This window comes from Agrobacterium sp. CMT1, from assembly GCF_037203725.1.
Taxonomy (GTDB): domain Bacteria; phylum Pseudomonadota; class Alphaproteobacteria; order Rhizobiales; family Rhizobiaceae; genus Agrobacterium; species Agrobacterium pusense.
The window spans coordinates 57,672-173,014 of record NZ_JBBCAR010000017.1; the positions used below are offsets into that span (position 1 = coordinate 57,672).

Annotated in this window: 107 protein-coding genes and 4 tRNA genes (1 of these 111 only partly in view); 47 read left to right on the top strand and 64 right to left on the bottom strand. The window is 59.4% G+C overall.

From position 1 onward, the window contains the following. Positions 1–3,016, top strand: the end of a protein-coding gene (locus tag WA845_RS19685) for a hypothetical protein (RefSeq protein ID WP_337322541.1). It extends 3,350 nt beyond the left edge of the window; the window shows 3,016 of its 6,366 coding nt (coding positions 3,351–6,366); the start codon falls outside the window, past its left edge; its stop codon occupies positions 3,014–3,016. A gap of 110 nt (positions 3,017–3,126) precedes the next feature. Here the strand turns inward: WA845_RS19685 and WA845_RS19690 are convergent, their stop codons facing one another. Then, a complete protein-coding gene (locus WA845_RS19690; protein ID WP_112555128.1) occupies positions 3,127–4,044 on the bottom strand; it encodes a PhzF family phenazine biosynthesis protein in 918 nt (305 codons plus the stop codon). Positions 4,045–4,351: 307 nt separating this feature from the next. Here WA845_RS19690 and WA845_RS19695 point away from each other — a divergent pair, with 307 nt between their 5' ends. Beyond that, a complete protein-coding gene (locus WA845_RS19695) occupies positions 4,352–5,125 on the top strand; it encodes an NAD kinase (RefSeq protein WP_004441471.1) in 774 nt (257 codons plus the stop codon). A gap of 20 nt (positions 5,126–5,145) precedes the next feature. Beyond that, complete coding sequence (locus WA845_RS19700) at positions 5,146–5,646, top strand: hypothetical protein (RefSeq protein ID WP_112554913.1); 501 nt, start codon at positions 5,146–5,148, stop codon at positions 5,644–5,646. Positions 5,647–5,671: 25 nt separating this feature from the next. Here the strand turns inward: WA845_RS19700 and WA845_RS19705 are convergent, their stop codons facing one another. The 4 genes from WA845_RS19705 to WA845_RS19720 all read right to left on the bottom strand — a co-directional run bounded on the left by WA845_RS19705 (position 5,672) and on the right by WA845_RS19720 (position 11,492). Next, positions 5,672–6,154, bottom strand: a complete 483-nt coding sequence (locus WA845_RS19705; protein ID WP_112554915.1) for a cysteine hydrolase family protein — start codon at positions 6,152–6,154, stop codon at positions 5,672–5,674. Between the two features lie 75 nt (positions 6,155–6,229). Further along, a protein-coding gene (prfB, locus tag WA845_RS19710) for a peptide chain release factor 2 (RefSeq protein ID WP_004441463.1) occupies positions 6,230–7,361 on the bottom strand; the annotation gives its coding sequence in 2 pieces (ribosomal slippage) (positions 6,230–7,291 and positions 7,293–7,361; 1,131 coding nt in all). A 98-nt stretch (positions 7,362–7,459) separates the two neighbouring features. Continuing rightward, entirely contained in the window at positions 7,460–9,907 is a 2,448-nt protein-coding gene (locus tag WA845_RS19715; protein ID WP_112554917.1) for a penicillin-binding protein 1A, read from the bottom strand. Between the two features lie 325 nt (positions 9,908–10,232). Continuing rightward, complete coding sequence (locus tag WA845_RS19720; RefSeq protein ID WP_042935939.1) at positions 10,233–11,492, bottom strand: N-acetylmuramoyl-L-alanine amidase; 1,260 nt, start codon at positions 11,490–11,492, stop codon at positions 10,233–10,235. A 645-nt stretch (positions 11,493–12,137) separates the two neighbouring features. On the opposite strand from WA845_RS19720, the gene WA845_RS19725 reads away from it, so the two are divergent. Next, entirely contained in the window at positions 12,138–15,032 is a 2,895-nt protein-coding gene (locus WA845_RS19725; RefSeq protein ID WP_112554919.1) for an Rne/Rng family ribonuclease, read from the top strand. A gap of 226 nt (positions 15,033–15,258) precedes the next feature. On the opposite strand, the gene WA845_RS19730 is transcribed toward WA845_RS19725, so the two are convergent. The 3 genes from WA845_RS19730 to WA845_RS19740 all read right to left on the bottom strand — a co-directional run bounded on the left by WA845_RS19730 (position 15,259) and on the right by WA845_RS19740 (position 16,793). After that, positions 15,259–15,963: an SDR family oxidoreductase gene (locus WA845_RS19730; RefSeq protein ID WP_004441449.1), complete on the bottom strand. Its 705-nt coding sequence runs from the start codon at positions 15,961–15,963 to the stop codon at positions 15,259–15,261. Between the two features lie 144 nt (positions 15,964–16,107). Further along, a complete protein-coding gene (locus WA845_RS19735; protein ID WP_006698024.1) occupies positions 16,108–16,470 on the bottom strand; it encodes an antibiotic biosynthesis monooxygenase family protein in 363 nt (120 codons plus the stop codon). Then, on the bottom strand, positions 16,467–16,793 hold the full coding sequence (locus tag WA845_RS19740) for an NIPSNAP family protein (RefSeq protein WP_004441442.1): 327 nt from the start codon (positions 16,791–16,793) through the stop codon (positions 16,467–16,469). The genes WA845_RS19735 and WA845_RS19740 overlap by 4 nt, the downstream gene beginning before the upstream one ends. Positions 16,794–16,867: 74 nt before the next feature. On the opposite strand from WA845_RS19740, the gene WA845_RS19745 reads away from it, so the two are divergent. Then, the gene (locus WA845_RS19745; protein ID WP_042935937.1) at positions 16,868–17,551 is read left to right on the top strand and encodes an ArsR/SmtB family transcription factor; all 684 of its coding nucleotides are present in this window, start codon (positions 16,868–16,870) and stop codon (positions 17,549–17,551) included. A gap of 23 nt (positions 17,552–17,574) precedes the next feature. Here the strand turns inward: WA845_RS19745 and WA845_RS19750 are convergent, their stop codons facing one another. Next, on the bottom strand, positions 17,575–18,732 hold the full coding sequence (locus tag WA845_RS19750; protein ID WP_006698022.1) for a pyridoxal phosphate-dependent aminotransferase: 1,158 nt from the start codon (positions 18,730–18,732) through the stop codon (positions 17,575–17,577). A gap of 173 nt (positions 18,733–18,905) precedes the next feature. Here WA845_RS19750 and WA845_RS19755 point away from each other — a divergent pair, with 173 nt between their 5' ends. The 5 genes from WA845_RS19755 (at position 18,906) to aat (ending at position 22,730) form a co-directional block, all read left to right on the top strand. Continuing rightward, positions 18,906–19,673 carry a DsbA family protein gene (locus WA845_RS19755; RefSeq protein WP_037089103.1) on the top strand — a complete coding sequence of 256 codons (768 nt, stop codon included), beginning with the start codon at positions 18,906–18,908 and terminating at the stop codon, positions 19,671–19,673. A 125-nt stretch (positions 19,674–19,798) separates the two neighbouring features. Then, positions 19,799–20,236: a type II 3-dehydroquinate dehydratase gene (gene aroQ / locus WA845_RS19760; protein ID WP_004441429.1), complete on the top strand. Its 438-nt coding sequence runs from the start codon at positions 19,799–19,801 to the stop codon at positions 20,234–20,236. 25 nt (positions 20,237–20,261) lie between these two features. Then, on the top strand, positions 20,262–20,750 hold the full coding sequence (gene accB, locus WA845_RS19765; protein ID WP_004441427.1) for an acetyl-CoA carboxylase biotin carboxyl carrier protein: 489 nt from the start codon (positions 20,262–20,264) through the stop codon (positions 20,748–20,750). Between the two features lie 12 nt (positions 20,751–20,762). Beyond that, a complete protein-coding gene (gene accC / locus WA845_RS19770; RefSeq protein WP_107339729.1) occupies positions 20,763–22,109 on the top strand; it encodes an acetyl-CoA carboxylase biotin carboxylase subunit in 1,347 nt (448 codons plus the stop codon). Between the two features lie 6 nt (positions 22,110–22,115). Then, positions 22,116–22,730, top strand: a complete 615-nt coding sequence (aat, locus tag WA845_RS19775) for a leucyl/phenylalanyl-tRNA--protein transferase (RefSeq protein WP_107339730.1) — start codon at positions 22,116–22,118, stop codon at positions 22,728–22,730. Between the two features lie 13 nt (positions 22,731–22,743). On the opposite strand, the gene WA845_RS19780 is transcribed toward aat, so the two are convergent. The 5 genes from WA845_RS19780 to gatB form a co-directional block, all read right to left on the bottom strand. Further along, positions 22,744–23,181 (bottom strand): DUF2155 domain-containing protein, encoded by a 438-nt coding sequence (locus WA845_RS19780; RefSeq protein ID WP_004441417.1) that lies wholly within the window; start codon positions 23,179–23,181, stop codon positions 22,744–22,746. 130 nt (positions 23,182–23,311) lie between these two features. Beyond that, a complete protein-coding gene (locus WA845_RS19785) occupies positions 23,312–23,710 on the bottom strand; it encodes an NADH:ubiquinone oxidoreductase subunit NDUFA12 (protein ID WP_112554923.1) in 399 nt (132 codons plus the stop codon). Between the two features lie 109 nt (positions 23,711–23,819). After that, positions 23,820–24,293: a GNAT family N-acetyltransferase gene (locus WA845_RS19790; protein WP_044458778.1), complete on the bottom strand. Its 474-nt coding sequence runs from the start codon at positions 24,291–24,293 to the stop codon at positions 23,820–23,822. After that, positions 24,290–24,787 (bottom strand): GNAT family N-acetyltransferase, encoded by a 498-nt coding sequence (locus WA845_RS19795; RefSeq protein ID WP_112554925.1) that lies wholly within the window; start codon positions 24,785–24,787, stop codon positions 24,290–24,292. Before WA845_RS19795 ends, WA845_RS19790 begins: the two co-directional genes overlap by 4 nt. 311 nt (positions 24,788–25,098) lie before the next feature. After that, positions 25,099–26,604 (bottom strand): Asp-tRNA(Asn)/Glu-tRNA(Gln) amidotransferase subunit GatB, encoded by a 1,506-nt coding sequence (gene gatB / locus WA845_RS19800; protein WP_006698017.1) that lies wholly within the window; start codon positions 26,602–26,604, stop codon positions 25,099–25,101. Positions 26,605–26,755: 151 nt separating this feature from the next. On the opposite strand from gatB, the gene WA845_RS19805 reads away from it, so the two are divergent. Then, positions 26,756–27,088, top strand: coding sequence for a DUF1294 domain-containing protein (locus WA845_RS19805; protein WP_112555130.1), 333 nt, complete (start codon positions 26,756–26,758; stop codon positions 27,086–27,088). Here WA845_RS19805 and WA845_RS19810 read toward each other — a convergent pair. Next, entirely contained in the window at positions 27,070–27,579 is a 510-nt protein-coding gene (locus WA845_RS19810; protein ID WP_044458777.1) for a GNAT family N-acetyltransferase, read from the bottom strand. The genes WA845_RS19805 and WA845_RS19810 overlap by 19 nt on opposite strands. Positions 27,580–27,852: 273 nt before the next feature. Between WA845_RS19810 and WA845_RS19815 the strand changes: the two genes are divergently transcribed. After that, on the top strand, positions 27,853–28,110 hold the full coding sequence (locus tag WA845_RS19815; protein WP_006698014.1) for a YjhX family toxin: 258 nt from the start codon (positions 27,853–27,855) through the stop codon (positions 28,108–28,110). A 65-nt stretch (positions 28,111–28,175) separates the two neighbouring features. Here WA845_RS19815 and WA845_RS19820 read toward each other — a convergent pair whose 3' ends face one another. From WA845_RS19820 to WA845_RS19835, 4 genes are all read right to left on the bottom strand, one after another. Further along, complete coding sequence (locus tag WA845_RS19820; RefSeq protein WP_269842101.1) at positions 28,176–28,670, bottom strand: GNAT family N-acetyltransferase; 495 nt, start codon at positions 28,668–28,670, stop codon at positions 28,176–28,178. Then, complete coding sequence (gene gatA / locus WA845_RS19825; RefSeq protein WP_004441402.1) at positions 28,661–30,142, bottom strand: Asp-tRNA(Asn)/Glu-tRNA(Gln) amidotransferase subunit GatA; 1,482 nt, start codon at positions 30,140–30,142, stop codon at positions 28,661–28,663. Before gatA ends, WA845_RS19820 begins: the two co-directional genes overlap by 10 nt. Before the next feature lie 54 nt (positions 30,143–30,196). Next, positions 30,197–30,484, bottom strand: coding sequence for an Asp-tRNA(Asn)/Glu-tRNA(Gln) amidotransferase subunit GatC (gene gatC / locus WA845_RS19830; protein WP_112554927.1), 288 nt, complete (start codon positions 30,482–30,484; stop codon positions 30,197–30,199). A 124-nt stretch (positions 30,485–30,608) separates the two neighbouring features. Continuing rightward, complete coding sequence (locus WA845_RS19835) at positions 30,609–31,313, bottom strand: metal-dependent hydrolase (RefSeq protein ID WP_112554929.1); 705 nt, start codon at positions 31,311–31,313, stop codon at positions 30,609–30,611. Positions 31,314–31,397: 84 nt separating this feature from the next. Here WA845_RS19835 and WA845_RS19840 point away from each other — a divergent pair, with 84 nt between their 5' ends. Both WA845_RS19840 and ruvX read left to right on the top strand, forming a co-directional pair. Continuing rightward, a complete protein-coding gene (locus WA845_RS19840) occupies positions 31,398–31,700 on the top strand; it encodes an alkylphosphonate utilization protein (RefSeq protein ID WP_006698012.1) in 303 nt (100 codons plus the stop codon). Between the two features lie 14 nt (positions 31,701–31,714). Then, entirely contained in the window at positions 31,715–32,194 is a 480-nt protein-coding gene (gene ruvX / locus WA845_RS19845; protein ID WP_006698011.1) for a Holliday junction resolvase RuvX, read from the top strand. On the opposite strand, the gene WA845_RS19850 is transcribed toward ruvX, so the two are convergent. The 5 genes from WA845_RS19850 to WA845_RS19870 all read right to left on the bottom strand — a co-directional run bounded on the left by WA845_RS19850 (position 32,146) and on the right by WA845_RS19870 (position 36,066). Next, positions 32,146–32,463: a DUF6105 family protein gene (locus WA845_RS19850; protein ID WP_004441389.1), complete on the bottom strand. Its 318-nt coding sequence runs from the start codon at positions 32,461–32,463 to the stop codon at positions 32,146–32,148. The genes ruvX and WA845_RS19850 overlap by 49 nt on opposite strands. Beyond that, complete coding sequence (locus tag WA845_RS19855) at positions 32,460–32,621, bottom strand: hypothetical protein (RefSeq protein ID WP_004441388.1); 162 nt, start codon at positions 32,619–32,621, stop codon at positions 32,460–32,462. The genes WA845_RS19850 and WA845_RS19855 overlap by 4 nt, the downstream gene beginning before the upstream one ends. Positions 32,622–32,871: 250 nt before the next feature. Beyond that, positions 32,872–33,516, bottom strand: coding sequence for a TetR family transcriptional regulator (locus WA845_RS19860; RefSeq protein ID WP_112554931.1), 645 nt, complete (start codon positions 33,514–33,516; stop codon positions 32,872–32,874). 148 nt (positions 33,517–33,664) lie between these two features. Then, positions 33,665–34,276: a GNAT family N-acetyltransferase gene (locus WA845_RS19865; protein ID WP_004441384.1), complete on the bottom strand. Its 612-nt coding sequence runs from the start codon at positions 34,274–34,276 to the stop codon at positions 33,665–33,667. Between the two features lie 137 nt (positions 34,277–34,413). Further along, on the bottom strand, positions 34,414–36,066 hold the full coding sequence (locus tag WA845_RS19870) for an acyl-CoA dehydrogenase family protein (RefSeq protein WP_004441382.1): 1,653 nt from the start codon (positions 36,064–36,066) through the stop codon (positions 34,414–34,416). 129 nt (positions 36,067–36,195) lie between these two features. On the opposite strand from WA845_RS19870, the gene WA845_RS19875 reads away from it, so the two are divergent. Genes WA845_RS19875 through dprA form a run of 4 tightly spaced genes read left to right on the top strand, consistent with a single transcriptional unit; the run spans position 36,196 to position 40,252 of the window. Beyond that, positions 36,196–37,137 (top strand): aspartate carbamoyltransferase catalytic subunit, encoded by a 942-nt coding sequence (locus tag WA845_RS19875; protein WP_003502441.1) that lies wholly within the window; start codon positions 36,196–36,198, stop codon positions 37,135–37,137. Further along, positions 37,134–38,426: a dihydroorotase gene (locus tag WA845_RS19880; protein ID WP_006698009.1), complete on the top strand. Its 1,293-nt coding sequence runs from the start codon at positions 37,134–37,136 to the stop codon at positions 38,424–38,426. Before WA845_RS19875 ends, WA845_RS19880 begins: the two co-directional genes overlap by 4 nt. A 45-nt stretch (positions 38,427–38,471) precedes the next feature. Then, positions 38,472–39,089 (top strand): glycerol-3-phosphate 1-O-acyltransferase PlsY, encoded by a 618-nt coding sequence (plsY, locus tag WA845_RS19885; RefSeq protein ID WP_162719199.1) that lies wholly within the window; start codon positions 38,472–38,474, stop codon positions 39,087–39,089. Between the two features lie 20 nt (positions 39,090–39,109). Next, the gene (gene dprA, locus WA845_RS19890; RefSeq protein ID WP_112554933.1) at positions 39,110–40,252 is read left to right on the top strand and encodes a DNA-processing protein DprA; all 1,143 of its coding nucleotides are present in this window, start codon (positions 39,110–39,112) and stop codon (positions 40,250–40,252) included. Here the strand turns inward: dprA and WA845_RS19895 are convergent. Next, the gene (locus WA845_RS19895) at positions 40,205–40,438 is read right to left on the bottom strand and encodes a hypothetical protein (protein WP_112554935.1); all 234 of its coding nucleotides are present in this window, start codon (positions 40,436–40,438) and stop codon (positions 40,205–40,207) included. The genes dprA and WA845_RS19895 overlap by 48 nt on opposite strands. 260 nt (positions 40,439–40,698) lie before the next feature. Here WA845_RS19895 and topA point away from each other — a divergent pair, with 260 nt between their 5' ends. The 6 genes from topA to rpmG all read left to right on the top strand — a co-directional run bounded on the left by topA (position 40,699) and on the right by rpmG (position 48,348). Continuing rightward, on the top strand, positions 40,699–43,383 hold the full coding sequence (gene topA, locus WA845_RS19900) for a type I DNA topoisomerase (RefSeq protein ID WP_112554944.1): 2,685 nt from the start codon (positions 40,699–40,701) through the stop codon (positions 43,381–43,383). Further along, complete coding sequence (gene rnr, locus WA845_RS19905; protein ID WP_112554946.1) at positions 43,380–45,734, top strand: ribonuclease R; 2,355 nt, start codon at positions 43,380–43,382, stop codon at positions 45,732–45,734. Before topA ends, rnr begins: the two co-directional genes overlap by 4 nt. Before the next feature lie 42 nt (positions 45,735–45,776). Then, positions 45,777–46,220 carry a DUF983 domain-containing protein gene (locus WA845_RS19910; RefSeq protein ID WP_112554948.1) on the top strand — a complete coding sequence of 148 codons (444 nt, stop codon included), beginning with the start codon at positions 45,777–45,779 and terminating at the stop codon, positions 46,218–46,220. An 18-nt stretch (positions 46,221–46,238) separates the two neighbouring features. Further along, entirely contained in the window at positions 46,239–46,907 is a 669-nt protein-coding gene (locus WA845_RS19915; RefSeq protein ID WP_006698004.1) for an NUDIX hydrolase, read from the top strand. 17 nt (positions 46,908–46,924) lie between these two features. Beyond that, positions 46,925–48,091: an MFS transporter gene (locus WA845_RS19920; protein ID WP_006698003.1), complete on the top strand. Its 1,167-nt coding sequence runs from the start codon at positions 46,925–46,927 to the stop codon at positions 48,089–48,091. Between the two features lie 89 nt (positions 48,092–48,180). Then, positions 48,181–48,348: a 50S ribosomal protein L33 gene (rpmG, locus tag WA845_RS19925; RefSeq protein ID WP_003496403.1), complete on the top strand. Its 168-nt coding sequence runs from the start codon at positions 48,181–48,183 to the stop codon at positions 48,346–48,348. A gap of 886 nt (positions 48,349–49,234) precedes the next feature. Here the strand turns inward: rpmG and WA845_RS19930 are convergent. Continuing rightward, positions 49,235–50,605 carry a PleD family two-component system response regulator gene (locus WA845_RS19930; RefSeq protein WP_004441356.1) on the bottom strand — a complete coding sequence of 457 codons (1,371 nt, stop codon included), beginning with the start codon at positions 50,603–50,605 and terminating at the stop codon, positions 49,235–49,237. A gap of 18 nt (positions 50,606–50,623) precedes the next feature. Then, positions 50,624–50,995, bottom strand: coding sequence for a response regulator (locus WA845_RS19935; RefSeq protein WP_003521498.1), 372 nt, complete (start codon positions 50,993–50,995; stop codon positions 50,624–50,626). Positions 50,996–51,126: 131 nt separating this feature from the next. On the opposite strand from WA845_RS19935, the gene WA845_RS19940 reads away from it, so the two are divergent. The 3 genes from WA845_RS19940 to WA845_RS19950 all read left to right on the top strand — a co-directional run bounded on the left by WA845_RS19940 (position 51,127) and on the right by WA845_RS19950 (position 54,193). Then, positions 51,127–51,435 carry a DUF3572 domain-containing protein gene (locus WA845_RS19940; protein ID WP_004441355.1) on the top strand — a complete coding sequence of 103 codons (309 nt, stop codon included), beginning with the start codon at positions 51,127–51,129 and terminating at the stop codon, positions 51,433–51,435. Positions 51,436–51,504: 69 nt separating this feature from the next. Beyond that, on the top strand, positions 51,505–52,788 hold the full coding sequence (locus WA845_RS19945) for a DNA polymerase IV (RefSeq protein WP_004441353.1): 1,284 nt from the start codon (positions 51,505–51,507) through the stop codon (positions 52,786–52,788). A gap of 166 nt (positions 52,789–52,954) precedes the next feature. Beyond that, a complete protein-coding gene (locus tag WA845_RS19950; RefSeq protein ID WP_112554950.1) occupies positions 52,955–54,193 on the top strand; it encodes a L,D-transpeptidase family protein in 1,239 nt (412 codons plus the stop codon). Positions 54,194–54,216: 23 nt separating this feature from the next. On the opposite strand, the gene dnaE is transcribed toward WA845_RS19950, so the two are convergent. Continuing rightward, positions 54,217–57,717 carry a DNA polymerase III subunit alpha gene (gene dnaE, locus WA845_RS19955; RefSeq protein ID WP_337322542.1) on the bottom strand — a complete coding sequence of 1,167 codons (3,501 nt, stop codon included), beginning with the start codon at positions 57,715–57,717 and terminating at the stop codon, positions 54,217–54,219. Between the two features lie 72 nt (positions 57,718–57,789). Here dnaE and WA845_RS19960 point away from each other — a divergent pair, with 72 nt between their 5' ends. Beyond that, positions 57,790–58,092: a hypothetical protein gene (locus WA845_RS19960; RefSeq protein WP_128636264.1), complete on the top strand. Its 303-nt coding sequence runs from the start codon at positions 57,790–57,792 to the stop codon at positions 58,090–58,092. Between the two features lie 118 nt (positions 58,093–58,210). Here WA845_RS19960 and WA845_RS19965 read toward each other — a convergent pair whose 3' ends face one another. From WA845_RS19965 to WA845_RS20080, 24 genes are all read right to left on the bottom strand, one after another. Beyond that, positions 58,211–58,894, bottom strand: coding sequence for an ABC transporter ATP-binding protein (locus WA845_RS19965; RefSeq protein WP_004441345.1), 684 nt, complete (start codon positions 58,892–58,894; stop codon positions 58,211–58,213). Between the two features lie 15 nt (positions 58,895–58,909). Continuing rightward, positions 58,910–60,217 (bottom strand): lipoprotein-releasing ABC transporter permease subunit, encoded by a 1,308-nt coding sequence (locus WA845_RS19970; RefSeq protein WP_112554954.1) that lies wholly within the window; start codon positions 60,215–60,217, stop codon positions 58,910–58,912. A 119-nt stretch (positions 60,218–60,336) separates the two neighbouring features. Continuing rightward, complete coding sequence (gene proS, locus WA845_RS19975) at positions 60,337–61,659, bottom strand: proline--tRNA ligase (RefSeq protein ID WP_112555134.1); 1,323 nt, start codon at positions 61,657–61,659, stop codon at positions 60,337–60,339. A 659-nt stretch (positions 61,660–62,318) separates the two neighbouring features. After that, positions 62,319–62,624, bottom strand: coding sequence for a DUF1467 family protein (locus tag WA845_RS19980; RefSeq protein WP_162719200.1), 306 nt, complete (start codon positions 62,622–62,624; stop codon positions 62,319–62,321). A 126-nt stretch (positions 62,625–62,750) separates the two neighbouring features. Next, the gene (locus WA845_RS19985; RefSeq protein ID WP_035207842.1) at positions 62,751–64,418 is read right to left on the bottom strand and encodes a ribonuclease J; all 1,668 of its coding nucleotides are present in this window, start codon (positions 64,416–64,418) and stop codon (positions 62,751–62,753) included. A gap of 202 nt (positions 64,419–64,620) precedes the next feature. Continuing rightward, a complete protein-coding gene (locus tag WA845_RS19990; RefSeq protein WP_337322543.1) occupies positions 64,621–65,361 on the bottom strand; it encodes a biotin--[acetyl-CoA-carboxylase] ligase in 741 nt (246 codons plus the stop codon). Positions 65,362–65,387: 26 nt separating this feature from the next. Then, positions 65,388–66,830: an NADH-quinone oxidoreductase subunit NuoN gene (nuoN, locus tag WA845_RS19995; protein ID WP_022556035.1), complete on the bottom strand. Its 1,443-nt coding sequence runs from the start codon at positions 66,828–66,830 to the stop codon at positions 65,388–65,390. Between the two features lie 18 nt (positions 66,831–66,848). Next, positions 66,849–68,360: an NADH-quinone oxidoreductase subunit M gene (locus WA845_RS20000; RefSeq protein WP_112554958.1), complete on the bottom strand. Its 1,512-nt coding sequence runs from the start codon at positions 68,358–68,360 to the stop codon at positions 66,849–66,851. Continuing rightward, the gene (gene nuoL / locus WA845_RS20005) at positions 68,360–70,357 is read right to left on the bottom strand and encodes an NADH-quinone oxidoreductase subunit L (RefSeq protein WP_004441331.1); all 1,998 of its coding nucleotides are present in this window, start codon (positions 70,355–70,357) and stop codon (positions 68,360–68,362) included. The genes WA845_RS20000 and nuoL overlap by 1 nt, the downstream gene beginning before the upstream one ends. Before the next feature lie 7 nt (positions 70,358–70,364). Further along, complete coding sequence (gene nuoK, locus WA845_RS20010; protein WP_003521516.1) at positions 70,365–70,673, bottom strand: NADH-quinone oxidoreductase subunit NuoK; 309 nt, start codon at positions 70,671–70,673, stop codon at positions 70,365–70,367. A 28-nt stretch (positions 70,674–70,701) separates the two neighbouring features. Then, on the bottom strand, positions 70,702–71,316 hold the full coding sequence (locus WA845_RS20015; RefSeq protein WP_004441329.1) for an NADH-quinone oxidoreductase subunit J: 615 nt from the start codon (positions 71,314–71,316) through the stop codon (positions 70,702–70,704). 136 nt (positions 71,317–71,452) lie between these two features. Beyond that, a complete protein-coding gene (gene nuoI / locus WA845_RS20020; protein WP_004441327.1) occupies positions 71,453–71,944 on the bottom strand; it encodes an NADH-quinone oxidoreductase subunit NuoI in 492 nt (163 codons plus the stop codon). A gap of 36 nt (positions 71,945–71,980) precedes the next feature. Then, positions 71,981–73,027 (bottom strand): NADH-quinone oxidoreductase subunit NuoH, encoded by a 1,047-nt coding sequence (gene nuoH / locus WA845_RS20025; RefSeq protein WP_004441324.1) that lies wholly within the window; start codon positions 73,025–73,027, stop codon positions 71,981–71,983. A 12-nt stretch (positions 73,028–73,039) separates the two neighbouring features. Next, the gene (nuoG, locus tag WA845_RS20030) at positions 73,040–75,121 is read right to left on the bottom strand and encodes an NADH-quinone oxidoreductase subunit NuoG (RefSeq protein ID WP_004441323.1); all 2,082 of its coding nucleotides are present in this window, start codon (positions 75,119–75,121) and stop codon (positions 73,040–73,042) included. 148 nt (positions 75,122–75,269) lie between these two features. Continuing rightward, positions 75,270–76,574: an NADH-quinone oxidoreductase subunit NuoF gene (gene nuoF / locus WA845_RS20035; RefSeq protein ID WP_004441321.1), complete on the bottom strand. Its 1,305-nt coding sequence runs from the start codon at positions 76,572–76,574 to the stop codon at positions 75,270–75,272. A gap of 10 nt (positions 76,575–76,584) precedes the next feature. Next, positions 76,585–77,694, bottom strand: a complete 1,110-nt coding sequence (locus tag WA845_RS20040; protein WP_112554962.1) for an NADH-quinone oxidoreductase subunit E — start codon at positions 77,692–77,694, stop codon at positions 76,585–76,587. 16 nt (positions 77,695–77,710) lie between these two features. Next, the gene (locus tag WA845_RS20045) at positions 77,711–77,971 is read right to left on the bottom strand and encodes a hypothetical protein (protein ID WP_004441318.1); all 261 of its coding nucleotides are present in this window, start codon (positions 77,969–77,971) and stop codon (positions 77,711–77,713) included. After that, entirely contained in the window at positions 77,971–79,161 is a 1,191-nt protein-coding gene (locus tag WA845_RS20050) for an NADH-quinone oxidoreductase subunit D (protein ID WP_112554963.1), read from the bottom strand. The genes WA845_RS20045 and WA845_RS20050 overlap by 1 nt, the downstream gene beginning before the upstream one ends. A 1-nt stretch (position 79,162) precedes the next feature. Further along, on the bottom strand, positions 79,163–79,591 hold the full coding sequence (locus WA845_RS20055; RefSeq protein WP_004441314.1) for a GFA family protein: 429 nt from the start codon (positions 79,589–79,591) through the stop codon (positions 79,163–79,165). Then, positions 79,588–80,190 (bottom strand): NADH-quinone oxidoreductase subunit C, encoded by a 603-nt coding sequence (locus WA845_RS20060; RefSeq protein WP_004441311.1) that lies wholly within the window; start codon positions 80,188–80,190, stop codon positions 79,588–79,590. The genes WA845_RS20055 and WA845_RS20060 overlap by 4 nt, the downstream gene beginning before the upstream one ends. Positions 80,191–80,210: 20 nt before the next feature. Then, entirely contained in the window at positions 80,211–80,795 is a 585-nt protein-coding gene (locus tag WA845_RS20065) for a NuoB/complex I 20 kDa subunit family protein (protein ID WP_003496467.1), read from the bottom strand. Beyond that, positions 80,786–81,151 carry an NADH-quinone oxidoreductase subunit A gene (locus WA845_RS20070; protein WP_003496469.1) on the bottom strand — a complete coding sequence of 122 codons (366 nt, stop codon included), beginning with the start codon at positions 81,149–81,151 and terminating at the stop codon, positions 80,786–80,788. Before WA845_RS20070 ends, WA845_RS20065 begins: the two co-directional genes overlap by 10 nt. 435 nt (positions 81,152–81,586) lie before the next feature. Then, positions 81,587–81,663: transfer RNA gene (locus tag WA845_RS20075), tRNA-Asp, on the bottom strand. 41 nt (positions 81,664–81,704) lie between these two features. Then, positions 81,705–81,781, bottom strand: a tRNA-Asp gene (locus WA845_RS20080). 446 nt (positions 81,782–82,227) lie between these two features. Here WA845_RS20080 and WA845_RS20085 point away from each other — a divergent pair. Continuing rightward, a tRNA-Val gene (locus WA845_RS20085) sits at positions 82,228–82,303 on the top strand. A gap of 652 nt (positions 82,304–82,955) precedes the next feature. On the opposite strand, the gene WA845_RS20090 is transcribed toward WA845_RS20085, so the two are convergent. The 5 genes from WA845_RS20090 to clpP form a co-directional block, all read right to left on the bottom strand. Then, positions 82,956–85,154: an esterase-like activity of phytase family protein gene (locus WA845_RS20090; RefSeq protein WP_112555138.1), complete on the bottom strand. Its 2,199-nt coding sequence runs from the start codon at positions 85,152–85,154 to the stop codon at positions 82,956–82,958. A 341-nt stretch (positions 85,155–85,495) separates the two neighbouring features. Next, positions 85,496–85,771, bottom strand: coding sequence for a DNA-binding protein HupB (gene hupB / locus WA845_RS20095; protein WP_003502360.1), 276 nt, complete (start codon positions 85,769–85,771; stop codon positions 85,496–85,498). A gap of 285 nt (positions 85,772–86,056) precedes the next feature. Further along, a complete protein-coding gene (lon, locus tag WA845_RS20100; protein WP_004441301.1) occupies positions 86,057–88,474 on the bottom strand; it encodes an endopeptidase La in 2,418 nt (805 codons plus the stop codon). 414 nt (positions 88,475–88,888) lie between these two features. After that, positions 88,889–90,166 carry an ATP-dependent Clp protease ATP-binding subunit ClpX gene (clpX, locus tag WA845_RS20105; protein WP_003521528.1) on the bottom strand — a complete coding sequence of 426 codons (1,278 nt, stop codon included), beginning with the start codon at positions 90,164–90,166 and terminating at the stop codon, positions 88,889–88,891. A gap of 292 nt (positions 90,167–90,458) precedes the next feature. Continuing rightward, complete coding sequence (gene clpP, locus WA845_RS20110) at positions 90,459–91,091, bottom strand: ATP-dependent Clp endopeptidase proteolytic subunit ClpP (RefSeq protein ID WP_004441299.1); 633 nt, start codon at positions 91,089–91,091, stop codon at positions 90,459–90,461. A 447-nt stretch (positions 91,092–91,538) separates the two neighbouring features. On the opposite strand from clpP, the gene WA845_RS20115 reads away from it, so the two are divergent. Both WA845_RS20115 and WA845_RS20120 read left to right on the top strand, forming a co-directional pair. Continuing rightward, on the top strand, positions 91,539–92,786 hold the full coding sequence (locus WA845_RS20115; RefSeq protein WP_004441298.1) for a GGDEF domain-containing protein: 1,248 nt from the start codon (positions 91,539–91,541) through the stop codon (positions 92,784–92,786). Positions 92,787–92,864: 78 nt separating this feature from the next. Next, positions 92,865–94,112: a cytochrome P450 gene (locus WA845_RS20120; protein ID WP_112554965.1), complete on the top strand. Its 1,248-nt coding sequence runs from the start codon at positions 92,865–92,867 to the stop codon at positions 94,110–94,112. A gap of 12 nt (positions 94,113–94,124) precedes the next feature. On the opposite strand, the gene WA845_RS20125 is transcribed toward WA845_RS20120, so the two are convergent. Further along, positions 94,125–94,895, bottom strand: coding sequence for an SDR family NAD(P)-dependent oxidoreductase (locus WA845_RS20125; RefSeq protein ID WP_162471989.1), 771 nt, complete (start codon positions 94,893–94,895; stop codon positions 94,125–94,127). 89 nt (positions 94,896–94,984) lie between these two features. On the opposite strand from WA845_RS20125, the gene WA845_RS20130 reads away from it, so the two are divergent. Next, positions 94,985–95,299, top strand: coding sequence for an ArsR/SmtB family transcription factor (locus WA845_RS20130; protein ID WP_006697985.1), 315 nt, complete (start codon positions 94,985–94,987; stop codon positions 95,297–95,299). Positions 95,300–95,322: 23 nt separating this feature from the next. On the opposite strand, the gene WA845_RS20135 is transcribed toward WA845_RS20130, so the two are convergent. From WA845_RS20135 to WA845_RS20145, 3 genes are all read right to left on the bottom strand, one after another. Further along, positions 95,323–95,667 (bottom strand): cupin domain-containing protein, encoded by a 345-nt coding sequence (locus WA845_RS20135; protein ID WP_045534067.1) that lies wholly within the window; start codon positions 95,665–95,667, stop codon positions 95,323–95,325. Positions 95,668–95,682: 15 nt separating this feature from the next. Next, positions 95,683–96,966 carry an O-acetylhomoserine aminocarboxypropyltransferase gene (locus WA845_RS20140; protein ID WP_112554967.1) on the bottom strand — a complete coding sequence of 428 codons (1,284 nt, stop codon included), beginning with the start codon at positions 96,964–96,966 and terminating at the stop codon, positions 95,683–95,685. A gap of 73 nt (positions 96,967–97,039) precedes the next feature. Further along, a complete protein-coding gene (locus WA845_RS20145; protein ID WP_035207832.1) occupies positions 97,040–97,474 on the bottom strand; it encodes a CoA-binding protein in 435 nt (144 codons plus the stop codon). Positions 97,475–98,370: 896 nt separating this feature from the next. On the opposite strand from WA845_RS20145, the gene WA845_RS20150 reads away from it, so the two are divergent. The 6 genes from WA845_RS20150 (at position 98,371) to WA845_RS20175 (ending at position 103,336) form a co-directional block, all read left to right on the top strand. Beyond that, entirely contained in the window at positions 98,371–99,207 is an 837-nt protein-coding gene (locus WA845_RS20150; RefSeq protein ID WP_004441289.1) for an EamA family transporter, read from the top strand. Positions 99,208–99,458: 251 nt separating this feature from the next. Then, positions 99,459–99,923, top strand: a complete 465-nt coding sequence (gene rplM, locus WA845_RS20155) for a 50S ribosomal protein L13 (RefSeq protein WP_004441288.1) — start codon at positions 99,459–99,461, stop codon at positions 99,921–99,923. Between the two features lie 2 nt (positions 99,924–99,925). Continuing rightward, positions 99,926–100,393 (top strand): 30S ribosomal protein S9, encoded by a 468-nt coding sequence (gene rpsI, locus WA845_RS20160; RefSeq protein WP_003521540.1) that lies wholly within the window; start codon positions 99,926–99,928, stop codon positions 100,391–100,393. 130 nt (positions 100,394–100,523) lie between these two features. Then, positions 100,524–101,477 (top strand): agmatinase, encoded by a 954-nt coding sequence (gene speB / locus WA845_RS20165; RefSeq protein ID WP_022556026.1) that lies wholly within the window; start codon positions 100,524–100,526, stop codon positions 101,475–101,477. Between the two features lie 70 nt (positions 101,478–101,547). After that, positions 101,548–102,480 carry an N-acetyl-gamma-glutamyl-phosphate reductase gene (argC, locus tag WA845_RS20170; protein ID WP_112554969.1) on the top strand — a complete coding sequence of 311 codons (933 nt, stop codon included), beginning with the start codon at positions 101,548–101,550 and terminating at the stop codon, positions 102,478–102,480. Between the two features lie 10 nt (positions 102,481–102,490). After that, positions 102,491–103,336: an aminoglycoside phosphotransferase family protein gene (locus tag WA845_RS20175; protein WP_112554971.1), complete on the top strand. Its 846-nt coding sequence runs from the start codon at positions 102,491–102,493 to the stop codon at positions 103,334–103,336. 6 nt (positions 103,337–103,342) lie between these two features. Here WA845_RS20175 and WA845_RS20180 read toward each other — a convergent pair whose 3' ends face one another. Beyond that, positions 103,343–104,446 (bottom strand): COX15/CtaA family protein, encoded by a 1,104-nt coding sequence (locus WA845_RS20180; protein ID WP_337322563.1) that lies wholly within the window; start codon positions 104,444–104,446, stop codon positions 103,343–103,345. A 140-nt stretch (positions 104,447–104,586) separates the two neighbouring features. Here WA845_RS20180 and WA845_RS20185 point away from each other — a divergent pair, with 140 nt between their 5' ends. Both WA845_RS20185 and uppA read left to right on the top strand, forming a co-directional pair. After that, entirely contained in the window at positions 104,587–104,799 is a 213-nt protein-coding gene (locus WA845_RS20185) for a DUF2842 domain-containing protein (protein WP_004441278.1), read from the top strand. 97 nt (positions 104,800–104,896) lie between these two features. Continuing rightward, positions 104,897–106,129, top strand: coding sequence for a polysaccharide biosynthesis GNAT family N-acetyltransferase UppA (uppA, locus tag WA845_RS20190; RefSeq protein WP_112554975.1), 1,233 nt, complete (start codon positions 104,897–104,899; stop codon positions 106,127–106,129). Between the two features lie 8 nt (positions 106,130–106,137). Here the strand turns inward: uppA and uppB are convergent, their stop codons facing one another. After that, complete coding sequence (gene uppB / locus WA845_RS20195) at positions 106,138–108,405, bottom strand: polysaccharide biosynthesis protein UppB (protein ID WP_112554977.1); 2,268 nt, start codon at positions 108,403–108,405, stop codon at positions 106,138–106,140. 210 nt (positions 108,406–108,615) lie between these two features. Here uppB and uppC point away from each other — a divergent pair, with 210 nt between their 5' ends. The 6 genes from uppC to WA845_RS20225 all read left to right on the top strand — a co-directional run bounded on the left by uppC (position 108,616) and on the right by WA845_RS20225 (position 114,412). Continuing rightward, entirely contained in the window at positions 108,616–109,188 is a 573-nt protein-coding gene (gene uppC / locus WA845_RS20200) for a polysaccharide export protein UppC (RefSeq protein WP_004441270.1), read from the top strand. 16 nt (positions 109,189–109,204) lie between these two features. Next, positions 109,205–110,347 (top strand): polysaccharide biosynthesis type 4 glycosyltransferase UppD, encoded by a 1,143-nt coding sequence (gene uppD / locus WA845_RS20205; RefSeq protein WP_162719202.1) that lies wholly within the window; start codon positions 109,205–109,207, stop codon positions 110,345–110,347. A 220-nt stretch (positions 110,348–110,567) separates the two neighbouring features. Next, complete coding sequence (gene uppE, locus WA845_RS20210; protein WP_112555140.1) at positions 110,568–112,121, top strand: polysaccharide biosynthesis glycosyltransferase UppE; 1,554 nt, start codon at positions 110,568–110,570, stop codon at positions 112,119–112,121. Beyond that, complete coding sequence (uppF, locus tag WA845_RS20215) at positions 112,118–113,359, top strand: polysaccharide biosynthesis O-antigen ligase family protein UppF (protein ID WP_112554981.1); 1,242 nt, start codon at positions 112,118–112,120, stop codon at positions 113,357–113,359. The genes uppE and uppF overlap by 4 nt, the downstream gene beginning before the upstream one ends. A 77-nt stretch (positions 113,360–113,436) precedes the next feature. Continuing rightward, complete coding sequence (locus WA845_RS20220; RefSeq protein ID WP_003521552.1) at positions 113,437–113,586, top strand: hypothetical protein; 150 nt, start codon at positions 113,437–113,439, stop codon at positions 113,584–113,586. A 175-nt stretch (positions 113,587–113,761) separates the two neighbouring features. Continuing rightward, a complete protein-coding gene (locus WA845_RS20225) occupies positions 113,762–114,412 on the top strand; it encodes a hypothetical protein (protein WP_337322544.1) in 651 nt (216 codons plus the stop codon). A gap of 63 nt (positions 114,413–114,475) precedes the next feature. On the opposite strand, the gene WA845_RS20230 is transcribed toward WA845_RS20225, so the two are convergent. Beyond that, positions 114,476–115,012 (bottom strand): DUF1269 domain-containing protein, encoded by a 537-nt coding sequence (locus tag WA845_RS20230; RefSeq protein WP_004441259.1) that lies wholly within the window; start codon positions 115,010–115,012, stop codon positions 114,476–114,478. 230 nt (positions 115,013–115,242) lie between these two features. Between WA845_RS20230 and WA845_RS20235 the strand changes: the two genes are divergently transcribed. Then, positions 115,243–115,319: transfer RNA gene (locus WA845_RS20235), tRNA-Pro, on the top strand. Positions 115,320–115,343: the final 24 nt, after the last annotated feature.

Sequence of the window (115,343 nt, forward strand, 5' to 3'; positions counted from 1 at the left end):
TGACGGTAGTGCGGCAACGCTGGAAGAGCGTCTTCGCAACAGCGCCGGCGATATCGCCGTCAAGATCGGCGAAGCCGCACGCGAAATCGGCGGCGCGACGGACGCCCTATCCTCGAAAATCGAGACCTCTATCGGCAACGTCACCACCCGTCTCGACGAAACCGGCACCCGCATCGAGACCTCTCTCGATACGCTTCAGGCACGCGTCGGCGGCGATCTCGCCAATGTGAACACGTCGATCGAGGATGCCGGCCGCCGCTTCGCCGAGGCGCTGGAAGACAAGACAGCCGTCTTTGCGCGCACCAGCGATGAGGCCGCCGAGCGGATCACCGGCATCTTGGACGAGCAGACGACCCGCGTTGCCGACACCTTCGAAAGCCGCACCAGCCGCCTGGCCGAAACCTTCGATACCGGCACGGCCCGCATCGATGAGCGCCTCGGCACGATGGACCGCGCACTGACGATCGGTCTCGAAAACGTCAATCGCACCATCGAAGGCAAGGCCACCGATCTTGCTGTCAGCCTGCGTGGGGCGGTTACCTCTGCCACGCAAAGCATCGGCGACGAAGCTGCCCGTTCCTCCGCCCTGCTCGCGAAGTCCGGCGCGGAGTTCGCCGAACAGGTGCAGGCACAGAACGAGGCCTTTACCAAGGCCATCGAGGAACGCTCGGGTGAAATCGTCAATCGTATTTCGGATGCACAGACGCGCCTCTCCGGCCAGGCTGCCGCCGTGGCGCAGACCTTCTCGGAGGCGGGCAACATCATCGTCAACAAGGTTGCCGAGGCTGAAGCCGTTGTCCGCTCACAGGTTGGTGTCATTTCCGAGACTTTGACGGGTGTTGAATCCGCCCTCGACGCGCGCGGCGAATCGATCCGTTCGGCACTGGACAACCGCACCCGCGAACTCAACTCGATGCTGGCCAGCCGCTCCGCGGAGCTGTCGCGTCTTATCGAGGAAAAGGCAAAGCCTGTCGTCGACGAATATGCCACCATCGGCCGCGAAGCCGCCGAAAAGATCGTTTCCGCCGCCCAGCAGAGCGCCGAGCTTCTGTCGCAGAGCAATAGCGGCATGGTCGGCATGGTGGAGCAGGCAATCAGCGATTATGCCGCCGCCGGAACGGATGCGGCAAGCAAGCTGGTCGCAGCCACCCGCCAGAGCACCGACATGTTGTCGGAAACCCATACTGCAATGGCGGACGCCGTCGAACAGGGTATCGACAAATATGCCCGCGCCGGAAGCGAAGCAGCCAACAAGCTGGTTGCCGCCACTCGTCAGAGCACGGATATGCTGTCGCAGACCCATAACAGCATGGCCGAAATCGTCGAACAGTCGGCAACCAACTTCAATTCGGCCGTTGAGCGCGCCGCTCAGGGCTTCGGTGCAGCGGATGAAGCGCTGAATGCGTCTGCAGCCCGTTTCTCGGAGTCCGCGTCGCAGGCCGCCGACATGGTGTCCAGTTCCAGCCGTCTGCTGGAAGGAAAGATCGACCGTCTGTCGAATATTTCCGGCCAGACGCTGGCGCAGGTCGCTGGCATCGTCAGCCGCTTCGAAGAACATTCGAAGGTGCTGAGCCAGGCGTCCGAGCTGCTGAATGCCGCCCAGTCGAGCCTCGTCGGCACGCTGGAAGAACGCCAGGATGCGTTGCGCAGCCTCTCTGTCGGCCTCGTCAAGCGTTCCGAGGAAATCGAAAGCGCCATGCGCAATGTCATTGGTGTGGTGGAAACCACACTTAACGAGGCTGAAGAGCGTTCGCAAAACGTCGCCGGCAACCTGCGTGAAAATCTGCAGGCTTCCTTCTCCGATATCGGCCGCTCGCTTGATGAAACCGAGCAGCGCGCCCGTTCGGCGGCACAGACCATGCGGGGCGCCCTGCTCGCCGCCGGTCAGGATGCCAGCCGCTCGATCGAGAGCACGCTCTCCGACGCGCAGAAATACTCCGACGAGCTGGTCAACCGCCTGCGCGGCGGTGTCGAATCCTCTCTCTCGGAAGTCGACAACCTTCTCGGCAGTGCTTCCGAAAAATCCAATGCGGCCGCAGCCAACCTCAAGGAAACGCTGCGCCAGGCTGTCGAGGAAGCGGTGAGCCGCTTCGCCGGCGCGACCGATGAAATCCGTCGCTCAAGCCACGATATCCGCCGCGAACTTGACGCGACCCGCGCCGAACTGAAGCGTGGTGCCTTCGACCTGCCGGAAGAAGCCAAGGAAAGTGCGGCCGCAATGCGCCGCGCCGTATCCGAGCAGATCAAGGCGCTGCAGGATATTTCCCAGCTCGTCGGCCGCTCGACGCAGCAGATGGAAGTGTCCGAGCCGGTTGCCCGCGCCATCGCCGCAACCCAGCCGGCCGTCGAGCGCCGCGTAGAGCCGCGCCCGCAGCCCGCAGCCCCGGCGCCGGTTCAACAGCAGCGCCCGGCGCAGCAGCAGCCAGCACCTGCCCTGCGCGGCACGTTGCCGCTCGAAAATCGCCAGGTCGAAAACCGGCAAGTCGAGAATCGTCAGGCACCCGCTCCGGCGCAGCCGGTCGCACCAAGCCAGGCGGGACGTCGCGAAGAAGGCGGCGGCTGGATCAGCGATCTGCTGCGCGGCGCCTCCCAGGAGACGCCCGCAGCCTCCGCACCGCGCGCCAGCACCGAGCAACAGCCGACCCGCGCAGCCGACACCCGTAATCCCCGTCACATGGTGGAATCGCTGAACTCGCTCTCCGTCGACATCGCCCGCGCCATCGATCACGATGCGTCGGTGGAACTGTGGCGCCGTTACCAGCGTGGCGAACGCGACGTCTTTACCCGTCGTCTCTACACGCTGAAAGGCCAGACGACCTTCGACGAGATCAAGCGCAAATATGAGCGTGAAGCGGAGTTCCGCACCGCCGTTGACCGCTATATCAACGATTTCGAGAAGCTGCTTGCCGATGTGGCCCGGACCGACCGCGACCGGACCGTGACGCAATCCTACCTCACCTCAGATACCGGCAAGGTCTATACGATGCTTGCCCATGCGGCGGGTCGGTTTAATTGATCTGAACGACACTGAAAGAAAAACCCCGGTGAAGACCGGGGTTTTTCTTTTGTGCGAGCCAGTTGCTTCGCCATCCTTTCACGCTGGGCATTTGACCAGTATGGCCTGCATCAAATTTCGAACGTGCCTGATGCAACCCGCACCGCGTGGCCGCCGATGCGGGCGCGGCCGATTTCGCCGTCCTTGATGTCCATGCGCAGGTGGATGTGAGACGGTCTTTCCATCTCCACCCCCTGCTCGATCAGAAGCGGATAATGTCCGTCAGTCAGCCCGTCGAAATGGTGGATGGCGCCGGAAAGCGCGGCGGCGGCCGAGCCGGTTGCGGGGTCTTCGGCAATGCCCATATCCGGGGAGAACATACGGGCATGGAACTTTGCGGCGTGATTGACACCGCCGCGACAGTAAATATAGGCCGCCGTCAGCAGCCCCTCAACCAGCGGTGCGGTGCGCAGCCACAGACCGGAGTCGAAATCCATATCACGCACTGCGGCGATATTATGCATCGGCACCAGCAGGAAAGGCACGCCGGCCGTCCAGATCGATGGCACATGATTTTCAAAACCGAGATGGCCTTCGCTGACACCCAGCGCATCGGCCAGGGCGGCATGATCGAGGGGCAGGTCCACCCTTGAAGATCTGCGCGGCAGATCGAACTCCGCAAAGCTGACGGCGCCGGCGCGCATTTTCACCGCGCAGCGCACGGGCCCCACCTTCTCCTCGAGTACGCAGACCATATCGATGTCGTCATCGCCATCCCCTCGATTGCGCTCGGCAATCGCTACTGCGGCGCCGACGGTCGGATGTCCGGCGAAAGGCAATTCACCCGAGGGTGTGAATATGCGCAGGGAAGCCGCGTGCGCAGGGTTGCTGGAGCGATTGATGAAAACGGTCTCGGAGAGATTCATCTCCCGGGCGATGGCCTGCATCGTCCCCTGATCGAGGTCATCGGCGTCATACATTACCGCCAGCGGGTTTCCCGCCATTTTCGTCTCGGTAAACACATCATAGATATTGTAGTGCAGCGCCACACCCGTCTCCTGCCATTCGAAACCTCGTCTGCCTTGCGCAAACTGCATCAGGCCGCCTTACACCGCAACCCTTGTTGCGACAGGAAATCAAGAAGCTGTGGAACGGCGCGATTCAATGGCATGGCCGGGAGAACGTCTCCCCGCCCGAAAGGCCTTGTCGCCAGCGGTCGTCTTCATGTACCAAGGGTGCGTCTTGCGGCTTGCGACCGGAGGTCTTGAACGACTTTCGAAGATTGCGAACCGCTTCAACAGGTTACATTGCAGTCGCAGGCCGGATCCCGGTCTTCGCCGTTGTCGAGGGAAGCGGATGTCGCATTCTACCTATTCACTATCCTTCGTAGCCTCCGCGACTGCGGAGGCGCAGGCGGCGCTGGAAGAGCTGAAAAGCGCTTATGGCAATACTCCGTTTGACGAAGCGGACGTCATCGTGGCTCTCGGCGGTGACGGATTCATGCTGCAGATTCTCAACGAGACGATGAATTCCGGCAAGCGTGTCTACGGCATGAACCGGGGCTCGGTCGGCTTCCTGATGAACGATTACCGGGTGGAAGGCCTCATCGAACGCATTGCGGTGGCAAGCGGCAACGATTTCCACCCCCTGCGCATGACGACGACGGATTCCGACGGCGACGAGTTTACGGCGCTCGCCATGAACGAAGTCAGCCTGTTCCGCCAATCGCATCAGGCTGCCAAGCTTCGGGTCGAGGTGGACGGCAAGGTTCGACTGGAAGAGCTGATCTGCGACGGCATGATGGTGGCGACGCCAGCAGGGTCTACGGCGTATAATTTTTCCGCCCATGGACCGATTCTGCCGCTGGAATCGCCGCTGCTTGCGCTGACGCCGGTCAGCGCTTTCCGTCCGCGGCGCTGGCGCGGCGCGCTTTTGCCGAATAAGGTCACGGTCGACATTCATGTTCTCGAACGCGACAAGCGCCCGGTGAACGCGGTGGCCGACCACACCGAGGTGAAATCCGTTCGTCATGTACGGATCGCACAATCGCAGGACAGGACGGCCAGAATTCTCTCGGATCCGGACCGTTCGTGGTCGGACCGGGTCCTCGCCGAACAGTTCAACAACTGAAGCCAACGATCGACAATGCCATGCAACTGACAAGAACCCTCATCGCAGCCTGCCTTTTCGCCGCCGCCGCGCTTCCGGCGCGGGCGCAGACGGAAGCGATTGACGCGCTGCCGGTTTCGGCGATCTTTGTCACCAGCAGCGGCATGTGGGAAGATCGCAATCTTGAGCCGGTGAAGGGGCCTGACGGGCAGCTGCGGCCCCCACCTGCCTCACCAACGCGCGGCTATTACAAGGTCATCGCCATACGCCAGGGCGATGGTACGGCGAAAATTTATCTGCAGCGCATCGCCTTTACCGCCGAGGGGCCGAATCTTCTCGAAAATATCGAGCTCGAGGAATTCAGTCAGATGAAGTCCTATGTCACGGATATTCGTCCCGAAAGCTCGAACGGAGCGCCCGCCTCGCCTGGCCTTTTCGTGACGGTTTATCTCAAGACCGATCCGATGAGCAAGGAAGCGGAAAGCTGGACGATCCTGATCGACGAGCTGGGTGAGATGAAGGTCGAGAAGGCTTCGAACTAGCCCGTGATTGGCCGGTGGGCATTCGTCATGCAATAGTCTGGGTGTTCAACTCATGAGGGCCATGCAGAACTGCACCGAAATGATGCTTCCACAAGCGCGCGCCCAGTTCGCCGCTGCGGTCGAGACTCGAGCCGACCGTCAGCCACGGCAGAAGCGTGGGATGAAGTCCCGCATCGAAGAGCGCAAAACCGGCAGCCAGAACACAGGTATCGGCCTGGATGCCGCAGACCAGCACGCGGTCGAGCTTCAGCGACAGAAGATAGTCGATGGCCTCCCGTGGCGGCGCATAGCCATGTTTGATGAAGATGCGATCGGCAACCACCAGCGACTCATCGTCCCTGCCCGGCTTCCAGCCCAGTTGGCGTTCAAATGGCGTCACGCTTTCGTCATGGCGTTCGACAGTGGCGAGGCTGGGCATGGTCTGCGCGAGACTGGATATCTCGGCAACCAGCGTTGCCGGAGGATTGAAGCTCGGCTGGATGTCGACGATATAGAGCGCCTGATTCATGCATCTCCTCCAATGAAAAACCCCTCGCAATGGGTTCGCGAGGGGTGATCTTTTTCGATCGACGCGCCTGGGGCCTCAGTCGATATCCGCCACGTCCACATCCGCACCGCCGCTGATGCGGTGGGCAAGAGCGGCTTCCATGAATTCGTTCAGGTCGCCATCCAGCACGTTGCCGGGCGCCGTGCTTTCCACGCCGGTACGCAGATCCTTCACCAGCTGGTAAGGCTGCAGGACGTAGGAGCGAATCTGGTGGCCCCAACCGATATCGGTCTTGGATGCCGCCTGCGCATTGGCCGCTTCTTCCCGCTTCTGCAGCTCCACCTCATAAAGGCGGGCACGCAGCATGTCCCACGCCTTGGCGCGGTTCTTGTGCTGGGAGCGTTCCTGCTGGCAGGCGACGGCAATACCGGTCGGAATGTGCGTGATGCGCACGGCCGAGTCCGTGGTGTTGACGTGCTGACCACCCGCACCGGACGAACGATAGGTATCGATGCGGCAATCGCTTTCATTGATATCGATCTGGATCGAATCGTCGACGACGGGGTAAACCCAGACGGAAGAGAACGACGTGTGGCGACGCGCGTTGCTGTCATACGGCGAAATGCGGACGAGGCGATGCACGCCCGATTCCGTCTTCAGCCAGCCAAAGGCATTATGTCCCTTGACGAGGATCGTCGCGGACTTGATGCCAGCTTCTTCGCCATCGTGGACTTCCAGAACCTCGACCTTGAAACCTTCACGGTCGGCCCAGCGGGTATACATGCGCAGCAGCATGTTCGCCCAGTCCTGGCTTTCGGTGCCGCCAGCGCCGGAGTGCACTTCGAGATAGGTATCATTGCCGTCGGCCTCGCCTGAGAGCATGGCTTCCACCTGACGGCGGTTTGCCTCGCTCTTCAACGCCTTCAGCGCGTCTTCGGCGTCCTTGACGATTTCATCATCGCCCTCCATCTCGCCGAGTTCGATCAGCTCGATATTGTCCCGGAGCTGCTGCTCCAGCGCCTTGACGCCATTGATGCTGTCATCGAGCTGCTGGCGCTCGCGCATCAACTTCTGCGCCTCTGCTGCATCGTTCCAGAGGGTCGGATCCTCTGCCTTGTTGTTCAACCAGTCCAGTCGTCTTATCGCCTGGTCCCAGTCAAAGATGCCTCCTCAGCAGGCTTATGGCCTGCTTGATTTCGTCGACTACGTTCACGATTTCATTGCGCATTTCGCTGGTTCTTCACCTTCATTGAAACTCGTTGCTCAAATAAATGCGGGGGGCGCGGATGTAAAGACCCGCGCCCCCGCCAAACGTCATGGCTGATGTCAATAAAGGCCGCCGCCACCGCCGGTGATGGCCTGCTGCGCCTGAGGCGAGGTCTTCAGAATATCTTCCTGCGACATGTAGCCTTCAGCACCGATGACCGAGAAGCTATCGGCCGGGCCTGTGCCGGGCTTAAAGGCTTCCATGATCGTGTCCGGTTCGCCTTCCGCTGCCGCCATACCGGTCTTGCGGTTGACGGCAACGAAGTTCATGCCTGCAGGCACGATGAACTTGCTCGGCTGGAGATGCTTGGCCGCATCGGCGATGAATTCACCGAAAATCGGCGCAGAAAGCGAGCCGCCGGTACCACCGCGACCGAGCGGTGCGGGCGAGTCGAAACCAATGTACAGGCCGGCAACCATGTCCGGCGTGTAACCGACGAACCAGGCATCCTTTTCATCATTGGTGGTACCCGTCTTGCCGGCAACCGGCAGATCGACCTTGATCTTGCCTGCGGCCGTACCGCGCTGCACGACACCTTCCAGCATGGAGGTGGTCTGATAAGCGGTCATCGGGTCCAGAACCTGTTCGCGGTTGTCGACGATCACAGGCTCATCCTGGTTCTGCCAGCTGGTAGCGTTGCAACCTTCGCAGGCGCGCTCCTCATGGCGGAATATCGTCTTGCCGTAACGGTCCTGAATGCGGTCAATCAGCGTCGGCTTGATCTGCTTGCCACCATTGGCGATGACCGAATAGGCCGAAACCATACGCATCACGGTGGTTTCACCAGAACCGAGCGACATGGAGAGAAGCGGCGGCATCTTGTCGTAGATGCCGAAGCGTTCGGCATATTCCGCCACCAGATTCATGCCCATGTCCTGCGCCAGACGCACGGTCATGAGGTTACGGGACTTTTCGATGCCGAGGCGCAGGGTCGAGGGACCTGCAGAACCGCCGCCGTAATTCTGCGGTTTCCAGACCTGGCCGCCCGACACCACCTCAATGGGCGCATCAAGAATAACCGATGCGGGCGTATAGCCATTGTCGAGCGCCGCTGCATAGATGAACGGCTTGAACGAGGAACCGGGCTGACGCATCGCCTGCGTCGAGCGGTTGAACTCCGATTGCGCATAGGAGAAACCGCCGACCATGGCCAGAACGCGGCCGGTATGCGGGTCCATCACCACCATACCACCCTGGACCTTGGGCGGCTGCCGCAGCCGATATTCATTTCCGGAGCTGGAAAGCGGTTGCGCATAGATGACGTCACCGACTGTCAGGACGCCAACCGGAGACTTGGCGGTGGCTTTCTTGCCTGCCGCGTCACGATAGGCCCAGCGCATGTTCTCCGCAGAGATGTGACCGCGCGTGCGCTTGTCGCCATCTTCCGCATCGGGGTCGGCCTGGATGCCGATATCGACACCATCTGCGGCAACCGCAAGCACGACCGCGACCTTCCATTCCGGAACGTCTCTCAAGCCCTTGACCTTGGAAAGCGCAGCCGTCCAGTCGCCGGCCGTCTCGATCTTTTCGATGGGTCCACGGAAACCGCGACGCTCATCATACTGCACCAGACCATCCTGAAGCGCCTTGCGGGCCTCCATCTGAATCTGGGGATCAAAGGAAGTGCGAACGGAAAGGCCGCCTTCGAGAAGTGCTTCCTCGCCGTATTTCTCAACGATCTGGCGGCGGACTTCTTCGGCAAAGTAGTCGGACGCAAAGATATGTGCGCCACCGCGGCGCAGGTTCACTCCGAGCGGCTGTTTCTTGGCGTCTGCGGCGTCGGAGGCCGTGATATAGCCGTTTTCGGCCATGCGGTCGATCACCCAGTCGCGACGCTCGAGAGCCGCCCTTTCGCGGCGGATCGGGTGGTAATTGGCCGGACCTTTCGGCAGCGACGCCAGATAGGCGGTTTCCGCAATGGTCAGTTCCGTCACCGATTTGTTGAAATAGGTGAGCGCCGCGCCGGCGATGCCGTAGGAATTCAGGCCGAAGAAGATCTCATTGAGATAAAGCTCAAGAATCTTGTCCTTGGAATAGGTCTGCTCGATGCGGAAGGAAAGAATGGCTTCCTTGAGCTTGCGGTCGATGGTCTGGTCGTTTGTCAGCAGGAAGTTCTTCGCGACCTGCTGGGTGATGGTGGATGCGCCCACCGGACGGCGGCCGGAGCCGAAATTCTGGATATTGACGAGAATGGCACGGCCGAGGCCCCATACATCGACGCCGGGGTGATTGTAAAAATTCTTGTCTTCCGCGGACAGGAAGGCCGCCTTCACCCGGTCGGGAATCGCCTGGATCGGCAGGAACAGGCGCTTCTCATGGGCATATTCCGCCATAAGCGCACCATTGCCCGCATGCACGCGGGTCGTGACCGGCGGTTCATAGGTGCTCAGAACTGCGTAATCCGGCAGGTCCTTCGTCACGCCGTGCAAATAAATCGCACCGGCGGCGGCGGCGCACAGGAAAAGCACGCTGGCCAAGCCGAAAAAATATCCAATCAGTCTGATCATACCAAGCTACCGATAATTCGAATCGTAACCATCCACGCCCGAGGAAACGGGCGCATCTTTGCATATCGCGTGCCGTTTTGCACACCATACCTTCGATGACAAGCCGGATAAGGCAGCATTCGCTGATATGTTACCGGGCCACCAGCCCGCAACTCCGCGCCAACGCTTTGCGGACCGCCACCGAATCCGAGTTCCGAGTAACGCGGCGAATGTGAGTAAAATAGGGCTCGGCCCCGTTATTCATCCGCAAGGTCCCGAATTGAACAGCATTTTTAGCGATCAATGGCAACGCGGCAACAGCTCGGCCGACGCGGCGCATTTCCCTTCAGCCACCGTTCGCCAGAGCCTTCGAACGGTATCGCCCGACGGCTGTTGCCAGCGTATCGGCCACCTTCTTGCGCCATTCCGCATCGAGAAGCAGCTTCTCGTCGTCAGGATTGGAAAGGAAACCAAGCTCGAGAAGCACCGATGGCACGTCATGGGCGCGCAACACCATGAAACCGGCGTAACGATGTGGATTGTTGATGAGGCCAACCTGCCCCTCGAAGGAAGAAACGATGTTTTCGGCGAGTGTCACCGAGAACGCCTGGGTTTCCCGGCGCGTGAAATCGAGGAGAATATCGGCGACTTCCGGCGGCTCGCTGGAAACGGCGACACCGGCGATCTGGTCGGACTTGTTTTCACGCTCCGCCAATTCCTGCGCCATACGGTCCGACGCGCGATCGGACAAAGTATAGACGGTCGCGCCGCGTATGCCCTTCTGTTTCAGTGTATCGGCATGCAGGGAGATGAAAAGATTGGCGTTGTTCTGCCGCGCGATCGTCACGCGTTCGGACAAGGCAAGAAATGTATCGGAATCACGCGTCAGGAAGGCCTTTATGCCGGGCTCGCGGTTCAGGCGCTCCGCGAGCTCCTTCGCGAACATCAAGGTGATGACCTTTTCCTCGGTGCCTGTCGTGCCACCTGAGGCGCCGGCATCGATGCCTCCATGACCGGCGTCGACCGCGATGACGAATTCCGCCGGGCGGGAAGTCTTGTCCGCGGGAGAAATCGCGGCGGTGGTAACGGGCGCTGGCGCCTGCCACTGCTGCTCCTTCACAAGTTCGGCGAACTTGCCCTTGGTGGTAATCTCCGTATCGAGGACGAAACGGAAGGATTGCCCGTCATCGGCCTTTTTCGTTTCAGCGACCGCCACTCGCACCGGCTTCTTCGCCGTCAGCACGATACGGGCGCTGTTTTCCCCCATTCCGCCGAAGCGAATATCGGAAAAAAGGCCGGTCGGCCTGAGATCGGATGCGGGAAAGCTGAAATTCACCGCCGGGAAGTCCACGACGATGCGGGCGGGCGAATCGAGATAGTGAACGTCGAACTCCGGCTCCTCGGCAAAATCGAGAACGATGCGCGTGCGCGCCTCATCGCCGATGATGCGGGCCTGATGCGCGACGAGCGGCTCCGTGGCCTGGACGGCCGGAACGACGGAAACCGAGGCGACGGCAGACAATGTCACGACAGCCGCAAGCCGCGCGATTCGCGCGCCAATCCACCCTGCCCCACCTGATTTCGTTGCGCTGCGCGTGAAATTCATGGTCTTCAAGAAATTCCGTATTTCAATCATTTTCGATAACCGGCGCGGTAAAACACCCGGAACGGTGCCGTTTCAACCACGCCGGACGACAATTTGCGCGTTTGCGCCTCACCATCGCAGGCCTTGGTGAACCAATTGTTAACCCGGAAATTCCACCAACAATATGGCATATTTAGCCAGCCTATTGCTATTATGACAGAGAAAACATACAACATGGATGAGGGTTAAAAGTGTTGACGGGATAGATGCCCGCCGGCTGCCAATCGAAAAAGACGCTGGCGCTGCAAATCGGGCAATCATCTGCCGTCGTTACATTTATCCTGAAACTCGATCAATTCCGGCCGTGGCCGGAGACCTACCCGGTGGCGCTGCCACCGCCGCTCTGAGGAGAGCAAATTCATCGGACCCCAAGGGGTCTATATATTATTGTCGTTCCGCCTGGCCAATGATGTCGCAGCAGTTTTCACATGAACCGGATACCAGGAGCAGGCCAAGCGCCTCGCCGTCGGTCCGGATGCTGCCAGTTTACAGACGCCCGGCAGGAGACTTCATTTCCGGCACATCCTTGCACTCATATGAAAGGCTCGTCCGTGTGGCGGGCCTGTTCTCGTATAAAACAAGGCTGCGCCGAGGAGCACAGCTTACATGGCAGACAAAATGCTTATCGACGCCTCCCACGAAGAGGAGACACGCGTAGTCGTTGTCCGTGGGAACCGGATCGAAGAATTCGATTTTGAATCGGAACACAAAAAACAGATCCGCGGCAATATCTACCTTGCCAAGGTCACCCGCGTTGAGCCCTCCCTCCAGGCGGCCTTCGTGGATTACGGTGGAAACCGTCACGGCTTTCTCGCTTTCGCGGAAATCCATCCGGATTATTACCAGATCCCGCTCGCTGATCGTCAGGCCCTGCTGAAAGCGGAAGCCGAGGATCATCGCCGCAGCGACGATTTTGAATCGGCCGATGCGCCTGAGCCCGCCGCCCCGATGATCGACCTTTCGCAGGTGGATCAGCCGGATGTCGGCATTGTTTCCGCAAGCGAAACCACCGAGACCGTTGGGACGGAAGAAGCTGCACCCGTCGTGGAAGCGGTTTCCGAAGAAGCGGCCATCGAGGTCGTCGCGGAAGAAGCGCCGGCTGAGGAAGAAAAGCCGAAGAAGCGCGTTCGCCGCCCCCGCGCCAAGAAGAAGACTGCCGAAGAAATCGCAGCCGAGGCAGCAGACGCGTCTTCCGAAGACGACGGCAGCACCGGCGGTGAAATGGCCGCGATGGTCGATACAGACACGATTTCCGAGGAAGTCGAAGGTCTTCGCCGCGGCAATGACGATGATGACGACGACGATGACGATCATCACGAAAAGGAAGTGATCGAATCCGTCGGCGCCGAAGACGCCATGGAAGAAGTTCCGGATCGCGTTGCCCGCAAGCCGCGCAAACAATACCGCATCCAGGAAGTCATCAAGCGCCGCCAGATCCTTCTCGTGCAGGTGGCCAAGGAAGAGCGCGGCAACAAGGGTGCTGCACTCACCACCTATCTGTCGCTGGCCGGCCGTTACTCCGTGCTGATGCCGAATACGGCGCGTGGCGGCGGTATTTCCCGCAAGATCACCCAGCCGACCGACCGCAAGCGTCTGAAAGAAATCGCGCGCGATCTGGAAGTGCCGCAGGGTATGGGCGTCATTCTGCGCACCGCAGGCGCCAACCGCACCCGCGTCGAAATCAAGCGCGACTTTGAATATCTGATGCGCCTGTGGGAAAACGTCCGCACGCTGACGCTGAATTCCACGGCTCCCTGCCTCGTTTACGAGGAAGGCTCGCTGATCAAGCGTTCGATCCGCGATCTCTATAACAAGGATATCAGCGAGATCATCGTTTCCGGCGAAGAAGGCTATCGTGAAGCGAAAGACTTCATGAAGATGCTGATGCCGAGCCACGCCAAGGTTGTTCAGCCTTACCGCGACATTCACCCGATCTTCTCGCGCTCCGGCATCGAAGCGCAGCTCGACCGCATGCTGCAGCCCCAGGTGACGCTGAAGTCCGGTGGCTACCTCATCATCAACCAGACCGAAGCGCTGGTCTCCATCGACGTCAACTCCGGCCGTTCGACACGCGAGCATTCCATCGAGGAAACCGCGCTGACGACCAACCTGGAAGCTGCGGAAGAAGTGGCACGCCAGCTGCGTCTGCGCGACCTTGCCGGTCTTGTCGTCATCGACTTCATCGACATGGAAGAAAAGCGCAACAACCGCGCCGTCGAGAAGAAGCTCAAGGACTGCCTTAAGAACGACCGTGCGCGCATCCAGGTCGGCCGCATCTCGCATTTCGGTCTTCTGGAAATGTCGCGCCAGCGCATTCGCGCTTCGGTGCTGGAATCGACCACGCAGGTCTGCCAGCATTGCGGCGGCACGGGTCATGTGCGTTCGGAATCCTCCATAGCGCTGCATGTGCTGCGTGGCGTCGAGGAATATCTGCTGCGCAACACCACCCACAACATCACCGTGCGTTGCACGCCGGAAACGGCGCTCTATCTGCTCAACCACAAGCGCGGCACGATTGTCGATTATGAAGGCCGCTTTGGCGTGTCGATCATCATTGCCGCCGACTCCGGCGTCGGCGCCCAGCATTTCGCCATCGATCGCGGTGAAGCCGTCGAAAATCCCGTGAGGATCGAAAGCCTCATCCAGATGCTGCCGAACTTCGTGGAAGAAGAAGACGATTTTGTCGCCGAGGTGGAAGAGGACGAAGACGAGGAAGAAATCGTCAAGACCGAAAGCGCCCAGCCCCGTCAGCAGCAGCAGGGCGACAATGGCGAAGAAGGCAAGCGCAAGCGCAAGCGCCGTCGCCGCCGTCGTGGCAAGGGCGGTCAGAACGACCAGAACGGCCCGCTTGAGGCCGGTTCCGGCAACGACGCTGACGGCGACGATGCCGAGGGTGATGACGACGGGATCGACACCGATGACAATGGCGTTGAGACCGAAAACGGCACTGCGGAAGCTGTAACCTCCGAAGAGGAAAGCAAGCGCAAGCGCCGTCGCCGCGGGAAGCGTGGCGGTCGCCGCAATCGTGCAGAGGACGAAGCTCTCGACGCTTCCGGCGCTGAGGACGAAGGCGAAAGCGAAAGCGACGAAGCGCCTGTAACTGAGGCACCGGTAACCGAAGAGGCGACCGCAGCCGAAGTGGTGGAAGGTGTCGTTGCCGACGTCGTGGAAGAGGAAGCTCCGAAGAAGCCGCGCCGTACCCGCAAGGCGAAGGCCAAGACGGAAACCGAAGAAGCGCCGAAGGCCGAAGCCGTTGAAACGGTGGAGCCGGTGATCGTTGAGGAAACTGTCGTGGATGTCGCTGTTGAAGAAGCAGGCGAAGCGTCGGCCGATGTCGCTCCGCAGGCGGAAGCACCGGCGAGCGAAGAAAAGGTCCGCGCGAACAGGGGCAGCAATGTTTCGACTTCGGAGCCGGTGGTTACATCGTCGTCTCCCAATCCCGATGGCGATGAGCCGAAGCCGCGCAAGGGCGGCTGGTGGCAGCGCCGCGGCTTCTTCTGAGAGAAGCTACATTTTGGATAAAAGACGCCCGCAACGATGTTGCGGGCGTTTTCTTTTATCGGTGCAAAGAACGGGCCCTTTTAGGGCCACTGACATTTCCTCATTCCATGCTTGTCAGGAACGCAGTCAACGCATGCTCGCGGCGGGAGCGCCCTTTCAGCCCAAGGACCTGGGCTGGCTGGATCCCTTTAACAGGCACGGGATGAGGCGCGGGAGAGGCCAACCGTCAGACGGACCGCGTGAGACCACCATCCACGCGGATATTCTGGCCGGTAATATACCCTGCCCCCTCAGATGCGAGAAATGCCACTGTGGCGGCGATCTCTTCGCTCTTGCCGTAACGCTGCATCGGAACGCTTTCGCGGCGTTCTTCCGTCGCCGGCAGGCTGTCGATCCAGCCGGGAAGGACATTGTTCATGCGGACATTGTCTGCGGCATAGGTATCGGCAAAAATCTTGGTGTAGGAGGCAAGGCCGGCGCGGAACACGGCGGATGTGGGGAACATACTGCTCGGTTCGAAAGCCCAGGCAGTCGAGATGTTGACGATCGCGCCCGCCCTCTGCCTTACCATGACCGGGGCGATGATGCGCGTCGGGCGAATGACGTTCATGAGGTAGACATCGAGCCCGGTATGCCATTGTTCGTCGGTAATATCGAGGATGGCGGCGCGCGGGCCATGGCCGGCGCTGTTCACCAGCACGTCGATACGGCCGAATCTCTCAAGCGCCAGATCCGTCAGCCGTTGCAGGTCTTCATTGGACTGGTTGGAACCGGTAACGCCGATGCCGCCCAACTCTTTCGCCAGCGCCTCTCCCTTGCCAGAAGACGACAGGATAGCGAGCTTGTAACCATCCGCGGCCAGGCGTTTCGCAACGGCAGCTCCCATGCCGCTGCCGCCTGCCGTCACCACCGCCACTTTTTCTGCCGACATCGCTTTTCTCCCATTCCAGGTCTGACGGACAGCCCGTATGGCGGTCCTTCTTCAGCTTAAACTGTCTCATCTTTAACGGGTTTCCAAGACGAGTTCGAACCAGAAAGGCTTGTCGAGGCATGCAGAAAAATTGATGCTGATGCGTCAGCCCGGGCCGACACCCGTTGGGTGAGCAGACCGGCTATCCGCCGGTGCTTCCTCCCTCTCCTGCAAACCATAGTCACGCATCACATGCGCGATACGCAACCTGTAATCGGAGAAGACGCCAGTCCGGCCGAGCGACTGGGCGGCGCGATGAGGCAGGGTGTTACGCCACGCCTTCACCGCCTCCTCATCACGGAAGAACGACAAGGAGAGCATCTTTTCGGGATTGCCGATGCTCTGAAACCGCTCGACGGAGAGGAAACCGTCGATGGTTTCAAGTTCTGCCCGCAGGCCGGCGGCTATATCCAGATAATGTTGCTTCTCGCCTGCAGCTGGCCAGACCTCAAAAATCACGGCGATCATCGTCCGGCTCCCGCGTGGGGGGCGGATGCGAGGCGCAGAAACAGTCGGTCCTCGCGACGGATGAATTGTTCGCGGCGCGCGAATTCATAATTTTCCTGCCCGGCCGGATCGGCGGCGAGCCGCGCCCTATAGGCTTCGTACGCGGCGAGGTTTTCGATGTTGTAGACACCGTAGGCAATGGTGCTCGATCCCTCCTTCGGCGCGTAATAACCGATCAGATCAGCCCCGCAACGCGGGATCGCCTCTCCCCAGTTGCGGGCATAGCGTTCGAAGGCATCGACCTTGAAAGGATCGATCTCGTAGCGGATGAAACAGGTCAGCATCGTTTGTCTCCTCATGTTCTGCCTCTCCCTTCTACGCCATTGCCATGCCTCGATGCTTCGGTTACCATCGAAGCATGAAAGACGGACCCGTGATTGCCAATGTTGCCGCCCTTATCGGCGATCCTGCCCGCGCCAACATCTTGACGGCGCTGATGGACGGGCGCGCGCTGACAGCGAGCGAGCTCGCGGAAGCCGCGGGTGTGACCCTGCAAACTGCCAGCGGTCACCTGTCAAAGCTCTCGGACGCACAATTGCTGAAAGCGGAAAAACAGGGTCGACATCGATATTTCCGCCTCTCCGATGAGGATGTGGCGCAGGTTCTGGAAGCGTTGATGGGGCTTGCCCAACGCACTGGCGCGGTACGTGTGCGCACCGGGCCGAAGGACAAGGCGCTTCGTGAGGCGCGCATCTGCTACGATCATCTGGCCGGGGAAAGCGGCGTGGCACTGCTTGCCGCCATTACCGCAAAGGGTCTCCTGACGTTAGGTGATGATCCTGCCTTAACGGAGAGCGGACGCGACTTCTTCTCGAACTTCGGCATAGACCTTTCGCCGCTCGAAAAGGCCCGCCGCCCGGTCTGCCTGCATTGCCTGGACTGGAGCGAACGCCGGCATCACCTCGGCGGCGGGCTTGGCGCATCGCTTCTTGAAGCGATGCAGCAGCGCGACTGGTTGCGGCGCGGAAACGGCCGTGTGCTGACCTTTACTGCCAAGGGTGAAAAGGCGTTCAACAGCACCTTTGGCTGCACGCCCGCCTGATCTCCCCAGCGTATGATACCCGGTTATTTCAGCCAGCCGGCTATACGCCCAACGGCCTCGGCAATGTCAGACACGGAACCCGCATAAGAAATCCGCAGCGCCCTGTGGCCTTCCTCCGGGTCGAAATCCATGCCTGGTGTCGCTGCCACGTCGATTTCTGCCAGCATACGCTTTGCGAAATCCATGCTGTCATTGGAAAAACGGCTGGTATCGACATAGGCATAAAACGCGCCATCCATGGGGGATGCCAGCGGCAGGCCTATTTCCGGCAGTCGCGCCATCAGGAAATCGCGATTGGTGCGATAGCTCTCCCGATAGACATCCAGTTCCTCGGCCGCCGAAAAGGCTGCGGTCGCCGCAAGCTGCGACAGTTCAGGCGGGGAAATATAAAGGCTCTGGGCCAGACACTCGACCGGACGGACGAGGTTTTCCGGCAAGACCATCCAACCGATGCGCCAGCCCGTCATGCAATAATATTTGGAGAAGGAATTGATGACCACCGCATTGTCGGTGATTTCGAGTGCGCTCGTCTCTTCGCCGACGAAGGTAAGGCCGTGGTAAATCTCATCGGAAATGAAGGCCATGTCGCGGCTTTCGCAATAGGTCGCAAGCCGCTTCAGCGCCTCGCGGCCTGTGACGGTGCCGGTCGGATTGGCCGGGCTTGCCAGCAGAACGCCCTTCAGCTTGCAGCCCGCTTTCGTTTCCGCACGCTCCAGACTTGCCGGCGTCAGCGTGTAGCCGGTTTCAGCCGTGACCGGCACTTCCACGACGTTGAGGCCGAGAGCCTTCAGGATATTGCGATAGGCCGGATAACCGGGCCTCGCGATCGCGACATGATCGCCCGCGTCGAAAAGGCTGAGAAAGGCAAGATTGAAGGCCGCTGACGAGCCCGTTGTCACGGCGATACGAGCCGGATCGATCGCGACCTGGTGACGCAACCGGTAATGGCCGGCAATCGCCTCCCGCAGTTCGCGCAGGCCGAGCGCATCGGTATAACCGATCCGCCCATGTTTCAGCGCCTCTTGAGCCGCTGCCAGCGACGCCTTCGGTGCGGGATGGGAGGGCTGGCCGACCGCCATGGAAATGACGGGGCGGCCCGCCTGCCTGCGCCTGTTTGCCTCCGCCAGAATATCCATGGCGTGAAAGGGTTCGACTGCGCTCCGCTTCGACATCGTAATCAAGGGCATGCTCTTTCCTGAACCGTATTTCAGAGACTTGCCGCAGAATCACAATCTTCACAATCATGCGACCATAATGCGGACAAGTATTTTTGCCGTATGGCATTTGGCTTAAAGTAAGGTAATTGCCTTCATAAGATTTCAAGAGGCTCCGGCCGCACAGAATGAGGACCGATATGGCGCATTTTCTCCGTTCCACCCTTCTTGCCAGCGTGACGGCCCTTTCAGCGGTATTCGCCTCCCTGCCCGCGCATGCGCTCGATGAGCAGCAGAAGAAGGAAATGGGCGAGTTCATCAAGCAGTATCTGATCGAGAACCCGGAGATCATGCTTGAGGTTCAGGATGCGCTTGAGCGCAAGCAATATGCGGCGCGCAACGCCAAGGCGGCAGAGGCGGTCGCCGACAACAAAAAGGCGATCTTCGAATCGAAATTCGATCTGGCACTCGGCAATCCCGATGGCGACGTCACACTCGTTGAGTTCTTCGATTACAACTGCGGTTATTGCAAACGCGCCATGGGAGACATGGACAACATCCTGAAGAGCGACAAGAAAATACGCGTCGTGCTCAAGGAATTCCCGATCCTCGGACCGGAATCGGTTGCCGCCCACCGCGTCTCCAATGCCGTAAAGTTGCTGGCGCCTGCCAAATATCCGGAGTTCCAGCGCACGCTCCTCGGCGCTCGCGGACGGGCGAATGAGGACAGCGCGATGGAAGTCGCGACCTCGCTCGGCCTCAAGGAAGCCGATATCCGCAAGTCGATGGCGGAAAACCCCAATGATGCGCAGGTGCAGGAAACCTACAAGCTGGCAAACAGCCTCGGCATCACGGGAACGCCGTCTTATATCGTCGGCGACGAGGCGGTTTTCGGCGCCGTCGGTGCCGACCCGCTGAAGGAGAAAATCGCCAATATGCGCAGCTGCGGTAAAGCTACCTGCTCCTGATTGCTAAAAAAGCAAGTGCATTCCCTGTGAGATGCCGGCCTGACGGCCGGTTTACGGCTTGCAGGGGCTTTTCCTTGGCGGCTGCGCAGTCTATAGGTGTCGCTGATTTTCGTATGGAAACGTGAATGAGCAACATCATCATCGTCATCAACGGCCCCAATCTCAACATGCTGGGAAAAAGGGAGCCGGGTATCTATGGTGGCAAGACGCTGAAGGACATCGAGAATGATTGTCTTCAAGCCGGTGCCGATCTCGGTTTCGCAGTGGAATTCCGCCAGTCCAACCACGAAGGCGTGCTCGTGGACTGGTTGCATGAGGCGGGAGAAAGGGCGGCGGGTGTCGTCATCAATCCCGGCGCTTACAGCCACACCTCTATCGCGTTGCACGACGCCATTCGCGCGATTTCCACGCCCGTCGTGGAAGTGCACATTTCCAACATCCACGCCCGGGAAGAGTTCCGCCACAAATCGATGGTCTCACCGGCAGCGAAGGGCATGGTCTGTGGTTTCGGACCATATGGATACGTCATGGCGCTTCACGCGCTGAAAAACATCACGGCATAAAAAGAAACAAAGAATAGGGTTTGTCATGTCTGAAAAGAAACAGGGTATCGACAAGGAACTGATCCGCGAACTCGCGAATATCCTCAACGATACCGACCTTTCGGAAATCGAAGTGGAGCAGGATGACCTGCGCATCCGCGTTTCGCGCGCCGCTCCCGCAGCCACGGTTTATGCCGCAGCACCGCCCGCTTACGCACCGGCTCCCGCAGCAGCGCCCGCCGCGCCGGCAATCGCGGCCCCTGCTGCACCGGCAGCAGCCGCTGCACCGGCACGCAACCCGGCAAACACCGTGTCTTCGCCCATGGTTGGCACCGTCTATCTCTCGCCAGCCCCTGGCGCCCGCCCCTTCATCGAAGTCGGCGCAACCGTCAAGGAAGGCCAGACACTTCTCATCGTCGAGGCCATGAAGACCATGAACCAGATCCCGGCTCCGAAGTCCGGCAAGGTCGTGGAAATCATCGTCAACGACGCACAGCCCGTGGAGTATGGCGAAGCCCTCGTGGTCATCGAATAAAGGCGGTTCAGCATGGTTTCGAAGATCCTCATAGCCAACCGCGGCGAAATTGCGCTGCGCGTCCTGCGCGCCGCCAAGGAGCTTGGCATTCCCACCGTCGCCGTGCATTCCACGGCGGACGCGGACGCCATGCATGTGCGCCTCGCCGACGAAAGCGTATGCATCGGCCCGCCGCCTTCGCGTGACAGCTACCTCAATATCCACCAGATCGTTGCGGCCTGCGAAATAACAGGTGCGGACGCCGTTCACCCCGGCTACGGCTTCCTGTCGGAAAACGCCAAATTTGCCGATATCCTTGACGCGCACGGTATCACCTTCATCGGGCCGACCGCCGAGCATATCCGCATCATGGGCGACAAGATCACCGCCAAGCAGACGGCGCAGGAACTTGGCATTCCCGTGGTTCCCGGCTCCGATGGCGAAGTGAAGCCTGAGAACGCGCTGGAAATCGCACGCACGATCGGCTTTCCGGTCCTCATCAAGGCAACCGCCGGCGGCGGTGGTCGCGGCATGAAGGTGGCGAAGACCGAGGCCGATCTGGAAGAGGCCGTTGCGACTGCCCGCTCCGAAGCGGCAGCAGCATTCGGCAACGACGCCGTCTACATGGAAAAATACCTCGGCAAGCCACGCCATATCGAAGTGCAGGTGTTCGGCGACGGTGAAGGCAATGCCATTCATCTCGGAGAGCGCGATTGCTCGTTGCAGCGTCGCCACCAGAAGGTGCTGGAAGAAGCCAACTCTCCGGCTCTGACGGTTGAACAGCGCATGAAGATCGGCGAGATTTGCGCGAGCGCCATGCGCAAGCTGAAATATCGCGGTGCCGGCACCATCGAGTTCCTTTACGAAAACGGCGAGTTCTATTTCATCGAAATGAACACGCGTCTGCAGGTGGAGCATCCGGTCACGGAAGCGATTACCGGCATGGATCTCGTGCAGGAACAGATCCGCGTCGCGTCGGGTCAGGGCCTCTCGGTCACGCAGGCCGATATCGAATTCCATGGCCACGCCATCGAATGCCGTATCAATGCCGAAGACCCGCGCACCTTCGTTCCCTCGCCTGGCACGCTGACCTATTTCCACACGCCGGGCGGCCTTGGTGTGCGCGTCGATTCGGGCGCCTATCAGGGCTACAAGATCCCGCCCTATTACGACAGCATGATCGGCAAGCTCATCGTTCACGGACGCGACCGTGACGAATGCATTCGCCGCCTGCGTCGGGCGCTCGACGAATTCGTCGTCGACGGCATCAAGACCACGCTGCCGCTTTTCCAGGATCTTCTTCAGAATGAGGATATCCTGAGGGGCGATTATGATATTCACTGGCTGGAAAAATATCTGGCCGGTGACGCGTCTCACTAAGACGATATGGCTGGGCGGCGCAGCAGAAATAACGACATAACGGTCGATATCCTGCTGCGCGCCTATTCCGCCGGCCTGTTCCCGATGGCCGATTCGGCTGACGATCCCGAGCTTTTCTGGGTCGAGCCGGAAGTGCGCGGTATCATCCCGCTCAATTCCTTCCACATTTCCAAAAGCCTCGCCAAAGCGATGCGCAAGAAGCCATTCGACATACGCTTCAACACCGCTTTCGAGGCTGTCATGTCGGGCTGCGCCGCAGAGGCACCGGACAGGCCAAGTACCTGGATCAACGCCACCATTCGCAGGCTTTATAGCGAACTGCATCAGATCGGCCATGCCCATAGCGTCGAGGCCTGGGAAGGCAAGGAGCTTGTCGGCGGACTCTACGGCGTTTCGCTGGGAGCGGCATTCTTCGGTGAAAGCATGTTCTCCCGTCGCACCAATGCATCGAAGATTTGCCTCGTGCATCTGGTGGAGAGATTAAAAGCAAGCGGCTTCGTGCTGCTCGATACTCAATTCACCACGGAGCATTTGAAAACGTTCGGCGCCATCGATGTGCCGAAGCTTGAATATGCGAAAATGCTCGACGTCGCCGTCAATCGGCCGAGTCTGCAATTCTAGTCGTTACCTTGGGTTATTTGCTTGCCGTAGAGGGAGCAGGCACTTCCGAGTCCTGTTTGCAACCCGTCAGCCATACGTCATAGATCGGGTGTTCCACGGCGTTGAGGCCGGGGCTGTCGGCGAACATCCAGCCGGTGAAGATGCGACGGATTTTACGGTCGAGGGTGATTTCATCCACTTCGACAAATGCATCGATCTTCTGCGCTTCCGTCTGGTCGCGCGAGTAACAGACCTTCGGCGTGACCTGAAGCGCGCCGAACTGCACCGTCTCATCGATATAGACATCGAAGGACGTGATGCGGCCCGTGATCTTGTCGATGCCGGAAAAGACCGCTACGCGGTTTTCAAGCCGGGCGGCGGAGACGGGCGAGATGAGGAAGGCAGCAGAAACCGCCGCGAACAGCGTCACCGTCAGCGCACGCAAAGAACGGTCCCGCGTGATTTTCCTCATACGATGTGTCTCCAAAATTTGCCTGTGTCGGGACGCCGACCGGATCAACGCCTAAGGGCGGAATGTGGCAAAAACCGGTGAGGCCGGATGCATGCGCGGCGTTTTGCACAACACCGCGCATCGCGATAGCTCAGTTGCCGGGTGTCCAGGCGTCGTAGTCGCCGGTCACACGCGGGCGCTCCCCGGCCACAGCCAGCGAGCCCTGAGGGCGATAGGCCTTGTACGAGCCTGTGAGGTTTGGCTGATGCGGCTTCTGCCACTCGCGCGCAACGTAGCTTTCCTGGCTCGGCGGAACGTCGGTGCGATAGTGCATCCAGCCATGCCAGCCGGGCGGAATGGCAGAGGCCTCAGCGTAGCCGTTATAGATCACCCAGCGGCGCGGCATGCCCCAGGAGGTGGTGCCGCCTTCGTAATAGGTGTTACCCAACTCGTCCTGCCCCACCTTCTTGCCGAAACGCCAGGTGTGAAACCGCGTTCCGATCGTCTGGCCGTTCCACCAGGTGAAGATTTGCGTCAGGAGAGTCTTCATTCTACGTTCCTCAGGCTTGAATGCGCCGCAGCGATTTTCCGTGCACGGCACAAGACATGCTTATGCCGCCCCTCACGCCAATTGTCCAGCATTTCAAGATATATCCGTGCTATTTCAGCTTCATCCTGAAGCCTAGATGCCGCTTCTCGAAACCCAGCCGCTCGTAGAAGCGGTGCGCGTCCAGCCGGGCCATGTTGGAGGTGAGCTGCGCGGCTTTCAGGCCCTGACGGCGGGCTTCATCAAGACAATAGTTGATCATCACCGCGCCGATGCCGCGACCGCGCATGTCGGCCCGTGTCTGCACCGCTTCGATGACCATAGACTTGGCCCCTCGCCCGACGAGCTTGGTGAGGATCGCCGTCTGAAAGGTGCCGACCACCTCGCCATCCAGTTCGGCGACGTAAAGCGTTTCGCTCGGCGACGCCTCGATCGCCCGGAAGGCGGCAAGATAATCGGGCTGTGCCGATTCGTCCGCCGTATCGCCGTGGCCGCCGATCTCGTCAGCGGCAAAAATGGCGGCGAGCGCCGGCAGATCGTCTTCACGGGCCGTTCGAATTATCAGATTTTCCAGGGTCGCGTTCATCGGGTCAGGCTCTTTTCCATCACGATGCCGGGCAGCCCCTCGATACCCGCCATGCGCTCGATTCGGTCCACCTCGACAAATCCGACGCCTTCATAGAAGTTGATTGCGACAGTATTTTTGGACTCAACCTCAAGCCGCATGATTTCCGCGTCGGGAAAGCAGGTTTCTAGCTCTGCGAAGAGATCGCGGCCGACACCCTGCCGCTGTAAATCGGGCGCCACGTAAAGCTGGTGCAACAGCGCCGTCTTCGCCATCTTGGCCGACATGGAGCCGTAAGCCATGCCGCCGATCCGCTTGCCGTCATCGGCGACAAGGAACTCGCCGCCTTTCTTTTCGACGCGGTCTTTCATGGCCTGCGGCGAATGCCAGGCTGCGATCAGCTGGTTGACCTTATCCGCGCCGTAGATTGCGTCATAGGTCGCGTGCCATGTCGTCGCGAGCAGCGCCCGGACTGGCTCGATGTCACGCAGGCTGGCTGTGCGGATGAAAAACATGATCTGGCTCCGTCTTGAAACAGAAATGCCGGGCGTTGATCCCGGCAGAAGTGATGTCAGTCGCCCTTGCTGGACGTCATCCTCTGGTTTGCCCCACCGTGTGGCTTAATCGGAATAATCCGGACTAAAACCATTACTTCCGTCATGCCGGTCCCCGGAACAAGCCCGAGGATGATCCGGCATCCAGCCGACTCGCGTCTGCGCGGTGAAAAGAGTCTTTTCAGCCCAAGGACTTGGGCTGGCTGGATCCCGGCTCAAGGCCGGGATGACGGAGACCCTCTGCCGTTACTCGAGCGGGAGGCAGCCGTCGCTTACTCTTCCTCGATACCGAGCTTCGCTTTCACCAGCGCCTGCACCGCCTGCGGGTTGGCTTTGCCGCCCGTCGCCTTCATGACCTGGCCGACGAACCAGCCGGCGAGCGTTGGCTTCGCCTTGACCTTCTCGACCTGATCCGGGTTGGCGGCGATGATCTCGTCGACGGCCTTTTCGATGGCGCCCGTATCGGTCACCTGCTTCATGCCGCGGGCCTCGACGATTTCAGCCGGATTGCCGCCCTCGTTCCAGACGATTTCAAACAGGTCCTTGGCGATCTTGCCGGAGATGGTCTCGGCCTTGATCAGATCGATGATGCCGCCGAGCTGTTCGGGCGACACCGGCGTCGTCTCGATGTCCTTGCCAGACTTGTTCAGGGCGCCGAGCAGGTCGTTGATGACCCAGTTGGCGGCAGCCTTTGGATCGCGTCCGGCGGCGACGGCTTCGTAATAATCGGCAATCGCCTTTTCTGAGACCAGAATCGAGGCGTCGTAGACCGAGAGACCGAGATCAGCCACGAAACGAGCCTTTTTGTCATCAGGCAGTTCCGGCAGATCGACCTTCAGTGCCTCAACGAAAGCATCATCGAATTCGAGCGGCAGCAGGTCCGGATCGGGGAAATAGCGATAATCATGCGCATCTTCCTTGGAGCGCATGGAGCGCGTCTCGCCCTTGCCGGGATCGAACAGGCGGGTTTCCTGATCGATGACGCCGCCATCTTCCAGAATGGCGATCTGGCGACGCGCCTCATATTCAATCGCCTGGCCGACGAAGCGGATGGAGTTGACGTTCTTGATCTCGCAGCGCGTGCCGAAGCCTTCGCCCGGACGGCGCACGGAGACGTTGACGTCGGCGCGCATGGAGCCTTCGTCCATGTTGCCGTCGCAGGTGCCAAGGTAACGCACGATGGAGCGCAGCTTGGTGAGATAGGCCTTCGCCTCATCCGACGAACGCATGTCCGGCTTGGAAACGATTTCCATTAGCGCCACGCCCGAACGGTTCAGGTCCACGAAGGACATGGTCGGGTGCTGGTCGTGCATCGACTTGCCGGCGTCCTGCTCCAGATGCAGGCGCTCGATGCCAATCTCGATATCCTCGAAATTACCCTGGCGGTCGGGACCAAGCGAAATGGTGATGGTGCCTTCACCGACGATCGGATCCTTGAACTGCGAAATCTGGTAGCCCTGCGGCAAATCCGGATAGAAGTAGTTCTTGCGGTCGAAAATCGAGCGGTTGTTGATCTTTGCCTTGAGGCCGAGACCGGTGCGCACCGCCTGCTTCACGCATTCCTCGTTGATAACGGGCAGCATGCCTGGCATGGCGGCATCGACCAGCGACACGTTGGAATTCGGCGCGTTGCCGAAAGTGGTGGAGGCGCCGGAGAACAGCTTGGAATTGGAGAGAACCTGCGCATGCACCTCCATGCCGATCACGATTTCCCAATCGCCGGTGGCGCCGGGAATGAAGCGTTTCGGGTCGGGGGTGCGCACGTCTACAAGGGTCATCTGAAGCTCACGATATACGGGTTCTTTGGCCTTGGTGGGTAGAACAAATGAAGCGCTGGCGCAAGACATCTTGCACCCCGTCGCGCGACGGCCGGAATTTTCGAAGACATCGGATACGCGTTTTTTACCCTTACAGGTTTCAATTCAGGCCATGCAAGCGATCGCTCTCTGCTTCCTGGCCTATATCGCCTTCAATCTCTTCGTCTTTCTTGTCTATTGGTGGGACAAGGAAGCGGCGAGGAATGGCGGATGGCGTATCCGGGAAAGCACGCTGCTTTTGCTCGCGCTCGTGGGTGGCAGTGCGGGCGCTATCTCGGCGCAAAGGTTGCTGCGGCACAAAACCCGCAAGGAACCGTTTCGCAGCAAGCTGATATCGATCGTCATCTTGCAGGCGGGCCTCGTCGCATCGCTCCTCATCACGCCGGACTGGCCGATGCGGCTGATGGCCACTCTACAAGCCCTGTTTCAGAACGCCGGCCCGTAAAGACCACTCTCGACCTCAGCCAGTTGCTTCTGCAGGCCCACCGATTGCACCTCGCGGTCCAGCTTCGGCGCATAGGAAACCGAGAGCCAGCGAATGCTATAGCCATGGTAGCGGAAAAAGGCGACGGCCGGTTCATTCTGGGCATGGGTTTCAAGCCGTATGGTCTCGAAGCCCTTTTCCTCTATCAGTCGTTCGATGTCGCCCAGCAGGCGGCTGCCGACGCCCCTCCGCTGAAACTCCGGATCGATCCAGAAGTCGGAAATCGCCTCGTTAAAATGCTCCCGCGCGGCCCAACCCGCAACCGAGCCGCCCAGTTCCGCGACGCGGATGGCAAGCCAGGACGAGCGGGTGAAATTGGAAAAGGCGCTCGCCGCATTGTCGTAAAGCGTCGGTGTGATGCCGAGAGCCGCGGTTGCCTGCCGCCACGCCCTGAGGCCGATGGCCGCCAGAACCTCCGCTTCCTGCTCATACGCGTTGCGAATGACGATCAAGCCGCGCCCTCCTTGGCCGTTTGAAGTAAACCATTGCGGGTGCGATTCGACCAGCGTGGTTTTCCCGCTCCCTGCGGGACTTGACCGCGCCGGTTTGGCCCATTACCCAAAAGGAGCAAGAACGGAGTTTTTATGTTCGCTCAATCGGAGTCCCGGTAAAGGCCCTGCCCGCAAGTTTCTTGCGCGCCGGGCCAAATGAAACCGAGCCGGATGCCCTAACGGCACCCGGGTTTGCTTTCACGCGTCTAGAAGACGCCGACCGGACTTCCAACAATGGACATTTCCCGCGCCGAACAGCGCATTCTTCACCTGCTCGCCCAGGGCGGCAGAATTGAACTCGTTCGAGACGACGCCCGCAAAATTGAAAAACTTTCGCTCTTCACGCGCGAAGGATGGATTTTCAGCGGCCTCGATCTCCTCACCTTCCGCAAGCTGAAACGGAAGCGAGCCATCGCCTCCTCCGGTGGCAAGCCCTACCGCATTACCACGCGCGGGCTGGAACTTGTGAGGGGTGAGCTGGACAACCGATAAACTGACCGGGCGGCGGCAATGCCGTCGCCCGGCATTTCGCGACGCGGCAGCGACGGTGTAACAAGTTAAGAGAGCTTTTGCTCCAGCTTCACCTTCTCAAGTTCGACTTTCATGATGTCGGACCATTCCATGCCGCGCCAGACGATCTGAAAGCCGCAACGCTGGTAAAGGCCTATGGCGGCGCGATTTCTCGCATGGGTGTCGATGGTGGCAAGCGGCAGGCCCGCAGCCCGCATCCTGTCGAGAAAGTGGAGGATCAGCGCTTTGCCAATCCCCTTGCCCTGCCAGTTCGGGTCCACCCACAGATCGGAAATATGATGAGGCTTGGCATCACAAGCGCCCCAACCGACGACAACACCGTCGATTTCGGCCACGACGACATCACCGGTCGGAGACTTGGCGAAGCTTTCGAATTCGCCCCTCACCCACTCGATGACATGGGAATCGAGATAGGCGGCGTCGAAGGCTTCACCGGCACGCCATGCGGCAAAACCGACAAAGCCGACCGCATCGCGATCGGCTTCGTTCATCTGTCTGAGCTTGAGACTGCTTACCACCACTTGGCAGGCGTGAACTTGCCGGCTGCCTGCTCGATGGCGTGGGCCGTCTTGAACAGCGTTTCTTCTTCGAACGGCTTGCCGATGAGCTGCAGGCCAAGCGGCAGGCCCTTGCCATCAAGACCAGCAGGCACCGAGAGGCCGGGAAGACCGGCCATGTTGACGGTGATGGTGAAGACGTCCTGCAGGTACATCTTGACGGGATCGGAGGCGAGCTCCTCATCACCGACCGCGAAGGCGGAAGACGGCGTGATCGGCGCCAGAATGGCGTCGACGCCTTCGTGGAAGACGTTCTCGAAGTCGCGCTTGATGAGCGTACGGACCTTCTGCGCCTTGAGATAATAGGCGTCGTAATAACCGGCCGAAAGCACATAGGTGCCGACCATGATGCGACGCTGCACTTCCTTGCCGAAACCGGCGGCGCGGCTCTTTTCGTACATGTCGGCAATGTCCTTGCCGTCGACGCGCAGGCCGTAGCGGACGCCGTCATAACGGGCAAGGTTGGACGAGGCCTCTGCCGGTGCGACGATGTAATAGGCGGGAAGCGCATATTTGGTGTGCGGCAGCGAGATGTCGACCACCTCTGCACCGGCGTCGCGCAGCCATTCGACGCCCTTGGCCCAGAGCTTTTCGATTTCGTCAGGCATGCCGTCAACGCGGTATTCGCGGGGGATACCGATCTTCAGGCCCTTGAGCGACTGGCCGATAGCCTTTTCGTAATCCGGCACAGGAAGGTCAACCGAGGTCGTGTCCTTGGCGTCGACGCTTGCCATGGTCTTCAGCAGGATGGCCGCGTCTCGCACGTCGCGGGCAATCGGGCCAGCCTGATCGAGCGACGAGGCGTAAGCGACAATGCCGAAGCGCGAGCAGCGGCCGTAAGTCGGCTTGATGCCGACGGTGCCGGTGAAGGCCGCCGGCTGGCGGATGGAACCGCCGGTATCGGTTGCGGTGGCGCCGGCGCAAAGATGCGCGGCAACGGCAGCGGCCGAACCGCCCGAGGAGCCGCCAGGCACCAGCTTCTGCTCGGAACCATTGGCGCGCCACGGGTTGATGGCCGGGCCGTACCACGAGCTTTCATTGGACGAGCCCATGGCGAATTCGTCCATGTTGAGCTTGCCGAGCATGACGGCGCCCTGATCCCAGAGGTTCTGGGTGACGGTGGATTCGTATTTCGGCTTGAAGCCATCGAGGATGTGCGAGCAGGCCTGGGTGTGAATGTCACGCGTTGCGAAAAGGTCCTTCACGCCGAGCGGAATGCCTTCCAGCTCACCCGCGGAACCGGCAGCAATACGGCCGTCGGAGGCTTTCGCCATCTCGCGCGCCTTTTCGGGCGTCGTCGCCACATAGGCGTTCAGCGCACCGTTGGCGGTGTCGATGGCGGAGAGATAGGCGTCGGTGAGCTCAAGGGCGGAAAATTCTTTCGCCTTCAGCTTCTCGCGGGCTTCGGCAATGGTCAGGCTCGTCAGGTCGGTCATGGTCGGCAACGGCTTTCGAAAATCTCGGAAAAATCGGGCGGCAAGATGGATCGATTACTCGACCACTTTCGGCACCACGAAGAAATTGCGATCGGTCGCGGGCGCGTTGGCGACGATGTCGTCCGCCTTGTCGCCATCGGTCACCTCGTCGGCGCGCTTCTTCATCGCCACCGGCGTCACCGACGTCATCGGCTCGACGCCATCCACATTCACTTCCGAAAGCTGCTCCACGAAACCGAGTATGCCATTCAGCTGGCCGAGCATGTTCTGTGCTTCGTCTTCAGTGACAGCGATACGGGCAAGGCGCGCAACACGCTTTACGGTGGCGAGATCGACGGACATGGTTTTACTCCGATGGGATATTTCCCATTCGCTATAATGACCATGTCCGTCCTTCGCAACGGTAGAAAGCATGTCGCGGCTAACTCGGCGGCGGTTTTGCGCTCACGACATGCGGCGTTGACGCTTAGAAGGACAGCACGTCGCCCGCCCTGGGTGTATGGACGCGCGCTTCGGCGCCTTCCATGCCGGCCACGAATTTCTCCGGCGTCTGGTCGATTATCGGGAAGGAGCCGTAATGGCAGGGAAGCACGTGCTGGAACTTGAAGAAGCGCTGGCAGGCAAGCGCCGCCACAGCTCCGCCCATGGTAAAGCGGTCACCGATCGGCACGAGACCTATATCAGGCTGATGCAGTTCATTGATGAGCTTCATGTCGGAGAAGATATCCGTATCGCCCATATGGTAGACGGCTGGACCGTCCTCGAAATGCAGCATCAGGCCGTTGGCATTGCCGAGCGAATGGGAAACGCCATCCTCGGTGATCTGGGCGGAGGAATGCAGCGCATTGGTGAAGGTAACCGAGAAACCGTCAAAATGAACGGTGCCGCCGGTATTGCCCATATCGACCTTCGCACAGCCCTTGGCGGAAAGCCACGCGGCTAGATCGGCATTCGCCAGCACGGTCGCACCCGTCTCGCGGGCAAGCTGCACGGTATCTCCGACATGGTCGCCATGGCCGTGGGTCAGCAGAATATGGGTGACGCCTTCGGCTGCAGACTTGCCATCCTGCCCTGCAAAACCGGGGTTGCCGGTGAAAAACGGATCGATGAGAATCTTCGCGCTGCCGTTTTCCAGACGGAAGGCGGAATGGCCGAGCCAGGTGATTTTCATGGGAAGTTCTCCTTTGTATTGCCGGTATAATATGACATAGGACGGCCGGAACAACCGCACTACCTGTATTTAAGAGGGGCGACAATGGCCGCTGACAATGACGATTATGTGTACGACGAAGCGACCGGCGAATGGCGCCCTGCTTCCGAACTGGCCGCAGAAGCGGCACGCGCGAAGGAAGTGCACGATGCAGCAGGCAATGTGCTCGCCGATGGCGATTCCGTGACCTTGATCAAGGATCTGAAGGTCAAGGGCACCAGCACCGTCATCAAGCAGGGCACGGTCATCAAATCGATCCGACTGACCGATAATCCGGAAGAAATCGATTGCAGGCATGATGCGGTGAAGGGTCTGGTGCTGCGCACCGAATTCGTCCGCAAGCGATAAGGACAGCACGCGACATGGCAACACTCACCATCGAGGAACTGGCGGCAACGCTTCAGCCCGCGCAGGCAATTGCCGGCCTCGACCTTGGTACGAAAACCATCGGGCTCGCCATGTCGGATCTGTCGCGGCGTTTTGCGACACCGCGCCCCGTTATCAAGCGCGTGAAATTCACGCTGGATGCGGAAGTGCTGCTGGCCTTCGCTGAAAAGGAAAAGGTCGCCGCCTTCATTATCGGCCTGCCGATGAACATGGACGGCTCCGCCGGGCCCCGCGTGCAGGCAACCCGCGCCTTCGTGCGCACCATGGGCGAAAAAACCGCACTGCCCTTCGTTTACTGGGATGAGCGGCTTTCGACCGTTGCGGCAGAGCGCGCGCTTCTCGAAATGGATGTGTCTCGCGCCAAGCGGGCCGAACGCATCGATTCGGCGGCGGCGAGTTTCATTCTTCAGGGTGCGCTGGACAGGCTTTCCGCACTCACCCGCGCGGCCGACTGACGGCCCTGCCACCAGGCGTAAATCTGCCTGCGTTTGCGGAAACCGAGAATCGCAAAAACGATCAGGCTGTCGACCGCAATGGCACGCGCCACCAGCGGCGGCAGGCTTTCCGGCGGAAGTCCTAGAATATTCCCGTATATCTCGAAGACGAGATCGTGGGTCTGACGTGTGAGCATGTAGAAGCCGAAGCTCATGTCGTAATAGGAAAGCCAGTACCAGCTGCCCAGCAGCGCAACGGGACCGGCCCAGAGGATCAGAAACCACTTCATGCCGCCTGCCCCCGCACAAACAGTGTATCGGGGATGCCAGCAAGCACCGCCCAGCGCGCCACGGCCATCAGGCAGAGGTTCAGCGCCGGCACGTCGATATCCAACGGCAGCATAGCAAAAAACGTCATCATGACGCCCAAAGCTGTCCAGCGGCTCACTTGCGGCTCCTTTATGCGCAGTCATTGCGCATGGTTAACATTTCGTTAATCCACACTGGACCGGCCGCGATGGAGAGGCAAATGAAAGCTGTGATTATGGTTAACGGCGGGCGGCCGGCATGTGGAAAACAACGTGACCGGCTGAACGGACGGACGCGCCGAGCGGTTGCCGGCCCGGTAAGAACATGGCTGATTTTTCTTTAATGCCCAGCGTCCAGCGCGGCTGCCTGGGCCCGTGTCTGAGACCGGTTCAGCCGTAAACGCCCCGCACCAGCCTTTTTACGGCAGTGGCGATCTTGTCCCAGTCCCGATCCGATTTGAGCGCAACACCGGCAAACTGCCCGCTGGTGGCGGCGGAAATGGCAAGGTGCTGGATGGCGGCGAACAGCACGGCATTGACGGCGGCGGTATCAACACCCTTCGGCGCCGCCAGCGAACCGCGCATGCGCTCCAGCCATTTGCCAAGCGACTTGGCACGGGCTTCCGCCAGCTGGCGCACTTGGGGCGAGCCGTCGGAAACTTCCCAGGCGATGATTTTGCAGACAAGAGGATCGCTCCGCAGCGCATCCATGAAGTAGAGCGCCAGCTTTTCCATCAGATCACCATAGGTCAAAAGGAACATGCCGCCGGTATCTTCCGGAATGCGATCCTTCACCCAAGACCCGAGATCCTCACCGATCGCCTCAATCAGACCATCGAGGCCGCCGAAATAACGGTAGATCAGCTGCTTGTCGCAGCCGGCACGGCGAGCAACGGCATTGATCCCGAAGCCCTGAAATCCCTCTTCGGCAAGCAGCGACCGCGCCGCATTAAAAATCGCCTTCTCGGTCTGAGCGCGATCCTTGATGCGCTTTTCCGGTCTGTCGGCTGAAATCGCCTCTGCGGTCGCCAGCATGATTCCCTACCCGTTTTCTGAAAGCCTGACTACACGGGTTAACAAAGCATGAAGGCAAGGACAATGTGATGGGAAGATTGGACGGAAGGTTCCTGTGGATGACGTGGCGGGGCCAACAATATCGCCCCGCATTCTCAGCGTGAGCCGCTCACTCCAACCCCATGCCAAACCACACGCTGCCGGGGGTTTCGTGGCTGTCCAGACGCTTGAAACCTCGGGTTTCCCAGAAACGCATTCCGGCCAGGTTGCGTTCGCTGGCGCCGAGGTGGATGCCGTAGACGTTGTTCTGTCTGGCCATATCCAGCCAGCGCGACAGGAGCCGGGTGCCGCCGCCCTTACCCTGCGTGCGTGGCAAAAGGTTCATGTGTATGTGGGCGGGGAACGGATCTGTGAGCCAGGCCGGGGTGCGGCGTGGGTGGTGAATGAAATGGGCGCGGCGCTGGTCGGCGTCCCATGTCTGCTGGTCGCCCCCAGGATCGGCATAGATGGCGCGCAGATGCGGCCACCATTCCCGCTCCAGTCGCTCTTCATGCAGGGCCGTATCGAGCGCGCCGACGATGTAACCGCAGACGCCTTCCTCATCCTCGGCAACGAATACAGCATCCGGCCACAGATGCAGATAGGGCACGGAATAGATATGCCCCACCATGCGGCCATCATTGTAAAGTGGCGTGGCATCCTGCCCGGCATCGCCGGTGGCGAGGCTTATGGCATAGAGCGCGTCTTCATCCTCGGAACGAGCGGAGCGAAAAGTCAGCATCGGCCGCCATCCTCCATTGCCGCGCCTCGATGTGCGAAGCTATCGTGACAGACAAGAATACGTCCTAGGCCATTGCTGTTTTTCAAATCCGAGACCCCTCCCGCCGGAACTGTAAAACCTTCATCCGCATCCATCGCTCAAGCTGCAGGCGGATAAAGAAGATCGATTATATAAGTCGGATCGAAGCGGGAATCGAGCATGCCGTAAGTATGCCGCCAGCCACCGGCAAGCCGGGTTTCGAGGAAGGCATCGGCAATCTTGCCGGCGCCGAGGCGGCAAAGCTCGGCGGCAGCGGCCGCAAGCGCGAACTGCTCCACCAAAAGGCGAGCTGCCCCCTCATCACGTTCGGCAAGTGCGATTGCGGCGCGCAGCACGTCCGTTGTCTTCTTCCCGGCAGGTCCGAGGTCACGCTCCAGCGTCTGGAAGACGAGATCGAACAGGTCCTTGCCGCGCTGAAGAACCCGCAGGACATCCAGCGCCATGACGTTGCCGGAGCCTTCCCAGATGGCATTGACGGGCGCTTCGCGATAGTGGCGGGCAATCGGCCTCTCTTCCACGTAACCATTGCCGCCAAGGCATTCCATGGCTTCGTAGATAAGCGCCGGCGCAATCTTGCAGCACCAGTATTTCACGATCGGCGTCATCACCCGCGCATAGGCGGCCTCGGCCGGATTGTTGCGGGCGGCATCAAAAGCACTCGCCAACCTAAAGGACAAGGCGGTCGCCGCAGCGACGTCCAGCGCCATGTCGGCAAGCACGCGCGTCATGATCGGCTGGGTGACCAGCATCTTGCCGAAAACGGAGCGACCGCGGGCGTAGTGCACGGCTTCGGCAAGCGAGGCGCGCATCATGCCGGCCGACGCCAGCGCGCAATCGAGCCGCGTCAGCGTCACCATGTCGAGAATGGTGCGGATGCCGCTGCCGGGATCGCCGAGCAGATAACCGAAGGCATCGGTGAATTCGACTTCGGCGGATGCATTGGATCGATTGCCCAGCTTGTCCTTCAAACGCTGGAAGTGCAGGCCATTTTTCGAACCGTCCTCGAGATAACGCGGCACGAGGAAACAGCCCATGCCGTCACCCATCTGGGCCAGCATGACAAAACCGTCGCTCATCGGCGCAGACAGGAACCACTTGTGGCCTGAGAGACGGTAGATGCCCTCGCCCACCCGCTCTGCCGTGGTGCGGTTGGCGCGCACATCCGTGCCGCCCTGCTTTTCTGTCATGCCCATGCCGATGGTAACGGCAGTTTTCTGCAAGGCCGGCTTCTGTGCGGAATCATATTTGCGCGAGAGGATCTTCGGCGCCCATTCCTTCTGCACACGCGGAGACGCCATGATGGCGGCAACGGAGGCGCTGGTCATGGTCAGCGGGCAGAGATGACCGGCTTCCAGCTGCGAGGTCAGGTAGAACTTCGTGGCGCGGGCCTTGTGCTCGTTACCGCGCGTGTCGGGCGAGTTTTCCCACACGCTGGAATGCAGGCCCGAGGACATGGAACGGCGCATCAGCGCGTGCCAGGCCGGGTGGAATTCCACCTGGTCCAGACGCTCGCCCCGCGGGCCGTGTGTGTGCAGCTGCGGCACGCCCTGGTTCGCCATACGCGCCAGTTCCTGCGCCTCATGCGAGGTGACATAGCGGCCGATCTGATCGAACTCGTCCCTCAGATTGCGTGACAGGCCGGAGGTCAGATCGACGATCAGCGGATCGGAACGATAGGCGTTGATACCGGACCAGAGGCTGGGCTGGTTCAGTTCGGCGAGCTGTTCTTCTGTCCGGTTCATGCCTGTCATTCGCATCCTTCTATCGGGATTCGTGCTTTATTGCGTGTATATGCCAAAACCCGGCTTATCGCATGCTTGCCCGCAACGCTACCTGTCTTTATAGACCCGTTGACTATTGCGACCCGGAGGACAATTTCCATGGTCTTTTTTCCCCATCGCCATCTCCTCGGCATCAAGGGGCTTTCCCATCAGGATATTACCCTGCTTCTCGACAAGGCCGATGAGGCGGTGAAAATCAGCCGCCAGCGCGAGAAAAAGACCTCGACGCTTCGGGGCCTGACACAGATCAATCTCTTCTTCGAAGCTTCGACGCGGACGCAATCCTCCTTCGAACTTGCCGGAAAGAGGCTTGGCGCAGATGTGATGAACATGTCGGTCGGCAACTCCTCGGTGAAGAAGGGCGAGACGCTGATCGACACGGCGATGACGCTGAATGCCATGCGCCCGGATGTGCTTGTCGTGCGCCACTCCTCGGCCGGTGCCGCAGCGCTTCTCGCCCAAAAGGTCGCCTGCTCCGTGGTCAATGCCGGCGACGGCCAGCACGAGCACCCGACGCAGGCGCTGCTCGATGCGCTGACCATCCGCCGTGCCAAGGGCGAGCTTTCGGGTATCACCGTGGCAATCTGCGGCGACGTACTACACTCGCGCGTTGCCCGCTCCAATATCATCCTTCTCAACCAGATGGGCGCGCGGGTTCGTGTCGTCGCCCCGGCCACGCTTCTTCCTTCGGGCATTCGCGACATGAGCGTGGAAGTCTTTCACGACATGAAGGAAGGGTTGAAGAATGCCGATGTGGTGATGATGCTGCGCCTCCAGCGTGAGCGCATGTCCGGCTCCTTCGTGCCTTCAGTGCGTGAATATTTCCATTATTACGGTCTGGATGCCGAAAAGCTGAAGGCGGCCAAGGAAGATGCGCTTGTCATGCATCCCGGCCCGATGAACCGCGGCGTGGAAATCGCCTCCGAAGTGGCCGATGGCCCGCAGAGCGTCATCGAAAGCCAGGTTGAAATGGGGGTCGCCGTGCGCATGGCCGTCATGGAAACCCTGCTTGTCTCGCAAAATCAGGGTGAGCGCGTATGAGTGCCGTTACCGTTCTCAAGAACCTCCGCATCGTCGATCCCTCACGTAATCTCGACGAGAACGGCAGCATCGTCATCGGCGCCGATGGTACCATTCTAGCTTCAGGAAAAGACGCTCACAATCAGGGTGCGCCCGATGGTGCGACGGTGCGCGACTGCAAGGGTGTCGTGGCCGTTCCCGGTCTGGTGGATGCCCGCGTCTTCGTTGGTGAACCCGGCGCCGAACACCGCGAAACCATCGAATCCGCATCGCGTGCGGCAGCGGCCGGCGGCGTCACCAGCATCATCATGATGCCTGATACGGATCCCGTGATCGATGACATCGCCCTTGTCGAATATGTGAAAAAGACGGCGCGTGACAAGGCAATCGTCAATGTGCATCCGGCAGCCGCCCTGACCAAGGGTCTGCGGGGCGAGGAAATGACCGAATTCGGCATGCTGAAGGAAGCCGGTGCGGTGGCCTTCACCAACGGCCGCAAGGCGCTGTCCGATACGCTGGTGCTGCGCCGCGCCATGACCTATGCCCGTGAACTCGGCGCTGTCATCGCGCTCGAAACCCGCGACAAATATATCGGCGGCGGCGACATGAACGAGGGGCTTTTCGCGAGCTGGCTCGGCCTGTCAGGCGTTCCCAAGGAAGCCGAGATCATTCCGCTGGAGCGTGACCTGCGCATTGCCGGCCTGACGCAGGCGATCTACCACGCCGCCAAGATTTCCGTGCCGGAATCGGCAGAGGCGATCCGGGTTGCGCGGCAGCGGGGCGTGAAGGCCACCTGCGGCATCTCGATCAATCACCTGACGCTCAATGAAAACGATATCGGCGAATATCGCACTTTCTTCAAGCTCTCCCCGCCGCTGCGCGCCGAAGACGACCGCAAGGCAATGGTGGAAGCGCTGAAGGACGGCACGATCGATATCATCGTCTCTTCGCACGACCCGCAGGATGTCGATACCAAGCGCCTGCCGTTTTCGGATGCTGCGAGCGGTGCGGTCGGGCTCGAAACCATGCTGGCGGCGGCGCTGCGCCTCCACCACAGTGGTGAAGTTCCGCTGATGCGGCTTATAGATGCGCTCTCCACCCGCCCGGCCAAGATTTTCGGTCTCGATGCAGGAACGCTGAAAGCGGGTGCCAAGGCCGATATCACCCTGATCGACCTCGACGAACCGTGGCTCGTGGCCAAGGAACAGCTGGTCTCGAAATCCAAGAACACGCCGTTCGAGGATGCCCGGTTCAGCGGTCGCGCCATCGCCACTTATGTGGCTGGCAAAGCCGTTCATTCCTTGGCATAAGATCATCAACAGATCACGCGGCAGGCGGGACAGAGGGGACATTGAATGAGTGCTTTGACTGACTGGCAGACCGCGCCTGCTCTTCTCGCGCTTTCGGCGCTGATCGGCTATCTGTTGGGCTCCATTCCCTTCGGCCTCCTCCTGACCCGCATGGCCGGGCTGGGCGACGTTCGCAAGATCGGCTCCGGCAATATCGGCGCGACCAACGTCCTGCGCACCGGCAACAAGAAGCTCGCCGCCGCGACCCTGTTGCTGGACGCACTCAAGGGCACGGCGGCAGTTCTGGTCGCCAATGCGCTCTGGGGTTATGAGGCCTCCCTCGTAGCCGGTTTCTTCGCCTTTCTCGGCCATCTCTTTCCAGTCTGGCTGGGCTTCAAGGGCGGCAAGGGCGTGGCAACCTATATCGGGGTACTGCTGGGCGCCGCTCCGCTGATGATGCTGGCCTTCGCGCTGATCTGGCTCGCGACCGCCTTCATCACCCGCTATTCGTCGCTCTCTGCGCTCGTGGCAATGCTGGTCATCCCCGTTGCCCTCTGGGTCCTCGGACCAGAAAAAACAGCCCTGCTCGTGATGGTGCTCAGCGTGATTTCCTGGTGGAAACATCGCGAGAACATTGCCCGGCTGCTGGCGGGCACCGAAAGCAGGATCGGTCAAAAGGGCTGAGGCCGTCTCGGGGATATGCCATGCCGCATGAGGAAACGACACGGCAGGGCATAGAGCTTTCCGCGCGGCAGCGGGTGGCGTGGCTACGGTTGATCCGCAGCGATAATATCGGTCCCGTCACCTTTCGCGAACTTATCAATCATTTCGGCAGCGCTGAAAAAGCGCTGAATGCGCTGCCCGAACTGTCGCGCCGTGGCGGTTCGTCGCGCAGTCCGCGCATCACCACACAGGCAGAGGCGGAACGGGAGCTTGAGGCGGCCGAGAATTTCGGCGCGCGTTTCGTCGGCATCGGCGAACCGGATTATCCGCCGGCTCTGCGGCATGTGGATGGCGCGCCGCCGCTGATCGCCATGAAAGGATCGGCGGATGCGGCGACGAGAGCCTGCGTCGGCATCGTCGGTTCGCGCAACGCTTCGATCAACGGCGCAAAATTCGCCGCCATGCTTGCGCGCGACTGTGGCCGCGCCGGTTATACGATCGCCTCGGGGCTGGCGCGCGGCATCGATGCGGCGGCCCACAGGGCGAGCCTTTCAACGGGCACCGTGGCAATGCTGGCAGGCGGTCTCGACCGGCCCTACCCGCAGGAAAATTTCGGACTTTTGCAGGAGATATACGATCAGGGCGGCGCGACGATCAGCGAAATGCCTTTCGGCTGGGAGCCGCGCGCCCGGGATTTCCCGCGGCGCAACCGGTTGATCGCGGGCGTGTCACTCGGCGTCGTCATCGTCGAGGCGGCGGAGCGTTCGGGCTCGCTGATCACGGCGCGGCTTGCCGGTGAAGCGGGACGACTGGTGTTCGCCGTGCCCGGCTCGCCGCTCGACTTGCGCTGCGAAGGCACGAACCGGCTGATCAAGGAAGGTGCCATGCTGACTACGGGAGCGGCCGATATTCTTGATGCACTGCGACCATTGATGGAGCCGCAATTGCCCTATGAGCGGAAGATCGAGGAACCGCAGCAGGACGCTGAAATGTCACCACCGGGAGACGACGAGCGCAGCATCATCGCCGCTGCTCTCGGTCCCTCGCCTGTGGAGATCGACGACATCATCAGACACACGGGTTTCTCCGCCGCCACCGTTCATCTGGTGCTGCTGGAGCTCGATATTGCCGGGCGTCTAAACCGACATGCCGGGGGGCGCGTGTCGCTCTTCATCGCGGATTGAGAGTTTGCGCCTTCCGCTCTGGATATCGCCGACTTCGACATAGGCCATCTCGATGAGATAGCACAGCATATCGGCACCTTCCCGGTGGGCCACCTGCCGCAGCTCCGCCAGCATCTGGCGGATGTAAGCCAAGTTCTCCCGGGTCCCCTCATTATCGGCATTATTGTTTGTTGCGTTCGGGACCATATATTTATCCTGGGAATGCCGGACTGAAACGAAGAGCGTCAAGTAGATTCAAATGATGTTGCCCATCATAACCAATTTACCAAAGATTGCAATACAACGATAGATTATCCATAGGTTGCAGTCGTCTCAAAGCGAGAAAATCGGGCTTGCCTCTTGACCAGCGGGCATTACCTGTCCATGTCGAATTATAAAGAAGGCCAATTGCGGCAATAGGCTGCAACCGGTGCCATGTTAGCGGACCAGTTCCAGAGAAGAACAATATGAATGTCGTCGTCGTAGAATCTCCTGCCAAAGCCAAGACGATCAACAAGTATCTTGGCTCGGGCTATAAGGTTCTTGCATCCTTTGGCCACGTCAGGGACCTTCCTGCCAAGGACGGATCGGTGTTGCCTGACCAGGATTTCGAAATGTCCTGGGAGGTTGACAGCGCCTCCGCCAAGCGCATGAAGGATATTGCCGATGCGGTAAAATCCTCCGACGGCCTCTTTCTGGCAACCGACCCGGATCGCGAAGGGGAAGCCATTTCCTGGCATGTTCTCGATCTTTTGAAGAAGAAGCGGGTTCTCGGCGACAAGCCGGTGAAGCGCGTCGTCTTCAACGCCATCACCAAGAAAGCGGTGCTGGACGCGATGGCGAACCCGCGCGACATCGATGTGCCGCTGGTGGACGCCTATCTCGCCCGCCGAGCGCTCGACTATCTCGTCGGCTTCAACCTCTCTCCGGTTCTGTGGCGCAAGCTGCCGGGTGCACGTTCGGCCGGCCGGGTGCAGTCCGTGGCGCTGCGTCTCGTCTGCGATCGCGAATCCGAAATCGAGCGTTTCGTTTCCGAAGAATACTGGAACATCAGCGCACTTTTGAAGACACCGCGCGGTGACGAGTTCGAGGCCAGGCTGGTTTCGGCCGATGGCAAGCGATTGCAGAACCGCGCCATCAAGACCGGCGACGATGCGAACCGGCTGAAAGCGCTGCTCGAAGGCGCGACCTATGTGGTGGATAGCGTTGAGGCGAAACCCGTCAAACGCAATCCCAGCCCTCCCTTTACGACCTCGACGCTGCAGCAGGCGGCCTCTTCGCGGATGGGCTTCGGCGCCTCGCGCACCATGCAGGTGGCGCAGAAGCTTTATGAAGGCATCGATATCGGCGGCGAGACCGTCGGTCTGATCACCTATATGCGTACCGACGGCGTGCAGATGGCCCCTGAAGCCATAGATGCCGCCCGCAAGGCCATTGGCGAGCAGTTCGGTGACCGTTACGTGCCGGAAAAAGCGCGTTTCTACTCTACCAAGGCCAAAAATGCGCAGGAAGCGCACGAGGCGATCCGGCCGACCGATTTCAACCGCACACCGGATCAGGTGAAGCGTTACCTCGATGCCGATCAGCTGCGCCTTTACGAGCTGATCTGGAAACGCGGTATTGCGAGCCAGATGGCGTCAGCCGAAATCGAGCGCACGACGGTTGAAATTCTCGCCAGCAACGGCGGCGAGAAGGCTGGCCTGCGCGCCGTTGGCTCCGTCATCCGCTTCGACGGCTTTATCGCCGCTTATACCGACCAGAAGGAAGATGGCGAGCAGAGCGACGATGGTGACGACGAAGGCCGTCTGCCGCCGATCAATGAGCGCGAGAACCTCGCCAAGCAGAAGATCAATGCCAGCCAGCACTTCACCGAGCCGCCGCCGCGTTATTCGGAAGCGTCCCTGATCAAGAAGATGGAAGAACTCGGCATCGGCCGTCCTTCCACCTATGCGGCGACGCTGAAGACGCTGAGCGACCGCGAATATATCGTCATCGACAAGCGCAAGCTGGTGCCGCATTCGCGTGGCCGGCTGGTGACGGCTTTCCTCGAAAGCTTCTTCACCAAATACGTCGAGTATGATTTCACCGCCGCCCTTGAAGAAAAGCTCGACCGCATTTCCGCCGGCGAACTGGACTGGAAGCAGGTTCTTCGCGATTTCTGGAAGGATTTCTTTGCGCAGATCGAAGATACCAAGGAACTGCGCGTCACCAACGTGCTGGATGCGCTGAACGAGGTTCTGGCGCCGCTGGTGTTCCCGAAGCGCGAGGATGGTTCCGATCCGCGCATCTGTCAGGTTTGCGGCACCGGCAATCTGTCGCTGAAGCTCGGCAAATACGGTGCCTTTGTGGGTTGCTCGAACTACCCTGAGTGCAACTATACCCGCCAGCTGACCTCCGATGGCGCGGAAGCCGAAGCCGCTGCTCTCAACGAGCCGAAGGCGCTGGGCGCTGATCCCATGACCGGCGAGGAGCTGACGCTTCGCTCCGGCCGTTTCGGGCCCTATATCCAGCGGGGTGACGGCAAGGAAGCCAAGCGCTCCTCGCTGCCGAAGGGCTGGAAGCCTGAGGATATCGATCACGAAAAGGCGTTGGCGCTCATCAACCTGCCGCGCGATATAGGCAAGCACCCGGAAACCGGCAAGATGATCTCGGCTGGTCTCGGCCGTTACGGACCTTTCCTGCTGCATGATGGTTCCTATGCGAACTTGGAGAGTATCGAGGACGTGTTCTCGATCGGCCTCAACCGCGCCGTGACCGTGATTGCTGAAAAGCAGAGCAAGGGTCCGGGACGCGGCCGTAGCGGCACGCCAGCTGCTCTCAAGGAGTTGGGCGACCACCCTGATGGCGGCCCGATCACCGTTCGTGACGGGCGCTACGGCGCCTATGTGAACTGGGGCAAGGTCAACGCCACCATTCCCAAGGGGCAGGATCCGGCATCCGTGACGCTGGACGAGGCGCTCGTGTTGATCGCCGAGCGCATTGCCAAGACCGGCACCGGCGGCAAGCCCGCCAAGGCCAAGAAAACAACCGCCAAGAAGGCCGATGGTGACGCCGCTGCAAAGCCGAAGGCGACCAAGGCCAAGGCGGCGACAAAGAGCAAGACGGCCGCCAAGCCGAAGGCAGCGGCCAAACCCAAGAAGGCAGCAGAGTGAGCAAAGCGCCGCGTCAGAGACAGGGTTCCGCCAGCGACGGTTTCGGACGCACCGGGCGCGGCAAGCGGGTGACCGAAGGTGAAGGCATCATCCACGGCGAGGTGCCTTCGCGTGAAGTGCTGCTGAAATTCATCGCAGACCATCCGCAACAGGCCTCCAAACGCGAAATTGCCAAGGCTTTCGGGCTGAAGGGTGAAAACCGCGTTGTCCTCAAGGCGCTGCTGAAGGAACTTGAAGTCGACGGCATGGTGCACAAGAGCCGCAAGTCGCTGACGCGACCGGGCGGCCTGCCGCCTGTGACGGTTCTCGACATCACGACCCGCGACAAGGACGGCGAGCTGATCGGCCGCCCGGCGGAATGGCCTGAGGATTTGGGCGCAGCGCCGGCCGTGCTGATCCGCCAGTCCTCGCAGGACCGTGGCAAGAAGGCCCCGGCCGCCGGTCTCGGCGACCGTATTCTCGCGAAAATCTTCCCCTCGAAGGAAAGCACCGGTCCCGCCTACACCGCCCGCGTCGTCAAGCTGATCGACCGCCGCCAGAATGCACTGCTCGGCGTGTTCAAGGAGACGCCCGGCGGCGGCGGACGGCTGATGCCAATCGATCGCCGCGGCGAGGAAATGGTCATCGATCCCGATGGCGTCGGCGATGCCAAGGATGGCGATCTGATCGAGGTTGAAACCTCGCGCAACAGCGGTCGTTACGGCCTGACGCGTGCCAAGGTTCTCTCGGTCATCGGCTCCGTCGCCTCGGAAAAGGCGATCTCCATGATCGCAATCCACGCCCACGGCATCCCGCATATATTCCCGCAGAATGTTCTTGCCGAAGCGGATGCGGCCAAGGCAGCGACGATGTCCCACCGCGAGGACTGGCGCGACCTGCCGCTCATCACGATCGATCCGGCCGACGCCAAGGATCACGACGATGCGGTCTATGCCGAACCGGACACATCGCCCGACAATCCCGATGGTGTCATCGTCACCGTCGCCATTGCAGATGTCTCCTGGTATGTTCGGTCGGGTTCGCCACTGGACCGCGAGGCGCTGAAACGCGGCAACTCCGTTTATTTCCCGGATCGCGTCGTACCGATGCTGCCGGAGCGTATTTCCAACGATCTCTGCTCGCTGAAGGAAGGGGTCGACCGCCCTGCCCTTGCGGTGCGGATGACTTTCTCGAAGGAAGGCCGCAAGGCCGGCCATACCTTCCATCGGATCATGATGAAGAGCGCCGCCAAGCTCTCCTACCAGCAGGCACAGGCGGCGATCGACGGCAAGCCCGACGACAAGACCGGACCGCTGCTGGAGCCGATCCTCAAGCCCCTGTGGCACGCCTATGAGGTGATGAAGCGAGGCCGTGACCGGCGCCAGCCGCTGGAACTCGACATGCCCGAGCGGAAGATCAAGCTTCGCCCTGACGGCACCGTCGACTCCGTGGTCATTCCCGAACGTCTAGATGCGCACAAGCTGATCGAAGAAATGATGATCCAGGCAAATGTCGCCGCCGCCGAGACGCTGGAAAAAAAGAAACAGCCGCTGGTTTACCGTGTCCACGATGCGCCCACGCTTTCCAAGCAGGAGGTGCTGCGCGAATTTCTCGGCACGATCGGCATTACCATGGCCAAGGGTGCGGCCATGCGCGCCAATTCCTTCAACGGCATTCTGGCACGCGCTCTCGACACGCCGCACCAGATCATGGTCAACGAGATGGTGCTGCGCAGCCAGAGCCAGGCTATTTACAGCCCCGAAAATATCGGCCATTTCGGCCTGAACCTCATGAAATATGCCCATTTCACCTCGCCGATCCGCCGGTATGCCGACCTCATCGTGCATCGCGCGCTGGTGGGCTCTCTGGGGCTCGGTGAAGGCGGCATCACGCCACAGGAAGAAGCGACACTCGACGATATCGCCGCTGAAATCTCGACCTTCGAGCGCCGCGCCATGGCAGCAGAGCGCGACACCGTCAACCGCCTGATCGCCCATCATCTTTCCGAGCGGGTCGGCGAGGAATTCGAGGGCCGGGTCGGCGGTGTCACCAAGGCGGGACTATTTGTCGCGCTCCCGCAGTTTGGCGCTGATGGTTTCGTTCCTATATCTACACTCGGAACGGATTATTTCCTGTATGACGAAGCCCATCAGGCTCTCACGGGGGAAAAGACCGGTCTTGGTTATCAGCTTGGCGACACGGTGCAGGTAAGGCTCGCGGAAGCGGTGCCGCTGGCGGGTGCGCTCAGATTCGATATGCTGAGTCCCGGGCGGAAGATGCCGGTGGGCGTGCGCTCGTTCCACAAGGCCGGACGGCGGACAGCACGGGCTGCCGCCAAGCCCGGAACACGGCCGCCGAGAAGGCGACGATAACAAAGCCGCCTCAGCGGTTGAACGGACGGGAAGGACTTAAGGATGAGTGCACATCAGGGCTCGGAGACAGTTACCTTCGGAGACGATAGCGCCGAGCGGCCGCTTGGCCGGTCCATCATGCGCGGCGTGGCCAATCGCTGCCCGGCCTGTGGCAGCGGCCGCCTCTTCCGCGCCTGGCTGAAGCCGGTGGACGCCTGCGCGGCCTGCGGCGAGGAAATGCACCATCATCGGTCGGACGACCTGCCACCCTATATCTCCATCGTCATCATCGGCCACATCGCGGTCGGCGGCTTCATGATGACGGACATGGTTCTAAACATTCCCATGTGGGCTCATTTCGCCATCTGGGTACCGATCACAATTCTGGCCGCGCTTCTGACGCTGCAGCCCATCAAGGGCGGCGTCATCGGTCTGCAATGGGCGCTGCGCATGCATGGCTTCGACGGGAAAAAACCGCAGATACAGATAGACGGCTCCTCGCACTGACGCGCGCGGGTCTTGTACATGCCCCGGCATTCCACCAAGGCGGAAGCGGCAAGCGCGCCATTGCGGCCGCGCGATGCCGCCTCCCTCATTCTGTTCGACCGATCCGGCCCGACGACACGGGTGCTGATGGGTCAGCGCAGCAGCGCCCACGTCTTCATGCCCGGCACTTATGTCTTTCCAGGCGGCAAACGCGACCCGCGCGACCATGCGCTGCCCTTTTCCGGCGATCTGCATCCCGCTGTCCTTGACAGCCTGACGGCGTCGGCTTCGCGGCGCCTGAGCGTCGCCGGGGCAAGGGCGCTGGCGCTTGCCGCCGCGCGCGAACTTGTGGAGGAAACCGGGGTCGAGCTTGGGCCGGCCACTGAAGGTCCGGACCTCTCCTGTTTCCGCTACGTGGCGCGCGCCATCACACCGCCCGGCAATGTCAGGCGTTACGACACGCGATTCTTTTGCTGTTATGCCGACGAATTGCGGCTGGATATCCGGCTAACCCGGGATTCCGAAGAGCTTCAGAACGTGCAATGGCTTGACATGACAGACCTTTCCGGTCTGAACATGCCGAAAATCACGCGTACGGTTCTCGAAGATGTCACAAATTTCATGATAGGTGATCCCTCACTGCCCTATGAAAGCCCCGCGCGGCTTTATGTCACGCGCCACGGCCGGTTCATTCGAGACTTTGTATAAAGGCCGTCATGTCACAAATGAAATGCGAAGAAGCGGATGCCATTCACTGGCCCTCACTGATCGCCGCCATTTCCGCCATCAGTGCGGTCGGCGTCGCCATCGGCCTTGGCCTGCCGCTCCTGTCGATCATCCTTGAGAAACGTGGCATCTCCTCCACCATGATCGGGGTGAACTCGGCCATGGCCGGCGTCGCGGCCATGATGGCGGCCCCGGTGACCACCAAGATCGCCCATGATTTTGGCGTGGCCCGAACCATGTTGTTTGCGGTTTTCATCTCCGCGCTGAGCGCGCTCGGCTTTTATTTCGCCGATGCTTTCTGGATGTGGTTTCCGCTGCGAATCGTCTTCCATGGCGCAACCACCACGCTCTTCATCCTCTCCGAATACTGGATCAACATGACGGCGCCGCCGAAGAAGCGCGGTATGGTTCTCGGCATCTACGCCACCGGCCTTGCGGTCGGTTTTGCCGTTGGTCCGCTTCTGTTTTCGGCGGTTGGCAGCGAAGGCATCCTGCCTTTCCTCGTCGGGGCGGCAATCATATTGCTCGCGGCAATTCCCATCTTCATGGCGCGCGGTGAGAGTCCGGAACTGGACGAGCGGCCCAACCACCATTTCGTCCGTTATGTCTGGCTGGTGCCGATGGCATCAGCCGCCGCTTTCGTCTTCGGCTCGGTACAGGCGGGCGGCCTTTCGCTGTTTCCGATCTATGCCACCAGGGAAGGCTTCAACGAATCGCAGGCGGCCCTTCTCCTTACCGTGATGGGCATTGGCAACATGGTCTTCCAGATACCGATCGGCCTGCTTTCTGACAGGATGAAAGACCGGCGGACGATGCTGGGCCTGATGGCCCTTGCCGGTGTCTGCGGCACGCTGGCCCTGCCGTTCCTGGTGGAAAGCTGGATCCTGGTGGCGGCACTGCTGCTGTTCTGGGGCGGCCTCGTTTCCGGCATGTATACGGTCGGCCTTACCCATCTCGGGTCGCGTCTGAAGGGTGCCGACCTAGTGGCCGCAAATGCCGCCTTCATCTTCTGTTACGCCATTGGTACGATCGCGGGGCCGCAGGCCGTGGGCATTTCCATGGACGTCGCCGGAACCGACGGCTTCGCCTGGTCGCTGGCGGTATTTTTCGGGCTCTACGTGGTCCTTTATGCCGTCCGTTTTGTTTTCCGGGCAAAACAGGCTTGACTTTTCAGGCGCGATACGTAGTTTCGCGCCAGATTTAGCCGAGGTGAGAAGCGCCTGCGGCTTCTCTTTTGTTTAAAGGCAGGACGACCATGGCGAAAGCTACAACAATCAAGATCAAGCTGCTGTCGACAGCCGACACCGGTACTTTCTACGTCACCACCAAGAACAGCCGTACGTTCACGGACAAGATGACGAAGACGAAGTACGACCCGGTTGTACGCAAGCACGTCGAATTCAAGGAAACCAAGATCAAGTAATTTCTTGATCGGTGTTCCGGCAAAAGCGCGCCCCCACGGGCGCGTTTTTTGTTTATGCGGATACAGGCCATTCGCTCAGCAGAACGCCCTGTCGACACGGCTTCACGCCTGGCCGGCTGCCCCACCTGATTTTCTCCGCCGCGCCGGCGACAACATATGTTGCAGGTTTGATACCACTGCCCCCCGTCAGCGGCCACAGGCCGTCCGATTGCCCGGCGGGGCAACGGAAAACGCCGACGGCTACCCCTACGATGCGGAACGTGATTGTAAGAGAAAGCGACGGCGTGTCGACTTCACGGCGTTGGGAATGCCGCCGATCTTTTCAAAGCGAGCGATGCTCCAACGCATCAAGCAGGGAATAAGGCGGCCGGCCAACGATGCGTTACGGCACGAGGAACCGAATCGAACATCGTCAGCCGACCGACCCCACGATTCAGGAGATGCGGCGGACCTGAGCATCATGGGGCATTCAAACTACGCAAAACCAGCCCCTGACAAGCGAAACCGCAGCGGCACACGCCGCTCTCATTCCATCATCAAAAGACGGAAGAACCGCCGGAAGAACTGTTATTCTCAATGAGTGTGCGCAGAACTAAAATAAAAATCAACAAATTCTTAAGCCAGCGACAAGTCACCTGAAAAACATGGTTAAATATACAACGCTGGCACACTATAGTTTTTCACAAGATTGAATTCAATATATTTTTCAACTTGAAATCTATTTGCCTCGCGCGATTTCGCCTTTTCATTGCATGAAGTTAAAATACAGGCGAAGTCAGGGACTTGGCTCCTAAAGACCGGACATTCCTTTGCCGTTTTCTTGAGACGTCCGAAATTATTTTGGACGGCGGTGCAATTCTCCCGCACCGCTACTTCGCAAAGCCGTTCAGGCGGCCGCCGATACGACGCGGTTTCGGCCGGCGTGTTTAGCCTCGTAAAGCGCCCTGTCAGCCTGCCTCAGCAGTTCGTCCGGCGTTCCAAAGGCGCCGCTGCCGGATGCTATGCCGAGCGATGCCGTGATGCTCAGTTCACGATCGATGGAACGGACGTAGAAAGGCTTGTCTTCCACGATCGTCCGCAGGCGTTCGGCAACGCTCGCAGCAAGCTCTATCGGGGTGTCCGGCATGACGACGACAAATTCCTCGCCGCCGTAGCGGCAGGCGAGATCGGCGCCGCGGACCGTGCTGCGGATGCGTGCCGCAAATTCCCGCAGGACTTCGTCACCCACATCATGACCATAGGTATCATTGACCAGCTTGAAGCGGTCTATATCGGTCATGCAGATGGAGATCGGGCGGCCGCGGACAGCGGCGCGGTCGAAGAGTATCTTGAGATGATTGTCGAGATAACGACGATTGTTGAGGCCGGTCAGGCCGTCGACGATGGCGAGCTCCATGGTGTGCTGGAGATTGAGCCGCAGATGTTCATTGTAGCGTTTGCGCCTGATCTGCGTCAGCGATCGGGCAACGAGTTCGTTGGGATCGATCGGACGAAGGATGTAATCGTTGACGCCGAGATCCAGCGCGCGCGCCACCATGTCGTCGGCCCCCTGCTCTGCCACGAGGAGCAACGGAAGGAAACGGGTCCGCTCCAGCGAGCGAAGCTGCGAGCACAGTCTCAGCGGATCGTAATCTTCGAAATTCGAATTGACGATGACAAGCTCGAAGGGATTGCCTGTCGCCTTGAGCAGGGCCGCCTGCGGCTCCGTGACGGCATCCACCTCTGCGACCGGCTTCAGCGCCCGAACGATGCGCTCCTGCGAGCTGGCGCGGCCATCCGCAACCAGAATCCGGCCTGGCGTCTGCATCAGCCCATCGCTGCGCAGCATCTCTTCGATGCCAATCTGACGGGCCGCTTCGGCGCGCACGCGCAATTCGTCGCTAACGGCCTTCAGGCGCACCAGGCTTTTGACGCGGGCGATCAACTGCAGGTCATTGACCGGCTTGGTCAGGAAATCATCAGCTCCAGCCTTCAGACCCCGCACGCGGTCCGAGGGCTGATCCAGCGCCGTTACCATCACAACGGGGATATGCGCCGTATCCGGATTGGCTTTCAGCCTTTCGCAGACTTCGAAACCATCCATGCCCGGCATCATGATATCGAGGAGGATGATATCGACCTGCTCTTTATCGCAGATGGCAAGCGCCTTGAAGCCATCCTCGGCGGTAACGACATCGAAATACTCCGCCACCAGCCGGGCCTCGAGAAGCTTCACATTGGCCGGAATATCGTCAACAACCAGAACTCTCGCCGTCATAACCGTTCCCCAGTCGCCTCACGCATCGCCCAGATAAGTCTTGATGACTTCAATGAACTTCGGGACGGAAATCGGCTTCGACACATAAGCCTCGCATCCCCCCTGGCGAATGCGCTCCTCGTCTCCCTTCATGGCGAAAGCGGTGACCGCGATGACCGGAATGACATGCAACTCGTCATCTTCCTTCAGCCACTTCGTCACCTCCAGCCCCGAAACCTCCGGCAGCTGGATATCCATGAGGATCAGATCCGGCCGGTGCTTGCGGGCGAGATCGAGCGCTTCCATGCCGTTGCGTGTCTGGATCGTCGTATAGCCAGACGCCTCGATCAGGTCGCGAAAGAGCTTCATGTTCAGCTCGTTGTCTTCGACTATCATGACCTGCTTGGGCATGGTGAGCAGTCCCCGTTTCGCTTTGAAACCTTCACCCAGACATATAAGTTGGCTGAGAACCGATTCCATCGTCCATTTGTTGCGCAAGGCTAGAGGGATTTGGTTTCAAAATAGGTAACTTCAGGTGAGAAATGCTGCGCGATACAAAAAACAAAGGCAATGCCAGCCAGGATCCGCAAGAAACGGCGGCCGCCATACTTGGCTGGCTGGCAAACGAGCCGGAAATGCTGGGACGCTTTCTGGCGTTGAGCGGATTACAGGCCAATATGCTGCGCCAGGCCGTCAGCGATCCAGGTTTTCTGGCGGGACTCACCGATTTCCTGATGAGCCACGAACCCGATCTCATGGCGTTCTGCGCCGCAACTGACACGTCGCCCGAAACGGTGGCTGCGGCCTGGCACCACTTTTCCGGACCCGGGCTGGATTCGGGTGTGTATTAAGGGAAGAGCCCTTGAGCCGTTGTTACAACCGGAGTATGGTCGGCGACGTTCTGGTTTTGTTTTCGGCCCATGTCCACGTCGCATCCTTATGATCCCGGTTTTTGCCGCGACTGTCTGGTCGGCCAGCCAGAGGGGCTTAGACGTTGCCGTGCCTGCGGAAGCCCGCGGCTTGTCTATCACGCCGAACTCTACGGTCTGAGCATCGCCCATATCGATTGCGATGCCTTTTATGCCTCCGTTGAAAAGCGGGATAATCCGGAACTGGCCGATAAACCTGTCATCATTGGCGGCGGCAAGCGCGGGGTGGTTTCCACTGCCTGTTATATTGCCCGTATTCAGGGCGTGCGCTCCGCCATGCCCATGTTCAAGGCGCTGGAAGCCTGTCCCGACGCCGTGGTCATCAAACCTGACATGGAGAAATACAGTCGTGTCGGGCGCGAAATCAGGGCGATGATGCAGGAGTTGACGCCGCTGGTGCAACCGCTTTCCATAGACGAGGCGTTTCTCGATCTTTCAGGCACCGAGAAGCTGCATCACGATCCACCGGCGCGCGTGCTGGCGAAATTTGTCCGGCGCGTGGAAAAGGAAGTGGGGGTGACGGTTTCAGCCGGGCTTTCCTACTGTAAATTTCTCGCCAAGGTCGCGTCCGACCTGCAAAAGCCCCGCGGCTTTTCCGTGATTGGCGAAGCGGAAGCGCTGTCGTTTCTTGCGGCGCGGCCGGTCACGACCATCTGGGGCGTGGGCAAGGCCTTCGCGGCGACGCTGGAGGCCGACGGCATCCGCATGATCGCACAGCTGCAGGAGATGCAGGAAAGCGAGCTGATGCGTCGTTATGGCGTGATGGGCCAGCGGCTCTTCCGGCTGTCGCGCGGCATTGACGAGCGGCATGTGCACAATAACGACCCTGCCAAAAGCGTCTCTTCTGAAACCACCTTCTTCAACGATATTTCCCGCCATGAGGACCTTGTGCCGATCCTGCGGTCGCTCTCGGAAAAAGTCGCCTGGAGGCTCAAGAAAAATGGCATTGCCGGCCATACGGTTGTCTTGAAAATGAAGACGGCTGACTTCAGGATTCGCACCCGCAATCGCAAGCTGGACGACCCCACGCAGCTAGCCGACCGAATTTTCCGCACCGGCCTCTCATTGCTCGAAAAGGAAACCGACGGCACGAGATTTCGCCTCCTCGGCATCGGTGTCAGCGATCTGCGCGATGCCGGCCTTGCCGATCCTCCCGATCTCGTCGACAGACAGGCGGGGCGCCGGGCCGCGGCGGAAGCGGCAATGGACAAGCTGCGCGACAAGTTCGGCAAGGGCAGCGTCGAGACCGGCTATACGTTTGGCTCGCGGAAATAACCGAACCCGTTAAGCCCTTCGGCCGACATATCGGCGCATCGATCTCCCGAACTATTTATTTTAGATTTTACACAAATTAGTGATAGCGCGGCAGCGCCGCCCTTAAACTTCATTAAACTTAGCGTGGTTGAGTGAGGGAAGTTTTGTGCATGTGGTGTATTGCGTCATGTCCCTTCGCCTCCGTCTTATGGCCGGCATGCTGTCGGCCAGCATTCTCGCCTTTCCGGCGCTCGCCGCTGACAGCAGGTCCCTGCAGATACTTGTATCGAAAAGTGACCAGTCGCTCGCGCTTTATGAGAATGGTGAAATCATCGCCACCTCCAAAGTCTCGACCGGCAAGGCCGGGCATGAGACACCGAGCGGCATATTCTCCATTCTAGAGAAGCGGAAATACCACGAGTCGAATATCTATTCGGCCGCCCCCATGCCGTTCATGCAGCGACTGACCTGGTCCGGCATCGCGCTGCACGAGGGCAAGGTGCCGAACTATCCGGCTTCCCACGGCTGTGTGCGCCTGCCTTCCAAATTCGCAAGGTCACTCTTCGGTGATACGCGTACCGGGGTGCATGTCATCATCACCGACCGCCCGGTCTCGCTGCGCTTTGTGCAACATCCGGCGCTGTTTTCGCCGCGTGACGACGCAGATGACGGCAAGCTGCTTCTGTCGGATGTAGAGTTGCGGCCCGCGAGCTTCGATGCGGCTCTGGGCGCGGTCGAGGTCGCCGTCAATGAAAAAACCCAGGCGATCAAATCGACGGCGAAGGCGAGAGAGCCTTCACCGCTGCGCATTCTCATCACAAGGCGTGGCGAGCGGGAAAGGGTAATGGATATTCAGACCGTGCTTACCCGTCTCGGCTTCGATGCCGGTTCGGCCGACGGTTATGCCGGGGAGATGACGATCAGCGCCATCAACGGTTTCAAGCGGTGGAAGGGGCTGAAAACGTCAGGGCCCCTTCTGACCGACGCTTTCGTGGCGGCGCTTTATGCCTCCGCCGGTGAAGACCACCCGCCAACCGGGCAGATCATGGTGCGGCAGGACTTCAAGCCGCTTTTTGAGGCCGCCATCGACATCAAGGACCCGGAAGTCGCGCTCGGAACCCATTTTTTCGAGGCGGTGTCCGTGGATCGCGCTGCCGGAACCGCCGAATGGAACGGCGTAACGCTCGACAATCATCTGCCAGCCGCTGCCCGCAAGCGGCTCGGCATCACCGTTACCGAAGCGCCCGGCGGTTTCGACCAGTTGAGTGCCGTGCTCAGCCGTCTCGACATTCCGCAGGACATACGCGCCCGGATTGAGCAGGAACTCTCAAGCGGAAGCTCCATCACCGTTTCCGACCTCAGTCACCAGATGGAGACAGGAACGGGAACGGATTTCATCACCGTGACGAAGGAAGGGCCGGTCTGAGCGAGGCGCGAAGGCGCTGCGCCTCACACCAGTTCCACATCAACGACACCGGGGGCTGACCGAAGAGCAGCGGCTATTTCGGGCGAGATACGGTATTTCTCCGTCAGTTCGACCTCGATCTCGCGGCTCCCCTCATCCTTGATAACGATGAAATAGACCGAGCCGTCACCTCTGGTGTTGAGGTGGCGGGCAACCGTTTTCAGCGGGCCGGAATCACGCACATAAACACGCAGTGCCTTCTGCATCTGCACGGATTTTTCTTCCAGCGACTGCGCCGTCTGGATGCGCAGACCGATACCTTCAGGGCGCTCTTCCGCCTGCACCGTGATCACCAACGACTTGCCGACCTCAAGCAGGTCGCGGTACTGGCCGAGACCTTCGGAAAACAACACCGCCTCATATTGCCCTGAAGCATCCGAGAAGGTGACGATACCCATCTTGTTGCCGGTGCGCGTCTTTCGCTCCTGTTTGCCGGTAACGGTGCCGGCAAGACGCCCGGCAGTCGCCCCCTGTTTCACAGCAGCGGAAAAATCGGCGAAATTCTGCACGCGCAATTTTTCCAGTACGGGGCGATAGGTATCCAGCGGGTGGGCCGTGAGGTAGAAACCGAGAACCTGATATTCGCGCAGCAGCTTTTCCGAGGCAAGCCAGGGCTGGAAGGCAGGAAGCACCAGCTTTTCCGGGCCATTGCCGCCGCCCGAGCCGAACATGTCCGACTGGCCGATGGTGCGGTTGTTCTGCGCCATCTGGGCATAACCGATGATACGGTCCAGCCCGCCGATCAACTCTGCGCGGTCGCGGCCGAAACAATCGAAAGCACCTGCATTGATGAGGCTTTCCAGCACGCGGCGGTTGATCTGCTTGGGGTCGATGCGCAGGCAGAAATCCTCAAGGCTCGTGAACGGCTTGCCATCGCGAACCTGGACGATGTGTTCCACCGCCCCCTCACCCACACCCTTGATGGCAGCCAGCGAATAATAGATGCGGTTTTCGCCCGTCTCGAACTGGCGGAAAGACGTCTGTACCGAAGGTGCGACGACCTCAATCCCAAGGCGGCTGGCATCCTGACGGAAATCGTTGAGCTTTTCCGTATTGGCCATATCGAGCGTCATGGAGGCCGCCAGGAACTCCACCGGATAATGCGCCTTCATATAGGCCGTCTGGTAGGAGACGATCGCGTAGGCCGCGGCATGGCTCTTGTTGAAGCCGTAATTGGCAAATTTTGCGAGGAGATCGAAGATGGTGTCGGCCTGCGGTTTCGAGACACCGTTCTTGATGGCGCCATCAACGAAGCGCTCGCGCTGCTTGTCCATTTCCTCCTTGATCTTCTTACCCATGGCGCGGCGCAGAAGATCGGCTTCGCCAAGCGAATAACCCGACAGAACCTGGGCGATCTGCATCACCTGTTCCTGATAAACGATAACGCCCTGTGTTTCCTTCAGCAGATGGTCGATGGTCGGGTGGATCGATTCCAGCTCTTCTTCGCCATGTTTGCGGGCGTTATAAACGGGGATGTTCTCCATCGGGCCGGGACGATATAGCGCCACCAGAGCGATAATGTCCTCAATGCAGTCCGGCCGCATTCCGATCAGCGCCTTGCGCATGCCGGCACTTTCCACCTGGAACACGCCGATGGTCTCACCGCGCGACAGCATCTCATACGTCTTGGCGTCATCGAGCGGGATGGCGGCGAGATCGACCTTGATGCCGCGCTTGGCGACAAAATCGACAGCCACCTTCAGCACCGTCAGCGTTTTCAGGCCAAGAAAGTCGAATTTGACGAGGCCGGCGCTTTCAACCCACTTCATGTTGAACTGGGTGACCGGCATATCGGACCGCGGATCGCGATACATGGGCACCAGCTTCGATAGCGGGCGGTCGCCGATGACGATACCGGCAGCATGGGTTGAGGCATGGCGATAAAGCCCCTCGATCTTCTGGGCGATATCCAGCAGGCGCGCGACAACAGGCTCCCTGTCCGCTTCTTCCTGCAGGCGCGGCTCCTCCTCGATCGCCTTCGAAAGCGGCGTCGGGTTGGCCGGGTTGTTGGGCACCAGCTTGCAGATCTTGTCCACCTGCCCGTAGGGCATTTCCAGCACGCGGCCGACGTCGCGCAGGGCCGCGCGCGCCTGGAGCGAACCGAAGGTGATGATCTGCGCAACCTGCTCGCGGCCGTATTTGGCCTGAACGTAGCGGATCACTTCTTCACGACGATCCTGGCAGAAATCGATGTCGAAGTCGGGCATCGACACGCGTTCAGGATTAAGGAAGCGTTCGAACAGCAGTGAGAAACGCAGCGGATCGACATCGGTAATCGTCAGCGCGTAAGCGACGAGCGAACCCGCGCCCGAACCACGGCCCGGTCCGACCGGGATATCGTGCTGCTTGGCCCATTTGATGAAGTCGGCAACGATCAGGAAATAACCGGGGAACTTCATGCGCGAGATGACGCCGAGCTCGAAATCGAGCCGCTCGCGATAATCCTGTTCCGTATAACCGGGCGCCATACCGAGCGCGGCAAGGCGCTGATCCAGCCCCTCCACCGCCTGACGTCGAAGCTCTTCCGCTTCGGCGCGTTCCGCTGCCTCAGGATCGTCGCTGGCGCCGGTGAAACGTGGCAGGATCGGCCCGCGCTTCTTCAGCACATAAGAGCAGCGCAACGCAATCTCGACGGTATTGTCCAGCGCCTCCGGCAGGTCTGCAAACAACGCCGTCATTTCTTCTCGACTTTTGAGGTAATGGTCGGGCGTCAGGCGAAAGCGGCTGTCGTCCGAAACAATGGCATTATGCGCCACCGCCATCAGCGCGTCATGCGCTTCGTAGTCGGCCTTCGACGGGAAGAACGCCTCGTTTGTGGCAACCAGCGGAATATCATGGTCATAAGCGAGGCCGATCATACGCCGCTCATGCGAACGGTCATACCCGGACTGACGCTGCAATTCGATATAAAGCCGGTCACCGAAGAGTGACTTCAGTGTCAGCAGCCGTTCCTTCGCCTGGGCGGCATGACCTTCCCTCAAGGCCATATCCACCGGGCCGCCGGAAGCGCCGGTCAGCGCGATCAGGCCCGCATTTGAGTCCTCTTCCAGCCATGCGCGGGTAATGTGCACGGAATGGCCACTGCCCTCGCCCTCAAGATAGGCACGGCTCACAAGATCCACCAGCCGCTCATACCCTTCGGCATCGGCGGCGAGAAGAACGATAGCGGGAAGTTTCTGAAGGTGGCTGTTGTGGTTGCGGCGATCCTCCGCCGCATCCTGCATGTCGATCGACAGCTGGCAGCCGATGATGGGCTGCAAACCCTCATCCCGCGCCTTTTCGGAAAACTCCAGCGCAACGAAGAGGTTGTTGGTATCTGTAATGGCAATGGCCGGCTGGCCGTCTGAAACCGCCTTGGACATGATTTTCTTGAGGGGCAGAGCCCCTTCAAGCAGGGAGTAAGCGGAATGAACCCGAAGATGAACGAAACCCGGGGTGTTCAGGTTTTCGTCAGAGGTTTCTGCCCGCACAACCGTATCGCCCATATCATCATCCTGTCATTCTGAATCACGGGGGCGATTTTCCGATTTCCGGCGCTTGATGTCCACCGCTTTGCGATGTCCATACAGGCTTCTGCGCCGGTATCTTCTTCACAGCGCGGTGAGGATTACCGAAAAGCTGGCAACGAAGACAGCAATGGAGGTGAAAGCGGCAACGTCACGGATGAAATCAGTCATTGGTCTCTCCTTACTCGTTATGTTCCAACTTTGTTCTCATTTCGTTCGATTGTCAACAGGGTTCTGCTGATGTTCTCCTTGCCAACGTGGCAGAATCGCTTTCGGTTCCCGCTTCCAAAACCGCAAGCCGCTGACTCCAAAGCGAAAAACCCGGAAGAAAAATCCTCCGGGTTCAAAAAATGAAACTTGGAAAAATCCTTGCTCGCGGCAGCCAAGCGGCTAGCCTCCGTCAAGGGCGCATCCGATCCCTCGCCTTGCTCGCCGTTCGGGGTCGGTGGATGGCGGGACAGGCTCGGTCAGGTCAAAAATCGACGATCTTGCCCTCGGCGAGCGTTACGCGGCGATCCATCCGGCCGGCGAGCTCGTGGTTATGCGTCGCGATCAGCGCTGCGAGGCCGGACTGGCGAACCAGCGCCTCCAGTGCGTCGAAGACATAAGAGGCGGTCTCTGGATCGAGATTGCCGGTCGGCTCGTCCGCCAGCAGCAGGAGCGGTGCATTGGCGACGGCGCGGGCAATGGCGACGCGCTGCTGTTCCCCCCCGGAGAGCTCGGCCGGACGGTGTTCGCCACGATGCCCCACCCGCATGTAATCCAGAAGCGCGCTCGCGCGTTTACGCGCCTCCGCCTGTGACAGGCCGGCGATGAGCTGCGGCATCATCACGTTCTCAACTGCCGAAAACTCGGGCAGCAGATGGTGGAACTGATAAACGAAGCCGATGTCGCTGCGGCGGATCGCCGTGCGGGTCTCATCCGGCAGGCCGTTGCAGGGCGCATCGTTGATATAGACTTCGCCGGCGTCTGGATGTTCGAGAAGCCCGGCGAGATGCAACAGGGTGGATTTGCCGGTACCGGAGGGGGCAACCAGCGCCACCATCTCACCGCTCTTCAACTGGAAATCCGCCTTGCGCAGAATGGAAAGCGACGTCTCGCCCTGACCATAGGTTCTCTCGACGCCGGTAAGCCGCAGCACTGTTTTTTTTGCCATATTGCGAAGCGGTCCTTATTCGTAACGCAGGGCCTGCACCGGATCGAGCTTGGAAGCACGCCAGGCCGGGAAGATCGTTGCCAGGAAAGAGAGCGTCAGGGCCATGATGACGACGGTGATGGTTTCACCAACATCCATTTCGGCCGGAAGCTGGCTGAGGAAATAGAGCTGCGGATCAAACAGCACCGTTCCTGATATCCACGAGAAGAACTGGCGGATGGATTCGACATTGAGGCAGACGATGACGCCAAGCGCCACGCCAGCGAAGGTGCCGACCGTGCCGATCGCCGCGCCGGTCATGAAAAAGATGCGCATGACGGCACCTGAGCTTGCGCCCATGGTGCGCAGAATGGCGATATCGCTGCCCTTGTCCTTTACCAGCATGATCAGGCCGGAAATGATGTTGAGCGCCGCCACAAGAACGATGAGGGTCAAGATCATGAACATCACGTTCCGCTCCACCTGCAGGGCGGAAAAGAAGGTCTGGTTCCGCTGCCGCCAGTCGACGATGTAGATCTGCCGTTCCGCCGCCTGCTCCACCAGCGGGCGGATGCCATCGACGTCGTCCGGGCGGCTGACATAAAGCTCAATGGACCCGACACGCCCTTCCGTATTGAAATAGAGCTGCGCCTCGGAGAGCGGCATGTAGATCATAGAGGCGTCATATTCGGACATGCCGATCTCAAAGACGCCGGAAATCTTGTAGGATTTCACGCGGGGATTGACACCCATCGGCGTCACATCACCTTCCGGTGATATGAGGGTGATATCGTCACCAGCCGTTACACCCAGTTGCGATGCGAGCCTGGAACCGACGAGGACGCCGTCTCCGGCCATAAAGCCAACGAGATCGCCGGTCTTGATGTTGGTCGCTACTTCCTTGACCTTGTCGATGTCCTCCTGGCGCACGCCGCGCACCAGCGCGCCAGAGCCCGCGCCACCGCGGCCGGAGGCAAGCGTCTGGCCTTCCACCAGCGGCAAGGCCATGGTAACGCCGGGGACGGCGGCGAACTTCTTCGCCAGTTCATCGTAATTATTCAAGGGCTGGTCGATCGCATTAACGATCATGTGGCCGTTGATGCCAAGAATGCGGGAGATCAGTTCCGTGCGGAAACCGTTCATGACGGCCATGACGATGATGAGCGTCGCTACGCCCAGCATAATGCCGACAAAGGAAAAACCGGCAATGACGGAAATGAAGGCTTCCTTGCGCCGCGAGCGCAGGTAACGCCAGGCCACCATACGTTCAAAAGCGGAAAACGGCCGGGCGGTGTTTGCCCCGGCGGAAACAGCCGCACCCTTTTCAGCTTCGGCTTGTGCCATGTCGTCTCCCTGATCTCAAACTGCAAGGCCGGTCTTTTCCTAAAACCGGCCCCTCTTTCTGCGGCTGTGCGACGAAACCGGAGCGGACTTCTGGTGAAGCCGCTCCGGTTTCCGCTCGCTTAGCCGAGCACCCTGTTCATCGCCGCCTCGATCGTCACGGTTTCCCGTTCGCCGGTCTTGCGATCCTTGACTTCGACTTCGCCATTCGCGACCGAACGTGGGCCGACGATGATCTGCAGCGGCACGCCAATTAGATCGGCAGTGGCGAATTTCTGGCCTGCACGGTCGTCCGTATCGTCGTAGAGAACATCCTTGCCGGCGTTGGAGAGCGAATAATACAGCTTTTCGCAAGCAGCATCGCAGGCCGCGTCTCCAGCCTTCATGTTGATGATCACGACGTCGAAAGGAGCGACCGAAGCCGGCCAGATGATTCCGTTCTCGTCATGCGATGCTTCAATGATGGCGGGAACAAGGCGTGTCGGGCCGATGCCATAGGAACCCATGTGGACAGGATGTTCCTTGCCATCCTTGCCCTGCACTTTCGCGCCCATCGGTTCGGAATATTTGGTGCCGAAATAGAAAATGTGGCCGACTTCGATGCCGCGTGCCGAAAGGCGCTCGCCCTCGGGAATGGCGTCATAGGCGGCCTCGTCATGCATCTCGGAGGTGGCGGCGTAATCGGCTGTCCATTCGTCAAACACGCCCTGCAACGCTGCAACATCATCGAAATCGGTGTTTTCGGCGGGAATGGCGCGGTCCAGGAAGCTCTTGTGGCAGAAGACTTCGGATTCGCCGGTATCAGCGAGAATGATGAATTCATGGCTGTGGTTGCCGCCGATCGGACCTGTATCGGCACGCATGGGAATAGCGCGAAGGCCGAGACGTTCGAACGTGCGCAGGTAAGCCACGAACATCTTGTTATAGGAATGGATCGCATCTTCCTTGGTCAGGTCAAAGGAATAGGCGTCCTTCATCAGGAATTCGCGCGAGCGCATCGTGCCGAAGCGGGGACGCACCTCGTCGCGGAACTTCAACTGAATATGATAGAGGTTCAGCGGCAGGTTCTTGTAGGACTTCACATAGGAACGGAAGATGTCGGTGATCATCTCCTCATTGGTGGGGCCGTAGAGCATCTGACGATCCTGGCGGTCCTTGATGCGCAGCATCTCCTTGCCGTAGTCGTCGTAACGGCCGCTTTCCTGCCAGAGTTCCGCGGACTGCAGGGTCGGCATCAGAAGCTCGATGGCGCCGGAGCGGTTCTGCTCCTCGCGGATAATCTTGTTGACCTTGTCCAGCACACGCTTGCCCAGCGGCAGCCAGGAATAAATGCCAGCCGACTGCTGCCGGATCATGCCGGCGCGCAGCATGAGACGGTGAGAAACGATTTCCGCTTCCTTGGGGTTTTCCTTCAGGATGGGCATGAAATAACGGCTGAGACGCATGACGGCTTCCATTGATGCGGACGATAGCGCGCGAAGCTGCGGGAATCGCCCCGAATAGAGGGATATTGGCGCCGGATATAGCCGTTTCCGGGGCGGATGAAAACCCGCCATGAAAAGAGCGTTTAATGGGCATTTCGTTGTATTTTCGCGATAGCTAATTCGCGCCAAAACGCTTTGGCCGAAATATTATTCTTGATCGGGTGCGACAAAATGCACCACAGGGAATTTTTTGCCGACTGTAACAAATATGCAAAAAATGAGATGACAAGGCTGGGGGTTTGAGCTAGCTTTAGCTTACAAAAGAGGCAGGAAGTTTAAATTCTTGTCATTTTCGCGGTCAGTCTTGGGAGGATCAGATCTTAGGCGCGCTCGTTCGCAGCCCCGGTAACGGTTACAGATCACGCGAAAACTGGAAAACAAGGCTGAAAGGCCTTGTTTTTTTTTGCCTTGGCAAATTGCCCCGCTCGCTTCGTCATTCCGCAGAGCTCCGCGATGAATCAAGATCAGCAAGCTCCTGCTGTGTGCACGATAGATATGACATCCATATGACAGTGTTTGGCCGGATTGATGGCGGACTGCCCGATGCTTAGGCAGTTCCGGGGTTCGTTCTCGGGCCACCCCGTCAAGACGCGACTGGGGCGGATACCGCCCCGCTGTCTTTAGTCGAAAACGGGAATAATTCTCGGCAGATCATCAAGGCTGACACCGAACCACCAGGTTCCGGCATACCATAGGCCACAGATCAAAGCCGAGATCAGGGTCGTCCACAAAACGATCCGCCCGCCCTTGAAGCGGGAGGGTGCGCTGGCGACCGTGCCCAGTGCGACATCTCCGTCTTCATCCTGGGTGCGCAGGCCAATCGGCAACACGATGAAAAGCACCGTCCACCAGACGATGAAATAAACGGCGAAGGCCGAAAGAAGCGGCATGTGATCCTCCTGCGCAATGGGCTTCTTGTAACGCATTCATCCGCAGATCGGAATCACTCCGCAAGAAATCCTAAAAGAAAAGAGAAGAGCCGCGCTTTGCGGCGCGGCTCAGAAATCAGAGAGGAAGAGACAGGGGGCCGGCCAATCGGCCGGACGGCCGGCTCAGACCTTGGTTACAAAAACCGTCACGATCGGCTTCTTGCCCCAACTCTGGTTGGCGGCGGCGCGTACGGCGCGGCGCACGGCTTCACGCAGCAGTTCCAGATCCTTGCGGCGGGCGCGCGGAATGCTCTCGACGGCGCCGAGCACGGCGTCATAAAGCGTGTCCTCCATCGCCTCATCCTCATCATCGAATTCCGGCAGGCCGAAAGGCACGACATCGGGATCGCCGAGGAAGTCGTAACGGCTGTCCAGCACGACATTGACGGCGACGTGGCCGGCGAAGGAGAGCTTGCGGCGATTGCTGATGCCCATCTCGTCCATGTCACCGACGAGATTGCCGTCCTTGAAGACGCGGCCATGCGGCACGTCATCGATTACTTCCGCCGGGCCGGGTGCGAGGCGCAGAACGTTGCCGTTGCGCACCTTCGGCACCTGCGAAATGCCCGCCTGTTCGGCCAGTTCCTTCTGCGCCACCAGATGCGCCGCCTCGCCGTGCACAGGCACGACGATCTGCGGCTTCGTCCATTCATACATCTTCAGAAGCTCGTTACGGCGCGGATGGCCGGAGACGTGAACGAGCGCCTCATTGTCGGTGACGATGTGGACGCCCTGTTCGATCAGGCCGTTCTTGATATCGATGATCGCCTTTTCGTTGCCTGGGATAGCGCGCGACGAAAAGACGACCGTATCGCCCGAGGCGAGCGCCACATTGCGCATCTCATCGCGGGAAAGCTTGGCGAGTGCTGCGCGCGGTTCCCCCTGCGAACCCGTCAGGATCAGCACCACACGATCACGCGGGATATAACCGAATTCATCTTCAGCGAGGAACGGCTTGATGCCTTCCATAATGCCGAGGTCCTGCGACACGTTGACGACACGCTTCAGCGACGAGCCGAGCAGCAGCACTTCACGACCGGCAGCCTCAGCCGCCTGCGCGATCGAGCGGATACGCCCGACATTGGAAGAGAAGGTGGTAACGGCCACGCGGCCTTCGGCATTTTCGATGATCTGGCGCAGACCTTCCGAAACCTCATGCTCGGAAGGCGATACACCATCCCGCACGGAGTTTGTGCTGTCGCACATCAGCGCCAGCACGCCCTCTTCACCGATGGCGCGGAAGCGGGCTTCATCCGTCAACGGCCCAAGTGAAGGCGCCTCATCGATTTTCCAGTCACCGGTATGGATGACATTACCGAGCGGTGTGCGGATGACCAGCGACATCGGTTCGGGGATGGAGTGATTGACGCCAACCGCTTCGATTTCGAAGGGACCAACATTGATGCGGTCACCCGCCTTGAACGGCGTGATCGGAATTTCCGCACGGCTGCCTTCATAAGCGCGCTTCGCCTCCAGCATGCCGGCGGTGAACGCCGAGGCGTAGACCGGCACGTTGAGGCCGGGCCAGAGATCGTTCAGCGCACCATAGTGGTCTTCATGCGCGTGGGTGATGATGATGCCCTTGAGGTTCTTTTTCTGCGCCTCGATATAGCTGATATCGGGCAGCACGAGATCGACACCAGGCAGATCGAGACCGGCAAAGGTCACGCCGCAATCCACCATGATCCACTGGCGCTTGCTCGCCGGCCCGTAGCCGTAAAGCGCCAGATTCATGCCAATTTCACCCACGCCGCCAAGCGGCACAAAAACCAGTTCGTCCTGTTGAGCCATTGTTTTTCTTATCCATTCAAAAAAGCGCGCAGGACGGCATCACGCCGCGCCATGCCGCTGCTATCAGCATCGGACCTGTTGAACCATCTGATCGACCGGGCCGATGCGGAGCCGGTTTGTCACCCTGCATTTCATGAGCTGCAGGAAAGCTCCAACCTATGGGATCCGGTTCGGCGCGGGTTTTTTACCCGCACCGTGCACCTCATCCGAAAAACACGTCGCCAGCGGCAATGGAGCGTCTTGCGCCCTCGTCCTCATCCAGCAGCAGATAACCATTATCATCAATTCCGACAAAACGCCCGCCGATCGAACGATCCGGAAAATTGACGGTGATATGTTCGCCAATGCCGCAGGCCGCTGCCCGCCAGCTGGCGATAATGGCGGATACGCCCCTGCCCTCATCCCATTCGCGCAGAACCTCGGCCGTTTCACAGAAGAGATGGGCAAACAGTTCCTCGGGCGAGCAAGCCGCACCATGTTCCGACAGCATCGTAACGGGATAAAGCGGATTATCAGGTTTATGGGCGATATTGATACCAATGCCGATGACGATGGCGCGCCGGCCGTCAGGCAAAAGCTCGGCTTCCATCAGAATGCCGCAGGTCTTGCGGCGGCCAATCAGCACATCGTTCGGCCATTTGATTTCAAGCGCTTCGCCACCCGGCGGCAAAACCGCGCGAATGGCGCGATAGACCGCGAGCGCAAAAGCGAGCGGCAGGGAGCCGATGCGCTCAATCGGCGCGGGATCGATCAGAAGAAGGGAAGCGTAGAGATTGCCGGGCTCTGACACCCAGGCCCGGCCACGGCGGCCCCGGCCGCCGGTCTGTCGGATGGCGGTAACCCACAGGTTGCCGCCATCGCCCGCCCGCGCCCGGGCGAAACATTCCAGATTGGTCGATGGCGTTTCCGCCATCGCCTCGTGCCTGATATCGTCGATGGACATCCGGCCCGTATTCCTTCGTGTACTGCTCAAAAGAAGGTCTTCGCCGCAGCAGTGACCGCGTTGCCAAGTGCACCGCCGAAGACGATGAAGGCGACGGTGAAGAAGGCCGACAGCGCATAAACCACTTTGAGTTCGCCCGACGGACGCTCGAACTTGTCCTTGGCTTCATCAAACCACATGACCTTGACGACGCGGATGTAATAATAAGCGCCGACAACCGAACCGATCACACCGATGATGGCGAGCGGATAAAGCTTCGCTTCGATGGCGGCCAGGAACACGTAGTACTTGCCGAAGAAGCCGGCGAGCGGCGGAATGCCGGCAAGCGAGAACATCAGGATCGTCAGCACAACCGCCATGAAGGGATTGGAAGACGAAAGACCGGCGAGATCTTCGACATTCTCGACATTGCCGATTTCCTTGCGGCGCATGGCGAGGATGCAGGCGAAGGTACCAAGCGTCATGACCATGTAGACGGCCATGTAAAGGATAACGCCAGCAACACCAGCCTGCGTGCCAGCAGCAAGACCGACCAGCGCATAACCCATGTGACCGATGGAGGAATAGGCCATCAGGCGCTTGATGTTCTTCTGGCCGATTGCGGCGAAGGAACCGAGCAGCATGGACGCGATGGAGATGAAGACGACGATCTGCTGCCAGTCGGCAAAGACTGGCTGGAAGGCCTCGATGACGATGCGGACGAGGATCGCCATGGCGCCGATCTTCGGTGCGGCCGAGAGGAAGGCCGTGACCGGGGTTGGCGCGCCTTCATAAACGTCCGGCGTCCACATGTGGAAGGGAACGGCGGAAATCTTGAACGCCAGACCGGCCAATACGAAGACCAGACCGAAAACGAGACCGAGCGAACGGGTTTCCGAGGCCAGAACCTGGGCGATTTCGGTAAAGCCGGTATTGCCGGTGAAGCCGTAGACCAGCGACATGCCGTAAAGCAGCATGCCGGAAGAGAGCGCACCGAGAACGAAGTATTTCAGGCCCGCTTCCGTGGAACGCAGGCTCTCGCGGTTGATGGCGCAGACGACATAAAGCGCCAGCGACTGCAGTTCCAGCGCCATGTAGAGCGAGATCAGGTTATTGGCCGAGATCATCAGCAGGATGCCGAGCGTCGCGAGAACCAGCAGCACCGGATATTCGAAACGGCCGATCGGTTCGAAGCGGCCCTGGCCAACGGCCAGGATCATGGCGGTGATGGAGCCGATCAGCGCCAGCACCTTCATGAAATTACCGAAGGCATCGGCGATGTAGACACCGCCGAAAGCCACACCCGATGCGGGGGCAAAGATGATCCAGAGACCGACGACGAGCAGGAGGGCAACGGCAAGGCCGGTGACCGTCGTTGTCGACTTGTCGCCCGAGAAGACGCCAATCATGAGCAGCGCCAGCGCGCCGATCGCGAGGATCAGCTCGGGCGTCGCAATGTGCAGACTGGCAAAAAGGATTTCAGCGGTCATGTCCAACGGGTCCTGTCGTCAATTCATAGTGAGCGCAACATTTTGCGCCGCCTGCAATGCAGCCGTATAGTTGTTTACCAGAAGATCGACCGATGCGGCTGTCGCATCGAACACCGGAGCCGGATAGACGCCGAAGAAGATGGTCAGCACAACCAGCGGATAAAGGATGACCTTTTCGCGGGCCGAGAGATCGAGCAGGCTCTTCAGGCTTTCCTTCTCCAGCGCACCGAAGATCACGCGGCGATAAAGCCACAGCGCATAAGCGGCCGAGAGAATGACACCGGTTGCGGCAAACAGCGCAACCAGCGTGTTGGCGCGGAAGACACCGACCAGCGTCAGGAATTCACCGATGAAGCCTGATGTGCCGGGCAGACCGACATTGGCCATGGTGAAGATCATGAAGGCGACCGCATATTTCGGCATGTTGTTGACGAGACCGCCATAGGCCGCGATTTCGCGGGTATGCAGACGGTCGTAAACAACGCCGACGCAGAGGAAGAGCGCGCCCGAGACAATACCGTGCGACAGCATCTGGAAGATCGCGCCCTGCACGCCCTGAACGTTGGCGGCGAAGATACCCATCGTGACGTAACCCATGTGGGCAACAGACGAGTAGGCAATCAGCTTCTTGATGTCGTCCTGCATCATCGCCACCAGCGAGGTGTAGATGATGGCGAGAACCGACAGCGTAAAGACGAAAGGTGCGAAATAGTCCGACGCCAGCGGGAACATCGACAGCGAGAAGCGGATGAAACCGTAACCGCCGAGCTTCAGCATGACGCCAGCCAGAATGACCGAACCTGCGGTCGGGGCCTGAACGTGGGCATCCGGCAGCCAGGTGTGCACCGGCCACATCGGCATCTTGACCGAGAAGGCGGCAAAACAGGCGAGCCACAGCCAGGTCTGCATGCCGGCCGGGAAGCCGTACTTCAGCAGTTCCGTCATATCGGTCGTGCCGGCCTGCCAGTACATGGCCATGATCGCCAGCATGGTCAGGACCGAGCCGAGCAGCGTGTAGAGGAAGAACTTATAGGAGGCGTAAACGCGATCCTTGCCGCCCCACACGCCGATGATGATGAACATCGGGATCAGCGTCGCTTCGAAGAATACGTAGAAGAGAACGGTATCCAGCGCCACGAAGACGCCGATCATGACAACTTCCAGCAGCAGGAAGGCGATCATGTATTCCTTGATGCGCTTCTCGACCGAATCCCAGCTTGCCAGCACGCAGAAAGGCATGAGGAAAGTGGTGAGGATAACGAAGAGCATGGAGATGCCATCGACGCCGAGATGGTAGGCGGCGATGTTGCCGAACCATTCATGCTTCTCGACCATCTGGAAGCCGGGGTTCGAATTGTCGAAACCGATCCAGATGAACAGCGACACGATGAAAGTGAAAACGGTCGTCAGCAGCGAGACATTGAGAATGTTGCGGCGACCATAGGGGCCGTTCTCATTCGTCAGAAGCAGGAGCACCACGCCGACGAGCGGCAGAAAGGTGACCGTTGAAAGAATGGGCCAATCGGTCATCAGAGGGCACTCCCGAGCATCATCCAGGTGACAAGCGCCGCGATGCCGATCAGCATCGCAAAGGCATAATGATAGAGGTAACCGGATTGCAGGCGGACCATGCGGTTGGTCACGTCAACCACACGCGCTGCAATGCCGTTGGGTCCATAGTGGTCGATGACGGCGACGTCGCCCTTCTTCCACAGGAAGCGGCCGAGCGCCTTCGCGGAACGAACGAAGAGGAAGTCATAGAGTTCGTCGAAATACCACTTGTTGAGAAGGAACTGGTAGAGTCCACGATGGGTCTCGGCCAGACGCTTCGGCGTCTCAGGCGACTTGATGTACATGTACCAGGCGGTCACGAAACCAAGCGCCATGGCGAAGAACGGGCTCCACTTCACCCACAGCGGAACATGGTGGAACTCTTCGAGGATCTCGTTTTCCGGGAGCGTGAAGAGAGCGCCCTTCCAGAATTCGGCATATTCGTGGCCGAAGAAGTAACCTTCGAAGGCAACGCCGGCGAAGATCGCGCCAACGGTGAGGATGAAGAGCGGGATCAGCATGACCATCGGCGATTCATGCACATGGTGCATGACGTCGGCAGAAGCGCGCGGCTTGCCGAAGAAGGTCATGAAGGCCAGACGCCAGGAATAGAAACTGGTGAACAGCGCGGCGATGACCAGCAGCGTGAAGGCGAAACCAGACAGAACCGAATGCGAGGCATAAGCGGATTCGATGATGACGTCCTTCGAGAAGAAGCCGGCAAAACCGATCATCGTTCCCGGGATACCAACGCCGGTCAGCGCCAGCGTGCCGACAGTCATAGTCCAGAAGGTGATGGGGATGTGCTTGCGCAGACCGCCCATGTAACGCATGTCCTGCTCGCCATCGACGGCGTGGATGACAGAGCCGGCGCACAAGAACAGCAGGGCCTTGAAGAAGGCGTGCGTGAAGAGGTGGAACACGGCAGCACCGTAAGCACCGACGCCAAGCGCCACGAACATGTAACCGAGCTGCGAGCAGGTCGAGTAAGCGATAACGCGCTTGATGTCGTTCTGCACCAGACCGACGGTCGCCGCGAAGAAGGCGGTGATCGCGCCGATCAGCGTCACGACGGTCAAGGCATCATGCGAGAGTTCAAACAGCGGCGACATGCGGGCGACGAGGAAGACACCGGCAGTAACCATGGTTGCGGCATGAATGAGCGCCGAAACCGGGGTTGGGCCTTCCATCGCGTCCGGCAGCCAGGTGTGCAGCAGGAACTGCGCCGATTTACCCATGGCGCCCATGAAGAGCAGCAGGCAGACGCCCGTCATCGCATTGGCCTTGTCCAGCTGCATGCCGAACAGGTTGATGACGGTTTCGGTCGAGGCAGCGCCCTCAGCCGGCAGATAAGTGCCGGCGGCAGCAAAGATGGTTTCGAAGTTGATCGAGCCGAACAGCACGAAGACGCCGGAGATGCCGAGGATGAAGCCGAAGTCACCGACGCGGTTGACGATGAAGGCCTTCATCGCCGCGGCAGATGCGGACGGCTTCTTGAACCAGAAGCCGATCAGCAGATAGGACGCCAGACCCACGCCTTCCCAGCCGAAGAACATCTGCAGCAGGTTGTCGGAAGTCACCAGCATCAGCATTGCGAAGGTGAAAAGCGAGAGATAGGCGAAGAAGCGAGGACGATGCGGATCGTGGTGCATGTATCCGATCGAATAGAGGTGCACCAGCGTCGAGACGGTGTTGACCACGACGAACATGACGGCCGTCAGCGTGTCGATGCGGAACGCCCATTCGACGTCGATACCGCCCGACTGAATCCAGCGCAGCACAGTGACCTTGATCACCTCGCCCGGCTCGCCATGGGCGAGTGCGACGTTGAAGAACACGATCCAGGACAGGATGGCAACCACGATCATCAGACCGGTGGTGACATATTCCGATGCCTTGGCGCCGATGGAGCGGCCAAAGAGGCCCGCAATCAGGAAGCCGATCAGTGGAAGAAAGACGATAGCCTTGTAGATCATAGCCTTATCAGCCCTTCATCATATTGACGTCTTCCACGGCGATCGATCCGCGGTTGCGGTAGAAGACAACGAGTATTGCAAGACCGATCGCCGCTTCAGCGGCTGCAACGGTCAGAATGAACAGGGCGAAGACCTGGCCGACGATATCGTTCAGGAATGCCGAGAAGGCCACCATGTTGATGTTGACCGCGAGCAAAATGAGTTCGATCGACATCAGGATGACGATGACGTTCTTCCGGTTGAGGAAGATGCCGAAGACGCCGATCGTAAAGAGGATCGCGCTGACCGTCAGGTAGTGGGAAAGACCGATTTCCATATTCTGTTTCCTTGGATCCGTTCGCGCCTCAGATGCCCTGGCCCGGCTTGACCTTGACCGTGGTAACCGCGGTCTTGGGGTCACGGCCGACCTGCGTGGCAATGTCCTGCCGCTTGATGTCGGTGCGATGACGCAGCGTCAGCACGATGGCGCCGATCATGGCCACCAGCAGCACGAGGCCGGCGAGCTGGAAGAAGTAGACGTAATTGGTATAGAGCACGTCACCGAGCGCGGCCGTATTGGTGCGTTCGGCAACCGGCGGGATCGGCATGGTGATGGACTTGGCCGCCTGCGGGTTGAGCACGCTGCCGCCCACGACGACGATCAGCTCAGCCGCAAGAATGACGCCGATCAGTGCGCCGACAGGCGCATATTGCAGCACGCCGGAGCGAAGCTCGGCGAAATCCACATCCAGCATCATGACGACGAAGAGGAAGAGCACCGCCACGGCGCCGACATAAACCACCAGCAGGATCATGCCGAGGAATTCGGCTCCCGTCAGCAGGAACAGCGCAGCTGCGTTGAAGAAGGTCAGGATCAGAAACAGCACCGAATGAACAGGGTTCTTCGATGCGATGACCATGAACGCAGACGCCACGGCGACGAAAGCGAATATATAAAAGAATACAGCGTGCAGACCCATTTTGGTGCCTTCTTGTCCTCATCGGGAGAAATGGCCGGAAGCCCCCTCGCCCGTTTCGTCCCCGCCGGCGAAAACCGCGCAGGCATTTTACTTTTCATCGCTCTCCGGGGTTGCTCCCCGGAAAGACGGTTGCACCTTAACGGTAAGGTGCATCCAGTGCGAGGTTGCGCGCGATTTCACGCTCCCAGCGGTCGCCATTGTCGAGAAGCTTCTGCTTGTCGAAATAAAGCTCTTCGCGGGTTTCCGTCGCGAATTCGAAGTTCGGGCCTTCAACGATGGCGTCCACCGGGCAGGCTTCCTGGCAGAAGCCGCAATAGATGCACTTCACCATGTCGATATCGTAACGCACCGTGCGGCGGGTGCCGTCGTTGCGACGCGGGCCGGCTTCGATGGTGATCGCCTGAGCAGGACAGATCGCTTCACACAGCTTGCAGGCGATGCAGCGTTCTTCACCGTTCGGGTAGCGGCGCAGAGCATGTTCACCACGGAAGCGGGGCGAGACCGGACCCTTCTCGAAAGGATAGTTGATCGTCGCCTTCTGCTTGAAGAAGTGACGCATGGTCAGGAAGATCGCGCCGACGAATTCCTTGAGGAACAGCGAGTTGACGGCTTGGGAGAGGCTTGCCATCTCAGTCTCCAGATCTTTGAGCGAGGAGTTCAGACATCAACCGGCCCACCCCGTCAGCTTCAATACGAATGCAACAATAACGACCATGGCGAGCGACAGCGGCAGGAACACCTTCCAGCCAAGGCGCATGAGCTGGTCATAGCGGTAACGCGGAACGAAGGCCTTCACCAGAGCGAACATGAAGAATACCATGCAGCCCTTGATGGCGAACCAGACGATGCCCGGCACCCAGTTCAGGAACCATACATCGACGATCGGCAGCCAGCCGCCAAGAAACAGGATGGTCGTCAGGCAGCAGATCAGAACGATCGCAGCATATTCACCGAGCATGAACATCATGTACGGCGTGGAGCCATATTCCACCATGTGACCGGCAACCAGTTCCGATTCCGCTTCCGGAAGGTCGAAGGGCGGACGGTTGGTTTCGGCGAGACCCGAAATGAAGAACACGATGAACATCGGGAACAGCGACAGCCAGTGCCAGTCAAGGAACGATGCCGGCAGGCCGAGCATGGTGCCGAGGCCGGTACGCTGCGCCAGAACGATATCCGTGAGGTTCAGCGAACCAACGCAAAGCAGAACGGTGACGATGACGAGACCGATCGAGACTTCGTAGGACACCATCTGTGCCGCCGAACGCAGCGCGCCGAGGAACGGATATTTCGAGTTCGAAGCCCAGCCGCCCATAATGATGCCGTACACTTCAAGCGACGAGATCGCGAAGATGTAGAGAATGCCGACATTGATATTGGCGACGACCCAGCCTTCATTGAAGGGAATGACGGCATAGGTGGCGAGCGCCAGCGTCACGGCAACCAGCGGCGCCAGCAGGAAGACCGCCTTGTTGGCGCCGGCCGGAATGACGGGCTCCTTCAGGATGAACTTCAAGAGGTCAGCGAAGGACTGGAAAAGACCGAAGGGACCAACGACGTTCGGACCACGGCGCAGCTGTACGGCCGCCCAGACCTTGCGGTCTGCAAGCAGCAGGAAGGCGATGGCCACCAGAAGGCAAACGAGAAGCAGCAGGGACTGGCCGACCATGATCAGCGCGGGCCAGACGTAGCTCCAGAAAAACGATTCCATAATCCCCTACCCTTACTCTGCCGCAGCCTGGAAATTGTTGCGGGCCAATGCGGAGCACTCGGCCATGACGGCAGAGGCGCGCGCAATCGGGTTCGTCAAATAAAAGTCTTTTACCGGCGAAGCAAACGCCGACTTCACGAGCGAGCCGGTTTTAGCAGCCAGAGCCTCGATATCCGAAGCCTTGCCGGCAACGATCTCGTCGGTTTCCGCCAGATGCGGATGAGCGACGTAGAGCTGGCCGCGCAGGGCGGACAGCGAATCGAACGGCAGCTTCTTGCCGAGGACGTCGGACAGCGCACGCAGGATTGCCCAGTCTTCGCGGGCCTCGCCCGGTGCGAAACCGGCACGGTTGCCAAGCTGGACGCGGCCTTCGGTGTTGACCCAGATACCGGACTTCTCGGTATAGGCCGCACCCGGAAGGATGACGTCGGCGTTCATTGCACCCTGATCGCCATGGCTGCCGATATAGACGGTGAACTTCGCGCCCTTATTCGACAGGTCGAGTTCATCGGCGCCGAGCAGGAAGAGAACATCCATCGAGGCGACCATGTCTGCTGCAGCAACACCGCCCTCCCCCGGCACGAAGCCGATATCGAGACCACCAACGCGGGCAGCGGCAGTGTGCAGGACCGAGAAGCCATTCCACTCTTCGGTGACAGCGCCGACGGAGGTCGCGAGCTTGGCAGCGGCGGCAAGAACGGCAGCGCCATCAGCACGGGACAATGCGCCCTGACCGATGATGATCAGCGGATTCTTGGCGGACTTCAGCTTGTCAACGAAGCTGTGCGAACCATTGGCGAGATCGGACAGTGTTTCAGCGCCCGAGCCGAGATATTCGTAATTGTAACGCAGCTCACCGGCTTCACCGATCACACCGATCGGGAAACCGCCGCGACGCCAGCGCTTGCGGATGCGGGCGTTGAGGACAGCTGCTTCGTAACGCGGGTTGGAGCCAACGATCAGCAGGGCGTCCGCCTGTTCGATACCTTCGATGGTGGAATTGAACAGGTAGCTGGCGCGGCCGAGCGACGGGTCAAGCGCTGCGCCATCCTGGCGGCAATCAACATTGGCCGAGCCGAGCGAAGCGAGAAGCGACTTCAGCGCGAACATTTCTTCGACGGACGACAGATCGCCGGCAATCGCGCCGATCTTGTTGCCTGAGGTCGCAGCCACAGCCTGCTTGATCGCACCGAAGGCTTCGCCCCAGGTTGCGGGCTGCAGGCGGCCATCCTTGCGGACGTAAGGCCGGTCGAGGCGCTGAGTCTTCAGGCCATCCCAGATGAAGCGGCTCTTGTCGGAAATCCACTCTTCGTTGATGGCCTCGTTGACACGCGGCATGACACGCATGACTTCGCGGCCGCGGGTATCGACGCGGATGGCCGAACCGAGCGCATCCATCACGTCGATGGTTTCGGTCTTGTTCAGTTCCCACGGACGGGCCGTGAAGGCGAAAGGCTTGGAGGTGAGCGCGCCGACGGGGCAAAGGTCAACGACGTTGCCCTGCAGCTCCGAGGTCATCGCCTGCTCGAGATAGGTGGTGATTTCGGCATCTTCGCCACGGCCGATGAGGCCGAGTTCGGCAATGCCGGCCACTTCCGTGGTGAAACGGACGCAGCGCGTGCAGTGGATGCAGCGGTTCATGACCGTCTTGACGAGCGGTCCGATATATTTGTCTTCAACCGCGCGCTTGTTTTCCGCGTAACGCGAACCGGCGATACCGAAGGCCATGGCCTGGTCCTGCAGGTCGCATTCGCCGCCCTGGTCGCAGATCGGGCAATCCAGCGGATGGTTGATGAGCAGGAACTCCATCACGCCTTCGCGGGCCTTCTTGACCATCGGCGTGTTGGTGAAAACCTCAGGCAATTCGCCGTTCGGGCCGCCGCGAACGTCGCGCACGCCCATGGCGCAGGAAGCGGCCGGCTTCGGCGGTCCGCCCTTTACCTCGATGAGACACATGCGGCAGTTACCCGCGACCGACAAGCGCTCATGAAAACAAAAGCGCGGAACTTCGGCGCCAGCCTCCTCGCACGCCTGCAACAGCGTGAAATGATCCGGAACCTCGATCTCTTTACCGTCAACCTTGAGCTTTGCCATGGTTCTACTTACGTCCTGTTGCCTGTTCGTCCCATGTCTCACACGGTCCGCAACAAATCCTTAATCACGCCCGGCACTGATGATGTCTGCCAGGCGCTTCATGGTGTCGCGAGGCCGGAAATTCCGGCTCCGCTCGAAGCCTCAACGCTTATTCAGCGGCTTCCAGAACAGCGCCATCATCCATGGCCCTGTAGGTATATTGGTCGATGCGCTTTTCGATTTCCGGACGGAAATTGCGGATCAGCGCCTGTACCGGCCATGCGGCGGCGTCGCCGAGCGCACAGATGGTGTGGCCTTCGATCTGCTTCGTCACTTCGAACAGCATGTCGATTTCGCGCTTCTGCGCGTTACCCTTGACCATGCGTTCCAGCACGCGCCACATCCAGCCCGTGCCTTCACGGCACGGCGTGCACTGGCCGCAGCTTTCATGCTTGAAGAAGGCAGCGATGCGGGCAATTGCCTTGATGACGTCGGTGGACTTGTCCATGACGATCATGCCGCCGGTGCCGAAGGAGGATTTCACTTCGCGCATGCCGTCGAAATCCATGATGGCGTCCTTCATGTCCTCACCGCGAACGATGGGGCACGATGCGCCGCCGGGGATGACGCCGAGCAGATTGTCCCAGCCGCCACGAATGCCACCGCAATGGTGCTCGATCAGCTCGCGGAAGGACAGGCCCAGCGCGTCTTCGAATGTGCAGGGACGTTCGACATGGCCGGAGACCATGAACAGCTTGGTGCCGACGTTGTTGGGACGGCCGATGGACGAGAACCAGGCAGCGCCGCGGCGCAGAATGGTCGGGGCAACCGCGATCGATTCAACGTTGTTGACAGTCGTCGGGCAGCCGTAAAGACCCATATTGGCCGGGAACGGCGGCTTCAGACGCGGCTGGCCCTTTTTGCCTTCAAGGCTTTCGAGCAGTGCCGTCTCTTCGCCGCAGATATAGGCGCCCGCGCCGTGATGCACGTAGATGTCGAAATCCCAGCCATTCTTGTTGTTACCGCCGAGCAGACCGGCATCGTAACATTCGTCGATGGCCGCCTGAAGAGCCTCACGTTCGCGCATATATTCGCCGCGAACATAGATGTAAGCGGTGTGCGCGCCCATGGCGAAACCGGCGATCACGCAGCCTTCGATCAGCGTGTGCGGATCGTTGCGCAGGATTTCGCGGTCCTTGCAGGTGCCGGGCTCGGATTCATCGGCGTTAACGACGAGATAATGAGGACGGCCGTCATTTTCCTTCGGCATGAAGGACCACTTGAGACCCGTCGGGAAGCCAGCGCCGCCGCGACCGCGAAGGCCCGAAGCCTTCATCTCGTTGATGATCCAGTCACGACCCTTTTCGATGATCTGCTTGGTGCCGTCCCAGTGGCCGCGCGCCAGCACGCCTTTCAGGGATTTGTCCTTGAGGCCGTAGAGATTGGTAAAGATGCGATCCTGATCTTTTAACATGCTTCACCTCTTACCGCGGCTTCTTGCCGAAGACCCTGATATACTCGGCTTCGCCACCCTTGGCGAGCGCCTCGGCCTGCTTGACCCAGTCATCACGGCCGATACGGCCCTTGAAATTCAGATATCCATCGACCCAGTCGCATTCGGCCTGCTTCCAGCCGGCGATCTGCGCATAGGTGAAGATGCCGAGCTCGTTCAGCGTACCCTCAATCTTGGGGCCGACGCCGGAAATGAGCTTCAGGTCATCAGGGGCAGCTGGCTTTTCGATGCCTGCCGGACGATCCGCGGAATCCAGCGACGGCTTTGATGCTGCCGCTTCCTTGCCGACCGATTCCTTTTCGCCAGCCTTTGCGTTTTCAGCAGCAGCCTTGGGCTCGTTGGCCGGCGTCTTCAGCTTCGGATCGGTTTCCGGCGCATCCGTCTTCGGCTTGGCGGCGTTGGACGGCGGAACCTGTGCGGCATCCGCTGGCACTTCAGCCGGCTTGTCGAGATTGGAACGGTCAGGCTTGATCTCTTCCGTCAGGGTCGTCAGGCCGCCAACGGGGACGGACTGGTGACGGTCGATCTGGGGGCCTGTCTTGACGGTGTCGCCCTTGCCTGCCTCGAAAGCATCGATGATCTCTTCCAGACGCTCGGGCGTCAGGTCTTCATAGGCATCCTTGAAGATGATGACCATCGGCGCGTTGACGCAGGCGCCCTGACATTCCACCTCTTCCCAGGAAAGCGTGCCGCTCTCATTGGTGTGCAGCGGATCGTGATGGATCTTCTTGCGGCAGACATCCATCAGCGCTTCGGAGCCGCGCAGCATGCAGGGCGTGGTGCCGCAGACCTGAACGTGGGCACGCGTGCCGACCGGCTTCAGCTGGAACTGCGTATAGAAGGTCGCGACCTCAAGAACACGGATATAGGCCATGTCCAGCATGTCTGCGACTTTTTCAATGGCGGCGCGGGTAACCCAGCCATCCTGCTCCTGGGCACGCATGAGCAGCGGGATGACCGCTGATTGCTGGCGTCCCTCGGGGTATTTATTGATCGTCTTTTCAGCCCATGCGGTGTTTTCCGCGTTGAAGGCAAATGCCACGGGCTGGAACTGATCTTCGGCTAGTCGACGAACGGACATACTTCCTCACGCCTTTTCAGTTTAACGTCTCACACCGCGATCTCGCCACCGTGACGAATTCGCAGGCATAAGCCGCCTTGTCTTTTTGCATGAACACAATGAACTTGCTGCCATTGGGAACCGAGGCCTTTATCTCGTATCCCGACGACAGAAGCTGCTTGATGGTCGAGGAGCCGCCGCTCGCCAACGATACACCGCCCTCGTCCGTCGCCGTCTGGGCGAAAACGGGGGTGGACATCGCTGCGAGAAAAGCCGGAATGGCCAGCGGCAGACGCATCAGCGGTCGACCTCCCCGAACACGATGTCGAGAGAGCCGAGCACGGCTGTAACGTCGGCAAGCTGATGGCCCTTGCACAGAAAATCCATGGCCTGCAGATGGGCATAGCCCGGAGCGCGGATCTTGCAGCGGTAAGGCTTGTTGGAACCATCGGCAACCACATAAACGCCGAACTCGCCCTTTGGCGCTTCGACGGCGGCGTAAACTTCGCCAGCGGGAACGTGGTAACCTTCGGTGTAGAGCTTGAAGTGGTGGATCAGCGCTTCCATCGAACGCTTCATCTCAGCGCGCTTGGGCGGAACCACCTTGCCATCCAGCGAGGAGACCGGGCCGATGCGGTGCTTGCCGGACAAAAGCTCGACGCACTGCTTCATGATCTTCACGGATTCGCGCATTTCCTGCATGCGGATCAGGTAACGATCATAGCAGTCGCCGTTCTTGCCAACAGGGATGTCGAATTCCAGATCGGAATAGCACTCATAAGGCTGCGAACGACGCAAATCCCAGGCAGCGCCGGAACCACGCACCATCACGCCCGTAAAGCCCCAGGCAAAGGCATCTTCCAGCGAGACGACGCCGATATCGACGTTACGCTGCTTATAGATGCGGTTATCCGTCAGGAGGCCCTCGATATTGTCGAGGACGGTGATGAAGGGATCGCACCACTTGCCGATATCGTCAACCAGTTCCGGCGGCAGGTCCTGGTGAACGCCGCCCGGACGGAAATAGGCCGAGTGCATGCGCGCGCCACAGGCGCGCTCATAAAACACCATCAGCTTTTCGCGCTCTTCGAAGCCCCAGACCGGCGGCGTCATCGCGCCCACGTCCATGGCCTGCGTGGTCACGTTCATGATGTGCGAGAGGATGCGGCCGATTTCCGAATAGAGAACGCGGATCAGCTGGCCGCGCATCGGGATTTCGAGGCCGAGCAGCTTTTCGACGGCGAGCGCGAAAGCGTGCTCCTGGTTCATCGGCGCGACGTAGTCGAGACGATCGAAGTAAGGAACGGCCTGCAGATAGGTCTTCGTCTCGATCAGCTTTTCGGTTCCGCGATGCAGAAGACCGATATGCGGATCAACGCGCTCGACGATTTCGCCGTCCAGTTCCAGAACCAGACGCAGCACGCCGTGCGCGGAGGGATGTTCCGGACCGAAGTTGATCGTGAAGTTGCGGACGTTATGCTCAGTCATTCTAGTGCTCCGCCGAGGTGATCATGGCGATGAATTCGGGGCCGGTCATGTTCTGCGTGATCTCAGCGAAGGAATAGCTCGAAGGCTTTTCATCCGTAAAAATCTGCGACGCGAACCTGAAACTGGAAGGGTTGTCAAAAGCCTGCAGCGACACGGCAAAATGCTTGCCATCCTTGGAACGCCACATCAGCGTGCTGCCGCAATTCTTGCAGAAGCAGCGCTCGCCCCACTCCGACGAGGAATAGACGCCGAGGCTCTCTTCGTTTTCGACGGAGATATCAGCGCATTCGACAGCCAGAAACGCGCCGCCGGACCAGCGGCGGCACATGGAGCAATGGCAAACGCCGAATTCGCGGGCGCCGATGACGGCCTCAAGGCCGACGGCGCCGCAAAGACATTGCCCATGCTCTGTCGCGGAGACCTGGCTCATTGCTTGGCCTTTTCGTCGCCAGGAAGAACGTAATCGGTCCCTTCCCAAGGGGAAAGGAAGTCGAAGTTACGGAATTCCTGCTTCAGCTCGACCGGCTCATAAAGCACGCGCTTCAGAACGTCATCGTAACGCACTTCAACAAACCCGGTAACCGGGAAATCCTTGCGCAGCGGGTGGCCTTCGAAACCGTAATCGGTGAGAATGCGGCGAAGGTCCGCATGGCCCTCAAACGGAATGCCATACATGTCCCAAGCTTCACGCTCGAACCATTCCGCACCCATGTAGACGGAGGTCGCAGAAGGAACGCCCTCGTCCTCCTCCACCTGCAGCTTGACGCGGACGCGCAGATTCTGGCGCGGCGACAGCAGGTGATAAACGACATCGAAACGCTTTTCGCGCTGCGGCCAGTCAACACCGCAGATATCGATGATATTGACGAATCCGCACTGCACATCGTCGCGCAGGAAGGTCAGAAGCGCGATTACGCTTTCAGGCGTCGTGTTCAGCGTCAGCTCGCCATAGGCGATATCGGCCGACACCACGAGTGAACCGCGCGCTTCCTTAACGTAAGCAGCAAGATCGTTGAGAGCTTCGCTCATTCTAAATCCGTCCTTTGCCCTTAGCGCTCGATCGTACCGGTACGCCGGATCTTTTTCTGCAGCAGAAGCACGCCGTAAAGCAGCGCTTCAGCCGTGGGGGGACAGCCCGGAACGTAGATATCCACCGGCACGACGCGATCGCAGCCGCGCACGACGGCGTAGGAATAATGGTAGTAACCGCCGCCATTGGCGCAGGAACCCATGGAGATGACGTAACGCGGCTCAGGCATCTGGTCATAGACCTTACGCAGAGCCGGAGCCATCTTGTTGGTCAGCGTGCCAGCGACGATCATCACGTCCGACTGGCGCGGCGAGGCGCGCGGGGCGACACCGAAGCGCTCCATGTCATAACGCGGACCGGAAGCCTGCATCAGTCCTTCGACGGCGCAGCAGGCGAGACCGAACTGCATCCACATCAGCGAGCCGGTACGGGCCCAGGTGATCAGTTCGTCAGTCGAGGTGACGAGGAAGCCCTTGTCGGCCAGCTCGTCATTGATTTCCGTGAAGTAGGCATCGTTGCTGCCAACCGGCTTGCCGGTCGAGGGATCGATGATCCCCTTCGGCTGCGGCGCGACGAGCGTGCTGTTGTTCTGGCTCATGCCCATTCCAGCGCTCCCTTCTTCCACTCATAGATAAAGCCGATGGTGAGAACGAGGAGGAACACCATCATCGACCAGAAACCGAACCAGCCCATCTCACCGAAAGACACCGCCCATGGGAACAGGAACGCGACTTCGAGGTCAAAGATGATGAACAGAATCGACACCAGATAAAAGCGGATATCGAACTTCATGCGGGCATCGTCGAAGGCGTTGAAACCGCACTCGAAAGCAGAGAGCTTTTCCGGGTCCGGCGCCTTGTAAGCGACAGCGAAAGGCGCGATCAGAAGCGCCAGGCCGATGACAAGAGCGATACCGATGAATATTGCGATCGGAATGTAGGAACTGAGGAGTTCAGTCATGGTCTCTTCCCTGCCCGGCCGGGTGCCGGGCCTGCCTTTGTGACCTTAGTCTCAAAGAGCGGACAAATATGTTGCAACGCCAAAGTGGTTAGCGCAGCCGCGCCCTCTCTGCAAGAGTTTAGGCACCATTTCAAGACACCTGCCGCATTGATTGGCAACAATATTGCCGGAATTGACGCAAATTTGGGCCACATTTCCGACCTAAGCCCCTCAAATACAATAATAATCGATTGAAGGACGCAACCGCAAAAAAGTCACACGATTTTTACGCCCAAACGTTGGCGAAGTGACGATATCGGGAAATCGAAACTTGACTAATAAAAGCAGGAAAAATCCCGCGGGAAACGGCCGGAATCAGAGACCGGAATCGCTGAAGACAAAGCCGCGCAGACCGCGCATTGATTGTTCAGATGGAGACATTTCAAGAAGGAGAAATGGCGCGAGTGACGGGGCTCGAACCCGCGACCTCCGGCGTGACAGGCCGGCACTCTAACCGACTGAGCTACACCCGCGCTCCACAGACATTCATCTGCGTTTTTTCCGAGGAACAGGATGGCGCGAGTGACGGGGCTCGAACCCGCGACCTCCGGCGTGACAGGCCGGCACTCTAACCAACTGAGCTACACCCGCTTATCCTGACCGACAGAACCTTGGTTCCGCCGTACGAACCAGCCTCGGCTGTTCGTTGAGCGGCTAACTACGGCGTTCGTGCGGGGGTGTCAAGCAGGTTTCACGACAAAAGAATAAGCTTTTTCATTTTGATCAGGAAAAACCCTGGGGCCTTTTATCGACGCTCCGGCAAATGCCCTGTTTTGCGGGCTTTTCCCAACGAAAACAAAAAACTTGTCCACAGCCAGCCGCTTTATCAACGTCATTTCTACGGGCCGTCATGACGTCATTGGTTTCTGAATTTACCAAAAAGCCCGCAGTTCCCGGCTTTTTACCCCTCCCCTTCGGCGGAGGGAAAAACCTCCCCGAAAAAAAACAAAAAAACTTCACAAAAGCCCTTGCGGTTTTTTTCCGATCCGAATACATCACGGCCACCGACGCGGCGGACATGATCCGCAAGACGCGAAGGGCGATTAGCTCAGTTGGTAGAGCGCCTCGTTTACACCGAGGATGTCGGGAGTTCGAGTCTCTCATCGCCCACCATTCCTTCTCACAGTGATTTAAAGAACCCTTGCCGATTGCGGTTTGACCCGTACGCGGTTGCGCTTCACCATGTATGCTTGGCTTCGATGCGCAGCCCCTGCCCTCGGTGGCATGGAAGGGGCCATGGTCGCGCGCTACTGCGGTGTAGAATCACATTTCCCAGTTGCCGCGCCGTGCCAAACCGGGACTTTCGTTTCAGATTCGCACAGCCGCAGCCACCCCTGTTTCACCCCGCAACATACCGAAAAATAAGCAGATTTAGAATTTTTAAAGAGATTTCGGGCATTGTTTTCAGGCCGTTTCATGATGAGCGGTGGAACTGATGGATGAAACCATGTCACTCGACGCGTTTGTTACACTCGCGCTTATTGCGCTGCCTGTTTACATTTTTTTCCGCTGGGTCCAGCAGGATTCGGAGAAACCAGATATTTCCAAAAACAAGAATTCCATGGGGCGGTGATCCGGGCGCTGGGATCGCACCATTATCCCGGACGACCTCCGGAGAGAACTTTCGATCACCGATGCGAAGCGGCAATGCCTTTTGAGGGCTTGCATATGACGTATCGTATAAACGCCCGGCATTCAGACCCATACCGCATTAAAAAAGCCGGGCTATGCCCGGCTTTTTCCGTTGCGGCGCTGTCGTGTGCAATCAGTTGATCGCCTTCATCTCGACCTTGAAGAATAGCGTCTCGCCGGAAGAATCATCGACGCCGTCATTATCGGTCACGGCATAGGCCGTTCCCGCCTTGTCGAAGGTGAAGCCTTCCAGCTTGTCGACGACATAGCCGTTGGTCTGGGCCTTGAGGTCTGGCAGGAAGTCATGGGCCTCCTGCTTGGTGACCAGCGGCAATTCGCCACCGATCTTGCCCGGCTTCAGGTCAGCAATCGCCACGCGGTAGAGCTTCTTGATCTTGGCCTTGTCACCGATCTGGTTGTCGCGCTCGACGATATAGACATTGTCGCCCTGTGCGGTGATTTCGGACAGGCCGACCCAACCGGCTTCGGTCTTATCGAGCGGGTAGCGCACGGCGCCCCATTCCTTGGACTTCGGATTATAGGAGACGAGCTTGACGAAGCCCTTCTCGTCCGTGCCCCATTCGCGCTGCACGGCCATCCACAGCGTCGCGTCATCGCCCTTGCCGATCATGGTAACGCCTTCGAAACCGAAGCGGGTATCGCCGGCGAGCAGTTCCTTTGGCAAGGCGATTTCGGCCTTGATTTCACCCTTGGCATTGACGTTGTAGAGCGCATGCGGAACAAGCTTGGCGCTGTCGCCTTCGGAGGCCAGCCAGAACCCGCCCTTGCCATCCAGCGTGATGCCTTCGATGTCAAGCTTCTGCGCGGCAATGCCGTCGCGCCTGACACGCAGCGCGCTGGTGATGGTGGCGGGCTTCTTGGTCGCGTCGATGGTGTAGATCGACGGCTGGTTACCATAGACCGAGTCGGACACGGCATAGAGGATGCCTGGCTTCTCGGCATCGCCTACCAGACCCGAAAGAGCGCCCCAGCCGATAGGCGCACCATCGACGGTGGCGGATACCAGCTGCGGATAGGCCAGCTCGCCCTCGGCGCGTTCATAGATCATGACATGCGAGCGGGCGCCGCCGTCTTCCACCAGATCAGCCTCATTGGCCGTGACGAAGAGGTTGCGCGCGGGGATGGCGACAGCGCCTTCCGGCGAAATGCCCGAAGGCAGGAGCTGCGTGAGCTGCGGCTCTGCGCCGGTATCCTTGTAAACAGCGGCAATCGAGGCGCGCTCGGCGAGGACGAAGAAGTACTTTTGGCCATCGAAGGTCGCCGTTTCCAGACCCTCCGGCTCTATGCCCTTTGCCTTGGAGCGCTTTTCCGGATAGTGGCCAATGGCCGCTACCGCGTGCTCGAGCGAAGCGCCAGCCTCATAGAGAAGCTTGCCAGTCTTGTCGAAAATGGTGAAGCCGCGTGCACCGCCCTGCCAGTCGCCTTCATTGGCGATGACGATACGGTCATTGTCCAGCCACTTGACGGCATCAGGTTCGCGCTTGCGGCCTTCCTGCTTGTCAGTGAATTTCAGCTGGCCATCGGTCTTGGTGTCGATGCCTTCCAGATTGACGGTGCCGGCAGAGAAATGCGTCTTCACCGTGCCGGTCTTGCCGTCGATGATGACGATATGGTTGTTTTCCTGCAGCGTCAGAGCGATCTCGCCATTGGCATTGATCGAGACGAATTCCGGTTCCGGATCCTCAGGGGAAATCTCGGCGAGACCGGTAACGTCGATCTTCTTCAGCGTCGCGCAGTCGGCAACGCCGTCCTTCAGGCCGACAGTGACGAGATAACCGGCTGGCATCTGCGGCAGGGCGCCTTCGTTCACCTCTTCATCACGTTCGTTTTCGATAGCGATGGCGGCAAAGGTTTTATCCGGAGACACCGCGACTGAATCCGGTTGACCGCCGAGATCACAGCTCGCCTCGATCTTCTTGGCAGCGATATCGACAGTCACGAGCTTGCCGGAGGGCTTGGCGCGGTTTTCCGAGGTATTGACGCCGGCGAGAACCTTGAGACCGGCCACGGCAACGGAGGTCGGCTCACCTTCCAGCAGCAATGCGCCGCCGGCCTTGGGAGCCTTGGCATCGGTGATGTCGATGAAGCCAATGCCCCCGAGCGGGCTGTCCGAATAGATCAGCGTCTTACCGTCTTCGCTGGCGGTGATGATTTCAGCCGAGGTCACGGACTTGGCGTCCTTGTCCGCGGGCAGGTTCTTCGCTACCGGGAAAGAAGCAATGCGGTTAAAAACCGGCTCTGCGGCCGCCGGAAAGGCTGCAGATGTAAGTAGAGCCGCGGTCAGGGCCATCTGAGAAAATCGGAACGCCATTTTATCCCCCTTGGGTTCAGAAATATCCCAAGGCTTCTGCGTCACGGACATGACAGTGGCATGACACTTCATGGCCCGGAATCAAAAAGCCCGGCCGCAAAGGCCGGGCTTTCGTGTTTATGCGCATATTCCGTATATCGAAACGCCGTGTGTCCGGATGGAGGCTACACAGGCACGCCCGACTTTCATTCCATACCATTCGGCATAAACGGCGCCGCCCGAAAGAACTTTCGAAAGGCACGCTCCTTAGACCGGTTGATGGCGTGAGCGCGTCAAAACATGCTTCCTCGTGAACCTGAAAAGCCGCCGCCCGCCGCGGGCGTTACGGCTTTCCGGAAACCTTACGAGTTGACGGCGTCCTTCAGGCCCTTGCCTGCGGAGAACTTCGGAACGTTGCGAGCCGGGATATCGACTTCAGCACCCGTGGAAGGGTTACGGCCCTTGGAGGCTTCACGACGGCTGACGGAGAAGCTGCCAAAGCCGGCGAGGCGGATATCGCCACCGTTCTTCAGTTCGCTCTGTACGGTTTCGAATACGGCATCAACAGCGGAAGCAGCATCTGCCTTCGTGAGACCAGCCTTTTCGGCAACAGCAGAGACGAGCTCGTTCTTGTTCATGTTTCCACCCCTTTCAATGGTTTGAAACGACTCAAATTAAGCCGGCGCAGAATACGTTCGTATCCGCGCGCAGCAACTCAAAAGCGCTGGAATCGCCTGAAAAACAAGGGGTCTGCGGTTTTTTTCACAAAAAAGGCCGACATTTCTGCCGGCCTTCCCCATAATCGTGCCAATTTCGCATCACTTGCGCCGACCTGAAGCCGTACCTTCGTCGTGAAGCCTAACGCATTGAATCTACGCAGGACCTGTCGCGAGCACCGATTCCGGCCCTCGCGACGACGCGTCTCAATGCGCGATGGTCTGGCTGCCGTCATCAACGCCTTCGACCGTTGCGATCACCGGCGTCTCGATGCTGCCATCCCACTCGATGGGCTCCGGCTGGCGGATGAGGGCGTGCTTGATAACCTCGCCCATGCGCGACACCGGAATGATTTCCATCTCGTTCTTCACATTGTCCGGAATCTCCGCCAGATCCTTGGCGTTTTCTTCCGGGATCAGCACCTTCTTGATGCCGCCGCGAAGCGCTGCAAGCAGCTTTTCCTTCAGGCCACCGATCGGCAGAACGCGACCACGAAGCGTGATCTCGCCTGTCATCGCCACGTCCTTCGAGACCGGAATACCGGTCATGATGGAGACGATCGCGGTTGCCATGGCGACACCGGCGGACGGACCGTCCTTCGGGGTTGCCCCTTCCGGAACGTGCACGTGGATGTCGCTCTTGTCGAAGCGCGGCGGCTCGATGCCGAAGTCCACGGCGCGCGAACGGACATAGGATGCCGCCGCCGAAATGGATTCCTTCATCACTTCCTTGAGGTTGCCGGTAACCGTCATGCGGCCCTTGCCCGGCATCATCACGCCTTCGATGGTGAGCAGCTCACCGCCGACTTCCGTCCAGGCCAGACCCGTGACGACACCGACCTGATCCTCGCGCTCAGCCTCACCGTGGCGGAACCGCGGAACGCCCAGATAATCCGGAACGTTTGCTGCGGTAACCTCAACAGACTTGACCTTGCCCTTGATGATCTCGGTGACAGCCTTGCGCGCCAGCTTCATCAGCTCGCGTTCGAAGCTGCGCACGCCCGCCTCGCGGGTGTACTGCTGGATGACAACCATCAGGGCATCATCGGTGACCGAGAATTCTTCCGGACGCAGGGCATGTTCCTTGATCGCCTTGGGCAGCAGGTGACGCTTTGCGATTTCGCGCTTTTCGTCTTCCGTGTAACCGGCGATGCGGATCACTTCCATACGGTCCATCAGCGGGCCGGGAATGTTCAGCGTGTTGGCCGTGGTCACGAACATCACGTCGGACAGGTCGTATTCCACTTCCAGGTAGTGATCCATGAAGGTGGAGTTCTGTTCCGGATCGAGAACCTCGAGCAGCGCCGACGACGGATCGCCACGGAAATCCATGCCCATCTTGTCGATTTCGTCGAGCAGGAAGAGCGGGTTTGCCTTCTTGGCCTTCTTCATCGACTGGACGATCTTGCCCGGCATGGAGCCGATATAGGTGCGGCGGTGACCGCGGATTTCCGCTTCGTCACGAACGCCACCCAGCGCCATGCGCACATACTCGCGGCCGGTCGCCTTGGCGATCGACTTGGCGAGCGAGGTCTTGCCGACGCCGGGCGGGCCGACGAGGCACAGGATCGGGCCACGGATCTTCGTCGCACGGGCCTGCACGGCCAGATACTCGACGATACGCTCCTTGACCTTGTCCAGACCGAAATGGTCCTGATCCAGGATCTTCTCGGCATTGTTGAGGTCCGCCTTGATCTTGGACTTCTTGCCCCAGGGCAGACCAAGCAGCCAGTCCAGATAGTTGCGCACGACGGTCGCTTCCGCGGACATCGGGCTCATCTGGCGCAGCTTCTTCATTTCCGCTTCGGCCTTTTCCTTGGCCTCCTTGGAAAGCTTTGTCTTGGCGATGCGCTCTTCCAGCTCGGCCATCTCGTCACGGCCGTCCTCGCCGTCGCCGAGCTCCTTCTGGATCGCCTTCATCTGCTCGTTCAGGTAATATTCGCGCTGGGTCTTCTCCATCTGGCGCTTTACGCGCGAGCGGATGCGCTTTTCGACCTGAAGAACGGAAATCTCGCCTTCCATGAAGCCAAGCGCTTTTTCAAGCCGCTGCTTCACGCTGACGGTTTCCAGCATTTCCTGCTTTTCGGTGATCTTGATCGACAGGTGCGAAGCGACCGTGTCGGCGAGCTTCGAGTAATCATCGATCTGACCGGCAGCGCCGACAACCTCGGGCGAAATCTTCTTGTTGAGCTTCACATAGCTCTCGAATTCCGAAACGACCGAACGCGAGAGCGCCTCGATCTCGACCGGATCTTCGGCAGGCTCCTGCAAAGGCGTGGCCGAGGCTTCGTAGAAATCCTCGCGACCGGTGTAGCTGTCGATCTGGGCGCGGCCCTTGCCTTCCACCAGCACCTTCACGGTGCCGTCGGGAAGCTTCAGAAGCTGCAGGACATTGGCGACCGTGCCGACCTTGTGGATGGCTTCAGGCGCCGGATCGTCGTCGCTGGCGTTGATCTGGGTAACAAGCATGATCTGCTTGTCGGAGCCCATGACTTCCTCGAGCGCACGGATGGATTTTTCCCGCCCGACGAACAGGGGAACGATCATATGCGGGAAAACGACAATGTCGCGCAGGGGAAGTACCGGATAGGTACCGCCAGATGCCGCAGACGTGATGTTCGTCATATCATTTCCTTTCCATGGTCCCTTTCGGGACACTTTGCCGAGCGTCTTGGGGGCGTCCGGCATATTCATTTCTCGAGACTGAAAGTGGAGTTTCGAAACACCGATTTCAAGTCGTCGGAGCAGACGGCCTTACGCGACGGCAGGACCGTGAAATTCAACAAAACTCAGCGCTGGCTAATACTACCGACATTTCCGGTTATCCTCGAGGGCTCAGGAACCGGGTCGCCGACGAAATTCACATTTCCGTCATATCGCGCTGCAAATCAGTTGTAAGACTTTATCAGCAAAGCGCAATCCGCTCCAAACGCAAAATCGGGCTTCGTCAAGTTAGCCGCAAGTTTCGTAAGGCCCATCTAATAGAAAAGGCCCGCACGGATGCGGGCCTCTGATTTCATCAAACATCACAGCAGCCGATTACGCCGAGACGTTGGTCTTTTCTTCCTGACGGTCCGCATAGATGTAGAGCGGACGCGCGACACCGCTGACGACGTCGTTGGAAATGACCACTTCGCGCACGCCCTCCAGCGTCGGCAGTTCGAACATGGTATCCAGCAGGATCTTTTCCATGATCGAGCGCAGGCCACGGGCACCGGTCTTGCGGGTGATCGCCTTGCGGGCGATTTCGCGCAGCGCGTCCTCGTGGAAGGTCAGCTCGACGTCTTCCATCTCGAACAGGCGCTGGTACTGCTTGACCAGAGCGTTCTTCGGCTCGGACAGGATCTGGATCAGCGCATCTTCATCCAGGTCTTCCAGCGTCGCCAGGACGGGCAGACGGCCGATGAATTCCGGAATGAGGCCGAACTTCACCAGATCTTCCGGCTCCAGCTCGCGCAGCACTTCGCCCACACGACGGTCGTCTTCCGCCTTAACGGTCGCACCGAAGCCGATCGAGGTCTTTTCGCCACGGGCCGAGATGATCTTGTCGAGGCCGGCAAAAGCACCGCCGCAGATGAACAGGATGTTGGTCGTATCCACCTGCAGGAATTCCTGCTGCGGATGCTTGCGGCCGCCCTGCGGCGGTACGGAAGCGACCGTGCCTTCCATGATCTTCAGAAGCGCCTGCTGAACGCCCTCGCCCGATACGTCGCGCGTGATGGACGGGTTGTCCGACTTGCGGGAAATCTTGTCGACTTCGTCGATATAGACGATGCCGCGCTGGGCGCGCTCGACATTGTAATCCGCAGCCTGCAACAGCTTCAGGATGATGTTTTCCACGTCCTCGCCGACATAACCGGCTTCGGTCAGCGTCGTTGCGTCCGCCATGGTGAAGGGAACGTCGATGATGCGGGCGAGCGTCTGGGCAAGATAGGTCTTGCCGCAGCCCGTCGGGCCGACGAGCATGATGTTCGACTTCGCCAGCTCGACATCGCCATTCTTGGAGGCGTGCGCGAGGCGCTTGTAGTGGTTGTGAACGGCCACGGACAGGATTTTCTTCGCCTGCTTCTGGCCGATGACGTATTCGTCGAGGATCTTGATGATGTCCTGCGGGGTGGGCACACCCTCGCGCGACTTCACCATAGACGTCTTGTTCTCCTCGCGGATGATGTCCATGCACAATTCGACGCATTCATCGCAGATGAATACCGTCGGTCCGGCAATGAGTTTCCGGACTTCGTGCTGGCTCTTGCCGCAGAATGAACAATAGAGTGTATTCTTAGAGTCGCCGCCGTTGCTGCCGCTGACTTTGCTCATATCTCTTTCCTTCCAGCACGCCGCAGGTCCGTCAAACGGATCGCGGTCAACTTACCGCCCGCAGATACGGCCGCCCTTGGGGTGCATTGCCGTATCCGCCTCGTTTCCCGGGGTACTAACCGTATCAGATACAGGAGCTGATAACCGGCGGCAACGAATTCCCCATTAAACCAAAGGCCGCGTCATAAAAAATCAACATAGCCTTTATATATACTAATATCGCTTTCTGTTCCGGTTGAAAGCCCCGAAATTACTTTTGCGGGGTCAAACAAACGTCAAAAAGCGTCGCGCCTCAATTCGCGACGGCGCCTTCGATTTCCTGGCGCGAGGTCAGAATCTTGTCGATCACGCCCCAGTCCTTCGCCTCGTCTGCATCCATGAAATGGTCGCGATCAAGGGTTTTTTCAACCTCTTCGAGCGTGCGGCCGGTATGCTTCACGTAGACTTCATTGAGGCGGCGCTTCATCTTGATGATGTCGCGGGCGTGGCGTTCGATATCCGAAGCCTGGCCCTGGAAGCCGCCCGATGGCTGGTGCACCATGATGCGTGCGTTGGGGGTGGCGAAACGCATTCCCTTTTCACCGGCAGCGAGAAGCAGCGAACCCATGGAGGCAGCCTGGCCGACGCAGAGCGTGGAGACCGCAGGGCGGATAAACTGCATCGTATCGTAGATCGCCATGCCGGCGGTCACGACGCCACCTGGCGAATTGATGTAGAGCGCAATTTCCTTCTTCGGGTTCTCGGCCTCGAGGAACAGCAGCTGCGCGCAGACGAGCGACGCCATCTGGTCTTCCACCGGGCCGGTGAGGAAAATGATGCGTTCCTTGAGAAGACGGGAAAATATGTCGTAGGAGCGTTCGCCGCGATTGGTCTGCTCAACGACCATCGGCACCAGAGCCATGGCGGTATCAACTGGATTTTTCATGTCCGTCCTTTGTCAACTCTGCCCGTTGCGGAAACCGCCCCGGAATCACTTCTAACCTTCATACTCCCTACATAGAGTGTCCCTGCCCCGTACTTCAAGACACGAAGCCGCATATCCTTAACGGCTCAACAGCGTTTGCAGGGCTTCGGAGGCCGGCCGCGGCGGGCTTTTGCACCCGTTCGTCCCGGCCGCAGCCATTTGTCTCCCCGCCATCAATTTTTTACCAAGACTGGCGAGGACCAAAAAAATGTACTTCATGCACAGATATAACTTCTAACCAGCAAGAACTCGTTAGTATTTGCTGCTGATACTGAAAAACGAATTTCGGTTCCCATCGGCGAACAGCCCTATCCGGGCGAAATGGCAGCTCAACAATTCAGCGGGAATAACGCACGTCGTGCGAGCTTCTCCGCTTTTGCCGCATGATGGCGCAGATAGGATTTTGCAATGCTGGATGCAAAGACGAGCACGCTACTATGGGCGGCGGAGACGTTCACCCTTGCCGTGCTTTTGGGAACGCTGTGGCTGCACCGCCCTTCCCGCCGGCACAATCTCTATTTCGCCGCCGGCTTTCTCGCCACCGGCTTCGGCACCGTCATGGTGGCGTTTCGCGGAGATATTTCCAGTTTCCTGTCCATTCAGGTCGGCAACGCGCTGGCGCTTTCCGCCTTCGGCTTCTGGCTCGCGGGCCTCTTGTCCCTGGAGAAGCGCAAGCTCGCTGGCTGGATTGCCATCCCGGCCCTCCTGTGGATCGCCGGAATGTTCGTCCCACCCGTGCGAGAAAACATGGTGGCACGGATCCTGCTTTATCACGCCAGTGCGGCCACGGGCTATTTCATGCTCGCCGGTGTGCTTCTGGCAAATGGCGAGCGCAGGTCGCGCAGCAGAAAAGTTCTGGCGACGATTCTGATCCTGCAGGCTTTTGCTGGCGCCGTCGTCGCCTCCATTGTCATCCCGGCCAATGCGGCTGCGCCCAACGCCATTCCGCTGACATCGGCGCTCGCTTTTTCCGGCATGCTCGGCTTCACGGCCATCATCATGATCAGCGCCAAGATCATCATGGAGGATACGGAGCTTCGTCTCCACCGGCTCGCCATGACCGATCACCTCACCGGTGTCCTTAACCGGCGTGGTCTGCTGGAGGAGTTCGACCGCATCAAGAAGCGCTCACACGGCTCCAGCCGATATGTGGCGCTTGTTCTCTTCGACATCGACCATTTCAAGAAGATCAATGACAGATACGGCCACCAGTCCGGCGACGCCGTACTCGTGCATTTCTGTCAAATCGCGCAACGCGCGATCGGCGACCGCGGCCTTTTCGTGAGGATGGGCGGCGAGGAGTTCGCGCTGGTGGCGGAGGTCGAAAGCCCCTCCAGCACCGTCACGCTTGCCGAATCCATCCGTAACAATCTGCTTCTTTCGAAAATCACCTCACGCGGCGAACCCATCAAGGTGACGACCAGCGTCGGCATATCCGAAGCGATGATCAAGGACGCCGAGCTGAATGTGATGATGACCGAGGCCGACCGAGCGCTTTATGCCGCAAAGAAAGCCGGGCGCAATCGGACCGTAATCCACGTAAATTCGGCCAATGTCGTCGTGCCCGCCTCGGACCGTGACGAAAACCCTATGGATAACAATGCCGACCGGCAGGTCGCGGCGCTGAACCGGATATCCGCAATTGCCAGCCGGTGAAGGTGTAACCATTTGGTGACGTATGAAGGAACGCCTGCCGCCCTTCCCAAAGCGCCAAGCGCGGAATAAACCATCAGCATGACAGCGACGTTTCCCTTTCTCAAAATCGATTCCGCCACCCGCCACGTTTCACTCGATGCGCGCGACCCGGCTTTTTACAACGATCCGAACCCCGTCTACGCCGCCCTGCACGCGGAATGTCCCACTTTCTACTGGGAAGAGCAGCGGCAATGGTTTTTCACCTCTTATGACCATGTCAGCTCGCTACTGCGCGACCGCCGGTTTGGACGACAGATCCTGCATGTGGCAACTCGTGAAGAGATCGGCCTGCCAGAGCCGCTTGAGCATGTGAAGCATTTCGACCTGGCCGAGCAGCATTCGCTTCTGGAACTGGAGCCGCCGGAGCATACGCGGCTGCGCACGCTGATCAACCGCGCCTTCGTGTCACGGCATGTCGACAAGATGAAGCCGGAGATCGAGGAACTCGCCAACCGGCTGATTGACGCTTTCGAAGAGAAGGGCGAGACGGAACTGCTTTCCTCCTATGCCGATATCATCCCGGTAACGATGATCGCCCGGATGATCGGCATTCCCGAGGAAATGGGGCCGCAGCTGCTGAAGTGGTCGCATGCCTATGTCGGCATGTACATGTTCAAGCGCACACCGGAAGACGAGCTTCTGGCCGACAGGGCTGCGAAGGAATTTTCGGATTATGTGCGCGGCGTGATCGCCGAGCGGCGGGCCAAGCCTGAGGACGACCTGCTGAGCCACATGATCCATACCGAGCACAAGGGTCAATATCTGACTGACGACGAGCTGGTGTCCACCACCATCGTCCTGCTCAACGCGGGCCATGAAGCGACCGTTCATCAGATCGGCAATTCCGTGCGTATCATTCTGGAGAGCGGGATATCGCCGCAGACCTTGTTCAGCGACGAGGCCGCCACGGAACGCACGGTGGAGGAAACCCTGCGGATCTGCGCGCCGGTGCACATCTTCCAGCGATGGGTTCTGGAGCCGGTCGAGATTGACGGCGTGCAGTTCAAGCGTGGCGACAAGGTGAGCCTGATCCTGGCTGCGGCCAACCTCGATCCGTCAAAATTCCCTGATCCACTGACCTTCCGGCCGGAGCGCAACGAAGGCGCCAATGTCTCCTTCGGCGCCGGCATCCATTTCTGTATCGGCGCGCCATTGGCAAGACTGGAACTGAACCTTGCCCTGCCACTACTTTTCAAACGCCTGCCGCGCCTGAAAATTGCCGAGCCGCCCAGGGTCAAGGATGTCTATCATTTCCATGGGCTGGAGCGGCTCGATCTCAGCTGGTAGCGTGCGCAGGCCTTAAATCTGGGCCAGACCGCCATCGACCGAAAGCTCGACGCCGGTGATGTAACTGGCCTTTGAAGAGGCCAGAAACAGAACGGCCTCAGCGATCTCGTCGGGGTCGGCCATCCGGCCGATCGGCGCGGCATCCTTCAGATAGGCCTCGAAACCGGCGATCTTTTCTTCATCGAGCTTCAGGCCGTTTTCCATGATCGGCGTGCGGGTCACGCCCGGGCTAACCGTATTGACGCGGATGCCCCGCGCCTTGAGGTCGTTGGCAAAACTGCGGGCGAATGAGCGAACGGCCGCCTTGGAAGCATTATAGGCGCTCAACCTCTCCAGGCCCTTGTTGCCGACGATCGACCCGGTGAGCACGATCGAGCCGCCATCGCGCAGGACCGGCAGCAATGTCTGCACGGTGTAGAATACGCCCTTGACGTTGATGTCGAAAATCCGGTCGTACAGCGCCTCGTGGGTATCACCGAGGTCATTGTTCTCGGCGATGCCGGCATTGGCGACCAGCACGTCCACCTTCCGGCCATCGGCTTCAATGCGCGCCTTGAGCCGTTCCAGATCGGAGAGCTTGGCAACATCGGACGCGAAGCCGATCGCCCCCTGCCCGAGCCTGGCGACCGCTGCCTCGAGATTGGCGGTATTGCGGCCCGTCACGTAAACGGCGGAGGCTCCGCCTTCCAGAGCCAATCTCGCGACGGAAAAGCCGATGCCAGTCGATCCACCGGTGACGACCACGACCTGCCCACTGAATAATCCAGACATTGCAAACTCCATGAATGTCGTAATTTCCGAATAACCATAATTCGGTATTTCGGTTTTATTGAAATATTGAAGCTTGTCAATCCATGTGCTAGAGGCGGTCCATGGCTCAGTTTTTTCATCCCGCACGCGAAGACATTTCGCTCACGGCCGTGCTCGCCGCTCTTGGCGAACCGGCACGCATGGGCATCATCCGAAAATTATGGGGCTCCGAGACCGGACAGAATTGTGGTGCCGCAGCACCCTGCCAGGACATGCCGCGTTCAACCCTGTCCAGCCATATGCGGATCCTGCGGGAGGCAGGCTTGATTCGAACCCACAAACAGGGTGTCGAGAATATCAGCGTCGTTCGTGTCGACGATTTGGAAGCCCGTTTTCCCGGGCTCCTTCAATCCATCATCTCGTTCGACCAGCAATAGCGTGACCGAGCGGATTTCCGCCGTCATAGCCTGATGACATAGTCTTTTCGTGTTGTCTCCACGACTTCCCAGGTGCCGGTAAAGCCGGGCCGCAGCACAAGCCTGTCGCCCGGTCTGAGGTCACGCGGGGGCCCGCCATCCTCGGTCAGGATGGAATGGCCCTCGAGGATGCTGAAATATTCCCATTCGTCATAGACGACACGCCATTTTCCGGGTGTGGATTGCCAGATGCCGGCATAAATACCGCCCGGCGCTTCCTCCAGATTCCATGTGGTGAATTTGGGGTCGCCGGAGATCAATCGCTCCGGCGCTGGCGCACCATGCTCTGCTTCGAGGGAAGCATCTTCGAATGTCAGTAGGTTGCTCATCGCGACGCCGACCTCTCAGACTTTTGCAAGCGACTGTTCAAGATCGGCAATGATGTCGTTAACGTCCTCGATTCCGACGGACAGACGCACCACATCCGGACCGGCGCCAGCCGCCGTCTGCTGTTCCGGCGTCAGCTGGGCATGGGTGGTGGAAGCCGGGTGGATGACGAGCGAGCGCGTGTCACCGATATTAGCGAGATGGGAGAATAGCTGCAGCCCTTCGACCAGTGCCTTGCCGGCCGCATAACCGCCCTTGACGCCAAATGTAAAGACCGAACCCGCGCCCTTCGGCGAGTAACGCTGCTGGAGGGCGTGATTGTCGCTTTCCTCCAGGCCGGCATAATTCACCCAGCCGACCTTGGGATGTGCCTTAAGCCATTTGGCGACGGCAAGCGCATTGTCTGAATGGCGTTGAACGCGCAGCGGCAGGGTCTCAATTCCCGTGAGAATAAGGAAGGCGTTGAAGGGCGAAATCGCCGGGCCGAGATCGCGCAGGCCAAGCACGCGGCAGGCGATGGCAAAGGCGAAATTGCCGAAAGTCTGGTGGAGCACGACGCCGGAATATTCGGGCCGGGGCTGTGACAAGGCCGGAAACCGGTCAGTTGCCGACCAGTCGAAGGTTCCGCCGTCAACGATGATGCCGCCCATGGAATTACCGTGGCCTCCGAGGAATTTCGTCAGCGAGTGCAGTACGATGTCTGCACCGTGTTCCAGCGGTCGCAGCAGATATGGGCTTGCCATCGTGTTGTCGACGATCAGCGGCAGGCCGTGCCGATGGGCAACTTCGGCAATTGCGGCGATATCCACAAAGGTGCCGCCTGGATTTGCAAGGCTTTCTATGAAGACGGCGCGCGTGCGCTCATCGATCTGCTGTTCGAAACTGCCGGGATCGGTGGCGTCGGCCCAGCGAACCTGCCAGTCGAAACCTTTGAAGGCGTGGCCGAACTGGTTGATCGATCCGCCGTAAAGCTGACGGGCGGCGATGAAATTGTCGCCGGACTGCAGCAGCGTATGAAAAACCAGCAATTGTGCGGCGTGGCCGGAGGCGACGGCAAGCGCTGCGGTACCACCCTCAAGCGCGGCCACACGCTCTTCCAGAACCGCCTGAGTGGGGTTCATGATGCGGGTGTAGATATTGCCGAACTCTTTCAGCCCAAACAGGGCGGCGGCATGATCCGCATCACGGAAAGCGTAGGCCGTCGTCTGATAGATGGGTGTCGCCCGTGCGCCGGTCGTAGGATCAGGCTGTGCGCCCGCATGGATGGCCAGCGTCGAAAAACCGGGATTGCTGCTCGGCATGATGTTTCCTCCAATGGAATTCTGGAGGGATCATAATGCCTTGACGCCAAATGATAAGCCCAATCCGTACCAACTATCGTGCGATATTGAGACGCGGATACTCAATTGCCGGGCAACGGTTCATCACCACGTCAATGCCATAAGCCTCGGCCTTGGCGGCGGCATTATCGTCACGCACGGATAGCTGACCCCAGATCACCTTTGGGCGTTGCGGCAGCAAGATCGCCTCGTCGACAATCGCGGAAAGATATTCCGGCGCACGAAACACATCGATCAAATCAACAGCCTCGGGAATATCGGCCAGCCGGGCATAGACCGCCTGTCCCAGTATCTCCTTGCCCGCCTGACCCGGATTGACCGGAAACACGCGATAGCCCTTGGACAGCAGGAAGCGCATGACGCCATGGCTCGGCCGATCCGGATTGGGCGAAGCTCCCAGCAGGGCGATGGTTTCGACATTCGTCAGGATTTTCCTGAGGTAATCCGCTTCGTAAGTATCATGCTGCATGTCAACTTATTCCTTTGGCATACCACCTGATCCAGAGAGGCGCAGGCGTCTGGAGCGTTGCTTCAATGCCCACCAGCCTCCCCTCTCCCGCATGGTTCCAGCGCCGGCAACCTTCACGCCGTTTCATGCGATGCCATTCTCATCTGGGACGCTCCGGTCGTCTCCGGAACCCCGAAAGCGCAAAAATCAATATCTCCGCCGGATCGGCACTCTGCAACCCCGTTTTCATCCACGCAAAATGATTTCACAAAATCGCGCACACACCGGATGTATTGAGTATTTTCATCCACTTTTCAAAAATTGCGCCGAACGGCCATCGAAACAGGCCGAAACAACATTAGCGTGCATTTCATGCGCTCTTCGTCTCCTGTTTGTTTTCATTCCGTTCACCGATTATTTAGCCGCGACTAATTTTCAAAAAGTTATTTCGTAAACCAACCATTCGATAAGTCTGCAACGTTATAGTGGAGTTTCGATGGGGATTCTGAAATTTATTTTCATTGATGATCATACGATTTTAATCGCCCGCACGCTCATTTGAAACGCCAGGCGCAATACCAACAACTGGGATAAATGGTGTGCTCGGTCATTTTTCAAGGAAATCCGCAGCGCGAGGCAGAGCCGCAAGCCGTGCATCAGACGTTATTTTCCGGATTAAATCAGAAGCAGGAAAGCGTGTCTCATGCGCGATATCGGATCTCGTTTTTTCATGACGCATAGAAATCAAAAATTTGACGCGTGTCATAATCCATAAAAACAAAGCCCGTAGGCACCGGATTGGGGACGGCCTCGGCGAGGCGATTGAAAGCGTACACCTGCCCGTCCGGAAAATGACTTCCAGTTTCTGAGGCCAATGCTGTAGATTGCCCGAAAAGCCCGTGAGCGAGTCTCTGACTGTGACATTCGACATTCTTATTCTGGTGCTTCTGGGCGCAATGCTGCATGCCGGATGGAATGCGCTGGTCAAATCCGGTTCCGATAAATCGCTGGACGCCTCGTTGATTGCGGCGGGAGCTGCAGCCTGTTCGCTGCCGTTTCTGCCTTTCCTGCCGTTTCCCTCGCCAGTCGCCATTCCCTTCCTGATCGCCTCAGCCGTCCTGCAATTCGCTTATTTCCGCCTTGTCGCCGCCGCCTATACGATCGGCGACATCGGCCTTGTCTATCCCGTCATGCGCGGCGTGGCACCCTTGATCGTGGCGGCGACGAGCAGCCTGTTCCTGAGCGAGATTTTGAGCCCGCTGGCGATTGCGGGCATCGGCGTCATCTCCGCGGGGATCCTGACGCTTGCTTTCGAGGCAAGGCGCGGGGGCGGAAAGGCGATCATGGTCGCCCTGCTCAACGCTTTCGTGATTGCATCCTACACCTTCGTCGACGGTGTCGGCGCAAGGCTTTCCGGCAACGCCATCTCATACACGCTCTGGATGTCTCTGCTGCCACCCGTGCTGCTGTTCGGTTTCGCGTTTTACCAGCGGGGCGCCGGCCCCGTCGTCCAGCATGTCCGGCGCAACTGGTGGCGTGGCCTTATCGGTGGCGGCGGCTCCATACTCTCCTATGGGCTGGCGCTCTACGCCATGACCAAAGCGCCTGTCGCCGTCGTCGCAGCACTCCGGGAAACCTCCATTCTTTTCGCGCTGGTGATATCAGTGGTGATCCTGAAAGAACGCGCCAGCATCTGGCGCTACCTTGCCGGAGGCATCATTGCAGCGGGCGTTCTGGTGATGCGGCTAGGGTAAAACGAGGTCAGATGATGGGGTAAAATAATACCCCATAACCAACCGTTTGTTTTTACTTGATTATTTTTGCGACCTCCAAAATCGATCATATTGACGCTTTCGTTCGCGCACCGTATAAGCGCGCCAGATCGGATTCCAGCCGGAATAGGGTCATTTACGGTAGCCCTTATCGGCAACCAAACCAAGCAACAAGAAACGCCCGTATGCTCTTCATGAAGAGGATGACGGGTCCACGTTAGAAAGTGAAATTCATGTCTACTTTCGTTCAGAAGCCCGCTGAGGTGGAGAAGAAGTGGGTCATCATCGACGCCGAAGGCCTCGTTGTTGGTCGCCTCGCCACCATCGTTGCAACCCGCCTGCGCGGCAAGCACAAGGCTACCTACACCCCCCACGTTGATGATGGCGACAACGTCATCGTTATCAATGCGGAAAAGGTTGCCCTCACCGGCAAGAAGTATTCCGACAAGAAGTACTACTGGCACACCGGTCACCCGGGTGGCATCAAGGAGCGTACGGCTCGCCAGATCATCGAAGGCCGCTTCCCGGAGCGCGTCGTTGAAAAGGCCGTCGAGCGCATGATCCCGCGCGGTCCGCTCGGCCGTCGTCAGATGAAGAACCTGCGCGTTTACGCCGGTTCCAACCACCCGCACGAAGCACAGCAGCCGGTCGTTCTCGACGTTGCCGCGCTCAACAAGAAGAACGTAAGGAGCGCCTGATAATGGCCGATCTTTCCTCTCTGAAAGACCTCGCCCCGGCTTCGGAAGCTTCGGCTCCCGTGCATGTCCGCAAGGTTGATACCCTCGGCCGCTCCTACGCGACCGGCAAGCGCAAGAACGCCGTAGCCCGCGTATGGGTCAAGGCGGGTTCTGGCAAGATCATCATCAACGGCCGCGATTTCACCACGTATTTCGCACGTCCGGTTCTGCAGATGATCCTCCAGCAGCCGATAGTTGCCGCTGCCCGCACGGGTCAGTTCGACATCATCGCCACCGTTGCCGGTGGTGGTCTGTCCGGTCAGGCCGGCGCCGTTCGTCACGGCCTGTCCAAGGCCCTCACCTACTTCGAACCGGGCCTGCGCTCCGTTCTGAAGAAGGGTGGCTTCCTGACCCGCGACAGCCGCGTTGTCGAGCGTAAGAAGTACGGTAAGGCCAAGGCCCGCCGCTCGTTCCAGTTCTCGAAGCGCTAATCGCTTCCAGGAACGGTTCGTTCAGAACTTCGAAAGGCGGGGCTTCGGCTCCGCCTTTTTTCATGGCCTCCTCCCTTGTTTTTTCATCGGGAAGACAGCAACCTCGGCGCAAATCGCAATGGGGTGATCAATGCCGGCCAAAACCATCGACCATGCCTTTACCGCAATGTCCCTGACATCGGCTGCCACGGACCCGACCCATGCCGGTGTCCTCTCCTTCATGCGGCGCAAATATACCAAGAACCTCAAAGGCGTTTCGACTGCCGTGTGGGGTATTCCCTTCGACGCGGCGACCTCCAACCGTCCCGGCGCACGTTTCGGGCCCCAGGCGATCCGCCGCGCTTCGGCGATTTTCGATAATGATCCGCAATATCCTTTCGCGCGCGATCTCTTCGTCCATATGCCGACCATTGATTATGGCGACTGCCTGCTTGACTACGGCAACCACTGGAAAACGCCTGACACGATCGAAAAGGAAGCGCGCAGGATCATCTCCAAGACGGATTACCTGCTGACGCTCGGCGGCGATCATTTCATCACCTGGCCATTGCTGAAAGCGCATGTGGCCAAGCACGGCCCACTCGCGCTGGTGCAGTTCGACGCGCATCAGGATACATGGTTCGACGATGGCAAGCGCATCGACCACGGCTCCTTCGTGGCCCGCGCCGTGCGCGACGGGCTGATCGATGCCGACCGCTCGATCCAGATCGGCATCCGCACCCACGCGCCTGACGATTTCGGCATCCGGATTCTCCACGGTTACGAGGTGGAGGACATGCGGGCCAGCGATATCGCCTCGCTGATCGTCAAGCACACGGGCGGTATGCCCACCTATCTCACCTTCGATATCGATTGCCTCGATCCCGCCTTCGCGCCGGGAACCGGCACACCCGTCGCCGGCGGGCCGACCAGCGCTAAAATTCTCTCCGTTTTGCGTGGGCTTGGCCAGCTCGATATTCGCGGCTCTGATGTGGTGGAGGTGGCACCCGCCTACGACCATGCGGATATTACCGCCATTGCCGGAGCGACCGTTGCAATGTATATGCTTGGCCTGCGTGCCGAACGGCTGGCCAAGGCTGGCTGACAACGACGACGGCACTTGCCAAACTGATTCCGACTACCCTCGCAACCCTCTGAAAAGTCAGGACAAGGACATGACAGCGAAGATCTTCATCGATGGCGAACACGGCACCACGGGTCTGCAGATCCGCACGCGCCTTGCCGGTCGCCGCGATATCGAGCTGCTGTCCATTCCGGAAGCCGAGCGCCGCAATGCGGCGATGCGCGAGGATATGCTCAATAGCGCCGACATTTCGATCCTCTGCCTGCCGGACGACGCGTCCCGGGAAGCGGTTTCCATGGTAGCTGGCAACAATAATGTCCGCATCATCGATACCTCCACCGCTTATCGCGTTCATCAGGACTGGGCTTACGGTTTTGCCGAAATGGATAAGGACCAGGGCGAGAAGGTTCGCTCTGCCCGCCTCGTCGCCAATCCCGGCTGCTATCCGACCGGTGCTATCGCCCTTATTCGCCCGCTGCGGGCCGCTGGCCTCCTGCCGGACGGTTATCCTGTCAGCGTCAATGCGGTCTCCGGCTATACTGGCGGCGGCAAGCAGATGATTGCGCAAATGGAAGACCAGGGCCGCAACGATGCCATCAGTGCCAATAATTTCCTTTATGGCCTGACGCTCAAGCACAAGCATGTGCCTGAAATGACCATTCACGGCCAGCTTGACCGCGCGCCGCTGTTTTCGCCCTCCGTAGGTCGCTTCCCGCAGGGCATGATCGTCCAGGTGCCGCTGTTCGCCGCCGACCTTAAGGAAGGCACTGATATCGAAACGATCCATGCGGCACTCACCGCCCATTACGCTGGACAGGATATCGTCAGCGTCGTGCCTCTGGCCGAGAGCAAGGGGTTGGCGCGTATCGATGCCGAGGAATTGGCTGGCAAGGATACGATGAAGCTCTTCGTCTTCGGCACCGAGGGCGGCGAGCATATCAACCTCGTCGCGTTACTCGACAATCTCGGCAAGGGTGCCTCCGGTGCTGCCGTGCAGAACATGGAACTGATGCTCTCTGCATGAGACGTTGCTCATGACCATGACCACGCCCTCTTTTCCGGCCTCGTGGAATATCGAGGCCGTAAAGCAGATTGCGGATACGCCTGCCGGGGTGGTCTACGAGCTTGTGCGCGATGACGGTTCCCTTGCGGTCGCCAAGGTTCTGAAGAAGAAAGTATTGACGGACAGCCTTCGCGGCGCGGATTTCATCGAATGGCGCGCCGGGATCGGCTGCGTGGAGTTGCTTGACCGCTCCGATGATATTCTTCTGATGGAACATGCCGGCACGGAGACCCTGCGCGACGTGCTGTTCCGAGACGGTGACGATCATGCCACCACGGAAATCGCAGCGGAGGTCCTGCTTCGATATCACCAGCCGTCCGAGCAGCCGCCGCCCTCAAGTCTGCTGACGCTGCCTCTCTATTTCGAAAGTCTGTTCCGCAAGGCCGAGCAGGATCGTTCCGACGGCATCGACAGCGCCTATATCGAGGCCGCCGCGCTTGCGCAGGAACTGATCGGCCAGCAGCGCGATATCAAGCCGCTGCATGGCGACCTGCACCATGAGAATATCATGCGCAGCGATCGCGGCTGGATCATCATCGATCCGGCTGGCCTGATCGGCGATGCGGCGCTCGATGTCGCCAACATGTTCTCCAATCCGCTCGACCGTTTTGACCTCACCCGCAGCGAAGCGCGCATCGCCTCCATGGCGGCGATTTTTGCGAAGGCTCTCCAACGGGACGAACGGCTATTGCTGCAATATGCCTTTGCCTATGGCTGCCTTTCTGCCGCGTGGCATGAAGAGGACGAAAATGCGGAAGAACGCGACAACGAACTCGCTGTCGCGGCAACCATTAAGGCCGTCCTGAAACAGTTCTGAGCGAGTTCAGTCCCTGACTTCAACCGCAACTGGCGGCGGATATTCTCCGATGAATCCGCGCCAGTGGGCAACCGCAAAACCGAGCACGACCAGCGCCATGCCCTGATGGGCGAGCGCGACATGAATATCCACATGCATGAGCAGCGTGGTTACTCCCAGCGCCGCCTGAATGCAGACGAGCAGGAAGAACAGCACCGCGCGGCGGGCGTGCGGCGTACCCGGCAAGGCGCGCGCCATCGATGCCATATGCCACAGCGTGGCGGCAAACAGCGTATAGGCGCCCAGGCGGTGAATGAACTGCACCGTCTTGGGGTTTTCGAAGAGGTTGATCCACCAGGGCTGCTGCAGGAAGAGATCGCCCGGCACCAGCGAACCATCCATCAGCGGCCACGTATTATAGGACAGGCCGGCATTCAACCCCGCCACCAACGCGCCGAGATAGATCTGGAAGAGACAGAGCACCGTCAACAGCGCGGCAAAGCCCCTGCCCGTCTTTTCGTCGGTGGCCTCGGGGGAATGATGGGACAGGCCGCGCAAAATCCACATGCAGCCCGCAAAGATGAGGCAGGCGATGGTCAGATGTGTGGCAAGACGATATTGCGAGACATCCGTGCGGTTGACGAGGCCGGAAGAGACCATCCACCAGCCGATGAAGCCCTGGAAGCCGCCAAGCGCCAGTAGACCGACCAGTGGTAGCCGGAGGCGCTTTTCGACGCGGCCTGTCAGCCAGAAGAAGGCGAGCGGCAAAGCGAAGATGAGGCCGATGGCGCGGGCAAGCAGGCGATGCGCCCATTCCCACCAGAAGATCGTCTTGAACTCGTCGAGCGACATGCCCTTGTTGATTTCCTGATATTGCGGAATGCGCTTGTAGAGCTGGAACTCCTCTTCCCATTCCGCGACAGAAAGCGGCGGTATCGCGCCATGGATCGGTTTCCATTCGGTAATCGACAGGCCGGATTCGGTCAGGCGGGTTGCGCCACCAACGAGCACCAGACAGAAGAGTGTGAAAAGCACGAGGCGCAGCCAGACGCGCAGCAGGCGGCGGTCCTTCTCCTGCTTCTGCAGGGCAGCCTGCACCACCATTTCCGCGGAACCATTGGCCATCGTCATGCCGCTCGAACTCATCTTTCAGTCTCCTTCATACAGCCATGTTGATTAGCCCTAACCGGCACCACAAAACAAGGCCTCAGGGTTTGCGGCATCCGGTCGCGGCGCTATAGTCATGTACCTGTTCAATCACGGAAGATTTCATGCACCCTCGCCTCAGATCGCTTATCGGCACCATCGTCATCATCTGCCTCGTCGTCGTTTACGCCGTGGTGGCGACGGCCATTGCATCGGCGGCACTGGCGCAATCGCCCTGGTGGGTACATCTCGCTTATTTCGTGCTGACAGGAATTTTGTGGATTTTGCCCGCGATGCTGATCATCAAATGGATGGCCGGGCCAAAAAGACAGGGCTGATGCGGGACCACCGCGTGACACCTTAAGGTCGCAATTTTATAAACCGATTGTTTGCCGCTCAAAGATATAGTCCGACCGAAACAACCGGAGAGAGTGGATGGCGGCTGAGGGGCCGGTCTTTACCAGCGACGAGCAAGCGCCGACCGCCGTGCAAAACGAGCGGCGGGGCGCTGACCGTCTGTCGGTCGATCTCGTCGATGACGCTTCCACCATCCATGTCGATTGGAAGCGGCTGGAAAACGATCCGCTCAATTCCCTGCATCAGGGTTTTGGGTGGTGCTCCATCTGGGCACAAACGCAGGACAGCGCGCTCCTGACGCTTCGCGGCCGGCAGGGCGGCAAGACGATCTTCCTGCTTCCGCTTGAAATCGTGCTGGAGGGCGGCATTCGCAAGGCGCGTTTCCCCGGCGGCCGTTTCAACAATATCAATACCGGGCTTTTCGACCCCTCCTTTGCCGAACGGGCCGGAGAGGAAATCGCGGCGGCGATTGCCCGCGAGGCGCGGAAGCTGCTGCATGGCCGGGCCGACATTCTGGCTTTGCAGAACATACCGCTGACGTGGCGCGGCAGGACCAACCCCCTGTCGCATCTAGCTTCGGTCGAAAACCAGAATCCGGCCTTCCAGCTTCCGTTGCTCGAAAGTTTCGAGGCCACGCTCCGGCAGGTCAATGCCAAGAGACGTCGGAAGAAATTCCGGATCCAGAGCCGGAGAGCCGAGGAAATGGGCGGCTACAGCCATGTGATCGCGCATTCTCCACAGGAAAGATGTGAATTATTGCAGGCCTTCTTCCGGCAGAAAGCCGCCCGTTTTGCATCGCAGGGCATTCCGGATGTCTTTCGCGACCAATCGGTAAAGGATTTCTTTTACGACCTGGCCAATTTTCCCGAGACGGGCACAGACAGTCTGCTGGAGTTGCATGCCATTCGCCTGCACGGCGCGAACGAGGGCGTCATCGCCGCAATAGCCGGTCTTTCGCGCAAGCAGGACCACATCATCTGCCAGTTCGGTTCGATCGACGAATCCGTTTCGGAACTCAGCCCCGGAGAATTGCTGTTCTGGCTGATGATTGAAAGGGCGTGCCACCAAAGGGCTGCGATCTTCGATTTCGGGGTCGGCGACCAGCTCTACAAGCGCAGCTGGTGCCCGCTTTTCACCGTGCAGCACGATATATTCCTGCCGATAACGGTGAAAGGTCGCATCGCCGCAGCAGCCTATGTCGCGATCGCCCGAACGAAAAGCCTGATCAAATCCAATCCGGCTCTCTATGCGCTCATTCAGCGTTTCCGCGCCGGCCGGCCGACAGCAGCTTCGACAAGGGGTCTCGACTGAACAGCCGTTCAGGCCGCGCTCAGGTGGTCCGGCTTTCGCATGCCGGTCATCGGCAGAGCCTGCTCGTAGCCGTGAGCCACCAGTTCTCCGAGCGTTTTCTCCAGCATCTCCCCGTCCTTTCCTGGAACCGAGACAATGATTTCTGCCGGCAGATTGCGCAGCATTTTTTCGAGGCTCGAAATCTGCACCGCTCCACACTCCACAAGCACCGTGTCGTAAGCGTCGGAAAGCGCACCGAGGATCATCGTCAGGCGGTCCAGAGCACGCATCGCCTCGCGGGGCTGCGCATTGCCGCGTGGAACGATATGCGCATCTGACAGACGGTCGCCGTGAATGGTTTCACCGAAGGCGGCCGCTCCTGCCAGAAGGTCCATGACACCGGGAAGTCCGGCTTCGGGCGACATCAGCCGCGTCGGGCAGGCGGATGCCGTCATGTCGACGAGAACGACCGAACGCCCCATTTCAGACAATGCGCGCGCCAGCATGACGCTCGTGGTCGAACCGCTGTCACCGGCCGGAGATACAATGGCGGCGACGGGTTTGGCGAGCCGTGTGGACAGAATGCCCGCCACGGCGTCGATCGAAAAGTCACTGGCGGCATCGGCATCCTCATCCACCACCGCCTCTTTCGCAGCCGCGACATCTTCTGCCGCCAATGCCGGCGGCATGGCTGTGGCTGCGGGCGGCTCACGCCGTTTCTCTTCTACGGCGACGGGCTGTTGTGCCGCAACCGGCATGGCGCGGACGCCCGGCGCCACATTTTCAGCAGGTGCCGACGCCGGCTGCTCGGGCGCATCCGTCGTCTCATCCGCTTCAACCGGCCCGCGTGCAGGTGGTGGCGGATCGGAAAGCGGTGGAACCTGACTTCTTCCGACCGGTTTCAGCGCCCTACCCGTAAAGAGTTCCACCAGCATGACGACAATGCAGGACAGCAGAAATGCTGCGAGCGTGACAACGATGGTGATGGCACCGGTTTTCGGGAAATAGGGTTCGCGTGGCTCAACTGCCGTCGAAATCACACGCGCATCGGCCGGCGTGGAATCCGCAGAGCCAGCCCTCGACGTCGCCTCGCGATAGCGGGCGAGATAGGTTTCCAGAAGCTGCCTCTGCGCGGATGCTTCCCGCTCCAGGTCGTTAAGGCCCACCTGCTGCTCACCGGCACGCACGCTTTCCGATTTCAGCACGTTCAGTTGCTGCACCAGTTGCCGCTCCCGAAGGCGTGAGACATTGGCCTCGTTTTCGAGACTTGCCAGCACCTTGCGGGTTTCTTCCTGAATTTGCCTTTCGATGCCATCGAGCTGGTTGCGCAGCGCCCTTATGCGGGGGTGGCCTTCCAGCAGCGAAGACGAAAGATCGGAAATCTGGCTGCGGATGTTGGTTTCGTTTTCCTTCAGCCTCTGGATGGTGGGAGAAGCGACGACATCGGGAAAGGTATCGAGAGGACGACCGCTGGCAAGCGCGTTGCGCACACCTTCTGCGCGCGCCTCCGCATTGGCGCGCTCGCCGCGGATACGGCCGAGTTCCGTGGAGATGTCGCTCAGCTGACGTGTGGCGAGCGTCTCGCCCTGCCCGGCCGACAAAAGATCGGAGGAGGCACGATAATCCGCGACCTTCTTGTCCGCCTCCCGCACCTTTTCCCGCAGCGTGGCTATTTCCGGCTCAAGCCAGCGCGCTGCTTCTGTGCTGGTATCGAGCTTCGCGCCGCTTTGCAGCGCGAGATAGGCCTTCATCATCTCGTTCGGGATGGCCGCAGCGAGCTTCGGGTCTTCTGAAGAAAACTCGACCGTGATGACACGAGAACTTTCCACCTGATAGACCTGCAATTTCTCGCGGAACGCCTTCAGAACCCGCTCTTCAGGCAGAACCTGGAGTGGATCCTTCTTGACGCCGACGGCAACCAGCAGGCTCGAAACCAGCGACGGATGCGCCTCCGGATCGAATTCCTCGAGTTCATAGAGCTTCATGTCCCTGGCGACCTGCTTGATGAGGTCGACGGACTGCAGAATCTGCACCTGGCTGGATACTGTCAGTTCGTCCAGCACTGGCTCGGCCGGCGCGTTGGACTGCTGGGAAGCGCCAAAGGAAGCAGCACGGGATTCAATGAGCACGCGCGCCTCGCCCTTATAGGCGGGCGACATCATGCTGGAAACGACAAAGGCGGCGCCGCCGGCCAGCAGCGTTATGGCCGCGATTCTTCCCCGACGCCGCCATATGGCCGCGACGAGTTGCGCAAGATCAATATCCACATCCCTGTCGTCAATGCGATCGCCGTTCATACGGGCTCCGTAACCGAGATAAACCTCGGGCGCTCAAATAAAGATGGTCAATTTTCGCGAAGTTTAAGTCTTGCGGGTAACACAACCGTTAATCACCGAGACTCCGACGAAATAAAGCCGATATTACCGGGCCTGACGCTGCGCGTTTACCGTGCATTAACCCTAACAGAACGATAAGAATGATCAAAGTTCGACTCGGAGCCAGATGAGATGCCGCTCGCCGGATCACGACATGTCACCGCACTGACGTTTGCCGTTCTGACGGCCCTTTCCGGCTGTTCGGCCTATCAGCCTGCGCCGCGGTCATTCAATGAGGCCGCACTGCAACCCTATCACGTCGACAGCGGCGACAGACTGCGTATCAACGTGTTCGAACAGGCCGGGCTGACAAATACCTATACGGTCGATCAGGCGGGCTATGTCGCCTTCCCTCTCGTCGGTCAGGTGCCCGCGCGGGGCAAGACGCTGCCACAGCTGGAAGCCGCGATCGCGGCCAAGCTTCGGCAGGGATATCTGCGCGATCCCGATGTCACGATCGAGATAGATCGTTATCGCCCCGTCTTCATCATGGGCGAAGTGGGCCGTCCTGGCCAATATTCCTATGTGCCGGGCATGACGGTGCAGAACGCCATCGCCATTGCCGGCGGCTTCAGCCCGCGCGCGAATCAGGCAGATGTTGACGTCACCCGCAAGATAAACGCGGAAGTGATGACGGGCCGGATCGGTATAACCGCACCCATTCTTGCGGGTGATACCGTCTATGTGCGTGAACGATTCTTCTGAAAGGGGCGCGGCGAACGTGTCGGACGACGGCCCTCCCCTGCGCATCATTCACTGTTTTCGCTCGCCGGTGGGCGGCGTTTTCCGCCATGTGCGTGATCTTATCGAAGAACATGTCAGGCAGGGCCACAAGGTTGGCATCGTCTGCGACAGTTCCACCGGCGGCGCGCATGAGGAGAGGCTTTTCGCGCAGATTGCGCCGATGCTGGAGCTCGGCCTGACGCGCCTGCCCATCCGGCGCTCCATTACCCCGGGCGACCTGCTGGCGCTTTGGAAATCCTACAAACACATCAAAAGTTTGCGGCCGGACATTCTGCACGGGCACAGCGCCAAGGGTGGCGCTTTGGCCCGGCTGATCGGCTCATTGCTGCGGGCGAACAGGTATCGCGTAGCCCGCCTCTATTCACCGCACGGCGGAAGCCTGCATTATGCCCGCAACACCCTGAAAGGACAGCTCTTCCTGCGGCTGGAGCGGTTTCAGGAACGGTTCACCGATGCGCTCTGTTTCGTCTGCAAGTTCGAGCAGGCGGCCTATGAAGCCAAGGTTGGCAAACCGCGCACCCGTACCGCGATGATCTATAACGGCGTACAGGAAAACGAGTTCGAACCCGTCCCCGCGCAAGAGGGCGCGGCGCATTTCCTCTATATCGGCATGCTTCGCGACCTTAAGGGGCCTGACCTCTTCATCAAGGCCTTCGCGGAAATGGAGCGCGGCATCGGCCGGCCGATGTCCGGTGTCATCGTCGGCGATGGGCCGGACAGGGACAAATACGCGGCGATGATCGACAAGGCCGGTCTTTCCCGGCGCATTTCAATGCATGCCGCCATGCCCGCCAGACAGGCCTTCGCCCTGGCCATGACGGTGGTGGTCCCCTCGCGCGCGGAGGCCATGCCCTATATTGTGCTGGAGGCACTTGCGGCGGGGAAAACGGTCATCGCCTCCCATGTCGGCGGGATTCCCGAAGTCTTGGGAGAAGAAAGCGACGCGCTCGTCCCGCCCGGCGACGTCGAGGCGCTGGCGAGGGCCATGGCCAGGGATGCCGAAGATGCCGGTTGGTCGAAACGGATCATGCCCCACCCCGACAGCTTCAGGGCGAAGTTTTCGACGCCGGTCATGGCGGATGACATGATGAAGCTCTATCGCGATCTGCTGTTGCTCTAAAATCATTTCAAAAACACGATTTTTGATTGTATATTCCGTCATCCTCAAGAAACCCATCATAAACGTTTCTTAGCATGTTTCGGCTAGTTTCCAGATCGTGGAGCGCCGTGCGTCCGTCCGGATGCATCAGGCCCGCTCCACCACTTTGAAGTTGCGTATCGTCCGGTCGGAAATCGATGCCGATTTTCGCGCCGATGCGCTGGAGGGTGCGGACCAGGCAATGACCAAGGCTGACAAGGATAGACTGCAATTCGATCTGGCGTCGTTGCGCAAACAGATTTCCGAGCAAGAGGCCAACGGGCCTTCGACATCGGAAGCCGTCGTTCTCAACCCCCTCGCACGGCAGATTGCCAACCAGCTTCGCGGCGGCAATCACTCCCCGAACATGGTGATAGGCCAGTTGCGGCTTCTGGAATTCACCATGCTCGTGGTGATCGCCGCCATCATCAACGGCGTCGCCGCCGATCGGGATATTGAGACCTTCTTGGCGGTTTTTGGCGGCGGCGTACTGGGGGCCGCGCTTTGCGTCTTTCTTCTTCAGGCCGGCGACTGTTATCAGTTGCCGACGCTACGCACGCCACTGTCGATGTTCGCTCGCATTCAGGGCGCGGTCTGCCTGTCTTTCGTTGGCACAGCCTGTTTCCTTCTGCTCTTTTTTCCCGACGCGCTGCATTCCTGGCAAGCCTTCGGCATCTGGTATGCAATCGCCGCGATCGCCATTTTCACCGGACGACTGATCCTTGGCTTCGCCATCCGCCACTGGGGCCGCAATGGCGTCATGGAACGCCGGGCGGTCATCGTCGGCGGTGGTGATGCTGCCAAGGATCTCATTCGCTCGCTCGAGCAGCAATCCGACAACGACATCCGCATCTGCGGCATCTTCGATGACCGGCAAAGCGCGCGCTCTCCCGACGTCGTCGCGGGTTATCCCAAGCTCGGCACTTTCGCCGAACTGGTGGAATTCGCCCGCCTGACCAAACTGGATATGCTGATCATTGCCCTGCCGTTAAGCGCCGAGGCACGCATTCTCCAGCTTTTGCGCAAGCTTTGGGTGCTCCCGGTCGATATCCGCATTGCGGCGCATGCCAACAAGCTGCGCTTTCGCCCGCGTGCCTATTCCCACGTCGGCAAGGTGCCGATGCTTGACGTTTTCGACAAACCGATCCGGGACTGGGATTCCGTCGCGAAGCGGCTGTTCGACATCACCTTCAGCCTCATCGGCATCGCCCTTCTGTGGCCGGTCATGGTGGGCGCGGCAATCGCCGTCAAAACGACGTCCAAGGGGCCTATCCTCTTCAAGCAGAAGCGCCATGGCTTCAACAATGAAACCATCAACGTCTGGAAGTTCCGGTCCATGTATACGGAACTCAGCGATCCGACCGCAAAAAAGGCCGTCACCAAGAACGATCCGCGCGTAACGCCCGTTGGCCGCTTTCTGCGCAAGTCCTCGATGGACGAGCTGCCGCAGCTTTTCAACGTTCTTCATGGCGACCTGTCGCTGGTCGGTCCCCGTCCGCACGCGGTTCATGCCCAGACCGGCGACCTGAAATATACCGAAGTGGTGGAGCATTATTTCGCAAGACACAAGGTCAAGCCCGGCGTAACCGGCTGGGCCCAGATCAATGGCTGGCGCGGAGAAATCGACCATGGCGACAAGATCAAGTTCCGCACCGAATATGATCTCTATTACATCGAGAACTGGTCGCTGTTTCTCGATCTCAAGATCCTGTTCCTGACGCCGATCCGGCTGCTCAAATCGGAAAACGCCTATTGACCCACACCGGTTACCAGCATGCCCCGGATTTCGATGCGCCTTTAGCCGCTATGCGGCTCATCGGTTCGTTCTTCATTGCCTTCGGCGTGTTTCTTTCCGGCTTCGTTATCTCCGAGCCAGCGCCCTATGAGCTGATGATGGTCGGGCAAGTGGCCCTGTGGTTTCTGCTTGGCCTGCGACTTTCACGCACCGTCATCCTGCTGCTGTGCCTGTTGCTCGCCTTCAATATCGGCGGATATCTCTCGCTCACCACCATGGCCGACCTGGATGAGGGTCCGCTCTATCTCGCTGTTTCGACATTTCTGGCGCTGACTTCGGTGTTTTACGCGGCAATCATCGAGGACCGATACCAGCGGCTGCTTTTGATTTTCCGGGCGTGGCTGGCGGCGGCGGTGATCACCTCCCTGCTCGGCATCATCGGCTATTTTCATGCCATTCCGGGCTTCGAAGTCTTCACCCTTTACGATCGCGCCAAGGGCGCCTTTCAGGATCCGAACGTCTTCGGTCCTTTTCTGGTGACACCATCGCTTTATCTCATCTACGGCCTGCTGACCGGCAAGACGATGCACGCACCCTGGCGAATCCTCGGCCTGCTGATCCTGTCGCTTGGCGTGTTCCTGTCGTTTTCGCGTGCGGCCTGGGGGCTGTTTCTGTTTGCCACCGTACTGCTCGTCTTCGTCATGATGCTGAAGGAACGTACGGCGGCGTTTCGCCTGAAAATCCTCGTGCTGTTTCTCATCGCCGCCGGACTGATGGTGGCGGCTGTCCTCATCGCGCTGCAGTTCAAACAGGTGGCCGATTTGTTCTCCAGCCGCGCCTCGGCCGTGCAATCTTATGATGGCGGCCATCTGGGACGGTTCGCCCGCCATTATCTCGGTTTCCTGCTGGCGATGGAACATCCGCTCGGTATCGGCCCGATGGTGTTCGACAATATCTTTCCCGCAGCCGAGCACAATATCTGGCTGAAAAGCCTGACGACACATGGCTGGTTCGGCTTCGTCATCTATCTCGTCCTGATCTGCTGGACCATCGCCGCCGGTTTCAGACATCTCTTGCGCCCGCGCCCGTGGCAGGCCTTCCTGATCATTTCGTGGGTGGCTTTCGTCGGGCATGTGATGATCGGTGCTGTCATCGATACCGACCACTGGCGACACTTCTTCCTGCTGCTCGGCATATTGTGGGGTTGCATGGCACTGGAAAAACGCGAAGGCCTGCGCCGGCGCGCGGTTGGCGCATAAACAGCTAACCTAACGGAACCTTCCACGATTTCATGCGTTTAGCCCCCGATTCTGATTGTCAAACGGGGAGACATCTTATGACGCAGACCAATAATCTCTATCTCATCATCGGCGCGCTGATTGTCGTCATCGCAGGCCTTGGCATTTACGTCTGGCATGAAGAAAGCAAGCCCAAGGGGATCGAGATGAATATCGGCCCGAATGGTGTTTCCGTTCAGGAAAACTGAGCCGCAAGCGTCGCGCAAAGTCCGACCATTAAACCGGGTGCGTTCCAGCCAAAAAAAGGCCGGAACGCACCCGGTCTTCTTATGAAAGAGGACAAATGGCAGGAATCGCAGATTCACGCCGCGCCGGCCCGGTACGGATGATGCGTATCTGGTCCGATCATGGACATCCCGCGCAATGGTCTCCTCCATCGACCTTTCCACACGTCTCACCGCCACCAAACTGGCACTCAAGGCCATCAGGGAACAGGAAGGCAACTCCGCTGCGACTTCCACATCATCACGGACGACGCTCCTCAATTCCTATGGCATCGACACCACCACCTCCACCTCTTCCAGCAATACGCGGCTGACGCAGCTTCTGGCGCAATATGCGCAGACCTCGGGCAATGAAGCGGAGAGCGGTGATACGGACAAGACGGCCGCTTCCGGGGACATCACCCAGGCGGATTTCATGAAGGATCTGAAAGTGACGCTCGAAGAACTGTCCGGGGATCCCGCCAAGGCGGCGCAGGCCAAGGCGATGCTGGAAGCATTGGCTGCCGGCACGCTGACGGTGTCCGACCCGGCGGACGGCGTAAAGATCAAAGCGTGGGATGTGACAGACGACCCCAAGACCGCCTCGAAACCCGCCACAGCGATCGCAACGGCGGGCTGGAGCGACTTCCTGAAGGATCATCTGAAACGCGATGGAGCGGCCTATGCAAAGGGCGCCAACGGGGCTTATATCGATGGCATTTCCGGCGACAACGCGTTTTTTGGCAGTGTCGGCAGCCGTTATTATTATCTCACCTGGCCGCAGGCTAAGGACGGCACACTCACCGTTTGACAGCAACGGCTGACGCAGAAGCGCTGCGACATCGATGATGCCGCAGCGTTGCTTTTATCCGTTTCAGGCAACCGGTGTAGCAGGCTGATGGCTCCCGCCCGAAAGTGCTTTCTGTAGTTCGGCTTCCTGCTCCGGCGAGAGCGATGTTTTGATAACCCTGCCGCGCAGCCCTTCCAGTTCCGCCAGAACCTTTTCCGGCTGCACCTTTCGGATCAATACGAAAAGAGCCGACGACCCGTTTGGAATGGTCTCGCCCAGGGATTTGATGAAATCGTCATCGATGCCGTAATCCGTCAGCGAGCCCGCAAGCGCGCCCGTTCCCGCGCCAATGGCACCGCCGATCGCAAATCCCGCCAGCGGGTTGAGGAACAGCAGGCCGACGAGTCCGCCCCACAGGCCACCGGACAGAAATCCGGAACTTGCACCGATCGCTGTCAGGTTGACGCTCTGCTTGAGATGAACCTTGCCATTTTCATCGCGAACCACGACAACGGCATCTTCCAGATCGACCAGATACTCCTTCTTCAGGCTCGCAAGCTTCAGAAGGACCCGGTCGGCCTCTTCCGTTCCGTCAAAACCGACAACGACAAGTTCGGACATTGTTTGTCTCCCTGAGTTTCAATTCCGCTGCGAATGAACGTTAAAGATCGCGGCAGGTTCCGGCCATGATGAAAAGATGATGTGTCAGGTGTTTGACAGCCACGCAGCCGGCAAAACGCGGTGCTCCATTGATCCCATTCCCGCAGTCCACATCCTTTGTTCGTTTTTTTTAGAAAAGGCCATTTTCCGCTTGCGCCCTAACAGGCTTCTATATAAACGGCTTTCAGGTTCGGAGCGTAGCGCAGCCCGGTAGCGCACTTGACTGGGGGTCAAGGGGTCGTGGGTTCGAATCCCGCCGCTCCGACCATTAAATCAGATAGATAGCCAGTTC

Coding starts and splice junctions, on each gene's coding strand:
- WA845_RS19695 (WP_004441471.1), top strand. CDS start 4,352: ATGTCGCATTCTACCTATTCACTATCCTTCGTAGCCTCCGCGACTGCG.
- WA845_RS19700 (WP_112554913.1), top strand. CDS start 5,146: ATGCAACTGACAAGAACCCTCATCGCAGCCTGCCTTTTCGCCGCCGCC.
- WA845_RS19705 (WP_112554915.1), bottom strand. CDS start 6,154: ATGAATCAGGCGCTCTATATCGTCGACATCCAGCCGAGCTTCAATCCT.
- WA845_RS19715 (WP_112554917.1), bottom strand. CDS start 9,907: ATGATCAGACTGATTGGATATTTTTTCGGCTTGGCCAGCGTGCTTTTC.
- WA845_RS19720 (WP_042935939.1), bottom strand. CDS start 11,492: ATGAATTTCACGCGCAGCGCAACGAAATCAGGTGGGGCAGGGTGGATT.
- WA845_RS19725 (WP_112554919.1), top strand. CDS start 12,138: ATGGCAGACAAAATGCTTATCGACGCCTCCCACGAAGAGGAGACACGC.
- WA845_RS19730 (WP_004441449.1), bottom strand. CDS start 15,963: ATGTCGGCAGAAAAAGTGGCGGTGGTGACGGCAGGCGGCAGCGGCATG.
- WA845_RS19735 (WP_006698024.1), bottom strand. CDS start 16,470: ATGATCGCCGTGATTTTTGAGGTCTGGCCAGCTGCAGGCGAGAAGCAA.
- WA845_RS19740 (WP_004441442.1), bottom strand. CDS start 16,793: ATGCTGACCTGTTTCATCCGCTACGAGATCGATCCTTTCAAGGTCGAT.
- WA845_RS19745 (WP_042935937.1), top strand. CDS start 16,868: ATGAAAGACGGACCCGTGATTGCCAATGTTGCCGCCCTTATCGGCGAT.
- WA845_RS19755 (WP_037089103.1), top strand. CDS start 18,906: ATGGCGCATTTTCTCCGTTCCACCCTTCTTGCCAGCGTGACGGCCCTT.
- aroQ (WP_004441429.1), top strand. CDS start 19,799: ATGAGCAACATCATCATCGTCATCAACGGCCCCAATCTCAACATGCTG.
- accB (WP_004441427.1), top strand. CDS start 20,262: ATGTCTGAAAAGAAACAGGGTATCGACAAGGAACTGATCCGCGAACTC.
- accC (WP_107339729.1), top strand. CDS start 20,763: ATGGTTTCGAAGATCCTCATAGCCAACCGCGGCGAAATTGCGCTGCGC.
- aat (WP_107339730.1), top strand. CDS start 22,116: ATGGCTGGGCGGCGCAGCAGAAATAACGACATAACGGTCGATATCCTG.
- WA845_RS19780 (WP_004441417.1), bottom strand. CDS start 23,181: ATGAGGAAAATCACGCGGGACCGTTCTTTGCGTGCGCTGACGGTGACG.
- WA845_RS19785 (WP_112554923.1), bottom strand. CDS start 23,710: ATGAAGACTCTCCTGACGCAAATCTTCACCTGGTGGAACGGCCAGACG.
- WA845_RS19790 (WP_044458778.1), bottom strand. CDS start 24,293: ATGAACGCGACCCTGGAAAATCTGATAATTCGAACGGCCCGTGAAGAC.
- WA845_RS19795 (WP_112554925.1), bottom strand. CDS start 24,787: ATGTTTTTCATCCGCACAGCCAGCCTGCGTGACATCGAGCCAGTCCGG.
- gatB (WP_006698017.1), bottom strand. CDS start 26,604: ATGACCCTTGTAGACGTGCGCACCCCCGACCCGAAACGCTTCATTCCC.
- WA845_RS19805 (WP_112555130.1), top strand. CDS start 26,756: ATGCAAGCGATCGCTCTCTGCTTCCTGGCCTATATCGCCTTCAATCTC.
- WA845_RS19815 (WP_006698014.1), top strand. CDS start 27,853: ATGGACATTTCCCGCGCCGAACAGCGCATTCTTCACCTGCTCGCCCAG.
- gatA (WP_004441402.1), bottom strand. CDS start 30,142: ATGACCGACCTGACGAGCCTGACCATTGCCGAAGCCCGCGAGAAGCTG.
- gatC (WP_112554927.1), bottom strand. CDS start 30,484: ATGTCCGTCGATCTCGCCACCGTAAAGCGTGTTGCGCGCCTTGCCCGT.
- WA845_RS19835 (WP_112554929.1), bottom strand. CDS start 31,313: ATGAAAATCACCTGGCTCGGCCATTCCGCCTTCCGTCTGGAAAACGGC.
- WA845_RS19840 (WP_006698012.1), top strand. CDS start 31,398: ATGGCCGCTGACAATGACGATTATGTGTACGACGAAGCGACCGGCGAA.
- ruvX (WP_006698011.1), top strand. CDS start 31,715: ATGGCAACACTCACCATCGAGGAACTGGCGGCAACGCTTCAGCCCGCG.
- WA845_RS19850 (WP_004441389.1), bottom strand. CDS start 32,463: ATGAAGTGGTTTCTGATCCTCTGGGCCGGTCCCGTTGCGCTGCTGGGC.
- WA845_RS19860 (WP_112554931.1), bottom strand. CDS start 33,516: ATGCTGGCGACCGCAGAGGCGATTTCAGCCGACAGACCGGAAAAGCGC.
- WA845_RS19865 (WP_004441384.1), bottom strand. CDS start 34,276: ATGCTGACTTTTCGCTCCGCTCGTTCCGAGGATGAAGACGCGCTCTAT.
- WA845_RS19870 (WP_004441382.1), bottom strand. CDS start 36,066: ATGACAGGCATGAACCGGACAGAAGAACAGCTCGCCGAACTGAACCAG.
- WA845_RS19875 (WP_003502441.1), top strand. CDS start 36,196: ATGGTCTTTTTTCCCCATCGCCATCTCCTCGGCATCAAGGGGCTTTCC.
- WA845_RS19880 (WP_006698009.1), top strand. CDS start 37,134: ATGAGTGCCGTTACCGTTCTCAAGAACCTCCGCATCGTCGATCCCTCA.
- plsY (WP_162719199.1), top strand. CDS start 38,472: ATGAGTGCTTTGACTGACTGGCAGACCGCGCCTGCTCTTCTCGCGCTT.
- dprA (WP_112554933.1), top strand. CDS start 39,110: ATGCCGCATGAGGAAACGACACGGCAGGGCATAGAGCTTTCCGCGCGG.
- WA845_RS19895 (WP_112554935.1), bottom strand. CDS start 40,438: ATGGTCCCGAACGCAACAAACAATAATGCCGATAATGAGGGGACCCGG.
- topA (WP_112554944.1), top strand. CDS start 40,699: ATGAATGTCGTCGTCGTAGAATCTCCTGCCAAAGCCAAGACGATCAAC.
- WA845_RS19910 (WP_112554948.1), top strand. CDS start 45,777: ATGAGTGCACATCAGGGCTCGGAGACAGTTACCTTCGGAGACGATAGC.
- WA845_RS19915 (WP_006698004.1), top strand. CDS start 46,239: ATGCCCCGGCATTCCACCAAGGCGGAAGCGGCAAGCGCGCCATTGCGG.
- WA845_RS19920 (WP_006698003.1), top strand. CDS start 46,925: ATGAAATGCGAAGAAGCGGATGCCATTCACTGGCCCTCACTGATCGCC.
- rpmG (WP_003496403.1), top strand. CDS start 48,181: ATGGCGAAAGCTACAACAATCAAGATCAAGCTGCTGTCGACAGCCGAC.
- WA845_RS19930 (WP_004441356.1), bottom strand. CDS start 50,605: ATGACGGCGAGAGTTCTGGTTGTTGACGATATTCCGGCCAATGTGAAG.
- WA845_RS19935 (WP_003521498.1), bottom strand. CDS start 50,995: ATGCCCAAGCAGGTCATGATAGTCGAAGACAACGAGCTGAACATGAAG.
- WA845_RS19940 (WP_004441355.1), top strand. CDS start 51,127: ATGCTGCGCGATACAAAAAACAAAGGCAATGCCAGCCAGGATCCGCAA.
- WA845_RS19945 (WP_004441353.1), top strand. CDS start 51,505: ATGTCCACGTCGCATCCTTATGATCCCGGTTTTTGCCGCGACTGTCTG.
- WA845_RS19950 (WP_112554950.1), top strand. CDS start 52,955: ATGTCCCTTCGCCTCCGTCTTATGGCCGGCATGCTGTCGGCCAGCATT.
- dnaE (WP_337322542.1), bottom strand. CDS start 57,717: ATGGGCGATACGGTTGTGCGGGCAGAAACCTCTGACGAAAACCTGAAC.
- WA845_RS19960 (WP_128636264.1), top strand. CDS start 57,790: ATGTCCATACAGGCTTCTGCGCCGGTATCTTCTTCACAGCGCGGTGAG.
- WA845_RS19965 (WP_004441345.1), bottom strand. CDS start 58,894: ATGGCAAAAAAAACAGTGCTGCGGCTTACCGGCGTCGAGAGAACCTAT.
- WA845_RS19970 (WP_112554954.1), bottom strand. CDS start 60,217: ATGGCACAAGCCGAAGCTGAAAAGGGTGCGGCTGTTTCCGCCGGGGCA.
- proS (WP_112555134.1), bottom strand. CDS start 61,659: ATGCGTCTCAGCCGTTATTTCATGCCCATCCTGAAGGAAAACCCCAAG.
- WA845_RS19980 (WP_162719200.1), bottom strand. CDS start 62,624: ATGCGTTACAAGAAGCCCATTGCGCAGGAGGATCACATGCCGCTTCTT.
- WA845_RS19985 (WP_035207842.1), bottom strand. CDS start 64,418: ATGGCTCAACAGGACGAACTGGTTTTTGTGCCGCTTGGCGGCGTGGGT.
- WA845_RS19990 (WP_337322543.1), bottom strand. CDS start 65,361: ATGTCCATCGACGATATCAGGCACGAGGCGATGGCGGAAACGCCATCG.
- nuoN (WP_022556035.1), bottom strand. CDS start 66,830: ATGACCGCTGAAATCCTTTTTGCCAGTCTGCACATTGCGACGCCCGAG.
- WA845_RS20000 (WP_112554958.1), bottom strand. CDS start 68,360: ATGACCGATTGGCCCATTCTTTCAACGGTCACCTTTCTGCCGCTCGTC.
- nuoL (WP_004441331.1), bottom strand. CDS start 70,357: ATGATCTACAAGGCTATCGTCTTTCTTCCACTGATCGGCTTCCTGATT.
- nuoK (WP_003521516.1), bottom strand. CDS start 70,673: ATGGAAATCGGTCTTTCCCACTACCTGACGGTCAGCGCGATCCTCTTT.
- WA845_RS20015 (WP_004441329.1), bottom strand. CDS start 71,316: ATGGGTCTGCACGCTGTATTCTTTTATATATTCGCTTTCGTCGCCGTG.
- nuoI (WP_004441327.1), bottom strand. CDS start 71,944: ATGGCAAGCCTCTCCCAAGCCGTCAACTCGCTGTTCCTCAAGGAATTC.
- nuoH (WP_004441324.1), bottom strand. CDS start 73,027: ATGGAATCGTTTTTCTGGAGCTACGTCTGGCCCGCGCTGATCATGGTC.
- nuoG (WP_004441323.1), bottom strand. CDS start 75,121: ATGGCAAAGCTCAAGGTTGACGGTAAAGAGATCGAGGTTCCGGATCAT.
- nuoF (WP_004441321.1), bottom strand. CDS start 76,574: ATGTTAAAAGATCAGGATCGCATCTTTACCAATCTCTACGGCCTCAAG.
- WA845_RS20040 (WP_112554962.1), bottom strand. CDS start 77,694: ATGTCCGTTCGTCGACTAGCCGAAGATCAGTTCCAGCCCGTGGCATTT.
- WA845_RS20045 (WP_004441318.1), bottom strand. CDS start 77,971: ATGCGTCTGCCGCTGGCCATTCCGGCTTTTCTCGCAGCGATGTCCACC.
- WA845_RS20050 (WP_112554963.1), bottom strand. CDS start 79,161: ATGACTGAGCATAACGTCCGCAACTTCACGATCAACTTCGGTCCGGAA.
- WA845_RS20055 (WP_004441314.1), bottom strand. CDS start 79,591: ATGAGCCAGGTCTCCGCGACAGAGCATGGGCAATGTCTTTGCGGCGCC.
- WA845_RS20060 (WP_004441311.1), bottom strand. CDS start 80,190: ATGAGCGAAGCTCTCAACGATCTTGCTGCTTACGTTAAGGAAGCGCGC.
- WA845_RS20065 (WP_003496467.1), bottom strand. CDS start 80,795: ATGGGCATGAGCCAGAACAACAGCACGCTCGTCGCGCCGCAGCCGAAG.
- WA845_RS20070 (WP_003496469.1), bottom strand. CDS start 81,151: ATGACTGAACTCCTCAGTTCCTACATTCCGATCGCAATATTCATCGGT.
- WA845_RS20090 (WP_112555138.1), bottom strand. CDS start 85,154: ATGGCGTTCCGATTTTCTCAGATGGCCCTGACCGCGGCTCTACTTACA.
- hupB (WP_003502360.1), bottom strand. CDS start 85,771: ATGAACAAGAACGAGCTCGTCTCTGCTGTTGCCGAAAAGGCTGGTCTC.
- lon (WP_004441301.1), bottom strand. CDS start 88,474: ATGACGAACATCACGTCTGCGGCATCTGGCGGTACCTATCCGGTACTT.
- clpX (WP_003521528.1), bottom strand. CDS start 90,166: ATGAGCAAAGTCAGCGGCAGCAACGGCGGCGACTCTAAGAATACACTC.
- clpP (WP_004441299.1), bottom strand. CDS start 91,091: ATGAAAAATCCAGTTGATACCGCCATGGCTCTGGTGCCGATGGTCGTT.
- WA845_RS20115 (WP_004441298.1), top strand. CDS start 91,539: ATGCTGGATGCAAAGACGAGCACGCTACTATGGGCGGCGGAGACGTTC.
- WA845_RS20120 (WP_112554965.1), top strand. CDS start 92,865: ATGACAGCGACGTTTCCCTTTCTCAAAATCGATTCCGCCACCCGCCAC.
- WA845_RS20125 (WP_162471989.1), bottom strand. CDS start 94,895: ATGGAGTTTGCAATGTCTGGATTATTCAGTGGGCAGGTCGTGGTCGTC.
- WA845_RS20130 (WP_006697985.1), top strand. CDS start 94,985: ATGGCTCAGTTTTTTCATCCCGCACGCGAAGACATTTCGCTCACGGCC.
- WA845_RS20135 (WP_045534067.1), bottom strand. CDS start 95,667: ATGAGCAACCTACTGACATTCGAAGATGCTTCCCTCGAAGCAGAGCAT.
- WA845_RS20140 (WP_112554967.1), bottom strand. CDS start 96,966: ATGCCGAGCAGCAATCCCGGTTTTTCGACGCTGGCCATCCATGCGGGC.
- WA845_RS20145 (WP_035207832.1), bottom strand. CDS start 97,474: ATGCAGCATGATACTTACGAAGCGGATTACCTCAGGAAAATCCTGACG.
- rplM (WP_004441288.1), top strand. CDS start 99,459: ATGTCTACTTTCGTTCAGAAGCCCGCTGAGGTGGAGAAGAAGTGGGTC.
- rpsI (WP_003521540.1), top strand. CDS start 99,926: ATGGCCGATCTTTCCTCTCTGAAAGACCTCGCCCCGGCTTCGGAAGCT.
- speB (WP_022556026.1), top strand. CDS start 100,524: ATGCCGGCCAAAACCATCGACCATGCCTTTACCGCAATGTCCCTGACA.
- argC (WP_112554969.1), top strand. CDS start 101,548: ATGACAGCGAAGATCTTCATCGATGGCGAACACGGCACCACGGGTCTG.
- WA845_RS20175 (WP_112554971.1), top strand. CDS start 102,491: ATGACCATGACCACGCCCTCTTTTCCGGCCTCGTGGAATATCGAGGCC.
- WA845_RS20180 (WP_337322563.1), bottom strand. CDS start 104,446: ATGACGATGGCCAATGGTTCCGCGGAAATGGTGGTGCAGGCTGCCCTG.
- WA845_RS20185 (WP_004441278.1), top strand. CDS start 104,587: ATGCACCCTCGCCTCAGATCGCTTATCGGCACCATCGTCATCATCTGC.
- uppA (WP_112554975.1), top strand. CDS start 104,897: ATGGCGGCTGAGGGGCCGGTCTTTACCAGCGACGAGCAAGCGCCGACC.
- uppB (WP_112554977.1), bottom strand. CDS start 108,405: ATGAACGGCGATCGCATTGACGACAGGGATGTGGATATTGATCTTGCG.
- uppC (WP_004441270.1), top strand. CDS start 108,616: ATGCCGCTCGCCGGATCACGACATGTCACCGCACTGACGTTTGCCGTT.
- uppE (WP_112555140.1), top strand. CDS start 110,568: ATGACCAAGGCTGACAAGGATAGACTGCAATTCGATCTGGCGTCGTTG.
- WA845_RS20220 (WP_003521552.1), top strand. CDS start 113,437: ATGACGCAGACCAATAATCTCTATCTCATCATCGGCGCGCTGATTGTC.
- WA845_RS20225 (WP_337322544.1), top strand. CDS start 113,762: ATGGTCTCCTCCATCGACCTTTCCACACGTCTCACCGCCACCAAACTG.
- WA845_RS20230 (WP_004441259.1), bottom strand. CDS start 115,012: ATGTCCGAACTTGTCGTTGTCGGTTTTGACGGAACGGAAGAGGCCGAC.